Below are 112,956 nucleotides of genomic sequence, written 5' to 3'. Positions count from 1 at the left end.
GCACGGGACGCGTCTCGTCCTCGCTCATATCGGCGAGTCGCAGTTCGGTATGCGCGAGCGTGTCGGCAAGCCGCACGCTCGGCACCGCATTGGCCGGAACCGTGGGCCAGTCGCGCGCGATGCCGGTGACACAGCCAGCAAACACGCGCACGTCCGTCGTGAAGTTGATGACGGCGCTGCGTGTGGCAATGACATTGTCGAGTGTGGTGGACGGCCTGAAAGGCGCAAGGATCGCGAGGCCGTCTTCGAAACGCACGCCCATGGGCGCGATGTGCGGCCGGCCATCGCTATTCGCTGTCGTGACGATGGTCTCGTAGATCATGGCGGCGCGCGTCGTTCGGTTGTTCATAACCGCACGGGCGAGCCGCATCGTTCTTCGAACTTCGAGCGATGCAGCGCCGTGCGGGTTCATCCGCCTCTAGCGGGTGGCGATATACATCGTGATTTCAAAACCAAAACGCATATCGGTGAAGCTGGGCGTGGTCCATTGCATAGTCGATCCTCCAGTAATGACGGTGGTTGCCTCGCTTGCACGTTTGACGGATGCATTCGTCACACAGCCGGGAGACGCCGGCGCGAATGGTTCACGCAAGCGTCATGCCATGCGTGCCGTGACGCCGGCAAATAGCACGGCCGGGCGACAAAAGGCATTGCAAGCCGGCACTGTGACAAAAACGCAGCAAAGTGTTCCATCGGCGTGGCGAGGCTTCGCGAACGGGACAGTAGATAAGGGATTGCTTAGCCTCGTGCAAGTTAATCGTGAATTCCTTTCTGAAAGCCGCGAGCCTACTCTGCATTCACAGCAGGCGAACACAACAGCGCGGCGGGCGCCATCGAGCGAACGTCCTCTCATCTCCACTGTCGAGGAAACGGAATGAACGACTTCAACAAGGCTGCTGTAGAGGCAGCGCGCAATCCGTCCGATCCGCGCTCGCGTTATGCGGCCGGCGTCATGAAGTATCGCGAGATGGGTTACTGGCAGCCCGATTACGTGCCGAAGGATACGGATGTCATCGCGCTCTTTCGCATCACACCGCAAGCGGGTGTCGATCCTGAAGAAGCTGCGGCAGCCGTTGCGGGCGAATCGTCGACGGCGACGTGGACGGTGGTCTGGACCGACCGTCTCACCGCTTGCGACATGTACCGTGCAAAGGCGTATCGCGTGGAACCCGTGCCCAATGCACGCGCCGACGATCCGCAATACTTCGCGTATATCGCTTACGACCTCGATCTGTTCGAGGAGGGGTCCGTGGCGAATCTCACGGCATCGATCATCGGCAACGTCTTCGGCTTCAAGCCTTTAAAGGCGCTGCGGCTCGAAGACATGCGCATTCCGGTTGCGTATCTAAAGACGTTTCAAGGGCCGCCGACGGGCATCGTCGTCGAGCGTGAACGGCTCGACAAATACGGACGCCCGTTGCTCGGCGCGACCGTCAAGCCCAAGCTCGGCCTCTCGGGCAAGAACTATGGACGCGTGGTCTATGAAGGTCTAAAGGGCGGCCTGGACTTTCTGAAAGACGACGAGAACATCAACTCGCAAGCCTTCATGCACTGGCGCGACCGCTACCTCTTCGCAATGGAAGCCGTGGCGCGCGCACAAGCCGAGACCGGCGAAGTGAAGGGCCACTATCTCAACGTCACTGCTGGCACGATGGAAGACATGTACGAACGCGCGGAGTTCGCCAAGGAACTCGGCTCGTGCATCGTGATGATCGATCTCGTGATCGGCTGGACCGCCATTCAGTCGATGTCGAAATGGGCGCGCAGAAACGACATGATTCTGCATCTGCATCGTGCGGGGCATGGCACTTATACGCGGCAACGCAATCACGGCATCTCGTTTCGCGTGATCGCGAAATGGTTGCGCATGGCGGGCGTCGATCATGCGCATGCGGGCACGGCGGTAGGCAAGCTCGAAGGCGATCCGCTCTCCGTGCAGGGCTATTACAACGTGCTGCGCGAGTCGCGCAACGAAGTGGACTTGTCGCGCGGCATCTTCTTCGATCAACCGTGGGCCGGTTTGCGCAAGGTCATGCCGGTGGCGTCGGGCGGCATTCATGCGGGACAGATGCATCAGCTGCTCGACCTCTTCGGCGACGACGCCATTCTGCAGTTCGGCGGCGGGACCATCGGGCATCCGCAAGGCATACAGGCGGGCGCCGTGGCGAATCGCGTGGCGCTCGAAGCAATGGTCAAGGCGCGCAATGAAGGGCGCGACATCGTCAACGAGGGCATGGACATTCTCGAAGCCGCCGCGCGCTGGTGCACGCCGCTCAAGGCCGCGCTCGATACGTGGCGCGACGTGACCTTCAACTATGCATCCACCGATACGCCCGACTACGCGGTGTCGGCGACGCCTGCCTGACGCATCTCATTAAGGGAATCAGACCATGAAACTGACTCAGGGAACGTTCTCGTTTCTTCCTCCGCTGACCGATGAAGAAATCTCCTCGCAGATCAACTACGCGCTCGATCAGGGCTGGGCTTGTTCGGTGGAGTACACCGACGACCCGCATCCGCGCAATACGTACTGGGAGATGTGGGGCCTGCCCATGTTCGACCTGCACGATGCAGCAGGCGTGATGATGGAAGTCAACGCCTGCAGGAAGACGTATCCGCAGCAGTACATCAAGGTCAATGCGTTCGATTCGGTGCGCGGCTTCGAGACCATGCGGCTTTCGTTCATCGTCAACCAGCCATCCGACGAGAAGGGCTTCCGGCTCGAACGTCAGGACGTGCATGGCCGCGTGCAGCGCTACTCGATCCGCACGTATGCCACCGACAAACCCGCGGGCGATCGCTATTGAGCGAGGAGGCAGTCACCATGAGCGCAGAAGCCACGCTCGAAGAACCGTTGAACCTCGAAGCGCAGCCGCAGCCCGGCGCCGACCTCATGGCGCTGTATCGCGAATCGCGCATCGGCGAAGTGCTGGCGGAGCTGGATCGCGACCTCATTGGCCTCGCGCCCGTGAAGACGCGCATCCGCGAGATTGCAGCGCATCTGCTGGTGGAGCGTGCGCGCGAAACGTTAGGCATCGCGTCCGGTGCGCCCACGCTGCATATGTGCTTCTCGGGTAACCCCGGCACGGGGAAGACGACCGTTGCCATGCGCATGGCGCAGGTCTTGCACAGACTCGGTTATATCCGCCGCAATCACCTGGTTTCGGTGACGCGCGACGATCTGGTCGGTCAATACATAGGACATACCGCGCCGAAGACGCGTGAAGTGCTCAAGCGCGCGATGGGTGGCGTGCTGTTCATCGATGAAGCGTATTACCTTTATCGCCCGGAGAACGAGCGCGATTACGGGCAGGAAGCGATCGAGATTCTGCTGCAGACCATGGAGAACCAGCGTGACGATCTCGTCGTGATTCTCGCGGGTTACGAAGGACGCATGGAGACGTTCTTTCAAAGCAATCCCGGCTTTCGTTCGCGCATTGCGCATCACATTGCGTTTCCCGACTATGCGCCCGACGAGCTCTTGCAGATCGCCGAGCACATGCTTTCGTCGATGCATTACCGCTTCGGCGGCGACGCGCGCCGCGCCTTCGAAGACTATCTTTCGCGCCGGATCGCGCTGCCGAATTTCGCCAACGCGCGTTCGGTACGCAATGCGCTCGACCGCGCGCGTCTGCGTCAGGCGAATCGCTTGTTTGCCGCGGCCGAACGCGGCAGCGGTCCCGCCGACGCTAACGCATTGATGCAGCTCGACGCGAGCGATATCCGCGCGAGCCGCGTGTTTGCCGAATCCCAACCCTAGAAGGAGAGCGCGATGCAGGACGGACGCACGACCTTATCGAAGTTTCTGATCGACACGCTCGACCGCAAGCCTGGCCCCGATGCCGCAAGCGGGCTCTCGGCCTTGCTGATCGACGTCGCTGCATCCATCAAGACGATCGCGGCAGCGCTCACACGCGGGGCGCTCGGCGGGCAGCACGGATCGGCGTCGAGCATCAACCTGCATGGCGAAGAGCAGAAGAAGCTCGACCTCGTGACCAACGACATCTTCCTGCAGCATTGCGAATGGGACGGTCTGCTCGCGGGTATGGTGTCGGAGGAAATGGACGGTGTCTATGCAATTCCCGAAACGTATCCGCGCGGCGAATATCTGCTGGCCTTCGATCCGCTCGATGGCTCGTCGAACATCGATATCAATGGCGTGGTCGGTTCCATCTTCTCCGTGTTGAGAAAGAACAGCGCCGACAACGTCATCACCGATGAAGCCGCGTTCCTGCAACCCGGTCGCGAGCAGGTTGCGGCAGGCTACGCGATCTACGGTCCGGCGACCATGCTCGTGATCTCCGTCGGCAATGGCACGCACGGTTTCACGCTCGAACGCGATGTCGGCAACTTCGTGCTCACGCATTCCGAGATCCGCATTCCCGAGGATTCATGCGAGTTCGCGATCAACGCGTCGAACGAACGCTTCTGGGAGCCGCCGGTGCGCCGTTACGTGCAGGAATGCAAGGACGGCAGAACGGGCTGTCGCGGCCAGGACTTCAACATGCGCTGGATTGCGTCGATGGTCGCGGAGGTGCATCGCATTCTCATGCGCGGCGGCGTGTTCATGTATCCGCGCGACTTCAAGACGCCTGCAATGGAAGGCCGGTTGCGTCTGCTCTATGAAGCGAACCCGATGAGTTTCTTGATCGAACAGGCGGGTGGACTGTCGACCACGGGTCGCGAGCGCATTCTCGATCTCACGCCGCGCGCGCTGCATCAACGCGTGCCGGTCATTCTGGGATCGCGCAATGAAGTCGCGCGCATTCATCGCTACCACGGCGAGCACGACCGGGGCGAAGACAAGCCGTTTTCGTCACCACTTTTCAACGAGCGCTCGCTGTTTCTGCCGGAGACGCCCGCTTAAAAACGGTTGCAAGCGCACAGAACACATGGATGGCTCGGCTATACATAAGACCGGAGCAGGCGCTTCGATGTGCGCTTCGGTCAACAGGGAGGCAAGCGCATGTCAACCAAACATCCGATCGTCGCCGTGACCGGTTCGAGCGGCGCCGGCACGACCACCGTCATGAAGAGCTTCACGCATATCTTCAGACGCGAGCGCATCAACGCGCAGATCGTCGAGGGCGATGCGTTTCATCGTTACGATCGCCTCGGCATGCGCGAAGCCTTGAAGCAAAGCGAGCGCGACGGTCTGCAGAACTTCAGTCATTTCGGACCCGAAGCCAACCTGCTCGAAGAACTGCAGCAGTTGTTCGCGACCTATGGTGAAACGGGCGGCGGCAAGTTTCGCCGCTACATCCACGACGACGCCGAAGCCGCGCGCTTCAAACAGGACGCGGGCACCTTCACGCCCTGGGAAGACGTCACGGCGGATACCGATCTGATGTTCTACGAAGGGCTGCATGGCGGCGTGGTGACCGACAAGGTGGATGTCGCGCGTCACGCCGATCTTCTCGTGGGCGTGGTGCCCATCATCAATCTCGAATGGATTCAGAAGCTGCATCGCGATCAGAACCTGCGTGGCTATTCGCACGAAGCCGTGGTCGACACGATCCTGCGCCGCATGCCCGATTACGTGAACTACATTTGTCCGCAGTTTTCGCATACGCACGTGAACTTCCAGCGCGTGCCGACCGTGGATACATCGAATCCGTTCACGGCACGCGAGATTCCGCAGGCCGACGAAAGCTTCGTCGTGATTCGCTTCGCGCGGCCCAAGGGCATCGACTTCCCTTATCTGCTGACCATGCTGCACGACTCTTTCATGTCGCGGCCCAACGTGATCGTCGTGCCGGGAGGCAAGATGGGACTCGCCATGCAACTCATCTTCACGCCGATGATTTTGCAGCTGCGCGACCGACGCGCGCGCGCTTAAAAGATTTCCCACCATTGCATCGAAGGAGGCCGCTCATGAGCGCCGTCGCTGAAGCTTTGCCCAAAGCGCGTCACACACCCGACATTCGACAGATGGCCAACGCGCTGCGCATGCTCGCGGTCGATGCGGTCCAGCAAGCGAACTCGGGACATCCCGGCATGCCGATGGGCATGGCGGAGATTGCCGTCGCGCTGTGGGGCCGTCATCTGAAGCACAATCCCGCGGACCCCGACTGGCCGGATCGCGACCGCTTCGTTTTATCGAACGGTCATGGTTCCATGCTGCTTTATGCGCTCTTGCATCTCACCGGCTACGACTTGCCGATAGAAGAACTGAAACGCTTCCGGCAGATGGGCAGCAAGACGCCGGGACATCCGGAAGTGGGCGTGACGCCCGGTGTCGAAACCACGACGGGACCACTCGGGCAAGGACTCGCGAATGCGGTCGGCATGGCGCTCGCCGAGGCTTTGCTTGCGCGCGAGTTCAATCGGCCGGGGCATGAGATCGTCGATCATCGCACGTATGTTTTTGCGGGCGATGGCTGTCTAATGGAAGGCATTTCGCACGAAGCGGCATCGCTTGCGGGCACATTGGGTCTGAACAAGCTCGTCGTGCTGTACGACGACAACGGCATCTCCATCGACGGTCATGTGCAGGGCTGGTTCACCGACGACACCCCGCAACGCTTCGCCGCTTACGGATGGAACGTGCTGCGCGCAGTCGATGGCCACGACGCCGATGCGGTCTCGCATGCGCTGCAACAGGCGCGCGTATCGACGAAGCCGACGCTCATCTGTTGCAAGACGGTGATCGGCAAGGGCTCCCCGGCGATGTCCGGCACGCACGATGTCCACGGCGCGCCGCTCGGCACGCTAGAAGTCGAAGCGACGCGGCGCGCGCTCGACTGGCCGCATGCGCCATTCGAAATTCCCGCTTCGATACGCGAACGCTGGAATGCGCGCGAAGCGGGCGCGGCGGCGCAAGAGAATTGGAACGCGCGTCTGCAGGCTTATCGCCGCGTGTATCCGGATGAAGCGGCGGAGTTCGAACGCCGTGCGCGCGGCGCGTTGCCCGCGAATTGGCGCGATTCCGCGCACGCACTCGTGCGCGATGCCGACCGCGCCGGACAGACGGTCGCGACGCGCAAGGCATCGCAGATGGCCATCGAAGGACTCGCGCGCGCGCTGCCTGAACTGCTCGGCGGATCGGCGGATCTCACGGGCTCCAATCTCACGCGATGGAAGGACGCGAAAGACGTCGTATCGAACGGTGAAGATGGCATTGCGGGCAACTATATCCATTTCGGGGTGCGCGAATTCGGCATGAGCGCGGTGCTGAACGGCGTGGCGCTGCATAAAGGCTATCTGCCGTTCGGCGGCACGTTCCTCACGTTCTCCGACTACTCGCGTAACGCCTTGCGCATGGCCGCGTTGATGAAGACGCGCGCGGTGTTCGTCTTTACGCACGATTCGATCGGCCTTGGCGAGGACGGCCCGACGCATCAGCCTATCGAGCACGCCGCCACGTTGCGCATGATTCCCGGTCTCGATGTCTGGCGCCCGTGCGATACGGTCGAGACGGCGCAAGCGTGGATCAGCGCGGTCGAGCGCGACCGGCCTTCGTGTCTCTTGCTGTCGCGGCAGAACCTGCCTTTCGTGCCGCGCGATGAAGCGCAGATCGATGGTATAGAGCGCGGCGGTTATGTGCTCGTTGACTGGCCACCGACGAGCGAACGCGATGCGCGCCGCGTCGTGTTGATGGCGACCGGTTCGGAGGTGTCGCTGGCGCTCGCGGCGGTCGAGCCGCTGAAGGCGCAAGGCATCTTGGCGCGTGTGGTGTCGATGCCGTCCACCACCGTGTTCGACCGGCAGTGTCAGGTGTGGCGCGAGCGCGTGCTGCCCGAGGGCGTGCCGCGCGTGGCAATGGAAGCGGGCGTGACCGGATTCTGGCGGCAGTACGTCGGTTTGCAGGGCGGTGTGATCGGCATCGACCGGTTCGGCGAGTCCGCACCTGCGAGCGAACTGTTCGCGCATTTCGGTGTGACGACGGAAGCGCTAGTCGATGAAGCGAAGCGCGTCGCTGCCTGATTTCTATTCCCGCCAACGGAGACATGACGATGGCTTTTATCGCATTGAGACAATTGCTCGACCACGCGGCCGAGCACGATTACGGCGTGCCTGCGTTCAACGTCAACAACATGGAGCAGGTGCACGCGATCATGCAGGCCGCCGAGGCGACGCAAAGCCCGGTGATCCTGCAGGCGTCGGCGGGCGCGCGCAAGTATGCGGGCGAGACGTATCTGCGGCATCTGGTGCTGGCGGCCATCGAGGCGCATCCGGAGCTTCCGGTGGTGCTGCACCAGGATCACGGCGCGAGCCCTTCGGTGTGTCAGCAGGCGATCCGTTCCGGCTTCACGTCCGTGATGATGGACGGCTCGCTCATGCCGGACCAGAAGACGCCTGCGGACTACGACTACAACGTCGAAGTCAGCCGCCGCGTGGTGGATGCGGCGCATTCGGTCGGGGTATCGGTGGAAGGAGAACTGGGCTGCCTGGGTTCGCTCGAAACCGGCCTTGCGGGCGAAGAGGACGGCGTGGGCGCAAAGGGCGCGCTCAGTCACGACCGCTTGCTCACCGATCCCGATGAAGCGCGCGCCTTCGTCGAAGCGACGGGCATCGATGCGCTGGCGATTGCCATTGGCACGTCGCACGGCGCTTACAAGTTCAGCCGTCAGCCGACGGGCGATATTCTCGCGATAGACCGCATCGCCGAGATACACGCGCGCATTCCGGATACGCATCTCGTGATGCATGGCTCGTCTTCGGTGCCGCAGGAGTGGCTGACGGTGATACGCGAGCACGGCGGCGAGATTGGTTCGACGTTCGGCGTGCCGGTCGAGGAGATACGGCGCGGGATTGCGAATGGCGTGCGCAAGGTCAATATCGACACGGACATTCGCCTTGCGATGACGGGCGCGATGCGTCGCGCGATGGCATCGGCGCGCTCGGAGTTCGATCCGCGTCACGCTTTGAAGGCGGCGACGGCGGCGGCGAGGGACTTATGTATCGAACGGTTCGAGGCGTTCGGGTGCGCGGGGCAAGCGGCGAGGATCAGGCCGATGGCGTTGGAGGCTATGGCGAGGCGGTATCACTGAGGGGCTGGTCAGTTGCGTGAATAGTCTCTGCTTTGGCTCTCAACCAAAGCAGAGACCGATCAAACGACGGTGACGCAGTCGTGGTACGGCGAGAGAAGTCGATCGGAGGTAATCAATCGCAGAAGCTCGCTCGCAGCTTGCGCGACCAGCAGACGATCAAAGGGATCGTAGTGAAAAAGCGGTAGGTCACGTACTGCAAGCGCATGCATATGACTCACGGTAAGTTCGGCATAAGCAAGGTCATCCACTCCGTTGAGGATTTGCTGCACACGCGGTTCAAGCTTGCCGCGAGCGGCTTTGATAGCCAGTTCCCAGATGCTTGCGGAACTGACGTAGATTTCAGTTGCATCTTCGATCAGACTGCGTGCCTTCTTTGGAAGCCGTCGGTCTTCGGTCACGGACCAGACATAGACGTGCGTATCGAGCAACAGTCGCATTACCGGCCCTCGAACGCGGCGAGTATGTCGTCGGGCAGCGGCGCAAGCAACGCTTCGGTTATCGCATCGACCTCTTCTTGCGAGATGAGTCCCTTCGCGATGCCAATCCTCCTGCCCTTGACTCGACGAATGCAGCTGAGCGTAAAGGACGGGCCCGAGTCGTCTTGTATTTCAACCCTTTCCCCCTTTAGCGCCAGCTCAATAAGTTGCGAAAAGTTAGCTTTAGCATATTCAATGCTGACGGTGTGCATCATGTTGTGCTCCGGATAACTAAGTTAGCGTTTCAACATGCTAGACGGTTTGAAACGCCTCGTCGATATGCCGAACAGCCAATTGGGAGCAACCTCATGCCGACCGAATCTCCGCCGGGCGAACCGGGCGCGGATGCCGCGACTTTCGCGCTCATCGCCACCGACGGCACGACCCGCACGCTCGACAGTCTCAAGGGCGAGCGCGGCCTCGTCATCGTGTTCATGTGCAATCACTGCCCGTATGTGAAAGCTGCGTTGCCAGGCCTCATCCGCGACGCCATCCAGCTACGTGAAACAGGCGTGAACGTCGTCGGCATCAACTCGAACGATGCAAGCGTCTACACCGACGACGATTTCGACGCCATGGTGCGCCTCGCCGAAGATCAACGCCTGCCGTTCCCGTATCTCTTCGATGAAACGCAGCAAGTCGCGCATGCATACGGCGCCGTCTGCACGCCGGAATGCTTCGGTTTCGACCATGAGCTGAAGCTGCGCTATCGCGGCAGAATCGATGCATCGCGCAAGGAACCGTTGCCCGATGCGCGCCGCGATCTCTACGAAGCCATGCGCGACATCGCGGTCCATGGCACCACACAGGCTCTGCAACTCCCCGCGCTCGGCTGCTCGATCAAATGGAAAGCGTCGTGACTCAGCGTTTTCTGGTGGGCCCGGGCGCATGCCACGCGCTCAAGTCCTCTTCGGGCCGATCTACCTCGCATCCCCAATCGAGCGGCTGATCCTGATCGAAGCGCTTGCCGAGTTGCCACGCGATCTCGGCCCGCGCGAGTTGCACGCCCATGTAGAACGCGTGTCCGCCATCGGCTTCGAGTTTGAGATCGGGATAAAGCGCGAACGGATCGATTGCAAGGCGATGCCCGTCGCGGTTGTAGACGTGAATGCCATCGGCGGAAACCTGCACGCGAAAGTTGGGGTCGCGCACCGCCGCCGCGAGCGCGCCGATCTCCTCGGCGTTATAAGGAAACGGCCGCTTCGAATGCAGCGCCGACAAGTCGCTCGATATGCCCTTCGGCAAGGTCTGTGTCTCACGCGCCGCATGCATCACGCGCCGCGCGACATCGGCTTCACGCACGGCGCGGCGGGCATGCAGACTCACGGAAGTGGTCAGCACGGCCGCGACGCGCAACTCCGCCGCCATGCCGAACAGCACGGCGTTGATGCCGCTCGTGTCCGCCTCGGTCAACTCGGTCACGTTGCCGACGCCCATCATGATCGGCACATCGGCGTAGCGTTCTCGCAGGCCTACATAGCGCGCAATGGATGCCGCGAGCCCGAACGGGATCGGATCGAGAATCGGATCGGCAAGAAACGGACGGCCGCGTTGCTGCATGATGTCGATGGCCGCATCGAGCGATGCCACGTCGAGCGGTTCGCGCGGCACGAGTATCGGCGTCGATGCCACTTCGTCGGCGACCCACAACGTATCCACATTCAGGCTCATCACGTAATCGGCGCCCGCGTGTCCACCGCGCACGAGTTCATCGGTGAGCATGGAATCGACACTTACGCGAAAACCGCGTTCCTTGAGCATCGTTACCGCATCTTCCAGATGCGGAAACGGCGTCGCGGGCAGGCAACCGATATCGATTACATTCGCGCCCTGAGCCTGATAGTCAAGCGCGCGTGCCGCGATGCCATCGAGATCGAGACGCGGCGCATCGACGATCTCCGCGAAAATTTCCGTCTCGTAACGCGAGAGATCCACCTTTCGCGCCTCGCGGCCGAAGAACTGCGGCAAGTCCTTGACTTCCTCGGGACCGCGCTCGACCTTCACGCCGAAATGCGCGGAGAGCATGTCGAGGTCGCCACGGCATCGGCCGGGCACGATCACGCGGTGCGTGCCTTCGGTGAGCGGTGGCACCACGCGCCGGCGGATCATGTCGGCCGTCATCAGCCCCGCGACCTGCAAGCCGATTTCGCGCACTTCCCACGAAAATGGCGAGTCCTGATTCGAAGTCGGTGCGATGCCTTCCAGCACCTGATGAAGACTGCGCTCGGCGAGCCGCCCGGTCAGGAAGACGATGTGTTCCATGCGAGCTTCAGTTCGGATAGCCGTTGATCGAGAGCGTGGCGCAAGTCGTCGAGCGTGCGCGCGACCGTCGTGAGTTCGAAGCGCGCAAGCCGTTCGACGTTGTCGAATTCGATGGCGCGCGGCCGCAGTTCGACCCATTGACGCGGCGCATGCGTGATGACGCTCGGTTCCGTATCGCATGCATACACGATGCCCGGCACACACTGCTTACCGGCCTGCGCGAAGAGATTGGTCGGGAGCGTATCGGAGATGCCGAACGCGCACTTGGCGACGGTGTTGCTCGTTGCGGGCGCGATCACGACGGTGTGATAGTCGCCCTGATATAGCATGCCGACGGGCACGCTGCTCGCGCTGTTATCGCGAAACACGCGAAAGCGTTCGCGCAGTTTCGCGAGGGTCCAGCCGTAGAGCGGCAGCACTTCCTCGCCCGCGGACGACAAGAACATGTCGACGCCCGGCAAGCGCAGCGCAAGCTCGATGGATTCCTCGAGCATATGGCCGGAGCCCGTGACGCACCACGCAAAGCGCGCGTCGGCTTTGAATTCGTCGAGCCGGCGCGCGGGCGTGGGTTCGCTGGACCGTTCCGTCATGCGTCGGCTTGATCCGCTGCGTTGGGCGAGTCGTGCGACAACCTGATATGCAGACGATGCATCTTCCGGTACAACGTGTTGCGGCTGATGCCGAGCACCTTCGCCACGTTGCTCACGTTCCAGCGATGTTCGTCGAGCAATTGCAGCACGGTCTCGCGCTCACGCAACTGAATGGCGTTGAGCGTGGACGTATCGGCGTCTTCGGTGAGATGCGCGAACGTAGCGGCGACATTCGGCGTGCGCGGCGCGCTTTGCGTCGCGGTCTGCGCCGACACACCGTTGACGATTTCCGGCGGCAGATGCGCGCAGCGAATCTCGGGACCGTCGCACAACGCAATCGCCATTTGCAGCACATGCCGCAACTGCCGGATGTTGCCGGGCCACGCATAACTCAGCAGCGCCTGCCGCGCTTCGACGCTCAATGAAGGCGGCTCGGACGTTTCCGTTTCGAGGATATGGCAGATGAGCGCGAGCGCATCGGCCCGTTCGCGCAACGGCGGCAGATTGATCTCGATCCCGTTCAGCCGATAGTACAAGTCCTCGCGAAAGAGGCCGGTCTGCACGAGTTCGATCAAGTTTCTATGGCTCGCGCTGATGAGCTGAAAGTCCACCTTCACGGTGGTTTCAGCACCGAGCGGCGTCACCTCGTGCTCTTCCAGTACGCGTAAGAGACGCGCTTGCAGAGCGAGCGGCATGTCGCCGATTTCATCCAGAAACAGCGTGCCGCCATTGGCCTGCACGATCTTGCCGCGCCGGCCTTCGCGCTGCGCGCCGGTGAAAGCGCCCGCGCGATACCCGAACAACTCGCTCTCGATGAGATTCTCCGGCAACGATGCACAGTTCACCGCGACGAACGCACCCGACCCGTTCGGGCTGATGCTGTGCAGCGCATTGGCGAACACTTCCTTGCCGGTGCCGGTCTGGCCGCGCAGGATGATCGGAATCTTGCGCTGGATCACGCGCGCCGCAAGCTGAATCTGCGAAGCCATGCGCGGATCGCCGAATTCCAGATGCGAGAGTTTGTCGAGGCGGCCCGCGCCGGTGCTCGCGCCATCACGAACGTCGCGGACATCCTGGGCATCGCGTTTCGGCGCTCTTACGCGCGATCCCGGCGCGGGAGAATCGCGCGTGACAGGATCGTTCAGGAGAATGCGGCTCGTGTCGCGCATGCCTTCGCGCGGCGTCTGCGCGGTCAGGAAGAAGCGCGTGTTGGCCTTCGCGCTGTACACGGTCACCGGATGAAACGAGCCGCGAATGCTGCGCGCGATCATGTCTTCGAGCGATGCGTTGAACGCTTCCTCGATGCGCTTGCCGTACAACTCCGCGGGCGAACGCAGGTCGAGCTGAAAGAGCGCGCTGCGGCTCGCGGCGAGCACCACGCCGTCGTCGCTGACAGCGAGCTTGCCCGCGTGCAGCGTGCCGACGAATTCCGGCCGGCTATGAAAATGGATCATGTTCGCGTGACGGTAGCGCGCATCGATCAAACGATTTTCGATCATCTGCCGCGACATGCCGACGAGCACCAGCGAATGCTGCTGCAGGAGCTTCGAGCGGCTCGTGACATCGAGCACGCCGACCACCGTGCCGCGATCGTCGAAGATCGGCGCGGCCGAACACGTGAGCGACGTATAGCGCGGATAGAAATGCTCGTGCTGGCACACGGCAATGCAGTCGCGCTCGATCAGACACGTACCCATGCCGTTGGTGCCGGCTTCGCGCTCGCTCCACACGGCGCCCACGCGCAAGCCATCGGCGGCGACGGCCTCGCCGAACGGCACCGAGGACACCTGATGAACGATCACGCCGTCCGCATCGACGAGTACGACAGCGAGTTCGGGATCAGCCAGTTGCTGATAAAGCGTCGTCATCTCCAGCTTCGAGCACGCGATGAGATCGCTCGCGGCCTCGCGGCGCTCGGTGAGTTCGCGCTGCGTGAGCACGGGTGGCATGACGAAATGGCCGGGGTCGAGCCTGAACTCCGTCAGGCAGCGCGTCCACGATTGCGCGACCGAAGCGCTGGTGCGGCGTGACGCCAGCGGATTGTTCACGATATTCAGCACTTCCCTGACATGCGTATCTACGTCTGCTAGCAACGACATGGGGCCGTGTCTCCGTGACGTCCGTTCCGGCTGCGCTCGTACGTGTTTACGCGTACGGCACAGCCGTCGAAAGTCGAATCTGTTGTGTTTTCCGCTGGCGCTGCGGGTCTCGCTACTCTATTGGTACTTGTATTTGCCGATAACCGCATGCGCGCGCCTCGTGGCCGTAGTGCCCGATCGCCTTCAGTCGGCCAGCACGGTTCTCAAAAACTTTACATGCTCTGACGCATTGGTTCAATAAGTAGTCGCATTGGTTTAAGCGTTTCTTGCCCGCTTCTTGCTTGGAGCTTACGGATTTTTCGATGCCGTTCCGGAGACGACGATATGGGCAGATTCGAACCGATTCGCGACGCCAGTCAGGCGGACGCCGATGCATCCCGTGGGGCTCACATGGATATCGTCTATATCGAGGGACTCACGGGCCAGACGGTGATCGGCATCGACAAGAGCGAGCTGCACGACCCGCAGCCGGTGCGCATGAATCTCGCGATCGGCGTGCCCTCGCTGCGCGCGTGCGTCACGGATCGTATCGAAGATACCGTCAATTATGCTGCGGTGCGGGAGGCGATTCTCGGGCTCCTGGCAGCGCACCATGTGCAGTTGCTCGAAGCGCTCGCCGAACAGATCGCGCAGCGCGTGATCGCGGACTTCGGCGCGCATTGGGTGAAGGTATCGCTCGAAAAGCCGGCCAAGTTCGAGGATGTCGAAGCGGTGGGCGTCGTCATCGAAAGGCGGCGGAGCACGGCGACGGCATCGCCGCGTGGCGGCGTGAGTCTCGCGTGGATCGGACGCGGCTATATGCCGGAATGAGCGTCGAGTCTTGCCGGTGCGTCACTGACGACACCGGCAGCATCTGCATGAAACGGCTGAACCGGCTTATCGAGCCGCCGCCTTCTGCACGATTCCGCAAGCCTTGAATGCGTCCTTCTGAAGCTCGCGGTACTTCTTCGTCTGTGCCTTGGCGCGATCCACGCGAAACTCGCCGCCGCCTTCGCCACCAAGCGAGGCGTACTTGGAGAACGTCATCTGCTCGACGAAATCGTCGTAGGTGAGGCTCTGGGAGATCTTGTCGATGGCGCAGGAGCACTTGTAGACGTTGGCGAAGTCGTGGCCGTTGTCGTCCATGCAGCCGAGCACGTATTCGACGCGTCCCTCGGTCGGATAATCATGTCGCGAAGCGGAAGCGCCGTCCTTGGCCGCGGCCGTCGCGCCGAACGAAAGCGGCGAAGCGAGCGAGAGGCAAGTGAGCACCGTCAACGCGCAGCAACGTGGGGTCATGCGATAAGCCTCGTATTCATCCGTGATTCATGATTGATTCGAAAGCAGCCGGCGCGGATGTAAGCCCCGCGCCGGCCACGACAGACGATCAGTTCGCCGCGAACGGATGCGCCGCCGATCCCTTCTTCGAAACGACTTCCGAAGCCTTGGGCTCGCCCGCCACCGCACGCTGAAGAGCTTCCTTGGTTGCCTTGTAGTTGTACTCCTGAATCTTCTTGTCGTCATCCGCTTCCCAGTGGATGAAAACCCCGACGCAGATGAAAAGGTCGTCGGCTTCGTCGGCGGGAATGGTGCCGTCCTCCACGCTGTCGGCGACCGCGAGCGCCACCGCATGCTGCGCCGGGCCGAACATCTGCACGGCTTGCTTCGCGCCCTTGATCGTGACCTTGTTGAAGAGAATGGTGTTCGGCTTGGTCAGCAGATTCGGTGCGACCACGGCGAGTAGCGATGTGAAGCCGTCCTTGTTGTTGGTCAGCGCGTTGCAGAACGCGGTCTCGGCAGCGGAACCTCGCGGTCCGATGATCAAGTCGATGTGAGCGACTTCGTTGCCATCGCCGACGAGCGACTCTCCTACCAGAACGCGGTTGATCTTGGCCATGCTCTTCCTCCAATGGATTTGTTTCTAGGGACGTCTGACTCGCTCCCGAAGCACGATCCTCAAACCCGTCTCAAGGCGTTCGCACCGCGCAAAGCGGACTGCATAAACGCGAAGTTCCTAACATGTTCCGTGCCAATTTTTGTCCGCACCCGGCGCGCTTCGTGCAAATCAATCGGCAAACGCGCCCATCGCGAGCGCCACGAACAAGGTTGCAACCGCGAGGTCCGCGCTCGTGCCGGGATTGATGCCGCGCGCCTTCAGTTCGGCGTCCCACGAGTCGAATTCGGGGCAGTCGTGAAAACTTCCTTCGGCGCGCCATCGGTCGTGATGTAAAGCTGCATCGCGCGTGACACTTTGCGCCATCGCCGCGCCGAGCTTGCGCACTATGTGCGAATCGGGCCATGAACGCAGGAAGATGAGGAATGCGTCGAGCATGGCTTCCTGTGCCGTCGATGCATCGATCAGTCGGACGGTATCGAAGATATCGGCGAAGCCATTGGCGTATTGCCGCGCGATGCTGTCGCGGTCGGCGGCAAGCGTCATCGCCGCGCGCAGGTCGATAGTTGGCGCGGCGTGGACGGTTTGTTCCGGCGCGTCGCCGAGGCCGCCCGGATTGGCCAGCGCAATCGCGCGGTAAGCGAGGCGCGCGTCTTCCATGTCGAGCGCATGCAGCGCGCTTTGCGTTGCAGTGCGCCAAGCGGCGATATCGCGTGGAGCGGCTTCTTCGAAAGCCACGCACAGCGGCGCGCACAAGAGCACGATGCCGAGGTTCGTATTGCAGCCTGCAACGTCGAAACTGCGGCGCACCGCTTCGAGAATGCGCGTGCCGACGCTTGCATTCGGCTCGAACAAGCCGATTGCAGCCGCTTGAGCGCTTTCGACGAACTGGCTCGCGATCATTCCGTGTCCGGCGCTCGCCGTGCTCACGTTGCCCGGTTTGCGCGTTTCCACATCGAGCCGGCATGCGCGCAGAAAAGCCGCTTTGATGTGATGAAGCTCAGGCATCGCCGCTCGCCCGCGCGAGGTTTCCTTTCGATGCCGCGAGCTTGCGGTCGAGCAGATCGTCGACGAGCAGCGCGGCGATATCGAGCGATGTCACCGATTGCAGCCCGCGCCACGCCGCCACGCCGTTCACTTCGAGCACGAGCGGCCGGCCGCCTTCCGGCGCGATCAGATCGACGCCCGCGTAATCCAGGCCGAGCGCAGCGGTTGCGCGTACCGCCGTTTCCGCGAGCGCGGGCGTGAGTTCGGCGGGCTCGCAGCGTGCACCGCGCGCGAAGTTATGAATCCAGTCCTCGCCGCCCACGCGCTTCATCGCGGCCACGGCCTGCGTGCCGATCACGAGCACGCGCCAGTCGAAACCGGGCTCGCCGGTATCGACATAACGCTGAAGATATGCGACCTGACTAAAAGGCTTGAGCGATGGCAACGGCGCGCACGCCTGCCCGCGCGAGCGCGCGCCGAGCCGCTTCAAGCCCTTGCCTTGCGATCCGAACAACGGCTTGATGACGACCTGCCGCCCCGCAGCCGCCTCGCGCATCAACACGCGTTGCGCATGCGCCGTGGATTCGCCGGCCCATGTGGCCGGGGTCGGCACGCCGTAGCGGTTGAGCAGAAAGCTCGTCATCGACTTATCCACGCTGCGCTCGATCGCGCGGGCGTCGTTATAGACCGGCACGCCGCATTCGCGCAGCGCATGCAGAATGCCGAGCCGCAACGTGACCTGCTCGAAGGTTCCGCCCGCGATGCCGCGCACGAATACCGCATCGGGCAGGGCGTGGCCGAAGCCGGGAATCGCGAGGCCGAAGGGTGGCCAGGTGGTGTCGATACGGCAATCCGCGAGATCGACGCAACGCGCCTCGACGCCGCGCGCGCGGAACGCCTTCTTCAGCCGGCCCGTGTGCCAGCCAGTTTCGTCGGTCATGATGGCGACGCGCGATACCATCGTCATGCCGCGTCCTTCTTGCCGCGCCATTGCGCATCGAGCAGCGCCTGATCGAGCTTGCCGCCGCGATAGGTCGCGCCGCTATCTAGGCTCGATACCCACGCTTCGGCGGGCGCGAAGAGCGCGCCATCGATCTGATAAAAGTCGTAGTTGAACGACGTGAAGATTTCCGCGAAGGGACGCCCGTAATCGCGCGCATTCGCCGAAGGCAACTCGGCGGCAAGGCGCTTCGCCACGGCATCGCTCCTGACGGTGAGATGCACGCGGCCTCCGTAGAGAATGGCGTCGTTGGTGCGGCCCATCGCCTGAATGGCGTCGGGCGAGGGCGGCGGCAAGGGCGCGGTGCCGCTGCCTTCCACGATCTCGCTCAGGTCCACGCCCAGCACATGCGTCTTATGGAGCGCCACTTCCACCACGCGTGCAACGACTTGCACCGTGCCCGCCACAGACTGCGTCGGCGTGACCGCGATGACGAGCTTGTCCGCCGCGAGCCCGCAATCCGCGAGTACTTTGTCGATGACGATCTGCGGTGGCAAGCGGTCCACTTCCATGACGAGCGCGCCGCGTTCGTGATGGTCGCGATACGCGAGTTCGTCGAAGAGCGGCTCCTTGCCTGCAAGCGCGCGCGCTGGCCCCGAGCCGAGCGAGAAGAATTTCTTGCCGCCCGTTTGTTCCTTCGTCGCCGAAAGACTCCAGCCCGCGTACTGACTGCCGAGACACGCGAGCACGGGGTTCGAGGTCTGCACTTCGATATAGCTCGGCCAGGAAGGCGCGGCATCGAAAGCGCTGCGCAACTCGACACGCCCGAGCCCGCCCATGCAGATACGCGCGATCAAGAGGCCCGCTTCGGCGCTGCCTGCGGCGTTCACGCCAGCATCGACGATAACGGTGCCAGCCGGCGTGCGCGTGACTTCCACCCGCAAGCGCGCGGCGTCGTCGATCAGGCGATCCACGAGCCTCGCGCTCGATGCGTTGACGCTGAGTTGATTCGATGAAGTCATGGGCAGTATGAGTCGATGCGTTGCAGAAGCCGCGCGCTTTCATTTGTCAGTGCATTGCGCAAGGCGTCGAGCGTGGGCGCGGCCGCGGTGACCGTGCAGGCCGGCATGCCCGCTTCGATCCGCGCGCCGGTGAGCGGCACGTCGTGACACGCGGGGTCTTCGAAACACGCATCGCTGAAGAGGCGCGACACGGTGAACGACGCGGGCGCAAAGACCACGCGCTGGCCCGCTATCGACGCCGGCGTTCGCGACGATGCAAGCGCCGAACGCGGCAACGCGCCGTGCAGGCATGCGTCGAGATGCGCGCCGATCAATCCGCGCGGCCATTCATCGGGCCATGCGGCTTCGTAGAGCGCCATCGTCGAGGAGGGGCGTGTGTTCACTTCGAGGACTTGAAACGTGTCGTCATCGAGCAAAAAGTCGATGCTGTTGAGTCCCGTCAAGCCGGTCTTCCACACGATGGTTTCGATGGCGGCAACGATGCGCTCGGTTATCCCTGGCGGCAATGCGATCGGCCCGAGCGAACCCGCGTGCACGAAAGGCAGACGCCCCGTTTCGATACTCAACTGTTCCGCGAAGCCGATGATCGCCGCTTCGCGACGCGCCGCGACGAAGAGCGCGGACATCGAACGGCCTTGCGCGAGACGCTGAAAATAGGCATCGGCGGGAGCGTTGTCAGCGTGTTCCGCCCATTCGATATGCGTGCCGCCGCAGCCGTCCGAACGCTTCATGAGCCAGCCGCGCGCATCGGCGGGCCTGTCGAAGCGCACTGCCGGATGCGCGATCTGCGCGTCGTCGAGCAGCGCGAAGAAGCGGCGCGGGTCGCGCACCGCGGCGGCTTCCACGCCATTGCCGATGAAGCGCGGCATATGCGGCATGCGGCTCAGTTCATTCGCGAGCGGTTCGAGCCCGCTCGTCACGATGAGCCCCAGCATGCGCGGCAGACGCGCGGCGCATTCGAGCGCATCGAAAAGACGGGTGCGGTCTATCGACAAGCCATCCCCTCCGATATCGAACCACATGCCCGAGTTCTCGCGCGTGTCGCGGTCGCCGAAGATATCGAGCGCCACGACATTGAGCCCGGCACGCGCGGCGGATTGCGCGAGCAGCCGGGCTGAAAGCCCCGCCACGGCGACGCGTGGCGCACGCGCTGCAACGGGATGGATCATGAGCCGAGCCCCGCGACGACCGCGCGCGCTTCGTCGAATGCTTCAGGATAGCCGAGATACACGGGCTTGCCGCCGGTACGCATGCGCAAGAAGAGACGATGCTCCGCCTGATACTTCACATTGCCAATGGCGAGCGCGCCGATGCCGATGGCGTCCGCGCGTGCCGCGCCCGCGAGCGGCTTGCCGTTGTCCATCACGTTGACGCCCGCGATGCCTTCGGGCGGCACCGCGTTGACGTCCGCCGCGATCAGCAGGTTCTTGGCATGTGCGAGATCGGCGGCGCTCATCACCTGCACGCCTGCAACTGCGGTGGCGAAGACGACTTCCGCGCGCGCCAGTTCGCGATGCAATTGCTCGGGCGTGCCGGTCGCAACACCGGAAGTGGCAATGTCGAAGCGCCGGTTGATTTCGTCGCTCACCTGGGTCGCGCGTGACTGGCTCGAATGGCTCGCGACGACGACATCCGCACCGAGCGATGCGGCCATCGCGGCCGCGACGCGTCCCACCGCGCCCGTGCCGCCGAGTATCAAGACGCGCTTGCCGCCGAGATCGACGCCATGCACGGCCTTCAGATGTTTTTCCGCGAGCGCGACGAGCGCGGCGGCCGTGGTGTAGGCGCCCGATGGGTCGGTAAAGACAGAGACCTCGAAGGGCGGGACCATCGCCTGACGCGCCTTTTCGAGCATGTCGGCGGCGAGCATGACATCGCGTCCGCCTATGAAGATGCCCGTGCGCGATACGCCCTTCGGTCCGCGTGAAAAGATCGCATCCTGCGTGAGTTGCACGACGATATCTTCATCGACATTGCAGTAAGGCACGACGATCTGATAGCCGGCATCGGCCGCCATGTTGACATCGAACGGACTCATCTGCGGCGTGCTCGTGAACATGTGGAGCACATAAGGTCTTTCGAAAGCTTCGGACATGTCGATGGACTCGTGGTCGATTTGGAATTGATGAACGCAGGTTCAGGCAGCATCCGCGCCTTGCTCGCGGCGGTCGGCGGCACGCCATGTCGCGCCGCGATTGCGGCCGGTAGCGATGGAAAAGGTGAGGGGTGCGCGAGGCGTCACGCGTTGCGCGGTGGCGAGTGCGCGTTCGGCGTCCTGCGCGCTTGCGACGAACGCGAAGCCAACCGGTCCCCATGACGTCTGCCCAATGCCGGCCTTCTGCTCGGCGGCGACGGCTTCGAGCGCGCGCGCCACGGCGGGGCTCGCGAACACGCCGCCTTGCACGGGCGCGAAGTATTCGCCGATGGTCTGCTGCAAGTCGCTGATGGCGTCGGCGAAGGTATCGAAGTCGCTTTCGGCGGCGGCGGGCAGGATACGCATCAGCGCGAGATGACTGAGATGCGCGGCGAGTGTTTCAGGGAAGGGATCGAGTGCGGCAAGTCCGCGCCTTTCTTCGTCGCCGTGCAGACCTTCGCGCGAGGTGTCGTCGATCAGAAGCACGCGCCAGTCATCGGGGAAGGCCTGGCGCGAGATCAGCGGCGGCAATGTATTCGCGGATGCGTGGCGCATGTCGCGGCCGCCGTCGAGAATGAGGCCGCCGTGATCGAAGCCATGAATGCCGATGCCGGAGCGCGCGCCCCGTTTGAGTATGCGCGCGATGTCCGCAGTGTCTATGCCGTTGTGACCGGTTGCTCGTGCGAAGGCGGTGCCGAGCGTCAGGGCGAGCTGCGTGCCAGAGCCGAGGCCCGTATGCGCGCGCGGTGCTTCGTGTACGTCTATATCGACGGCACGCGGTTCATTGAACGCCGCCTGCAATTGCTGAAGGTAATGAGCGATACGCTCTTTCTGCGCTTCCGTGACATGGCCTTCTATCTGCGCCGTCTGCTGCCGCGTGCCATGAGCGATGCGCGCGGTGAGACGCGTGCCGTGTCCTTCTATCGCGAGCCCGAGGCTGCCGAAGGCGCGGCCTGAGGAGCCGTTCGGATCGAGAAAGCCGAGATGCAGGCGCGCGGGTGCTTCGACCGTGATCGCCGGTAAAGGCGATAAGCGTCGGGGTGAGGTTGGCATCGCGGCTCGTGTTCCTTCAGGGGGTTTTGGGCTTCCCTGTTAGGCAAAAGTTATACCAAGACTGCACGCGCCGCGTGGCCGGGCTAGTCGTACTTGATATAGCGGAAGCGTTGATCGTCGGATGGCGTGCCGTCGAGCGGACCGTCTTCCTTGCCTGGCTGCCACTGCACCACGTCTTCGATACGCGTGGCGAGCGCGAAGTCCTTGTCGGTAATGCCCTTCGCCGAATGCGTCTTGAGCTTGACCACGACGAACGCATAAGAGACGGTCAGGTCGGGATGATGCCAGGCCGCTTCGGCAAGATGCCCGACCGTATTGACGACCATGAGCGTGCCCTTCCAGCTCTCGGTCTTGAACTTGCGCCTGAGCCATCCGTCCTCGAGATACCAATGCGCGAGCGGACCCGTAAGCCGTTCCCGCACCTCTTCATCCGAGTAGACCTTCTCTGCTTGAGCCATGACGTTGCCTCCTTATGGAAAACACCGAGTATGCGCCCCGTGCGTTGATCGTGAAGCGGCGCTGCGCAATGCTGCGACGCGTCATGTGACACCTGAGCAAGCGTTGCTGTTCCATCACATGAAGCCTTTCGCGTATTTGACACAGTATGTGTCGCACGCCGCCATTCGCACGCCACAAAACAAGCGTTCGCAAACCGGCATGGAATATGCAAATGCCCGGTCACGCAAGATCCCGGCAATGTACCGGGGCACAAGCGAATCTCGTTACCTGCATTCAGAAGGCGCGCACGATGCAAACGGTAGCGTGGTCATTCCCGGGTCGGAGGCATCATCATTCTGGAGGAGACATGAACTTACGCACCCTGGTTCTTGGACTGGCGGTGGTCGCAACGGCAGGCCTCAATTCGTACGTGGCGCAGGCTGATTCGCAACTCGACACCGCAATCAAGAATCCTTCGAACTGGGCGGCGCAAGCGGGCGATTATTCCAATCACCGCTATAGCACGCTCAAGCAAATCAACGAGAACAACGTCGGCAAGCTACAGGTTGCCTGGACCATGTCCACCGGTGTGCTGCGAGGCCATGAAGGCTCGCCGCTCGTCATCGGCGACACGATGTATATCCATTCGCCGTTTCCCAACAAGGTTATCGCCATCAGTCTGAAGGACCAGACGTTCATCTGGCAATACCAGCCGAAGCAAGACAATCAGGTCATCTCGGTGATGTGCTGCGATACGGTCAACCGTGGTCTCGCATATGGCGACGGCAAGATCTTCCTGCAGCAAGCCGACACGAAGCTCGTCGCGCTCGACGCCAAGACCGGCGACGTCGTATGGACCGCGCAAAACGGCGATGCGAAGAAAGGCGAAACCAACACCAACGCGCCGCACGTCTTCGGCGACAAGGTGTTGACGGGCATCTCCGGCGGCGAGTTCGGTGTTCGCGGCCGGCTCATTGCCTACAACATCAAGGACGGCAAGGAAGTCTGGAAGGCCTACAGCACCGGGCCCGACAATGAGATGCTGATGGACCCGCAGCAAACGATGACCTGGACCGACGGCAAGATGGCGCCCATCGGTGCGGACTCGTCGCTCAAGAGCTGGCAGGGCGATCAGTGGAAGTATGGCGGCGGGACCACATGGGGCTGGTATGCATGGGACCCGAAGCTCAACCTTGTCTACTACGGTACAGGCAACCCCGGCACGTGGAACCCGACGCAACGACCCGGCGACAACAAATGGTCGATGTCGATCTTCGCGCGCGACCTGAATACCGGCAAGGCGAAGTGGGTCTATCAAATGACGCCTCACGACGAGTGGGACTATGACGGCGTCAACGAAATGATCCTGTCGGACCTGAACATCAACGGCAAGAAGACGCCGGCGATCGTTCACTTCGACCGTAACGGTTTCGGCTATACGCTCAATCGAGAAAGCGGCGAACTGCTCGTGGCGCAGAAGTACGACCCGGCGGTGAACTGGGCCAATAGCGTCGATCTGAAGAGCGGCCTGCCGATTCGTAACGCCAGCTACTCCACGCAGGCAGCCGGTCCCGATCACAACGTCAAGGGCATCTGCCCGGCGGCGTTGGGCTCGAAAGACCAGCAACCCGCCGCATTCGATCCGAATTCGAGCCTGTTCCTCGTGCCGACGAACCACGTCTGCATGGACTACGAGCCGTTCCAGGTCGACTACGTGTCGGGTCAGCCGTTCGTCGGCGCCACGCTCTCGATGTTCCCTGGTCCGAACGAGAACGGCGCGATGGGTAACTTCATCGCGTGGGATGCGTCGAAGGGCAAGATCGCATGGTCCAAGACGGAGAAGTTCTCGGTGTGGTCCGGCGCGCTCGCAACCGCTGGCGGCGTGGCGTTCTACGGCACGCTCGAAGGCTACATCAAGGCCGTGCGTATCAAGGACGGCAAGGAACTGTGGAAGTTCAAGACGCCGTCCGGGATCATCGGCAACGTGTTCACCTATCAGTACCAAGGCAAGCAGTTCATCGGCGTGTATTCGGGCATCGGCGGCTGGGCTGGCATCGGCATGGCAGCGGGACTCGAAAAGTCGGCGGAAGGCCTGGGCGCGGTGGGCGGCTATCGTGAGCTTGCAAAGTACACGGCACTCGGCGGCACGCTCTTCGTGTTTGCCATTCCGGGCAGCGCGGGCTGATTACGTATCAGCCGTTTCGTTAGCCTGCAACTAGTTCGATTCGAAGCGTAATGACGCGCGGCGGTCAGGGAGTCCGCCGCGCGTGAAAACCCCACATACGAGATATTCAAGGAGACAAGCGAATGAAAGGCCGATCACTCTTGCTGCTGTCGATTGCGCTCGCGGCGTCCAGCGCTTCGTTTGCCCAGACGAGTCCGGGACAAATGAAGCCCGTGGCGTACAAGGTCGTCGATGGCAACAAGGTCGATGCCGATACGCTGCAAGGATGGCGTACCTGGCGCGCGCTCGCGTGCGAACGTTGTCACGGGGCGAAGCAGGAGGGTCTCGTCGGCCCGTCGCTCGTCGATGCTTTCAAGACGTTGGACAAGAACGAGTTTCATCGCACCGTGTTTGGCGGACGCGTGGATAAGGGTATGCCCGATTTCAGCGCGAGCCAGATGATGCAGAAAAACTGGGAGAATCTCTTTGCGTATCTGAAGGGACGCTCAGACGGCAAGATCAATCCGGGCGATTTACAAGCGCTCGATGCGAAGTGATTGCGTTCGTTGCTTGTCCGATGTTGCATGAAGTTGCATTTGAACCCGGAGGTATCGATGTCAGATCGTAATGGAAGCCGCGCCGCTTCGTTCCGATTCCCGGCCGTATCGAACACGGTATGCGCGGCGTTGCTCGCGTTCACGGCGCAAACGGTCTTCGCGCAGGGCGCGGGTACACCGCCGCCGAACTTGCCTAACAACGACGGCGCGGACGGCGTGCTGCGCGTGTGCGCGGATCCGAACAACATGCCTTTGTCGAATCAGAAGGGCGAAGGCTTCGAGAACAAGATCGCAAGCCAGATGGCAAGCGACTTCGGCTACAAGCTCGAATACACGTTTTATCCGCAACGCATGGGATTCGTGCGCAATACGCTGCGCGACAAGGCACCGAGCACGGATCAGTTCAAGTGCGATCTGATTATCGGCGTGCCCAAAGGTTATGAACTCACCGCGACCACGCGCCCTTATCTGCACTCGACCTATGCCATGGTGTTCCCGAACCGGCCGGAGTACGCCAGCATCAAGTCGCCGGCCGATCTCATGAATCTGCCGCCGGATCAGTTGAAGAAGATGAAGCTCGGCATCTTCGTGAAGAGTCCCGCGACTGACTGGCTGTTGCAACACAATCTGATCGAACAGGCGGTGTCGTATCAGGGGCAAAGCGGCGATCCCGACGCCTTTCCCGGCGAGATGATCGAGCATGATCTGTCGCAAGGCAATGTCGATGCCGCCTTCGTCTGGGGCCCGATTGCAGGCTATTTCGTGAAGCTCTCGGATAACAAGGCGCGCCTCGTGCCGTTCGCACCGCAACCCGGCATTCGCTTCGATTATGAAATTTCAATGGGCGTGCGTTACGGCGAAAAAGCATGGCGCGACAAGGTGGATAACTGGATTGCGTCGAACCAGCCGAAGATCGATCAGATACTGACGAGCTATCAGGTTCCGTTGCTGCCGCTGCAGCCGCTGCAGCCGGCCTCCACGCAATGAGGTTCGACATTCGAGGTATTGCCCTCGCCTGCGCGCTTGGCGGCTTCGTCTCGCTGATGCCGCCGGCCTCGTTCGCGGCGGATACACCGCCTGCTTCCGCGCCTGCCACCGAGATTGCGCCAGCCGAACGCTTGCTGTTCATGGAGCCGCATCTGGATGGCGTGGATCAGCAAACCGAGCTCGACTATGCGGTGGATTTTTCCGGGCCGCCGGCGAAGGTCAAGGACACGGTCCGCGTGCTCGTGGTGAGCAAGGGCAACACGAAGAACGATGCGCGCGTGTCCGATCGCACGGGCAATGTGGACGTGCCAGGGGGGCTGCCGTGCAATCCGGTGATCATCTATTTTCTGGAGCATGACATCACGGAGATGCAGGAGTTGACGGGCGGGCAGCGTCGCTACTTTCAGCAGCGCGTGAGACTGGCGCTTGCGGCAAACCCGGCAATTACGCCTGTTTCCGGCGAGGCGCTCGGGCTGGCCAGGAACGTGAAAGCGAAGCAGATCGTCATTCAGCCCTTCCTCAACGATCCCAATGCAGAACGTCTGCAGCAATACACGAACAAGCGCTACACCTTCGTCGTTGCCGATGATGTTCCCGGACATGTCGTCTTGATTCGCACCGAAGTGCCGGGCGCGGGGAACGACTTCGCGCATCCGCTGCAGAAGGAAACGGTCGCTTATTCGGGCGCGCTCAAGAACATGGCCACGCCGGGAGGAAAGGTCGGCAACGCGCCACGGGCCAGTCGTTGAGGTGGATTGCACGAGCGCCGAGGCAAGCCGCTAAATCGTTCAGGAACGCCTCACGGATACGCCGCTGTGAACTTCATCCGCTCTCTCACCTTGCGCCAGTTGCAGATCTTCGTGATAGCGACGCGCTGTCCGAGCTTCGCACGTGCAGCGGAGGAACTGCATCTGACGCAGCCCGCGGTATCCATGCAGATCAGGCAACTGGAAGAGGCGGTCGGCTTGCCGCTCTTCGAACGCGTGGCGCGGCGTCTTTCGCTGACGGAAGCGGGCGAACGCCTCTCGCATCATGCAAGCAGAATTCTCGGTGAGATCAAGGACGCCGAAGACGCGATGATGTCACTCACGCAAGCCGACAGCGGATCGATTGCGGTGAGTATCGTGAGTTCCGCGACTTACTTCGCGCCCAAGTTGCTCGCGCTGTATTCGCAGCAGTTTCCCAAGGTCGATGTGCGTTTTTCGGTCGGTAATCGCGAGACCTTGTTGAGGCTCCTGCAGGACAACGCGACCGACCTTGCCATCATGGGCCGCCCGCCGCCCGAACTCGGCACGACTGCAGAGCCGCTTGCTTACCATCCGCATGTGATCATCGCGCCGCTTTCGCATCCGCTGAAAACCGCGCGACGCTTCGATCTGCAGGAGCTTGCCAACGATACTTTCCTCCTGCGCGAACCTGGTTCCGGCACACGCGCCGTCGCCGAGCACGTGTTTAGGCAGAACCTCTTCACGCCATCGCGCAGCGTCACGCTCGGCAGCAACGAGACCATCAAGCAGGCCGTGATGGCGGGCATGGGCGTGAGCCTCATTTCGTTGCATACCTTGGGGCTCGAATTGCGCACGGGTGAGATCGCCGTGCTCGACGTGAACGGCACGCCCGTCGAACGTACATGGCAACTCGTGCATTCGCGCTCGAAGCAACTCTCGCCGACGTGCCTTGCGTTTCGGCGCTTTCTTCTCGAACACGCCGAGCCTTTCCTCGAGCGCGAGTACGAACAGTTCGGCCTGCGCCGAACAAAACGTCTCGCCGATGCGGACAAGGTCCGATGAGCGCTGCTTTACGCTTCGCCGCGTTCCTGGTGCTGTGCGCGGCATCGGCACATGCGTTTGCAGAGGCCTCGTTTACGGTGAAGGAACTCGCGCCGGGGAACTACGTGCATCGCGGACACGACGAGCGTGCCACGCCTGCGAACGGCGGCGATATTGCGAACGTCGGCTTCATCGTCGGCGAGCGTTGTGTGGCTGTGGTCGATACCGGCGGCACGCTCGCAGAAGGGCGCGCATTGCGCGCGGCGGTGCGCAGGGTGACGCCCTTGCCCGTCTGCTACGTGATCAATACGCACATGCACCCGGATCATATCTTCGGGAATGCGGCCTTCAAGGACGACCATCCGCAATACGTGGGCAGCGCCAAGCTTGCGCAGGCGGAGGCATTGCGCGCGGAGAACTACCTGCGTGCGCTGAAACGCGAACTGGGCGATGAAGCGACCGGCAGCGAAATCATTGCACCGACGATGACGATAGACGGCACGTCCACGCTCGATCTCGGCGGGCGCACGCTCACGCTGCAAACTTGGAAAACAGCGCACACCAACAACGACATGACGGTATACGATGAGAAGAGCGGCACGCTGTGGCTAGGCGACCTGCTTTTCGTGCATTGCATTCCCGTGGTGGATGGCAGCGTGACCGGTTGGCTTGACAATATCGCCCGCATTAAGCAGATGAATCCGCGGCATGTCGTACCCGGTCATGGCGACCTGGACGCGCCGTATCCGCGCTCGCTCGACGACGAGCAACAGTACCTCGCGAATTTGGCGCGCGATGTGCGTGCGGCCATCAAGCGCGGCGAAACGATTCAGCAGGCCGTGGATACCATCGGTCTCGGCGAGCGCGACAAGTGGCGGCTCTACGATGCCTATCACGCGCGCAACGTCACCGCTGTCTATGCTGAACTGGAGTGGGAGCAGTAGCGGCGCACGCCGCGTTGCAGCAAAGGAGGACACCATGAAGACGATCAGGCTTGGCGCACGCGCAGGCTTAGGGTTTGTCGCGGCGCTCACCATGTTTGCGCCTTACGCTTCGCATGCGGCGCAACCCGACGACGATCCAGACAAGGTGGCGCGCTGGCTCGACTTCAAGGAAGGCGCGTTCAAAGGGCGGCCGATCGACACGAAAGGCGATGCCGTCATCAAGTTCGATGCACCCAAACGCGCCGCCGATGCCGCCGTCGTACCCATTGCGATCAGCGCGCAGTTTCCGCAGACGAGCACGCATTACATCAAGAAGATTTATCTCTTCATCGACGAAAATCCCGAGCCCTACGCCGGTTCTTTCGAGTTCACGCCAGACTCCGGACTTGCCAGCATCGAGACACGGGTGCGGGTAGAGGATTACACGTTCATGCGTGCCATCGCCGAAACGAACGATGGACATCTGTATAGCGCGGTGCGTTTCATCAAGGCATCGGGTGGTTGCTCCGCGCCTGCGGGCAAGGACGAAGACGCGGCCGAACGCGCGGCGGGTCAGGTACGTTTGCAGGCGGAAGGCGCCCCTATTGCGGGCAAGCCCGAACTCGCGCAATTGATGGTGCGCCATCCTAATCGCACCGGCATGGCGATGGATCAGGTCACGCGCAACTATGCGACCGCGTACTTCGTGCGCAAGGTTGCCGTGACTTATGGCGGCAAGCCCGTGATGACCGCCAACGTGAATTTCTCGATCAGCGAGAACCCCAACTTCCGCTTCTATTTTCTGCCGACGGAAAACGGTGAATTGAAGGTCGCTATTGAAGACACGAAGAACAAGCGGTTCGACGGCGAGGTTGCGATCACGACGCAATCGGGCACGCAAACCTCGGCCATGAAATGATGGGGCGCGGCTTGCGTGCGCTCATCGGTGCGTTGTTCCTCGCATTTTGCGCCGTCGTTCATGCGGCGATGAGCGGCATGCCCGCGCCCGTCGCAGTGGCGCCGGGCGTGTATGCGTTTATCGGTGACGGCGATGCTGTCGCGCCCGCGAATCACGGCATGGTCGCGAACAACGGCTTTATCGTGGGACCGAGCGGCGTGACGGTAATCGATACGGGAGCTTCGTACCGCTACGGACGCGCGATGATCGAAGCCATTCGCAAAGTCACGCCGCTACCCGTCACGCTCGTGATCATCACGCATCAAGGACCGGAGTTCGTTTTTGGCGCGGCGGCGTTCCGCGATCAGGGTGTGCCGATTCTCGCGCATTACCGCACGGCTCGGTTGATCCGGGAACGTTGCCCAATCTGTCTCGCGAACCTGCGAAAGACCCTCGGTGAAGACGAGATGGCAGGCTCGCGCGTCACGGTTCCCGACCGAACGGTGGAAGGCACCACGGAAGTCGTGAATGGCGATCGCAAGCTGCAATTGCTGCACTTCGGACCGGCAAGCACGCCAGGCGATCTGGCCGTGCTCGATACGCAAAGCGGCGTGTTGTTCGCGGGTAGTCTGATCTCGAACGGGCGCATCCCCGAACTGCGCAACGAGGACATTCATGGCTGGCTCGCGGCGCTGGAGAATCTGCGCGGACTCGAATCGAAGACTATCGTTCCGGCGTTCGGACCGCCGTTGAGCAACGACGACATCATGCAGACAGGCCTTTATCTGCGCGAACTCGACAGCGCGGTCAGACGCGCATATCGGAGCGGCATGGGACTGACCGAGGCCATGCATACCGTCGACTTGCCCGCCTTTCGCGGCTACAAGCTCTATGGCATAGCGCAGCCGCAGAACGTGCAACGTATCTATCTACAGTTGGAGAAGCAGTAACGCATTGTTGTTCAAGACAAACACTCAGGAGACAAGACGATGGCCCAGCTCGTTGCGCTTTACAAGAATCCGTCCGATACGAAGGCATTCGACGACTACTACGCCTCCACGCACGCGCCGCTTGCGAAGACGTTGCCGGGGCTAAAGAGTTACCAGATCAGCACGGGGCCGGTTGCTACCGCGCAAGGCGAGTCGCCGTATTACCTCGTCGCGCTGCTCGAATTCGAATCGCTCGAAGCGATCGAGTCCGCGCTCGGGTCGCCTGAAGGCCAGAAGACCGCCGGCGACTTGGCGAATTTCGCGCAGGCGGGCGTCGAGCTGCTGATGTTCGACACGAAAGACGCCTGACAGCACGGTTGTTTTTCCGCATACGAAAAAGCCGGCGCTTCGCCGGCTTTTTTTTGTTGGACGACGGTTCAAGCAGGTTTTGTATCCATCGATATATAATTCGTTCTGTGGCGTCCGATATAAAACGTGACGCAACCATGGAATGGAGCCTGCATCATGGCGCGACCGCGCAATTTCGACGAAGACGATGTGCTGAACACCATAGCCGAAGCATTCTGGACGCACGGCTATGAGGGTACGTCCACACGTGACCTCGTGCAACTGACGGGTCTCACGCAACCGAGCCTTTACAACGCGTTCGGCGACAAGCGCGCGCTCTTTTTGCGCGCGCTCGATCATTATCTCGAACATACGTTGCGCGAGCGTATCGAGCGTCTCGAAGCCACTTGCACGCCTGCGCACGCCGTTGCAGGCTTCTTTGGCGAGATCGTCGAGCGCTCGGTATCGGATGAACACCGGCGTGGCTGCATGCTGGTCAATGCCGCGCTCGCGGCGCCGCTCGAGGACGAGGCGTTTCACGAACTCATCGCGAAGGAAGTCGAGTTGTTACGCGGCTTCTTCGAGCGCTGTCTTTCCGCCGCGTTCAAAAGCGGCGAGATCGAACGCATGATGTCCGCAACCGATGCCGCCACGAGTCTGCTCGCCGTGCTTCTCGGCGTGCGCGTGCTGGCGCGTATCGATCCTCAGCCGAAGCTGCTCGTGGCGGCTGTCGCTCCCACGCTCATGCTGCTGAAACTTCCGCCAATGCGTGCGAAGTTCGCCACGCGGTAGAACACACGTCACGCCATTCGCTCCGGGAGTCAACATCATGCAGGATCAAGCGTCGGCCTTACGCGCCGGTCAATCGGATTCACTCGACATGCGTTCCATCTACGCCATGCTCGCGGGCTTCTGCGCGAGTCTCGTCGCAATAGGTCTCGCGCGCTTCGCTTATACGCCGCTCATTCCACCGCTTATCGAAGCGCATTGGTTCACGTCGTCGCAAGCCGTGACGTTGGGTGCAGCCAATTTCGCGGGCTATCTCGCGGGCGCGTTGTTCGGCAGGTCCATGGCATCGACGCTCGGCAACCGGCTCGCGTTGCGCCTCTTGATGGCCATTGCCACGGCCGCGTTTTTCGCATGCGCGTTTCCGTTGTCGATTGCCTGGTTCTTCGGCTGGCGCTTTCTTTCGGGACTTTCGGGCGGCGCGATCATGGTGCTCGTCGCAACCACGATCCTTCCGCATATCGCGCCCGCACGGCGCGGCTTTGCAAGCGGCATGATCTTCTTCGGGCTGGGCTTCGGCATCGCGGCATCGGGCACGCTCATTCCGCGGCTGCTGCATTACGGCTTGCAGGCGACGTGGATCGGACTCGGCGTGTTCTCGCTCGTGTTGACGGCTGTCGCTTGGTTCGGCTGGCCATCGACGAATCCTCCCGTGCCTGCCGTGGCCAAGGAGGCGCACGGCGCGCGTCATGACGGCACGCGTCTGCGCCTGCTTTACGCGCAATACGCGGCGAACGCACTGGGTCTCGTGCCCGCGATGATTCTGCTCGTCGACTATATCGCGCGAGGGATCGGACGCGGCGCCGGCGTCGGTGCGAGCTATTGGGTGCTGTATGGCGTAGCGGCTATCTTCGGGCCGCTCATCTGCGGAAATCTGGGCGACCGGATCGGCTTTGGCCGCGCGTACCGCTACGCGTTGATCGTGCAGGCGGCTGCAGCCGCGCTGCTCGCGATGTCGGGCCATGCCTATGTGATCGGCCTTGCGACCGTGATTCTCGGGCTCTTCACGCCCGGTATCGTGCCGCTTGCACTGGGCCGCGTGCATGAATTGCTGCCGCACGATCACGCGGAGCAGCGCGCCTCATGGAGTCGCGCGACTTCGGCGTTCGCGCTCTTTCAGGCGGTCGGCGGCTATGGCTACTCGTTTCTCTTCTCGCATACGCATAACAACTACGCGCTGATCTTCGCATGCGGCGCGCTGGCGTTGACTGCCGCATTCGTCGCCGATCTGTTCGTGAATCGTGACTAACGCGATGGGCCCGTGTCGTCCGATTCCATGTCGGGGTCGGATATGCGCAAGTCCTGGCGTCTGTGATTGATGACGATGAATACGCTCATCAGAATCAGAAAGCTGGCGACTAGCATGGCCGAGTTGAAGAACACGCGCTCGTAACCGAGTTCCGCCACGTTGATGAACCAGTAGGGATAGAAGTCGGATGCACTGCCGCGCCATAACGTAATGAAGAGATAGCAGAGCGGATAGACGAGCCATAAGGCGCAGCGCCGCAATGACAGATGAAAGCGCGGCACGAAGAGCACCCAGTAAAGCGCAGCGAGCGCGGGCACGACCGTATGCAGCGATTCATTGACGAGCGCACGATAACCCGATGGCGTCCATAGCCATCGCAACAACGCGTTATAGGCAATGCCCACGAACACGATATACACGACCACCGCCGTTACCACCGTCGGTTGACGAAAGAAGCGCGCAATGGGCGCGTTCGCGCGTATGGCCACGCAGGTGAAGCATAACGCCGTCAAGAACACCGTGAGGTTGGTGAGATAACTGGTGGTACGCGCAATGCCGTCGATCACGGTAAAGCCGCGTCCGACCATGCGCGCGATGGTGATATCCGTCTGCGCCGCCAGCGCGAGCCACGCAATCATGGCGATGGCGGCCGCCACGCCGAGCGATGCGGTGCTGGGCGTGTGCAGCGGCAGGTCGTGTTCGGGTGCGCGCGACGGCGTGCTCGAGGATTGTGAAGACGAGTCGGTCATGCACCCATTTTATCGACGCGCGCCGGCCCTTGCAGCGTTGCAAAAAGCACGGCCGCCTGCCATGTTCGTTGAAAACGGCAGGCGGCTCGTTCGTCGCTCGATTTCAATGATCCGCTAGCTTCCCGGAAATCGAACGCACCGCGAATGCGCCGATCACCATGAACACTGCAACCGCATAAAGTCCGATGCTGTTGTTATGCGTCGTGACATTGAGCCACCCGACCATATACGGCGACACGAAACCCGCGAGATTGCCTACGCAATTGATTCCTGCAATGCCCGCCGCCGCCGAGGTTCCCGCAAGAAACGCAGCCGGAATGCCCCAGAACAGCGACAGCGCGGACAAGATTCCAGCGGCCGCCACACTCAACGCAATGACCGCAAGCACGGGTTGCTGTCCCACGTATCCGCTTGCCGCAAAGCCTATTGCACCGATCACGAGCGCAATGGAAAAGTGCATGCGCCGGGAGCGGAACTTGTCGGCGCTGATGCCCGTGAGAATGATCGCGGGAATCGCGACGATATACGGAATCGCCGAGAGCCAGCCGATCACTTCGACGTTCTTGAGCCCTGTGTCCTTGATGATCGACGGCAGCCAGAAGCTGATGCCATAGAGGCCGATGATCTGGCAGAAGTAAACGCCGGCAAGCTTCCAGATGTTGCGGTCGGAAAGGAACGCGCGGGCGTCGTGGTGCGCGGTCTTGTCGCCTTCCTCGCGCTCGACTGCTTGCGTCACGAGACGCTTCTCGTCGTCGGTGAGCCAGCGTGCCTTGCTTGGCTTGTCGACCATCATGAAGAGCACGGCGAAACCCACGATAAACGCTGGAATTGCTTCGATGAGGAACAGCCATTGCCACGCCGACATCACGGCCGAATGCTTGAACGCGGTCAGTATCCAGCCCGACAACGGACCCCCCACGATGCCGGCAAGCGGAATGGCGATGTAGTACACACCATAGGCGAAGCCGCGTTTTCTCGCCGGGAACCAGTACGTCAGATACAGCATGATGCCCGGTGAGAAACCCGCTTCCGCGATGCCGAGAAAGAAGCGCACGAGATAGAACTGAAACGGCGTCTTGACCACGAGCGTGAGCGCCGAAACGATCGCCCACGTGATCATGATGCGCGCAATCCAGCGCCGCGCGCCCACGCGATGCAGGATGAGATTGCTGGGCACCTCGAAGATGAAGTAGCCGATAAAGAAGATACCGGCACCGAGGCCATACACCGCATCCGAAAAGCCGAGATCGGAAAGCATCTGCAGCTTCGCGAAGCCCACGTTGACGCGGTCCAGATAGTTGCAGAGATAGCAGAGCACGATGAACGGCATGATGCGCCACGTGATCTTGCGGTAGACGTCCGCACTGCCTGCTTGCGTAACGCCGAGAGTTTCGCTGATTTGGCTCATGTCTCCTCCGTCGCCCTTTGCCGGGCGTTTAGAGATGGCGAACGCCCGGACCATGAGATGGACCGGGCGTGCCGCGGATCAAAATGTCTTCATCGATGAACTAGCTCGCGAGCTTTTGCGACGGTAGTTCAAGCTTCATCTCGGCGCGAAAGAATTCTTCCATCTCGCGTCGTACCCGCACGGCTTCCTTGCTTGCGTCGAATGCCACATCGCTCCAGCGCACGGGTTGTCCCGCAGGCACGGCGCGTTGCAGCACCATGTTGTGCGCAAGGCCGATAGGCAACGCACCCAGCAGCAACGAGTCCGCAGCGGGCATCAGTTTGCCGTACACGGTGTGGCCGCCTTCGCCGTCGAGCCGCTCGCCCGCGCGCAGATCGCGCTTCGCGGTGGCGGCGACATCGCCATGAAAGCCAGTTGTCGCGCCGGTTGCTTCGCCACGCACGGCGATGCTCGCGATCGACTGGCCCAGTTCCAGGCCGATCAGGTGATACGGCTTGTACATGGCGGCGAAGCGACCCGTGCTGTCGGTCTTGAGACCGTACTGCGAGAAGCAGTCGCGCACGTAGTCCGTGGGGGCTTCGATAACGACGTAGACGCCCCAGCGTAGATCGCGGAACACGGGCCGCCCATCGCGTTCCAGCGACGACACTACTTCCACGCTACCGCGATGCGGCAGGATCCCGCCTTCCGATGCGGGACGCAGCACGCTTGGCAGATCGTCCACGCCGCATGCGGGGAACGCGAGGCCGTCGGCGGGCGGACGCAGATCGCATCCGTTGGAAACAGCGGCCATCTCGAGTGCGGACTTGGTGCCGTCGAGAAACGAGTTGAACATCTGCGCGTTGAAGTCGCCGGAGCCGACCTGTTCCTCGGTGAAGCCGTAATGGCCCCACACGGTATCGGGCGTCGACTGATGGTAGATCGGCAGATACTTCGTGCCCTTGCCCGCGCAGATCACATCGAAGCCGATGGTGCGTGCCCAGTCCACGAGTTCCGCGATGAGCGCGGGTTGATCGCCCGAAGCCATCGAATAGATGATGCCCGCCTCTCGTGCGCGGCGTGCGAGCAGCGGGCCTGCGAGCACATCGGCTTCCACGTTCACCATGACGATGTGCTTGCGATGCTTGCAGCACAGCAGCGCGTGATGAATGCCCGCGGCGGGACTGCCCGTTGCATCGATCACGATATCGACATGATCGCTTGCGATCATGGCATCGGCGTCGTCGGTGATATAGGTCGAGCCGTTGCCGATGGCTTCGTTCCACGATGCCGCCGAATAACGCGCCTCATCCCAGCCCACACGTTTGAGCGCGGCACGCGCGCGCTCGGGCGAGAGATCGGCCACGCCGGTGAGATGAATGCCGGGCGTGCGCGGCGCTTGCGAGAGATACATCGAACCGAATTTGCCCGCACCGATCAGGCCGACCTTGACCGGCTTGCCTTCCTGCGCGCGCGCCTTGAGTTTCGCAATGAGCGACATGCTGTTTGTCTCCATTCAGGCTTTAGTGTCGTGACGATCGAGCCGCATCGTCTGCTCCGCGTTCGCAGAGTTGAAGAAAAGATAGCAGCGTGTTTCTTGCAATAGAATGGGCAAATCGGCAATCGCTCTGTGCAGAAATCCTCATGCGTGGTTTCGACTGGGACGACATTCAGGCATTTCTCGCCATTTCGCGCGCGGGCAGGCTCACCGTGGCCGCGCAGCAAATGGGCGTGGATCATTCGACCCTGAGCCGGCGTGTGGCTGCGCTTGAAACCGCACTCGGTGTGCGACTGTTCGACCGCAGTTCCTTAGGGTTTGTGCTGACCCCCGAAGGCGAACGCGTACTAAGCGATGCGGAAGGCATGGAGAGCCTTGCATTGCACATGCGGCATCGGCTCGAAGATGCGTCCATTGGTCTGACGGGAAGCGTACGCATCGGCACGCCGGAAGGCTTCGGTACTTACTTTCTCGCGCCGCGTATTTCCAAGCTCTCGGCCATGCATCCGCAACTCGAGATCGAATTGATCGCGAATCCGCGCATGTTCAGTCTTTCGAAGCGCGAAGCCGATCTCGCTGTCAGCATGACGCGGCCGGCGCAAGGGCGCGTCTATGCGCACAAGCTCACGGACTATGCGTTGGGCGTCTATGCCGCGCGCGAATATCTCGCGACACATGCGGCTATCGTCGCGCGTCGCGATCTGCTCACGCATCCGTGGGTCGGCTATGTCGAGGATCAGATGTGGTCCGCTGAACTGAACTATCTGCCGCAGGTATCGAGCACGCTCACACCGACCATTCGCATCTCCAACGTGATCAGTCAGACGGCCGCCGTCGCGGGCGGCGTGGGTCTCGGCGTGCTGCCGTGTTTCATGGCGCGCAGGGAACCGAACCTGGTGCGGCTTTTTGCGGATCAAATTGCGCTGAGTCGCTCTTACTGGCTCGTGACGCTTGCCGAAACGCGCGATGTCGCACGCGTCAAACTGCTTGCGGATTTCATTCGCACCGAGTGCCAAGGCACGTGGTTTCTCGAAGAATAAACTCCCGGCCGCACGCGCCAGGTGATGTATTCATCTAGACGTCTCATCAGCGTCACTTTCTCGTCATGTTGCCTTTCTAGAATTTGCCCAACGTTACAGCGGCAGACGAGGAAAGCCATGGACGCAATTCGTATCGAGCGTCTCACCAAGACGTTTCGCAATGGCCGCAAGGCGCTTGATGCCGTCGATCTGCGCGTGGAAGAGGGCGAAATGGTCGCGCTCATCGGTGCGTCGGGCTCGGGCAAATCGACGCTCTTGCGCCATATCGCGGGCTTTATCGCATCGGATGCGGCGCCCTCGCATGTGACGCTGCTCGGCAGGCCGATTCAGCAGAACGGCAAGATCGTGCGTGAAGTGCGCGCCATTCGTCGCGATGTCGCCTTCGTGTTTCAACAGTTCAATCTGGTGGGACGTCTTTCGGTAATCACCAACGTACTCATCGGCGCGCTTACGCGTGTGTCGCTATGGCGGCGTCTCTCAGGGCGTTTTCCGCGCGACGAACGCGCGCTGGCGATGGGCTCGCTTACCGCGATGGGTATTGGCGAACATGCGCTCGAACGCGCGAGCAACCTGTCGGGCGGACAGCAGCAACGTGCGGCGCTCGCGCGTGCACTCGTGCAGCGTGCGCGCATCGTGCTCGCGGATGAACCAATTGCCTCGCTCGATCCTGAATCTGCGCGGCGCGTGATGGAGCTCATGCAGTCGCTAAATCGCGATCACAAACTCACGGTGATCGTGTCGCTGCATCAGATCGACATAGCGATGAAGTACTGCACGCGCACGGTTGCCTTGCGCGATGGCCGCGTGGTCTACGACGGCGCATCCGCGAAGCTCACGCCCATGCTGTTGCGCGAACTGTACGGCGCGGCCGCCGCTGAATTGCTGGCCGATCACGACGAGCGTGAACATCTCTCCGCGATTTTTGCCTCTGTCGCCACATCCTGAATCGCAATCAAACTACGGACCGCATCTCCATGAAATCAGCCCGTACCTTCCTGGCCGGCGCGGCACTCGCGTCATGCTTCCTGAACTCGGTGGCCTTTGCCGATACGCTCAGCTTCGGCATCATCTCGACGGATTCTTCGTCGGCGCTCAAGCAACGCTGGCAACCGCTCATCGACGATCTGAACAAACAGACCGGTCTCGATGTGAAGGCGTATTTCGCCACGGACTATGCGGGCATTATCGAAGCAATGCGCTTCAACAAGGTGCAGATCGGCTTCTTCGGCAACGCGTCCGCCATCGAAGCGGTGGACCGCTCCAACGGCGAAGTCTTTGCGAAGGTCAAGTACAAGAGCGGCGAGGCGGGCTACTACTCCGTGCTTATCACGAACGCCAACAGCAAGTGGAAGAGCGTCGATCAGGTGCTGAAGAACAGCCACGATATCAATTTGGGCTTCGGCGATCCGAACTCCACTTCCGGCACGCTGGTGCCTTCATATTATCTCTTCGCGAAGAACGGGCTTTCGGCGAAGACCTCGTTCAAGAGCGTGTTGCCTTCGAGCCATGAAGCCAACATGCTCGCGGTCGTCAACGACAAGATCGATGTCGCGACCAACAACACCGACATGCTCGACACCATCAAGACGCAGCATCCCGAGCTATATCCGAAGGTGCGTGTGCTGTGGAAGTCGCCGCTCATCGCGTCAGACCCGCTCGTGTGGCGTCGCGATCTGCCGCAGACAACGAAGGACAAGCTGCTGAACTTCTTCATTCACTACGGCGAAAAGGACCCGCGCGAACAGTCCGTGATGACGGCGATCTCCGGCTATTCGGGCTTCGCGGCATCGTCCAATGCGCAGCTCGTGCCCATTCGTCAGATGGCGCTCTTTCAGAAGAAGGAACAGGTGCAGAACAACGCTCATCTGGATGACGCCGACAAGAAAGCGCAAATCGCATCGCTCGATCAGCAGTTGTCCGCGCTCGATGGCTCGGCGGCGAAGTGATGAAGCCGCTCGATATCTCGACCTTTGCCGCGGGCGTGAGCAGGCCCGAGGAAGCGCCTATGCAAGCGCCGCGCGGCAAGCGTAGCTGGGTGTCGATGCTCGGCTGGATCGTGCTTATCGCCGTGCTCGGCGCGTCGTGGCAAAGCGCGGACATGCGTCCGCTCGATCTGCTCGGCGCATCCGGCAACATGAGTCAGTTCGCGCGCGACTTCTTTCCGCCCGACTTCACGGAATGGCGCACGTACGCGCACGAGATGATCGTGACGCTCGCCGTCGCTGTCTGGGGCACGGCGCTCGCGCTCATTTGCGCGGTGCCGTGCGGCTTGCTGTCGGCGCAGAACATCGCGCCGGTGTGGATCGCGCAACCAGTGCGGCGGCTCATGGACGCGTGCCGCGCGATCAACGAGATGGTCTTCGCCATGCTGTTCATCGTCGCGGTCGGGCTGGGGCCGTTTGCAGGCGTGCTCGCGCTGTGGGTGCATACCACGGGCGTGCTGGCGAAGCTCTTCGCCGAAGCGGTCGAAGCGGTGGATGCGCGTCCCGCCGAAGGCGTGCGCGCCACGGGAGCGAGTAGTCTCGACGAGATCGTGTATGGCGTGTTGCCTCAAGTGCTGCCGCTGTGGATTTCGTTCGCGCTGTATCGATTCGAGTCGAACGTGCGCTCGGCGATGGTCGTCGGCATGGTTGGCGCGGGTGGTATCGGCGTAGTGCTTTACGAGGCCATCCGCTCGTTCAACTATGCGCAGACCGCAGCGGTCATGCTGATCGTCGTGGTGATCGTATCGCTGATCGATCTGGCGTCGGGATGGGTGCGCGAGCGCGTGATCTAGAAGGCGTTATCGAAGCGACTTGAGCGCCTGCTTCATGCGGCGCTTTTGTTGCTTCTTCAAAGTACGCAAGGCTGGCTTCGCGGCGGCGGCATTGGGCAAGGCGTCGCTCTTGTCGAGGAGATCGCGGCTTGCAACGACATCGTTCAATGCGCCCAGATGCTTTTGCAGACGCTTCAGCTGTTTTAATCCACCGCGTTCCTTCTCGGCAAGCAGGGGCATGAAGAACTCGATCAGATAGCGCACTTTCTTACCCGCTTTGCGCACTTCGTGCAGCGCGGCATATTCCGGGCGCTTCACTTGCCGCGCGCGCTTGATGCGTTTCTTCAATTGTCTTCGCGCGTTTCGAACTCTGTCAGAAGCGAATTGCTCGATAGCCACGCGCTTTTCTGCAGTGTTGAGTTCGCGGTTGGCTTCCGCCACGGCTTCGCGCAAGACGCCCTTGATATCCGCGCTATTGAGTGTCGCTTTACTAGTCCTCAATGCTGCATCGCGATGGCCGCGCAATGCCTGCGCGAGATCCGTGTCTTCATGCTCGCTCATCAATTCGATCAGGATGTCCCAATCGCGCGTGCTGCCGGCTGCCTGCGCGAGATAACGCAAGAGGGCGCGCTGCTTGTCGTCGAAGGCATCGTCGAGGATCGGCCGATACGCCCAAAAGAGACTGCGCAGACGCCGTAGCGCTATCCTGAGCTTGTGCAGTGTTTCGGCATCATCGCTCTGTTCCAGTTCATGCGCGTGCTGCAGCGCTTCTTCAACGAGCGGTGAGGCATAGGTGCGAAACTGCGATTCGGCGGTGACGCCTGACAACGTGTCTTTCGATCGTCCGGATTTCATAGGTAATCTTTTATCGAAGGAATGTCGTGGGCGTTCGCAAGAAACGTTCCGGCGATTATGAGCCGGTCTCTTCTATAGCGCGGAGAAATTGCGTGCCCGCGTCGGCCAGAAGCCCGGAGTTGTCGATGTTCACCACGCGCGCATGCCTGGGCAGTTCGAGGGAAGGACGGCGCGCAAGACGCGCTTCGATCTGCCGGGCGTCTTCACGTCCGCGCCTTGCTAACCGCGCGGCCAGCACCGCGGGCGCGGCATCGATATAAACGAAGCATGCATGCGGATAGCGGGCGAGGGCGGCATCCGCGTGTTGACGCGAACCGTTCACGACCACCGGTCTGCCGCGTTCGAGCCATGCATCCACTTCGATGCCAATGCCATAGCACAGGCCGTGACTTTCCCAATGCATCGAGAAAAGTCCATACGAAAGACGCGCCTTGAATTCTTCATGCGTCAACGCAATGTGGTTTTCGCCGTCGCCGACTGCACGCGTGATGTACCGATGCGCGAACATCACGCGTGCGCCGACGCGTTCGCGCGCGAAGCCGAGCAGCGAGTCCTTGCCCGCGCCCGACGGGCCCATGACATAGATGAGTCGTGCGCTATCGAGTGTGTCGTTCTGGCTCATGCCCCTTCCCGTACGTTGTTGAACGGCAGCCGCTGCCACAAGGTGAACGGCGCGCCCGGTGCGCTTTCCACGAAAAGCGCCGCGCCATGCACAGGCAGCGCGCCGAGCGTGTCGATCTTGCGTGTCCATGCCGATACGACCGAACCGCGCGCGTGGGTGTCATCGAGCGAATCGCAGACGGTCATGTGGAAGCGGTATTCATCGAAGACATAGGGATAGCCCCATTCACGTACGAGTGCGATTTGCCGCTCGCTCATGCCATCGACAATGCGCCGCTCGATGTCCCCTGCCGATGGCATTGCGCGCACTGCTGCGAGCGCTTGCAGCGCGCTTGCGGCCATTGCGCGCAAGCGTTCGTCGTCGCTTTCCTCCGATGCGCGCAACGCCACGAAGCGGCCCATTTCCGCTACGCGCACCGGCATCTCAAAGCGCGTGACCGACGACGCCCAGGCACGCGCGGCCGCGAGCACATCGGCAGGTTGCGCGCCGCTCGCGCAATGGAACGGCGGCACGATGGTCGCATGCCAACCATAGCGGCGCGGCGCGCATGTAATGTCGTGCGCTGCCGTTTCCATCGAGAGGCCGCTTTCCGCATCGCGCCCGAGCCATTCGCAACCAGCACGCCACCATGCGGATGCAGCAGGCGGCGCGTAATACAGTGCGATGCGCGCTTCGTCATTCCATGCAGCGCTCATAGATCGTGCTCGACCATCAACTGCACGCGGTCTGCCGCGAAGTGAGTCACGCCGTACTTGACGGGCACGCCGCGTTCATCGACATCCACATTCTCGACCCACAGCACCGGCTGCTGCCGGTTGATCTGCAAGCGCCGCGCGACATCCGACGAAGGCAACACGCTTCCGATACGGCTCCACTTGCGCATATAGTCCTTGACGCCGAACTCCGCGAGCGCCGCAGTGATGCCGCCTGTCGCTTCGATCACCGTGGGAAGCTCGGGAAAACGCGCGGCGGGATACCAGTTGCGTGCGTAGGTCAGCGGCACGGCGTCGGAGTCATGACGCGTTTCGAGCTGATAGACGAGCGTGCCCGCACGCAGAGCGAGCGCCTTCGCGACGGTAGGGTCGGCCTTCACGCGTTCGGAAGAGAGCACGACGCCCGTGGACGTCTGCTTCTGACGGCGAATGTTTTCCGTGAAGCGCGTGCGCCTGCCGATTTGATAGTCGATCGCTCCAGGCTGCACGAACGTGCCGCGTCCCTGTTCGACGCTCACGAGACCCGTTGCGGCAAGACGCAGCATGGCGCGGCGCACGGTATGACGATTCACGTCGAAGCGCCGCGCCAGTTCCGCTTCGCTCGGCAGGCGGCCTTCCTCGCCGAAGCTCTTCGAGGCGATCTCCGCCGAGAGTATTTGCTCGATCTGCCGCCAGACCGCGACCCCCGCGCCGCGTTCGACGGCGTGTCCCGGCGCCGCGTTTTCGTTCGATGTCATGTAGGTGTCATTCCCGTCGGTTTGAATATCGCTGTTGGGCATTGTAGTGCGCAAACGGTGATGGAAATGTGAAAGCCCACTTATCCAGACGTCTAGACGACCAGACGAAAGCCGCGTAGCTTAAGATGCCCGCAACGTTCAAATCATCAGGGAAAGCCATGAGTCAGAGAGAGGAGCCGCGCGACGAGGCTCGTTCGTTCGACCGCCGCGAATGGATGGCGGTGCTGGCGCGCACGCCGCGCGAGAGTTTGCAGGCCGCGCTCGAAGGCATGAGTGTGCCGCGCTTCGACTGGTTGCGCGCGCCGGATATCGGCCTGGCAATGGTGCGGGCGCGCATCGGCGGCTCGGGAGATGCCTTCAATCTCGGCGAGACCACCGTCACGCGCGCCACGCTGCGTTTGCATACTGAAGACGGCAGCGCGCCGGTCGGTGTCGCGGTGCATATGGGCCGCGACAAGGAGCGCGCGAAGCTCGCAGCGCTGATCGACGCGTTGCTGCAGACGCCCGCGCATGCGCAGCGCTTGCAGACGGAAGTGATCGCACCGTTGGCCGCGCGTCTCGCCGACGAACGGCGCCGCAAGGAAGCGGAAGCGGCTACGACCAAGGTCGAATTCTTTACGATGGTGAGAGGGGAATGATGCAGATAGACATGGCCGCTCTCGTGCCCGGCTTCAACGACCCGGTGCACGATGCCCAACGCGTCTTTCGCGCTTTGCTGGAAGCGTTGTCGCGTCCGGGCAGCATCGTCGCGATCGATGCCGCGTTGCCGAACAATCACGCCATGCGCGATGCGCTTGCACACCGCGTGCCGCTTGCAGCTTTCGCCTCGCTGCTGGCGCTCGCCGATTATTCGACGCCTGTATTCATCGAAGGCGGGAACGCCGCATTCGGCGATGCCTTGCGCTTTCATGCAAGCGCGCCGCTCACGCCGAATCACAGCGAAGCCGCGTTCGCCTATCTCGGCGATGCAGCCGCGTTGCCCGCGCTCGATGCCTTCTCGTCGGGCGAACCGGAAACGCCGGAAGATGCGGCGACGCTTTTCATTAGCGTGCCTTCGTTGACCGAAGGCGAGCCGCTCGTGTGGCGCGGTCCGGGGATCGAAGACAAGCGCAGTGTCGCCATTGCGGGACTCACGCGCGATTTCTTGCAACAGCGCGCGGCGCTAACCGCGCAGTTTCCATGCGGCATGGATTGCTATTTCGTGGCGGGTGGCGCGCTCGTCGGCTTGCCGCGCACGACGCAAGTGGAGGTGAACTAATGTACGTCGCGGTGAAGGGTGGCGAAAGAGCCATCGAACGTTCATGGGATGTGCTCGCCAAGCATCGGCGCGGTGACTTGCAGGTGCCCGAGCTGAGCGTCGCGCAGATTCGCGAGCAGTTGCGTCTCGCGGTGGCGCGCGTGATGACCGAAGGCTCGGTCTACGATGAAGAACTCGCGGCGCTCGCCATCAAGCAGGCGGCAGGCGATCTGGTCGAGGCGATTTTTCTGCTGCGTGCGTATCGCACGACGTTGCCGCGCTTTGGCTACACCTTGCCTGTGGACACGGCAGCGATGTGCGTGGAACGGCGCATCTCCGCTGCGTTCAAGGATATTCCGGGCGGGCAGATGCTGGGCGGCACCTACGATTACACCCAGCGTCTGATCGACTTCAGCTTGCTGGCCGAAGGGGAAGTGATCAGGGATGCAACGACTTCCAGCGACCACGCCGAAGCCACGAACGATATGCCGCGCGTGTTGTCGATGCTCAACAAGGAAGGGCTGATCGAGCAGGAACGCGCGCAGGAAGATTCACCGGAGCCGGGCGACCTCTCGCGCGAACCGCTTGCGTTTCCCGCTGATCGTGCAACGCGTCTGCAAAACCTTGCACGCGGCGACGAAGGCTTTCTGCTGGCAATGGGATACGCCACGCAGCGCGGCTACGCGCACAGCCATCCATTCGCAGGCGAGATTCGTCACGGTGAAGTGGCCGTGGAAATGCATATCGATGAGCTCGGTTTTGCCGTGGAGATCGGCGATATCGACATCTCCGAATGCCAGATGATCAACCAGTTCGCGGGCAGCGGCGAAGTGCCACCGAAGTTCACGCAAGGCTATGGTCTCGCGTTTGGGCATTCGGAGCGCAAGGCCATGGCCATGGCGCTCGTCGATCGTGCCTTGCGAGCGGAAGAGTTGGGCGAGAGCATCGGCTCACCCACGCAGGATGTCGAGTTCGTGCTCTCGCATAGCGACAACGTCGAGGCATCGGGCTTCGTGCAGCACTTGAAACTGCCGCATTACGTGGACTTTCAGTCGGAACTAGAATTGCTGCGGCGACTTCGTGCATCGCACGGCAAGGAGAAGACGGCATGAACAACGCGCTGACCGAAGGTTATAACTTCGCTTATCTGGACGAGCAGACCAAGCGCATGATTCGTCGCGCCTTGCTCAAGGCCGTTGCGGTGCCGGGGCATCAGGTGCCGTTCGCCTCGCGTGAAATGCCGCTGCCGTATGGCTGGGGCACGGGCGGTTTGCAGGTGACGTCGGCGATCATCGGCGCGGACGATACGCTCAAGGTGATCGATCAGGGCTCCGACGAAACCACCAACGCGGTCAACATTCGCCGCTTCTTCGCGCGCACGGCGGGCGTGGCCACGACCACGCGCACCGCGGACGCCACCATCGTGCAAACACGTCACCGCATTCCTGAAACGCCGCTCACGGAAGCGCAGATTCTCGTGTACCAGGTGCCGATGCCCGAACCGCTCTACAGGCTGGAGCCGCGCGTGACGGAGTGCAGGAAACTGCATGCGCTCGCGGACTACGGTCTCATCAACGTGAAATATTACGAGGATATCGTGCAGCACGGCAGCATTGCGACGACCTACGATTATCCAGTGCTGGTGAACGATCGCTACCTCGCGGCGCCTTCGCCTATTCCGAAGTTCGACAATCCGAAGATGCACATGAACGCGGCGCTGCAACTCTTCGGCGCGGGACGCGAGCGGCGCATCTACGCCATTCCGCCTTATACGAAGGTGAAGAGTTTGGATTTCGAAGATCATCCATTCAGCGTGCAGAAGTGGGACCATGCGTGCGCGCTGTGCGGGTCGCGTGAGAGCTTTCTCGATGAAATGATCGTCGACGACGAAGGCGCGCGCATGTTCGTATGCTCCGATAGCGACTATTGTCACAGCCGCCGCGACGAGCAAGAGGCAAAGGAGGCGGCGCAATGAAGACGCTCTTGAATGCGCGCGGACTCACCAAACGCTACGACGGACGCGGCGGTTGCGTCGATGTGGACCTCGCGGTCTATCCGGGCGAAGTGTTGTGCATCGTGGGCGAGTCGGGTTCGGGCAAGTCGACTCTATTGAACGCGCTTGCGCTCAGAAGCAGCATCGATGAAGGTGCGCTCGACTACACCACGCGTGAAGGCGAAACGCTGGATCTGCTCACGCTCAGCGAGCCACGCAAGCGACTTTTGTCGCGCACGGAATGGGGCTTCGTGCATCAGAATGCACGCGATGGATTGCGGCGCAACGTGTCGGCGGGCGCGAACATCGGCGAGCCGTTGATGGCCATCGGCGCGCGCCACTATGGCCGTTTGCGCGAGTCGGCTTCGGACTGGATGGGCCGTGTCGAGCTCGATGCGGCGCGCATCGACGAATTGCCTTCGGCTTTTTCGGGCGGGATGCAGCAGCGCTTGCAGATCGCGCGCAATCTCGTGACCGGGCCGCGACTTGTCTTCATGGACGAACCGACCGCCGGTCTCGACGTATCCGTGCAGGCGCGTCTGCTCGACTTGCTGCGTACCTTGACGAACCAGCTGCATCTCGCCGCTGTAATCGTCACGCACGATATCGGCGTGGCACGCTTGCTCGCGCATCGGTTGATGGTGATGAAGGACGGGCGCGTGGTGGAGAGCGGTCTCACGGATCAGGTATTGGATGATCCGCAACATCCTTATACGCAGACGCTGGTGGCGTCCGTGCTGCCGGTTTGAGGTGCAACAGATGACTATGACAGACGAAGAAGCGTTCGCCACGCGCACGGAGCTAATGCTGCGCGCACGCGACATAGAAAAGACCTTCACGCTGCATCAGCAGGGCGGTGTGCGCATCGTGGCGCTCGCGGGTGTATCGCTCGATGTGGAACGCGGCGAATGCGTGGTGCTCGCGGGCGCTTCAGGCGCCGGCAAAAGCACGTTTCTGCGTTGCATGTACGGCAATTATCTCGCGACGCGCGGCAGTATCGCCATTCGCGACGAAAGCCGCGCTTCACGACATCTCGTGCTGACCGACGCCGAGCCGCACGACATCATCCGCTTGCGCAAAAGCACGCTCGGTTACGTGAGTCAGTTTCTCCGCGCCATCCCGCGTGTCTCTTCGCTCGATCTCGTCGCGGAACCGCTGGTCTCGCGCGGCGTCGATGCAGACGAAGCACGTGAGCGCGCGTGCGTCCTGCTCGCAAGGCTGAACGTACCGCGACGCTTATGGTCGCTCGCGCCCGCGACGTTTTCCGGCGGCGAGCAACAGCGTGTGAACATTGCGCGCGGGCTGATCGCGGCGCATCCTGTCTTATTGCTCGATGAGCCCACGGCGTCGCTCGATGCACAGAACCGCGACGTCGTGGCCGATCTCATCGTCGAGGCGCGCGAGCGGGGCGCGGCCATCGTCGGTATCTTTCACGACGAAGATACGCGTGAGCGCGTGGCAACCCGCATCGTGCGCCTTGCAACACCGGTAGTGGTCAACTCATCCGAAGACGGAGCATTGCAGACATGCTGATTACGAATGCGCGCATCGTCACGCGCAACGAGGAATTCACGGGCACGGTGCGCATCGAGGAGGGCTGTATCGCGGATGTATCGCCGGGAAATACGGCGACGCGCGACGCGTTGAACTGGGACGGCGACTATCTGCTGCCGGGCTTCGTCGAACTGCATACGGACAATATCGAAAAGCATCTCGCGCCGCGTCCTGGCGTGCTGTGGAATCACGAAGCGGCGATCATCGTGCATGACGCGCAAGTGGCTTCGGCCGGCATCACGACCGTGTTCGATGCGCTCGGTGTGGGCTCGCGTCCCGAAGACGGCGTGCGTGGCCGCGAACTTCAAGTGCGGTGCGCGCAGTCCATCGGCAAGTTCGTCGAGCGCGGGCTCTTGCGCGCCGATCACTTCCTGCACTTGCGTTGCGAAGTCGGCACGACGGACGTAGTCGAGGTATTCGATTCACTGAGCGCGCATCCGCTCTTCAGGCTCGCATCGGTGATGGACCATACGCCGGGTCAGCGCCAGTGGCAGGACCATGAAAAGTGGCGCAAGTATCAGGAACGTCACGGCAAGTGGAGCGACGAACACGCGAATGACGTGCTCGCGCAACTGGCCGAGCATCAGGCGCGTTACGCGGCGGCGCATCGTGCGGACATCGTCGCGCGTTGTCAGCGCTTGGGCATCTCGCTTGCAAGCCACGACGACACGCTCATCGAGCATGTGGAAGAAGCCGCGCGCGATGGCATTGCGCTCGCGGAATTCCCGACCACGCTCGATGCAGCCCGTGCCGCGCGCGAACATGGCATCGCCACGATCATGGGCGCGCCGAACGTCGTGCGTGGCGGCTCGCACTCGGGCAACGTGTCGGCGCTCGAACTCGCTCGCGAAGGGTTGCTCGACATCCTCTCGTCCGATTACGTGCCTTCGAGCCTGCTCATCGCGGTGTTTGATCTCGTCGAGAAGGCGGGATGGACCTTGCCGCGCGCGGTGGCCACGGTTTCTTGGGCACCCGCGCACGCGGCCGGACTCGCCGACCGTGGGGCCATCGTGACGGGCTTGCGCGCCGACTTCGTGCGCGTCGCGCTGGCGGACGGTCTGCCTGTGCCGCGCGAGACTTATCGCAACGGGCAGCGCGTTTCTTAAAACGCCGACAGCCCCGCGCAAGGCAACCGACATACACGGGTAAGCCCGCGTTGCGAAGGCATGCAGACTTCAGTACTCTCGCGCATGAATTAGTTCGCTATGTGAATCGCTGTTCGCCTGACGAACAATAGTCGAACGACGATTGCCAATCATCGACGAGGGAATGAAGTGAGCCGAAGTCCTGCTGTGAACGTGCAGACGTTCATCAACGAGCACCCGTTTTCGCCCTTCCAGTGGCTGATCTTCGTGATGTGCTTCGTCATCGTGCTGCTGGATGGTTTCGATACTGCGGCCATCGGATTCATCGCGCCATCGCTCGTATCCGAATGGCAGATCAGCCGGCCCGCGCTCGCGCCTGTTCTGAGCGCTGCGTTGTTCGGGCTCGCGGCGGGCGCGCTGCTTTCCGGGCCGTTGTCGGACCGGCTCGGACGACGGCTGATGCTGTTGTCCTCGGTACTGCTGTTCGGCGTGGCGTGCTTTGCATCGGCGTATTCGGCAAGCCTCACGCAACTCACGGCGTTGCGCTTCGTTACGGGCCTCGGCCTCGGCGCCGCCATGCCCAATGCCGTCACCATGATGAGCGAGTTCTGCCCGGACAAGCGCCGCGCGACGCTCATCAACCTGATGTTCTGCGGCTTTCCGCTGGGCGCGGCATTCGGCGGCTTTCTCGCGGCATGGATGATTCCGCATTTCGGCTGGCGCAGCGTGCTGCTGCTCGGTGGCGTGGCGCCGCTCGTGCTCGTCGTGCTGCTCTTCATCAGCCTGCCGGAATCGGTGCGCTACATGGTCGCGAAAAACAAGCCGGCCGAGAAGATTCGTGCGACGCTTGCACGCATTTCATCGGCGGCGGCCAACGCAGGATCGTTCTTCATGACGGAGACGGCGCCCGCGGTGCAGGGGCAGGGCGGCGTGAGCGTGGTGTTGTCGCGCTCGTATATCGTCGGTTCGATCATGTTGTGGCTCGCATACTTCATGGGCCTCGTGATCTTCTATGCATCGATCAACTGGATGCCGATTCTCCTCAAGGAATCTGGCCTGAGTCCGCAACGCGCGACGCTGATCTCCGCGTTGTTCCCGCTCGGCGGGGTGGGCGCTGTCTTGTGCGGCGTGTTGATGGATCGCTTCAACCCGAACCGCATCATTGCCGCGTGCTATGCGTTGACCGCGGTGAGCGTGTACTTCATCGGGCAGGCGGTGGGCAACGTGGGACTGCTCGTGCTGATCGTGTTCCTTGCTGGCGTGTTGATGAACACGGCGCAATCGTCGATGCCCGCGCTCGCGGCATCGTTTTATCCGACTCAGGGACGCGGCACCGGCGTGGCGTGGATGCTGGGCATCGGGCGCTTCGGCGGTATCGCGGGATCGTTTCTCGTGGCTGAACTGACGCGATTGCACTTCAGCTTCGGCGGCATCTTCGCGGTGATCGGCGTCGCGGGATTGATCTCGGCGGTGGCGTTGCTCATCAAGCAGGCCGCGCATCCGCAGGCCGCGTTGCCGAGCGATTTGAAGGCTACGGAGCCGGTCGGGCATTGAGGATGGGTTGTGTCTGGATGATGTCGAATCGCCCTGCGTGGACGTTGGTCGCGCAGGCGAATTGTTTTGGATGTGGGGCTTTGCCGAGAGGCCATGGCCACCAGTCTTTCACTCATCGCACTCCTGTTTGCCAATCGTCAGACCGTGGCATGTCGTGTGCTGATGAAGAACATGCGACCTGCCGCTGCGTGTCAACACCGCAGCAGCAAGGAGGCACCACAAGCCGCACGACATCGCATCTTGCAACCGCAAAAAGGAGTTTTTCGATATGAAGCGTATCGCCATTTCATGCGCCGCTGGCGCACTCGCCCTGGTTTGCGCATCCGCATTCGCACAGGACAATCCTCCCAGCTCGAATACGGGCCTGCAAGCAGGCGACAACGCCCAAACGACCACGACGCACGCGCACAAGACTCATTCGAAGGCCACGCACAGCAGCCAGTCGTCGATGAAGCCCGGTCCGTCGACCACGCCTGGCGGCACGGCCACGCCCGGCACCGCAGGCGCACCGGTCAGCGCGAGCGGCTCGGGTAACTGAGGTCTGAAATAATCGGCGGAACAGCCGCTGGAAACATGAACGGGACGCTCAAGGGCGTCCCGTTTTACATGGCGATTCAATTCGAAAAAGAATTTGCCATCGAGAAGCGCGCGTATGAACGCGCTATGACAATGCAAAACTGGCCATCATGCTGCGCCGCTTCAGCTCACGCAAAACAAAGCCGTACCTTACTTTGCAAACAACGACGCCATATTGGCAAACGCCTTGATCTCGACCGCATTGCCCGACGGGTCGAGGAAAAACATGGTCGCCTGCTCGCCCACTTCGCCCTTGAAACGGACATGCGGTTCGATGATAAAACGCGTGTTCGCCGCACGCAGCTTCTCGGCCAACGCTTCCCACTGCGGGATCGACAGCACGACGCCGAAGTGACGCACCGGCACGGCATCGCCATCTACAGCGCTCGTCGTGCGATGCCCCACTTCCTCGGGCGCCAAATGCGCGACGATCTGATGTCCGTAAAAGTCGAAATCGACCCAGTCCGGTGAACTGCGGCCTTCGGGGCAACCGAGTAGATCACCATAAAACTCGCGCGCGGACGCAAGGCTGTGAACGGGGAAAGCCAAATGGAAAGGCGGCATGGCGGCCTGAGTCGTGCTCATGGTGCTACTCCTTTTTGTGGGGTTCGACAGCGTTTGCCCCAAATTCTATTCACAAATAAAAGTGCTGAAAAACGATATATTGCGGGAGTCAGCCCCAAATTTATCGATGAATGAATATGCTGCGTGAACTCACTACTTTCATTGCGGTCGCGCGCCACGGCACCTTTGCCGGCGCGGGCGCGCACATCGGGCTTACGCAGTCGGCGGTGAGCGCGCAGATGCAGCGTCTCGAAGCGCATTTGGGCTTCGCCTTGTTCGACCGCACCGGACGGTCCGCCACGCTCAACAAGGCGGGCCGCCGCACGCTAGAACTCGCGGATGAACTCATGGCGCTCTATACGCGCCTCGCCGAACCCGAGGGCGTCGACGGGCGTGGCGGCGCGTTGTCGGTCGGCGCGATCGCTTCGGCGCATGCGGCGCTGTTGCCCCATGCCATCGGCGCGTTCAGACGCGTGCTGCCCGCGTGGCGCATCCGGCTCGTGCCGGGCGTGTCGCTGTCGCTGCTCGCACAGGTCGATGCAGGCGAAACGGACATGGCCGTCATCATTCGTCCGCCGTTCGCGATACCTTCCGAATTGCGCTGGCGCACGCTCGTCGCCGAACCGTTCGTGTTGCTTGCGCCCGCCGCCATGAAGCGCGCCGCCTGGCGCGAAGTAATCGAGACGGCGCCGTTCATCCGCTACGACCGGCGTTCGTTCGGCGGACGGCAAGTGGAAACGTTCTTGCGCAAGCAACGCATAGCGGTGCGCGACGCCATCGAAGTGGACGAGTTGCAAGGCATCGCGCAAATGGTCGCGCGCGGCTTGGGTGTCGCGCTCTTGCCCGTGTCCGATGGCATCGGCCCGTGGCCTGCCGGCGTCGTCGCGCTCGGTCTGGGCGACGACACGTTCCATCGCGAGATCGGGCTGGTCGAGCGTTCGCGCAAGGGACGGCAAGACGCGGCGGCACAACTCGCGGATTGCATCGCCGATGCGGCCAGTCGCAAGCCGGAAACGCCGCTTCCGGCGCGCAAGCGCGCGCGTGTAAAAAACAGCGCCTAGAATGCGTTGCAGGCGCGGCCCTCGAGTCGTCTCCTTCGTTGTCCGCGCACGCTTTTCCTTTGTCCTTTCGTGGCGGATGTCCATGAGCGACGAGCAACACACTGACACCACTGACGCCGCACCGCCGCTCGGCTTCTTGCGCGCGGGGCTTGCCTGGCTGGATTGCGTGGACCCGGGCACGCATCGGCGTATCAAGGGATTGCGGCTCGTGACCGCGTATGGGCTCGCGGCCGCGCTCGGCGGCTTGCACGACGTGACGCGCGACGTGCCTGCCAGCGTCTCCGTCGGCATGCTGGCCGCCGCCTTCGCGCTTTGGGCAAGCGTGTCAGAAGCGCGCAGCGCGCGCGCCGATTCGAGCCGCGATCTCGCCGTGTTGTGCATCGCGGCCGCGCTTGGCGCACTCAGCTTTGCGCTCTTCGGGCCGTGGCTGCACGAAATGGGGCGCGCCGGCGCGGAGTTCGTGCTCGTCACGGGCGCGTTCCTCGCGGGCTATCTCAAGCGTTTCGGCCTGCTCGGCGCGGGCGTCGGCTCACAGTTCTACATCGGTCAACTGGTCGCTTACTCGATGAACCTGACACCGGGCGATTCATGGGCTATTACGCTCGCGCTCGTCATCGGCATGATCGCGGCCATCGTGCCGCGTGTGCTGAGCGGGCCGGCGGAGCATCCGGTGGTGTTGCCCGCGCTCGCGTCCGAGCCGGCTTACTGGCGGCGGCAGGTTTCTCCCGCGCTTGCCATGGGTCTGCAGGCGGCGAGCGGCGCGCTCGTCGTGGCGTTGTTGAACGCGGCGTTCGGTATGGCGGAATCGGCGTGGGCGATCACGGCCTGCGTCTACGTGGTCGCGACTTCGGCTGTCGGCACGGCACAGCGCGTGCGGCGGCGCATCTACGGCACGCTCGTGGGCGTGCCTGTCGGCCTCATTTGTCTGCCGCTTGCGGAACACGCGCCGCTCTTCATCTGGGCGATGGCCGCCCTCGCGATGATCGTCTACGCCATGGCGCTGCCCGAGCGCTATGACATTGCGTGCGGCGCTTTCGCCTTTACGCTGATCGTGACGATGGCCGCGAGCGGCATTCACTCGATACCGCTGCTCGCCGCGCGCGCGTGGGAGACGTTGCTGGGCGGCGCTCTCGGGCTCATTGCGGCGAAGTTGATCTTCCCGTTGCGCGAGGTCGGCTAACCACGCGCGGTGGCAGAACGCAGCGACGAAGCGGCATGGCACGGGCCTCGCACGCAAAGCGGTAAAGCACCGCAAAGCGGCAAGCAAGGCAAAGCATGAACCCGTCAGCGCTTACTCGCCTTCGCCACCACCTCGTCGAGCAATTGCAGGTCCACGGGCTTCACCAGATGCCCGTCGAAGCCCGCCTGCGCCGAACGTTCCTTGTCGCCTTCCTGACCGAAGCCGGTCATTGCGACGATCATCGCGCGGCCGACGAGCCGTTGCGAGCGTAGCGAGCGCAGCACCGCGAAGCCGTCGATATCCGGCAAAGCCAGATCGAGCAGGATCAGCGCGGGCGGAAAATGCCGGATGACGTCGATACCTTCCGTGCCGTGATATGCAATGCGCACCTCGTGCCCCTTCATCTGCAGCAGCATGGCGAGACTGTCGGCGGAATCGACGTTGTCATCGATCACGACGATACGCAATGTCCCCGATGCGGCCGGCGCTGCCAGCAAACCGGCAATGGGCACATCGTCGGCGGGCGCGTAGGGCAATCGCACGGTGAACGTGCTGCCGCGACCGGTGCCGTCGCTCGCGGCGGAGATGGTGCCGCCGTGCATTTCGACGATCGAACGGCACAACGTGAGACCAATGCCAAGCCCGGCTTCGCCTGGATTCAGGTAATGATCTTCTTGTACGAAGAGATCGAAGATAGCCGTCAAACCCTTCTGCGAAATGCCACGGCCGCGGTCGGACACTTTCAGCAGCAAGGCGTTGCGCTCGCGTTCCACGCAGATGTGGATGCTGCTGCCGTGCGGCGAAAACTTCGATGCGTTGTTGAGCAGATTCTGCACGACCTGAACGAGCCGCGTGCCATCGCCCAAGACGAAGACAGGCTCGTGCGGCAATTCGGTGGTGATGCTCTGCGCGCGGTCGTCGGTGAAAGGGCGCACGAGTTCCATGCTGCGTTCGACGATTTCGGTCACGCCCACGCGCGCCATGCGCAGTTCGATTTTGCCGGTGGTGATACGGCCCATGTCCAGCAGATCGTCGACCAGTCGGCCGAGATGCGAAGTCTGTCTGTCGATGATGTCGCGGCACGAAGCGAGTCTCGGCGAGATATCCGCTTCCATCTGCATCACGCCGACGGCATTGCGCACGGGCGCGAGCGGATTGCGCAACTCGTGCGCGAGCGTGGCGAGAAACTCGCTGATGCGTCGCGACGATACTTCGAGTTGCTCCAGTCGCTTTCGTTCGCTCATGTCGCGCGTGACCTGGGAGAAGCCACGCAGCGTCCGGTGCTCGTCATACACCGCCGTGATTACCACGTTCGCCCAGAAAAGCGACCCGTCCTTGCGCACGCGCCAGCCCTCGGTCTCGATGCGCCCCATGCGAATGGTGGTCTGCAATTGCAACGCGGGCACGTTCGCGGCGATGTCCTCGGGCGAATAGAAGAGGGAGAAGTGCTTGCCGAGAATCTCCGCCGGCAGATACCCCTTGATACGCACCGCGCCCATGTTCCAGCTTTCGATCTCGCCTTCCGGGCTCAGCATGCAAATGGCGTAGTCGCTCACGCTTTCGACGAGCAGGCGGAAGCGTTCTTCGGAAAGCCGCAGCTTGGTTTCCTCCGCGCGCTTCGCGGTGAGATCGCGTGTGTACTTTGCATAGCCGATGATCTCGCCACGCGTGTCGCGCGCCGCCGTGATGACGACATTGGCCCAGAAACGCGTGCCGTCCTTGCGTACACGCCAGCCTTCGTCCTCGAAACGGCCAGTGGCATACGCCTCCTTCAGCTCGTATTCGGGCCAGCCCCGCGCCACGGAATCCGCCGTATAGAAACGCGACAGATGCTGACCGATGATCTCGTGCGCCTCGTAGCCCTTGATCTTGCGCGCGCCCGTGTTCCAGGTCGTGATGCAGCCATTGAGATCGAGCATGAAGATCGCGCAATCTTCGATGGCATCGACAAGCGTGTGATAGCGCTCGTCTTCGATAGTCGAGTCATTCGGCTTGTCGGACGCCGGTTCCGCTGGCCTGGCAGTGCGCAAGGTAGTCATGGTTCTGATGGGCGGCGCTCAGGTTGAGAAGTTGCAAACGCAACGACCGCGATGTGTTCGAAAATCCGCGTTCGTCATGCAGCGGTGTTTTCGACACATGAAAACGCCGCGTGCGCGCCAGCAGTTTAACCCTTCGTGTGCTGCTTCCGCTTCTTGTCTGGATTTCGTCCACCCAATATTATCCGCGCTTTAGAGGGGATTTCAGCACGGGCGTGCGCGCTTAGACTGCAGGCACATTTCAGGAGGCCGCGCGACCGTCAGGCAGTGAGAGAAGGCCCGTGAAGTGATTTCGATAACCCTTCATGGAGCACTCACATGCCTCGCAAACTCGGTATCATCTTTCTCATCGCGGCGACGCTTGCCGCTTCTTATGCGCTCGCCAGGGGATTTGGCACGGCTTCGCGGCAATGCGTTACCGTGCAGATGATCGCATCGGACGACGCACCCGCGGACAACAGCAATAACGCGGGTACATCGCCCAAGGACAAGGAGGACAGTCCGCTCACTCGTGCACAGGACTGAGCACGGTTTCGCGCCGTGGGCTGATCTTCACGGCGGGCATGAAAAGCATAGAGACGACCGCGCCGAGCGCGACGAAGAACATCGCGGTGAAAGTCAGATGCAGCGCATGGTGCAGGGCAAGGCGGATCTCGTTATTGCTTGCGAAGTCGCCCGGCACGCTCGTCAATAAACGCTTCAACTGATCCGCGTGGACGGCGGGCATGCCGGTCACATGCGTGAGACCGTAGTTCTGCACCGCGCCGAACACCGCCGCGCCGAGCGTGTTGCCGAGATTGCGCGCAAAGAGATTGGATGCCGTCGCGCTGCCGCGTTCGTGCGGCTTCACGATCTCCTGAATCAGGATGAGGCACGAGACGCTCGTCACGCCCATGCCGAAGCCCACGACCGCCGAGCCGATTCCCGCCCACACCGGGCTCATGTCCGGGTTGAGGAACACGAACGGCAGCGAGCCAAGCGGAATGAAGAACGCGCCGCCGATCAGAAGCCGCCTCAGGCCGATGCGCGCGAACGTCCGCGAGGTGAACGTGGCGCCGCTTGGCCAGCCGACCATCATCATGGTGAGCGTGAAGCCGGCTTCGACCGGTGAGCGATGCATCACGCCCTGCACGTACATTGGCAGGAAAGTGGTGAGGCCCATCATCGCCATGCCGGCGAGCAGGGTCGCCGCGTTGCCCGCTGCAATCGGGCGATGTGCCCAGAGGCCGAAGTTGATCATCGGGTCGGCGGCACGGCGTTCCTGCCAAACGAAGAGGCACGCGCTCGCAATCAGCACCGCCACTTCCACGGCTACCCGCGTGTTGCTGGCGTGGCCGGCATCGGTCAGGGCCATCATCAGCGCGGCGACGGCGGCGGTGAAAAAGAACGCGCCAGCGAAGTCGATCGACGGGCGGCCGTGGCGTTTCTCTTCGTGCAGGAACATGACGAACAGCAGCGCGGCGAGAAAGCCGATCGGCACGTTGATCCAGAAGATCCACGCCCACGAGAACTGCCGGATGAGCAGACCGCCGACCATGGGTCCGAGCACGGCCGATACCGCCCACACGCTTGCCAAATAGCCCTGCACCTTGCCGCGTTCATGCGCCGGGAAAAGGTCGCCGACGATAGTCAGCACCACCGGCAAAATGGCGCCCGCGCCCACGCCTTGCAGCAAACGGAACACGATCATTGCGGGCATCGACCAGGCAAAGCCCGCGAGCACCGAGCCGATCAAGAAGATGGCGATGCCCACGAGCACCGCGGGCTTGCGTCCATAAAGGTCGGCGAGCTTGCCGAACACCACGGTAAGCGCGGTCTGCGTAAGCAGAAACGACGAGAAAACCCAGCTGTAGAGATCGAGACCGCCGAGTTGCGTGGCGATTTGCGGCATCGCGGTGGAGACGATGGTGGCCTCGATCGCGACCATTGCCATCGACGCCATCACGGCGGCAATGACGAGCGGACGAACGGTTTGTCTGGCTTGTGGCATGCGTTTCCATGAAAGGAATGGCGCCGCCACGCGAGGCGGATACGGCGCGCGGCAACAGGCGGGCTTACGAAGAAGGCGATACGGCCAAGGCGAAGCTGCATCAGCCGTTGTGCGGCGGGGCGGCATCGCCGATGAAGTCGATGATGAAGCGGTCGACTGCAATGGTAGCGCCTGCTGAAAAAGCCTGCTCGCTTCGCCCGATTCTTCGTCCTCATTTTTCTCTAACTATCGGGGTATACGCTGGGTTCGTGGACAGAAGGTTGGTTCACATCCTCGTTCTCCTCAGCTTCGAGCGTCGGCTCCGACCCGGACCGGCGCTTCTTTTTTCGCACGTCGATGCCAGAACCCCGCGCCGAAAGATCGAAAAGTCCGAAGCCGCCGAAAGCCGCTAGTAGAATCGAGACGCCAGCCGGTCCGCGTCTTTTCATCTCGATGCGTCTTCACATGATCAAATCGCTGAGAAATCAACTGGTCGTCGCGCTCGGGCTGCTCGTCAGCGCGGTGGGCTTGCTGCAGGGCATCAGCTCGTATCATCTTTGCCGGACCGGCATGGACGCACTGCTCGACATGCGCCTCGAACAAGTGGCGACCCGCATGCGCGACGGTTTCGCCGAAGGCATTCCGCAGAATCCCGCGCGCGGCACGCAGGACGATCGCGATGTCGTGGTCGTCGTGTGGAAGCCGGACGAAGCCACGCCGTTTCGCACGACCGATCCTTCTCTGCGCTTTCCGCGCGATGCAACCGCGGGCTTCGGCAGCTATCAGGTCAACGACGAATCGTGGCGCGTCTTCACGCGTCAGGACCCGACCATGACCATTCAAGTGGCGCAGCGCAACGCCGTGCGCCGCGAACTCACGCGGGAAGCCGCGACGCAGACGCTCTGGCCCATTGTCGTGCTGTTGCCGCTCGTGTGGATCGCGGTGGCGCTCGTAGTGAGCCGCTCGCTGCGCAGGCTCAAACGCCTTGGCGCGAAAGTGCAGGGCATCGATACCGCCAATCTCGAACCGTTGCCCACCTCCGGCGTGCCCGCCGAAATCGCGCCCTTCATCCATTCGATCAACACGATGATCGAGCGCCTCGCGCAATCCATCGAGTCGGAACGCAAGTTCATCGCCGATGCCGCGCATGAACTGCGCACGCCGCTCACGGCCCTGCAATTGCAGGCCGATAATCTCGCGCCGCACATCGCGCCGGGCAATCAGGAGCGTTTTCGCGAGTTGCGACGCGGCATTGGACGCGCGGGCAGCCTCATTACGCAGCTTCTGCGCATGGCGCGCGCCGATGCCCCGATGGGCGCGACGCCGCTCACGCAGGTGAATATCGCCACGGTCGTAACGAGCGCCGTGGCCGATGTCCTGCCGATTGCACTGCAACGCGGCCTCGATATCGGCGCCGAAGAGATGGTCGAAGCCCACGTGCGCGCGGTGGAAACGGATATTGGCATGGCGGTGAAGAATGTCGTTTCGAACGCGGTGCGCTATACGCCGGATGGCGGCACCATCGACTTGCGCATGCGGCGCGAGCGCGACATGGTATGGGTCGATGTCGTCGATACGGGGCCGGGCATTGCGGAAACACTATTGCCGCGCGTATTCGACCGCTTCTTCAGGGCTAACCCTGATATCGAGGGTAGCGGGCTCGGCTTGTCTATCGTGAAGGCGATCGCGCAGCGCTACGGTGGCGATGTGTCACTTCGGAATCGCGATGACGGGCGGTCGGGCATCGTCGCTTCGATTGGCTTTCCGGTCGAGGAAAGCGGCGTGGCTACCGAGGCAAACGCCGCGACAGCCACCGCTTAAAAGGAATGGCCGCGCTGTTTTGTGCCTATTACAATGGGATCGCGTGCTGCGCGTGGGTGATGACCGCGTCAGCTTGGTCGCGTCAATGCGGTGTGCGGACTCAACATGCGAATCCTACTGATCGAAGACGACGTACAGATCGGCACCAGCCTGATGCGCGCCCTCAAGGACGTCGATTACGCCGTGGACTGGGTGCGCGACGGCCAGGCGGGCCGCGAGGCCATGGACGCCGCTGAATACACGGTAGTACTGCTCGATCTCGGCTTGCCCGGCATGTCTGGCCTCGAAGTGTTGCGTGGTGCGCGCACGGCGGGCAACGCGACGCCCGTGCTGATCCTCACGGCTCGCGACGACCTCGACACGCGCGTGCAAGGGCTCGACCTCGGCGCGGACGACTACCTCCTCAAGCCCTTCGACACGCCCGAACTGCTGGCCCGCATCCGCGCGGTGCTGCGCAGAAAGGCGGGTTATGCCACCTCGCGTCTCGGCGACGAATCGATCAATCTCAACCTCGACCAGCGCACGCTTACGTGCGGCGAGACATCCGGCGTGCTGTCGGCGAAGGAGTTCGCGCTGATGCACGCACTCATGGAGCGGCCCGGCACCATCTTTTCGCGCGATCAACTCGAAGACCGGCTTTACGGCTGGGGCAAGGAAGTCGAAAGCAACGCTGTCGACGTGATCATCCATTCGGTGCGCAAAAAGTTCGGCGCAGCGGTGATCCGCAACGTGCGCGGCCTCGGCTGGACCGTGATGCTGGGGCAGGCGGGACGCGACGAAGCGAAGTGAGGGCGTGTCACGCGTAAGGGTCGTCGGGGCGACGGGGGATCGATCCGCAGAAGGTCATGCTGTACGCGTGGTCGCTTTCCTCGACCTGACGCATGCGGCGCTCGAGTTCGGCGTGATCGCCCGACGAGGCAAAGTAGTCGTCGTGCGAATGGTTGTCGGTGGCGGAAAAGAATCTGGAAAGACGTTCGAACATGATGCGCTCCTTAGGCGGACGGGTGGCGACGGCCTGCGCTCGGATTCAGTATGGCTCGTCGATGGAAACCAGAATAAGGCGCGCGAATTAGCGTTGAATGATGGCTCGCACATGCAGTCGCCAGCACAGAGTTGAGCCTGCGAAACATGTACGCCAGCGCACGCGAATGGGCTGCCGCGTCGCACCATCGCGTGGTATCTTCTTTCACACAGGTTTCACACAAGGATGGATGTACAGCAGCGCGTTTGCCCTTTCCGTCGAACGTCTCTCGTGAACGCCGCCATGAACGAAGTGCCTCGTACTCTCAGTGCCCGCGACCGCGTCGAACTGCTTTGCTGGCTGACGTGCGGCAGCCTCGGTGCGTACTATCTCAACGGCGACTGGCCCGCGCCGTCATTTCATGTCGAAGCCGCGCGCAAGTGGCTCGACCGGCATCAGCGCGAAGCCGACTGGCTTGCTATCGCCAAACTCTCTGCCATTGCACGCGATCTTGCCGCGCGACATTGCGCCATCCTCGAATCCGACTGGGCGCGCGAAGCGGTCGAAGAGATTTTGGACAGCGAAGACCTCAACTTCAATTCGGGCGTGGTGCGGCCCATTCTGGAGGATTGCCGCCGGGCGTTGGCGGAGAAGCGGGTTCCGGAGTAGACGATTAACGTACGCGAGTCGTGAGGGCGGTCGCGCCGCCAACCGCAGGCCGCTAGCGCCACGTGCTCTATCTAGCGAAATATAGGAAAGTATAAGGTAGTCGAGATATACTACGCTATATATTGTTATACAGTCATAGTCATGGATCCGGTTCGGAACCCATTTGCGCCCGGCGCCGGTAGCCAGCCGCCCGAACTCGCTGGGCGCGAAGCAATCATCGAGGACGCACGTATCGCCATTGAACGCGCGGTGCTTTGTAAGCCCAGCCGTTCGCAAATGTTCCTGGGCTTACGCGGCGTAGGCAAGACCGTGCTGCTCAACGCAGTCGAAGCGCTCGCTAATCAGCGTGGCCACGTCACTTCCATGATCGAGGCGCCCGAGAACAAATCGTTGGGTGAGCAACTGCTGCCACGCATGCATCAAGTGCTTCGAAAACTGTCCGTCGCCGCGAATGCCAAGGCGAAGACTTACGACGCGCTGCGAGCGTTGAGGTCGTTTGCCTCCGCATTCAAGTTGGAATATGGCGATGTCTCGATCGCGGTGGATCCCGAAGTTGGAGTCGCGGACAGCGGCGACCTCGAGAATGATCTTCCAGAACTGTTCGTGCGTATCGGCGAGGCCGCTAAAGCTGCCGGTAAAGCCTGGACGCTCCTGATCGATGAAGTCCAGTACCTAAGCGAAAAAGACTTAGCCGCTCTCATCGTGTCATTGCACAAGATCAACCAGGCGCGCTTGCCCGTGCTGTTTTTTGGCGCCGGCTTGCCACAGGTCGCGGCCCTGTCGGGACAAGCCAAATCGTATGCGGAGCGGCTATTTCACTACCCGGAGGTCGGTGCTCTGCCTGAGGACGATGCCAAGGCAGCGATCCGTCAACCAGTGAACGACGAAGGCGCCGTTATCGACGATGCTGCTCTGAAAGAGATTTTCCTCAAGACGAGAGGCTATCCCTACTTTCTGCAGGAGTGGGGCCATCAGTCCTGGAACCTCGCCGTCGGCGACACGATTACCGTAAGCGACGCAAGGCGCGCCGAGTCGACAACGCTCAAGCGTCTGGACGAAGGGTTCTTCAAAGTTCGCTTCGATCGCCTGACGCCCAAGGAACGCGAATACGTCATTGCCATGGCGAAATTAGGCAGTGGCCCTTATCGTTCGTCCGACGTTGCGGACGCGCTCGGCGAAACCCCGCAGAGTCTCGGTCCTCGCCGCGCGCAGATCATCAACAAAGGCATGATCTACAGTCCGTCCCATGGTGATATCGCGTTCACCGTGCCGATGTTCAATGACTACCTGATTCGCAATTTAAGCAGTCTTGGCTGACCGGGCTGCGGATTTGCGCCGAGCGCCGCTAGGGACATAAGGCAGACTAGCGCGAATCACTGTATGAATGTACAGTATGCGCATTTTCCGCGTTCTTCGCGCCCGCGCATGTTTAGCCACGTCCCTCGCACGTCGTCGTCTTCCGGCCTTGTCGGCACGCGTCCGTTCTAGGCAATGGACACGCCCGCCACGCCCACGCCTCGCCGTATCGCGCATCTGGACATGGATGCGTTCTTTGCCTCCGTCGAATTGCTGCGCTATCCCGAACTGCGCGGTCAGCCGGTGGTGGTCGGCGGCGGCCGCAATGCCATTCCCGAGACGCTGGCCGACGGCACGCGCCGTTTCAGAAAACTGCGTGATTACGCGGGGCGCGGTGTCGTCACCACCTCCACTTACGAAGCGCGCAAGTTCGGCGTGTTCTCGGCCATGGGCATGATGAAGGCCGCGCAACTCGCGCCCGACGCCATTCTTCTGCCCACGGATTTCGAGTCGTATCGCCATTACTCGCGGCTCTTCAAGACAGCCGTCGCAGCGTTCACGTCGCAGATAGAGAATCGCGGCATCGACGAGATTTATATCGACGTGACGGACATGACGGGCGATTCCGCGAGCATCGGCCGGCGCATGAAGGACGCGGTGCACGAAGCCACCGGGCTTACGTGCTCGATCTGCATCGCGCCGAACAAGCTGCTGGCGAAGATCGGCTCGGAGCTCGACAAGCCCGACGGCCTGACCATCCTGACGATGGACGATCTCCCCACACGCATCTGGCCGCTCGCGGCGCGCAAGGTGAATGGCATCGGGCCCAAGGCGAGCGAAAGGCTGGCGGCGCTCGGTATCGAAACGGTCGGCGACATTGCCGCCGCCGACCTGGGATTTCTGCAGACGCATTTTGGCGGCACTTACGCCGCATGGCTCGCGCGTATCGCGCAGGGACAGGACGATCGGCCCGTGGTCGTGAGTTCGCAACCGAAGTCGATGAGCCGTGAGACCACGTTCGAGCGCGATCTGCATCCGAAGAACGACCGCGCGAAGCTCTCCGAGGCGTTCACGGGGCTGTGCAAGAAAGTCGCCGACGACCTGCAGCGCAAAGGTTACGTAGGCCGGACGGTCGGCATCAAGCTGCGTTTCGACGACTTCCGGACGCTCACGCGTGATCTGACCATTCCCGTTTCCACCGACGACCCCGTCGAGATTCGCCGCGCCGCTACCGAATGCGTAAAGCGCATTACGCTGGATCGACGGCTGCGGTTGCTCGGCGTGCGCGTGAGCGCGTTGAGCGTGCGCGGGGAGGACGGCGGCTTCATCGAACCGATTCAAGTGGAACTGCCGTTCGACTGAGGCGTTAAGCGCCAAAGGGAATAAGCAAATCGCGGATCGTTCGTTGGCGGCACGGCTGCGACGAAGTAGATTGGCTGTCTTTGCGCCGTTCAAGAACATCGTGACGACCCTCGAAAGTTTGCCCCAAGCCGCCGATCGATCCATCGACGAATCCATTCAAATTCGCGCCTTCGACGCGCCGCTCGGCGCCGAGGTCATCGGGCTCGATCTGAGCAAGCCGCTCTCGCAAGCCGATTTCGCGCGCATTCATCGCGCGCATCTCGATCATCACGTGCTCGTGTTTCGCGACCAGCGCATCACGCCGGAACAGCAGGTCACGTTCAGCAAGCGCTTCGGGCCGCTGCAAATTCACGTGCTCAAGCAGTTCGCGCTCGCCGGGCATCCGGAAGTGCTGATCGTTTCCAACGTGCTCGAAAACGGCAAGCCGATCGGTCTCGGCGATGCCGGGCACTTCTGGCATTCGGACCTCTCGTACAAGGAAACGCCGAGTCTCGGCTCACTGCTGCATGCGCAGGAGTTGCCGAAAGTTGGCGGCGATACGCTGTTTTCGAATCAGCATCTTGCGTGGGATACGTTGCCCGAGCATCTGCGTCGCGCAGTCGAAGGACGCCGCGCGGAGCATACCTATCTTGCCAAATACGCCGAGTTGCAGAAACGCAGTCCGTGGCGCCCGAACCTGACGCCCGAGCAAATCGCGCAGGTCAAACCGGTGGTGCATCCCATTGTGCGGACGCATCCGGAGAACGGGCGTCGCGCGCTTTTCGTGAGCGAGCACTTCACCACGCGCATCATCGACATGCCGGAAGACGAGAGCCGCGCGCTCCTCGACGAAATCTTCGCGCATAGCGTGAAGCCGGAGTTTCTTTACCGCCACGAGTGGCGCGATCACGACATGGTGTTCTGGGACAACCGCTCGGTCATGCACTTGGCCGCCGGCACGCCCGACGACGAACGCCGCAAGCTGTATCGCACGACCATTGAGGGCGACGCGCCGTTCTGAGCGCTTATTTCACGGGGTTTTCTCACATGCATTCTCGTTTCGGGAAGCGTTCGTTGCGCGCGCTCGCCGCCGTGCTCGTCGTCTCGTTGGCCTGTTCGGCGACCGCGCAGGCGGAAGGCACGTTGCGCGTGGCCGAGCAATTCGGCGTGGTTTATCTGCTGCTCAACGTGGCGCGCGATCAGAAGTTCATCGAGCAGGAAGGCAAGAAGCAAGGCGTCGATATCAAGGTCGATTGGGCCAAGCTCTCGGGTGGCGCGAGCATCAACGACGCGTTGTTGTCCGGCTCCGTGGATATCGCGGCGGCAGGCGTCGGTCCGTTGCTCACGATCTGGGATCGCACGCACGGCAAGCAGAACGTGAAGGGCGTGGCGTCGCTTGGCAATCTGCCGTATTACCTCGTATCGAACGATCCGCGCGTGAAGACCATCGCCGATTTCAGCGATAAAGATCGAATAGCGGTGCCGGCCGTGGGTGTCTCGGTGCAGTCGCGCATTCTGCAATTCGCGTCGGCCAAGCAATGGGGCGACAAGCAGTACGATCGCCTCGACAAGCTCACGCAAGCGGTGCCGCATCCGGACGCGGCGGCGGCCATCATCGCGGGCGGCACGGAAATCAACGCGCACTTTGGCAATCCGCCGTTCCAGCAGCAGGAACTCGCGGGCAATCCGAAAGCGCATATCGTGCTCAACTCGTATGACGTGTTGGGTGGGCCGAGTTCGGCCACCGTGCTCTATGCAACGGAGAAGTTCCGCAATGAGAACCCGAAGACGTATCGCGCTTTCGTCGATGGCCTCAACGATGCGGCGCGCTTCGTCACCGCCAATCCCGAGAAGGCGGCCGACATCTATTTGCGCGTGAACAACGCGAAGCTCGACCGTGATCTGCTCCTCAAGGTCATCAAGGACCCTGCTGTGCAGTTCAAGGTCCAGCCGCAGAACACCTTTCCGCTTGCGCAGTTCATGCATCGCGTGGGCGCGATCAAGAACGATCCCAAATCGTGGCAAGACTACTTTTTCGACGATCCCGTGACGCGCGGCGGCAGTTGATATTGAGTTGATATCGCGCTGACTGCTTTCCATATTCGCAAAGATTGGTTAGGCGAACGTGCCGCCCTGACTATGCTTGAGGATTGCATTCAGGCATAAGATCATGGCGGCGAATCCCCAAGCCATTTATCCGCGCGAACCCCAGCCCGAAGCCGGGACGAGCGACAAGCTGCTGTCGGCCAGAAACGTTTCTCTCGAATACCGCACGCCCGAAAGGCTCGTGCGGGCGACGCACGATGTCAGCTTCGACGTCTACGGCGCCGACCGCTTCGTGCTGCTCGGCCCTTCGGGCTGCGGCAAATCCACCTTGCTGAAGGCCGTCGCGGGCTTTATCGAACCGGTGTCGGGCAGTATCGAAATTGCCGGTGAGCGCGTGAAGGGGCCGGGCGCGGATCGTATCGTCGTGTTCCAGGAATTCGATCAGTTGCCGCCGTGGAAGACGGTGCTGCAAAACGTCGCGTTTCCGCTGCGCGTCGCGCGCAAGCTCAGTCGCGCCGAGGCACGCGAACGCGCGCTCCATTATCTCGACAAGGTGGGCTTGTCGCGTTTCGCGGATGCCTATCCCCATACGCTCTCGGGCGGCATGAAGCAACGTGTGGCGATTGCACGCGCGCTTGCCATGCAGCCGCGCATTCTGCTGATGGACGAGCCCTTCGCCGCACTCGATGCACTCACGCGCCGCCGCATGCAGGAAGAGTTGCTGCGTCTGTGGAGCGATGAGCGCTTCACACTCATGTTCGTCACGCATTCGATCGAAGAGGCGTTGATCGTCGGCAATCGCATCTTGTTACTGACGCCGCATCCGGGACGCGTGCGCGCCGAACTGAATAGCCATCAATATACGCAGGAGAGTCTGGGTCGCGGGGAGTTTCAGCAGAGCGTCGCGCGCATTCATCGCTTGCTGTTCGAAGAGGAGGCCGCGCAATGAGCACGCCGCATCTCGCCGCACCGCCGGTACGCCCGGAATATGAAGTGGAGCCTGCCGCGCCCGCGGACATTCAGTATCAAAGCGAAGTCAAACTGCCGCTTGCGCGGCGGATAGCGGACACGTCGTGGCTGCGCAAGACGCTGATTGCGCTGGTGCTCATCGGCATTTGGGAAATCGCCGCGCGCTTCGTCGATAACGATCTTTTACTGCCGACGTTCAGCGCAACGGCCGTTGCGTTCGTGCAGGGGATCATCTCGGGCGAGCTCATCGACAAGGTTGCCATTTCAATGTCGGTGCTGTTGCGCGGCTATTTGCTCGGCGCGGCGCTCGCGTTCGTCTTGACGTCGCTTGCGGTCTCGACGCGCATTGGCCGGGATATCTTGTCGATGCTCACGGCAATGTTCAATCCGTTGCCGTCTATCGCGCTGTTACCGCTGGCGTTGTTGTGGTTCGGCCTTGGCACGGGCAGCTTGTTGTTCGTGCTGGTGCATTCGGTCTTGTGGCCGCTCGCGCTCAACACCTATTCGGGTTTTCAGGCGGTGCCTTCGACCTTGCGCATGACAGGCCGCAATTACGGGCTGACGGGCTTGCGTCATGTGGTGCTGATTCTCGTGCCTGCCGCGTTGCCGTCGATTCTTGCCGGCTTGCGAGTGGGCTGGGCATTCGCGTGGCGGACCTTGATTGCAGCGGAGCTTGTCTTCGGCGCGAGTTCAGGAAAGGGCGGGCTTGGCTGGTACATCTTTCAGAATCGCAACGAGCTTTACACGGATCGCGTTTTCGCGGGACTTGCAGCGGTGATCGTGATCGGTCTTGCTGTCGAGCATCTCGTGTTCGATACGGTCGAGCGTGTCACCGTGCGCCGCTGGGGCGTGCAAAATTAATCGGATTCGTGCATTTGAATGTCGGCCCCGCATGGCGCAGCCAGCGGGGCCGATTTGTCTTTAAAGCTTGGCCAATCCATGCTCGCGTGCCGGCATGAAGGCGCGCACCAGCATATAAATTCCGGCGATGCCAACCAGCACATAGACGATCCGCGATAGCGGCGAGGCCACGCCGAAGATCGCCGCCACGAGATCGAGCTGCAGCAGTCCAACCAGCCCCCAATTCAACGCACCGATGATGACAAGCGCGCCAGCGACCCAATCGATCGGGCTACGGTGAACGCGAACGGTTCCTTTCGATGAAACAGTAGACATTTTTGGTGATCCTAATGAATTACGAGGGAAAAAAGAGCCGCAATCGAGCGGCTCTTTTCGTTCCGGTTCCGCACCGCATTAGCCGCAGAACCGGAGGTTACTACTTAATGCAGCTTAGTTCGAGGTTGCGGCCGTTGCCATGCCGGAGCCGAGATCGGCGCCGGTGGTCGGGTCGCTCGACGGGTCCGATGCGGTACGCGTAGCCATTGCCTGCAACGCATCCACCTCTTCCTTCGATACGCCGACGGTGGCCGTGCCATCGCCGCCATCGACTGCGGGTTGCGGATCTTCGACGAACTTCCAGTCGCCGCCTTCATTCCACGAACCGCGCGCGTCATCGCCCTTCGACATATTGAAGTACACGCTCGTGAATTCCGGCTGACCGGGCAGCTTGCCTTGCGGGAAATTCGGCTGAATGGAATGCAGCGCCTTTTCGAAGGACTTCTGATGCGCGATTTCACGCGTCATCAAAAAGCCGAGCGCTTCCTTGATGCCCGGATCGTCGGTCACGTTGATAAGGCGTTCATAGACGATTTTCGCACGTGCTTCAGCTGCGATATTCGAGCGCAGGTCGGCAGTCGGTTCGCCGATCGTATCGATATAAGCCGCGGTCCAAGGCACACCGGCCGAGTTCGTAAGCGCCGGTCCACCGCCGTAGAGCAGAGCGGTCGTGTGCGAGTCGTTACCGTGACCGGTCATTGAGCGATACAGCTCGGCTTCGGTCTGCACGGCTTCGGCGAGTTGGCCCTTTGCGCCCTTGTTGAGCATGGCCACGATCGAGCCGATGATTTCCAGATGGCTCAGTTCTTCGGTGGCGATATCGAACAGCAGGTCCTTGCGGCCCGGATCGTCTTCCGATACAGCTTGCGTGAAGTAACGGCATGCCGCCGCCAGTTCGCCTTGCGGCCCGCCGAACTGCTCTAGCAGAAGATTGGCAAGACCAGGATTCGGCGCAGCTACGCGGACGGTGTATTGCAGACGCTTATTGTGAACGAACATATCAGCCACTCCTTTGTAACAGCGAGCGCCGTCCTGCAGCGGACGAGCGCACGCATTCGGTTTTAGATGAGTTGTTGATCTCGCGGCGACCGAGAGGACGTTGTTGCGTCACTTGCGGTCATCTTGCTGCGAGCCTCAGCGCATGGTTCGCGCTGGCTGAACGGCCGGGGACAGGGCCGAATTGAGTCGTTGAATGGGGAACCGAGTTCATGCAGCCGCGTGGACTGGCAAGGCGTCGGCTTGTGGGTACTACAGCAACCGCCGTGCCATTGAATCCGTCATGCAGCTTTTTCCTTCAGCGTTCAGCGAGAAGCACCGATCGCCCGAGAAGTATCTGGACGTTCGCAATCGGTGTGCCGCGACCCGGTTGTGACCGGAACGGCACGCGGAATAGCCTTTGCTCTGGGCTAACGACTCTCAAAGCTCAAAGGAAAGTATGCATTCCAGATTAATTGAAACCTTATCGCGCGCGATGTTCTCCGGCGCAAGCGCGGGTGTGGCGTCGGCGCTCGTCGCAGCGGCAGGCGCGTCGAAATCCGGGCATCGTCCTTATTCGGCGATGAACGCTGTCGCGCATTGCGTCTGGCCCGATCAGGCGCCAAAGGAGGAGGCGCCCAGCGTTCAATTTACCGCCGTCGGTTCTGGCATCCATCTGGGCAGCGCGGTTTTTTGGGGCGTGCTATTCGAAACGCTGTGCACTTCGCGTGCGCGTCCGCGTGATGTCGTTGCTGCCGCGATTGCAACGTCAGTCACTGCTTATGTCGTGGATTACCATGTCGTCCCTAAACGCTTCACGCCGGGATACGAAGCCCGTTTGAGCAAGCGCGCCTTGGCATCGACTTACGTGGCACTGGGTGCGGGGTTTGCCATGGTGGCGTTGGCGCGCATGGGGCGATCGCGCTAAAGGATGTGAGGTGCGGTCCGTGATGCGTCATACCAAATGAGTCGCGACGCCAGGGCAACGCCGCGACGATTAGAGCATGGTCAGTCTTGCAAGTCCGCCGGCACCTTGCCTCCGTTCTCCGCCAGCTTCTTCATGACTTGCTTATGAAGCCAGATGTTCATGGACGCGGAATCGTCGGTGTTGCCGGTGTAGTGCAACTCGGCGGCTAGCGACTTGCGCGCATCCAGGCTGCTGTCGAGATCGAGCAACTTAAGCAAGTCGACAATCGAGGTGCGCCAGTTCAGGGTCGCACCGCTTTGCTGCTGCTTCTGCGTGAGGATTGCTTCGACATCCACTTCGGGCATCGGCGTGACCGGCGGGCGCGCGGGTTCGGCGCTTGCCGTGCCTGCGGGCGTGCTCGTCGGCGTGCCCGATGCCGTCGGTGTCGCCGGCGCTGCGCCCGGTGAAGCGGGCGGAGTAGCGGCGCCGGATGCGCTCGCGGCCGGATGATCGTGCGGGAAAATCTTGTTCAGGATGCTTGAAAAGATGCTCATGGTTCCTCCGTTGGTTTCATTGGTGTTTTGCGATGAAGCCTGTCATTTCTTCACCGGCCGTCGGACAAGGACGCATAAAGCAAGCCTGCTTCCGACAAACTCGTACGTCATGGTGAGCGAACCATCGGACAGATAGTCTCGAATGGTGGTTGTCGATGCCAATCTCGATCGCCCGCCCACTTGCAGCCGTCGACGCGACGGACATGACGCTCAAACAGCCTACGTTCAGCACTCCGGCTTTCCGAGCACATCCAGAAAAGCCCGCACCTTCGCACTCAACAAACGACGTGAGCTATATAGCGCCCAGATCGCGACGGCCGGACCCGCATCCTCCCCCAACGCGACCAGCCTGCCCGCAGCCACATCCGGCGCAACGAGCAACCCAGGCAGAAGCGCGGCGCCCGCACCATCCAGCACGGCTTCGCGTATCAATAAGAGCGACGACATACGCAACACCGTTCGTGCTTCGATGGTGCGTGACTTGCCATTGGCGGTACGAATTTGCCAAGGCGTGTCGTTTGCGGTGGAAAGCGTGATCGCAGGCAGCAACGTGGGAAGTTCATCGCTGTCGATAAGCGAAGGCGCAGCAACCAGCACGCGCCGGTCGGTCGCAATCTGACGGCCCATGAGTAGTACGTCGGCCGCCGGATTCACGCGTATCACGAGGTCATAAGCGTCTTGCACGGGATCGACCAGACGATCCTCGGCGACGAGCTCCAGTTCGACTTCGGGATAAGCAAGCACGAACCGGGCAGCCACACGCGCAAGCACCGCATGTGTGAACACGACGGGCCCGCTTACGCGCAGCTTGCCGCGTGGCACGGGCGCGCGCGAGGCGATCGATTCGCCGAGATCGGCGATATCCGCGAGCAGTCCGTGCGTTCCCTGATGCAGCGCCTGACCGTCCTCCGTGAGCCGCAACGTGCCCGAGCCGCGCTCGATCAGCCGCACGCCGAGCTCCTGTTCGAGTTCGGCGACGCGTCGCGAAAGCGTGGCTTTCGGCCGGTCGAGCTTGCGCGCGGCGGCCGCGAAACCGCCATGTTGGGCGACGGCGTTGAAATCGGCGAGAGCGATCAGGTTCATGGCGTTCCATCCGTGAGACGGGGCGTCTTGTTTTCAGGGCTTCCGACTCGAAAGCGGAACGCCTATCGTATCAACACCGGGCCTCTTGACGGCCCGATCAACTGGAAAACTGGAGAATCAACATGACTATTCTCGTTACAGGAAGCACGGGCGTGATCGGCACGCAGGTCATCGAACAACTCGCGGGGCTGGATGGCGGCGTCGAGGTGAGGGCGCTGACGCGCAAGCCCGCGGACGCGAAGTTTCCGGCGCACGTCAAGCCGGTGCAGGGCGATCTGAGCGGCCTCTCTTCGTTTGCAGCGGCGCTCGCCGATATCGACACGCTGTTCCTGCTAGCGCCGAACGCTGCCGACGAACTCACGCAGGCCCTGCAGGCTTTGAGCCTTGCGCGCGAGGCGGGCATGAAGGGCATCGTCTATTTGTCGGTATTCAAGGGCGACGAATATGCGGATGTGCCGCACTTCACGAGCAAGCACACCGTGGAGCGCATGATCGAGCGTGAGGCGCTGCCCGTCACCGTGCTGCGTCCGGCGTATTTCATGCAGAACGACGTGCGCCAGAAAGAGCCGCTGCTGAACGCGGGAATCTTCGGCATGCCTATCGGCGATAAAGGGATTTCGATGGTCGATGTGCGCGATATCGGCGAGGCGGCCGCGCGCGAATTGCTCAGGCGCGAACACGCAACCGACGCGCTGCCCGCCGAAACGTACGACCTCGTCGGACCGGAGGCGATCACTGGGAGGAGCGTCGCGGCTATCTGGACCGAAGCCTTGCAGCGCCCCATCCGTTACGCCGGCGACGACCTCGCTTCTTTGCAGGCAAGCCTCAAGGCGGCGCCCGAATGGCTCGCGTACGACATGCAACTCATGATGCGGCGCTATCAGCGGGAAGGCGCGGTGGCAACGGCCGCGCAGATCGAGCGCCTGAGCGCGCTGTTGCAGAGGCCGCCGCGGTCGTATCGCGACTTTGCGCGGGAGACGGCGAGCAGCTGGCTCGACGCTTGAGCGGACGGTTCAGGCGCGCAGATTCCACTTGATGATCGCGCGGGTGTCGCGCTCGAAGCCGAGCACGCTCATCGACGCGGTATCGAGCACGAGATGCGCGCCGAACGTGGCCGTGCCGGTGACCCACTGCGCCGCGAGCACGCGCAGAAAGTGCGCGTGCGAAAAGATGGCGATATGCGTCTTGCCGGAGCCAGTCAGCCGGTCGATCACGGATTGCGCGCGGCGTCCGATATCGGCGGCAATCTCGCCTTGGGGCATGGGGGAAGTCCAGACCGACCAGTCGGGAATTTCCTGGCGGATATCCACGGTCTTCCTGCCTTCGTAGATGCCGTAGTCCCATTCGTGCAGCGACGGCTCGACCTCGGCTTGATCGCCGAGACCCGCGAGCTTGCAGGTCTCCCGCGCGCGGCTCATCGGACTCGTGAGCACGAGATCGAACGACTGGGCGGCGAGCACGGGTGCGAGCGCCGATGCCTGCTTGCGGCCTTCGTCGGTCAAGGGGATATCGGTCGAGCCGGTGTGCTGGCCCGACTTGCTCCATTCGGTTTCGCCATGCCGGATCAGCCAGATATGCATGCTGTCGCGGGGTTTGGAATCGGCCATGATGTGGATAGAGTGGTTCGCGCACACGCGCGGCGTGGCTTGCATGGTAAGGGTTATGGGAGCGTTTGTCAGAGGCGGTGTAAAAGGAGGTGCCGCATGACTATCACGGCGCGGCATCCGAGCTCGTGCTGCCGTTCCTGCGCAAAAACACCCACGCATTAAACCCCGCCCCCATGAACATCAACACGCTCGTCATCGCGAACACCGAATGCATGCCCACGTGCGCCGCGATGAAGCCGCCCGCGAGCGGCCCCGTCACCTGTCCGATGTATTGCGCCGAAGTCGCATAGCCGAGGATATAACCCGCCGCGCTGTCCGGCACGCTATGACGCACCACGCTAGTAATGGCGGGCAAAAGACCGCCGAGCGCAAGCCCCATTAGAAAGCGCAGCACGACGAGCTGCGTGCCGGTCGTGACGAAGATCTGCGGAATCAGCAGCACGCCGCACAACCCGAGACACGCGACGATCACCTTCGTCGCGCCGATGCGGTCCGCCAGCCGCCCGACGCGAGGCGCGGCGAGCACGCTACCCAGCGCGGCGGCGGACATCACGAGGCCCGCGACCAGCGTCACGTTCTTCTGGTCCTGCACCAGTTGCGACACATACACGGTGATGATCGGTTCGATCGACATGTTGGCGAACATCAGCAGCATGGCGCTCGCGAGCATCGCGATGACGGGCGTAAGCTTCGGCACGTCGCGCCAGCCGCTGCTGCGCGCGCGGCCCGGCGAACCCTTCGCGCCGTCGGGCACACGGCGCTCTTCCTTCACGAAGAGCGTCGTCATGATGAACGAGCAGAAAATGAGGCCGCCTGCAAGAAAGAAGGTCGAACGGATGCCGATCAGCCCAGGCAGCAGCCCGCCCACGAGCGGGCCGACGAGATTGCCCGCCATCATTCCCGACGCGTGCGTGCCGAGCGCCCACGCGGTGCGGTGCCGTGGCGTCTGCGTCGCGATCATCACGATGGCGCCGCTCGCATAGCCGCCGACGAGTCCCGCGAGAAAGCGGATCGCCACCAGTTGCCAGACCGTCTGCACGACACCGAGCAGCGACATGGTGATCGCCATGCCGAGACTCGCGCGGATCAAAATCGGCTTGCGGCCATATCGGTCGGCAAGACGCCCCCACAAAGGCGCGACGAGACCCGCTGCCAGAAAGGTCGCGCCGAACGCGACGCCCGACCATTGCACCGCGCTCTCCACGGAGGCCGCGCCTAACTGCTGCACGTAAAGCGGCAAAAAGGGCAGGAGGAGCGTCATCGCCATGATGGTGGTGAACGAACCGAACACGCAGACATAGAGATTGCGTTGCCAGTGCAGCGAGCCATCGGCGTGCGGCGGAACAGTAGCGGACATGTGGATGCGGACAGGAGAGTGAAGTCGAGTTCCCGTGAATGTCGCAGATTTCATGGCGATGCGCTTGGCCACGACGACGCGGCATGCATCGTGCAACGGCCCTGGGCGCGTTACGATGAACGCGCCACGAGTCCACGACCGATGGAGAACGCCGAGTGAAGATCGCGACTTTCAACATCAACGGCATCCGCCCGCGCCTGTCCGCCCTGCTCGGGTGGCTCGAACGCGAGGAGCCGGATATCGTCTGTCTGCAGGAGCTGAAAGCAACCGATGCGCAGTTTCCCGCCGCCGATATCGAGAAAGCGGGCTACGGCGCGCTGTGGCACGGTCAGGCATCGTGGAACGGCGTCGCCATTCTCGCCAAGGGCGCGGAACCGATCCTCAGCCGGCGCGGATTGCCAGGTGGCGAAGACGACACACATAGCCGCTACATCGAGGCCGCAGTCAATGGTTTGCTGATCGGATGTCTTTATCTTCCGAACGGCAACCCGCAGCCCGGCCCGAAGTTCGACTACAAGCTCGCGTGGTTCGAGCGCCTCAACGCGCACGCGGCCGCTTTGTTGAAGAGTGGCCATCCTGTCGTGCTCGCGGGCGATTACAACGTCATTCCCACTGACGAGGATATTTACAACACGCGCTCATGGAAAAAGGATGCGCTGTTGCAGCCCGAGAGCCGCGCGGCTTACGAGAAGCTGCTGGCGCAAGGTTGGACCGATGCATTGCGCAAGCATTATCCGAATGAGCGTATCTATACGTTCTGGGATTATTTTCGGCAGCATTGGCAGACGAACTCGGGTTTGCGCATTGATCATCTCTTGCTGAGCAAGGACCTCGCGCCGAAGCTGAAAGATGCGGGCGTCGACACGTGGGTGCGTGGCGAGCCGCATGCAAGCGATCATGCGCCAACGTGGATCGTGCTGAAGGAAGGGCGCGGAGGCGCGCGCCCGAAGAAGAAGGCGGCGGACGCTTGAGGCGCGTCAGCTCGATCTTTTCGATGCCGCGCGTGTTGCCTTCGTGACAGCGGTCTGCGCGCTCTGTGTGATCTCGCCGCTCGCATCGAGAATGACGCCGCTGGTTTGCTCCGCGGCTGTAGTCGCGGTGTCGGCGAGATCGGTGATGACGGCGCCCGTGGACTGCGCGGCTTTGGTGGCGTCGGTCGTGGCGGTATCGAAGAGACCCTTCAGTTTGATGCCGTTTTGCTCATACTGACTGCGCACTTCGCCGACGACGTCAGCTTCCGTCGACGTGATGATCGACAACACATGCTGTCCGTACGATGCCGCTTTCTGCGGGAACTGCGCAAGCATGATCGACTGCCAGCCGAAGACATCGCCGGCGCTGGCTTCATCGCCCGCTTTCAGAAGCGCGTTGCTTTCCTCGACCATTTTATTTACGGTCTGCACGTTGAGTTCGGCGAGCGCCTGCATGGTGCTCGCGAATCGGCCGCTGATAGTGAGAAACGCCTGTAGATTGGCGCGAGCAAGCGATGGCATCTGGTAGGCGAATTGACCGGGGTATTGGAACATTTGGCGCTCCTTGCAGGATTGGTTATGTTCGCGGCGCTCGTGCCGCATGCGATCAATGAGACGTGACGGTGTAGCGCCGGTTCCCTCGATCCCGCGCGAAATTTTGCTGACACTCGTGCTTATGCGACAACGCGAAGAAGTGTCGCTGAACCGTCACTCCTCCCCCTGCCTCAAACTCAACGGCATTTCCCCCGCAATCTCGCGCTCGACATCCGCCGCCGCTCTGCCGCGATTGAAGAACGCATTGAGCAGAATCGCAAACACGGCAGCAAGCGTGATGCCGCTGTGCGTCAGCGGCCCGGCCCACGCCGGCATGTGCGCAAAGAACGTCGGCGCGACGAGCGGAATTACGCCCACGCCCAGACTGATCGCGATGATCAGCAAGTTGTTCTTGCTCTCGTAATCGACCTTGCCGAGTATCTTCACGCCCGTGGCCGCGACCATGCCGAACATCGCGATTCCCGCGCCGCCCAACACGACCACGGGAATCGATGCGATCAAATTCGACAGCTTCGGCAAGAGCCCGAGCAATATCAGGATCACGCCCGATACCGCGACCACCCAGCGGCTCTTCACGCCCGTAATTCCGACGAGTCCGATGTTCTGCGAAAACGAGCTATGCGGAAACGTATTGAAGATGCCGCCGATCACCGTGCCGAGGCCATCGGTGCGTAAGCCACGCGTCGCGTCGCCGCGCGATACCGGCCGCCCCGCGAGATCGCCCAGCGCGAGAAACATGCCGAGCGATTCCACCATGATGACGACCATCACGAGACACAGCGACGCAATCGCCGCGATATCGAAAGTCGGCCAGCCGAAAGCGAACGGCCGCACCGGAGAAAACCATGCCGCTTGAGCAGTGCCCGAGACATCGACGAGTCCGAGCGCCAACGCGACCGCGAAGCCAATCGCCATGCCGAGCAGCACGGAGATATTCGCGAGAAAGCCGCGCAGATACTTGTTGATGACGAGAATCGCCAGCAGCACGATGCCCGCGATCATCAAGTTCTTCGGATCGCCGAAATTAGGCGCGCCGCGCCCGCCGCCCGCCCAGTTGATCGCCACCGGAAAGAGCGTCATGCCTATGGTCAGGATGATCGTGCCCGTGACGATAGGCGGAAAGAAGCGCATCAGCCGCCCGAAAAATGGCGCGATGAGTATGGCGAACACGCCCGCCGCGATGGTCGCGCCGAAGATGGCGGTGAGCCCCGCGCCCGACGAAGCCATGGCGACCATCGGCCCGACCGGCGCGAAACTCACGCCCATGATGACCGGCAAGCGAATGCCGAATTTCCATACGCCGATGCACTGCACCAACGTCACGATCCCGCACGCGAAGAGGTCCGAGCTGATGAGAAACGCAACCTGATCCTTCGGCAGCTTGAGCGCCGCGCCAATGATGAGCGGCACCGCAATCGCGCCCGCATACATCACGAGCACGTGCTGTATGCCCACTGCAAGCATGGCGGGCAAGGGCAGCACTTCATCGACGGGATGGGTCATGTGGGCCATGTGCGCTCCGCAAGTTTCATGGTTGTCCTGCTCCGGGCGAGTATTGCACCGGCACGCTCCTGGAAAAATATTCGCGCCGCTATAGATGGCATGCAATGGCGCATCGACGCGCCGACTCAAGCGGCGAACGGCCAAACCTTCGCCGCTTTCGGTACGAATGTGCTGGCGCCAGAGTGGATGGACTACACTCTTTCTCGCGCGCGGCGTCATGGGTTGCTTGGAGTTTTTTTGCTTGCCGCTGGCGCATCGTTTCGGTCGTACCGGAGCCAGTCACGATGAACCTGTTGCTCGTCGACGATAATGAAGCCTGCATCGAGACTCTCGCCGATATCGCGACGAGTCTCGGGCACACCGCTGCCATTGCGTACGACGGCGCCGGTTGTCTGGCGCTCACGAGTCACACGCGTTTCGACCGCATCTTTCTCGACATTTCCCTGCCCGACGCCGACGGCCGCGACATCTGCAGCCGGATTCGCGCCGCCGGTCTTTCGCGCGACGCCCGCATCATCGCAATGACGGGTCACTCCGATTTCGTCGATGGCAGCGGCGAAACGGAATTCGACGGTTATCTCCTCAAGCCCATCAGCCTCCAGGCGCTGGAACTATTCCTGCTGACACGCTGACTTGGTCTGATTGCATGGGATAGTTTTGACCGGCTTCTGTCCATCCCGGATCGAACGACCGGAAGCAATTGCCGATCGCTTGCGAATCGCTTTATCGAGCTATTGAAAATGCGCGGAAGGCACGCGCCAAAAGGCTTCGCAGACTGTCGATTTTTGAGACGACGTGCTACATTCCGAGCGCCTTTGCGTTGCTTTCGGTCATTCGCAGTTCTGCGTGGCCAATCGTTGCAGCGCAAAAGCGCTTTCGCCCGGCGCGGCTCGCCAGTCATCCTACGGACGCGCGCATAAAAACATTCGCACAGGAATCTCGGCATGGATATGGTCGGCGGAACTCGGCTAGCCCAATTGTTCAACAGCAACCAGGCGGGACTGCTCGCCGAGTGGATCACGCAGCAGCATGCAATCGCATCGCGGCGCGGACTGGTCGGCGAAGCGGAGTTGCGCAATCAGTTCGGGCAGTTCGTCGAACTCATGGTGGCCGCGCTCGGCGCAAGCGACACGGTCGACTTCGAATCGAGCGCGTGGCAGGAAGTGCGCGCATTTCTCGCCGATATGTCCGGCCAACGCGCGCGTCAGGGTTTCTCGCCGGTCGAGACCGCGATGTTCGTGTTCTCGCTGAAGCAGCCGCTGTTCGCGCGCCTGCGCGCATCGCTCGAAGGCGAGCCCGCGACGCTTGCCGATCTCACCTGGACCATCAGCACACTCTTCGACGCGCTCGGGCTCTACACCACCGAAGTGTTCCAGGCGAGCCGTGAGCAAGTGATCGTGCGTCAGCAACAAGAGTTGCTCGAACTGTCCACGCCTGTCGTGCAACTGTGGGACGGCATCCTCGCGTTGCCGCTCATCGGCACGCTGGATTCGGCGCGCACGCAGGTGGTCATGGAAAACCTGCTGCAGAAGATCGTCGAGACGGGCGCCGCCATCTCGATCATCGACATCACGGGCGTGCCGACCGTCGATACGCTCGTCGCGCAGCATCTGCTGAAGACCGTGGCGGCGGCGCGTTTGATGGGCGCGGACTGCATCATCAGCGGGATTCGGCCGCAGATTGCGCAGACCATCGTGCATCTGGGCGTGAACCTGTCCAACGTCACGACGAAGGCGACGCTCGCGGCGGCGTTCGTCGTCGCGCTGCAGCGCACCGGCAAGTCGCTCTCCGTCGAAAACACGCAGCGCGGGGGCAAGAGCGGCGCATCCGGTACAGCAGGCCCGGCGGGTTCGTACGACGCGCTGCAAGCCGAATGACGGCGCGCGTCGACAACCGCCACGCACAACGCGATTAGAAAGACCGAACGGGGCCAGCGATGGAACGCATTCCGATTCTCACGATGGGCAAGCTGCTGCTCGTCACCATTCAAGTGGACATGCACGACCGTCTTGCGCTCACGCTGCAGGACGATCTGACGAGCCGTATCGTGAAAGATGGCGCGCGCGGCGTGCTGATCGACATTTCTTCACTCGACGTGGTCGATTCGTTCATCGGCCGCATGATCGGCAACACGGCGGCCATGGCGCGCGTGCTCGATGCGCAGACGGTGGTCGTCGGCATGCAGCCATCGGTTGCGATCACGCTCGTGGAACTCGGGCTCGCGCTGCCGGGCGTGCGCACCGCGCTGAACGTCGAGAAGGGCATGGCGTTGCTCAATCAGAGCATCTACTGACGGCCGCATGTGACGCCTTCCATGACGACCTTCACTTCATCAGCCGCGCAAGCCGCCTCGACGTCGCCCATCACGCTGCCGATCCGCTCCGACGAGCAGATCGTGCGCTTGCGTCAGCTCGTGCGCGAAAAAGCCGTCGCGCAGGGCTTGTCGCTCATCGATCAGACCAAGTTCGTGACGGCCGCAAGCGAGCTGGCACGCAACACGCTCATCTACGGTGGCGGCGGCGACGTGCACTGCTTACTCGTCGAGCGCAATGGGCGCCGTGGCCTCAAACTCGAATTCGTCGATCAGGGTCCCGGTATTCCGGATATCGCCCGCGCGCTGTCCGACGGCTTCACCTCGGGTCATGGTCTCGGGCTTGGTCTGGGCGGCGCAAAGCGCCTGTGCGACGAGTTCGAGATTCGCTCGGCGCCGGGCGAGGGCACTTACGTTTCGATCACCAAATGGAAACCGTTTTGAAGGAATCGATGGCCGCGCAGCAGCGCTTCGAAATCGCGGAGGCGAGTCAGATCGCCTTTGCCCGGCGCGCTATCGGCGAACTCGCGCGCGGCCTCGGTTTCAACGAGACGGTCGCGGGAAAACTGGCGATCGTCGTGACCGAATGCAGCACCAATCTGCTGAAGCATGCCGAGCGCGGCGAGTTGCTGGTGCGGCCGCTCGAAGATAGCGGGCGTTACGGCATCGAAGTACTGTGCATCGACAGCGGACCGGGAATCGCGGATCTTTACCGGTGCTTCGAGGACGGTTACACGACCGCTGGCAGCCCGGGCAACGGCATGGGCGCGATCAAACGTCTGTCCGACGAACTCGACATCTGGAGCCAGCCGGGACAAGGCACGGTGCTGCGCACGGTGTTCTGGAGCGGCGAAGCCAATCATGCGGCACCGGCGCGCGTGACGTATGGCGTAGTCAATCTGCCGCTCGAAACCGAAACCGTTTCCGGCGATGCCTGGTCCTGCCACATGGGCGAGAACGACTTCACCGTGCTCGTCGCCGATGGCCTCGGGCACGGTCCGCTTGCCAATCTCGCGGCAATCGAAGCGGCGAAAATTCTGGGCACGGACGGCGACGCATCGCTCGAACGCATCATGGAACTGGCCAACGGCGCGCTGCGCACCACTCGCGGCGCGGCAGTGGGCATTGCGCGCGTGCCGTTTGCCAGTGACTCGGCGGCAGTCGCGTTCGCGGGCATCGGCAATATTTCGGCGAGTGTGTGGTCGCTCGACACGCACAAGCATCTGGTCTCGCACAGCGGCATTGTCGGGCACGCGGCGCGGCGTGCGCAGCAATTCGCGACGCCTTATCCCGCGCACGCGCTCATCGTGCTGCATTCGGACGGGCTTACGTCGCGCTGGGATCTCGCGCGTTATCCGGGTTTGAATCTGCGCCATCCTTCGCTAGTTGCGGCGCTTTTGTATCGCGATTTCACGCGCGGCCGCGACGACGTCACGGTTTTTGTCGCGCGCATGGGCGTGCGTGCGCCATGACGACGCGCCTCTATTCGATGCGGCTCGAAAGCGAGCACGATATCGTCGCGGCGCGGCGCAAGTCGCGCGATGCGAGCGCGGGACTCGGTTTTTCGTCGCAGGATCAGACGCGCATCGCGACTTCGGTGCTGGAAGCGGCTCGCACGGTGCTGCTTGCAGGCACGTCCGCACGCGCCGATTTTCTCGTCGATACGGACACGCGGCCGGCCCGCTTCGTCGTGCGCTTTTTTGCAAGCGCCGGCGCGGGCGAGCGTCTGCGCGCGGTCAGAACCGACGATTCGCAAGCCGCGCTCGGCCTGCTCGCGGCACAGCGATTGATGGACGAATGCGCCATCGCCGAGGAAGCCGACGGCGGCACGTCCATCTCGCTCGCGAAAGCGCTGCCGGACAACGCGCCCTTCGATGCAACGTCGGCCCGCTCGGTCGCCGACACGCTCTCCGCTTCCACGGACGTCGATTCCACCGCTGAATTGCAGCGTCAGAACCGCGAATTGATCGGCGCGCTGGCCGACTTGCGCGAGCGTCAGGAAGAACTCACGCATCTCACGCGCGAACTCGAAGATACGAATCGCGGCGTGGTGGCGCTTTATGCCGAACTGGATGCACGCGCCGATCATCTGCGTCGCGCGGACGAGTCCAAATCGCGCTTTTTGTCGAACATGAGTCACGAGTTCCGCACGCCGCTTTCGTCGATCCGTGCGTTGTCCAAGCTCTTGCTCGAACGTATCGACGGCGAGCTGACCGAGGAGCAGGAAAAGCAGGTGCGCTTCATTCGCCGGGCGGCGGAAGACTTGTCCGAAACGGTCGATGACCTGCTCGACCTCGCCAAGATCGAAGCGGGCAAGATCGACGTGCGTCCCGTCGAATTCGAAGTCGATACGCTTTTTTCCGCGCTGCGCGGCATGCTGCGGCCGCTTTCACCGGGCGGCGCGGTCGACTTGATTTTCGATTCGTGCGTGGGCCTGCCGCCCATTCGCACCGACGAAGCGAAGGTCGCGCAAGTGCTGCGAAACTTCGTGTCGAACGCGCTCAAGTTCACGGAGCGCGGCGAAGTGCGCGTAAGCGCGAGTTACGACGAAGCGCGGCGGCTGATCACGTTCGCGGTCGCGGACACGGGCATCGGCATCGCGGCCGAACATCAGCACGTGGTGTTCGAGGAATTCGGCCAGGTCGAGAACAGGCTGCAGCAATACGTCAAAGGCACGGGGCTCGGTTTGCCGCTGTGCCGCAAGCTCTGCAAGCTGCTTGGCGGCGATGTGTCGCTCACGAGCGAACCGGGGCGCGGCTCGACCTTCAGCGCGACCATGCCCGCTTATTACGGCGACGAACACGACATCGCGCATACCGAACATTCCGCCGCCGACGACCCTCGTCCGATGGTGCTCGTCGTCGCGAGCAATCCGATCGAGCGACTCGATTGCGAAGCGGCCTTGCGGCAGTCGCCGTATCGCGCGATGACGGCCGCGACGCTCGACGAAGCGACCCGCGCGCTTACTCGCACACGGCCCGCCGCGCTTTTGTTGACCGTGCGGCCCGCGCCGGTCGAAGCGTGGACGTGGCTCGCCGCGTTGCGCGCGCAGGCGGCCATGCGCAACCTGCCGATCGTCGTGCTCGGCGAGGCCGAGGACCGTGGCGAGGCGGAAGCGTTGGGCGCGGCGGCGTTCATCGGCAAACCGGTGGCGGGCAGCGAACTCGCGAGTGTGCTCGCGGCGGTGACGGACGCGCACCGCGCTTACGGAACAGAGTCATGACGAGCGACTGGAGCGAGGTGCTGATCCTCAACGTCGACGACAACGACGGCGCGCGCTATGCGAAAACGCGCATTCTGTCGCGCGCGGGGTTCAATGTCATCGAAGCCGCTACCGGCACGACGGCGCTCGAACGCGTGCGCGCCGAATCGCCCGACCTCGTTTTGCTCGACGTGAAACTGCCCGATATCAACGGGCTCGAAGTGTGCCGGCTCATCAAGGCTTCGCCGGAGACGGCGGGCACGCTCGTGCTGCAGACATCGGCGGCGGCCGTGCATAGCCTCGATCGCATTCGCGGTCTGGAAGGCGGCGCGGACAGTTACCTTACCGAACCCGTCGAGCCCGCCGAACTGATCGCGCATGTGCGTGCGTTGTTGCGCGTGCGTCTTGCGGAAAGCGCGTTGCGGGAAAGCGAGGAGCGGTTTCGTCAGCTTGCCGAGAATATCGACGACATTTTCTGGATGCTCGATCCCGCGACCAATCAGTTGCTCTACGTGAGCCCCGCTTACGCGCGCCTGTGGGATACGCGCCAGGGCGCGCCGCTGCCCACGCCGGGCGTGGATCACTGGTCCAACGAAGTGCATCCGCTCGACCGCGAACATGTGGGCGCGGCGTACCGGGAACTGGCGGCGCACGGCACGCCTTATCAGGAAGAGTTTCGCGTCACGGGTGCCGAGGGCGGTCCGCGCTGGATGGCCGAGCGCGCGTTCCCGATACGCGGCGTGGGCGGACGGCCGGATCGCATCGCGGGCATCGTCAACGATATTTCCGAGCGCAAGGCCGCGGAAATGCTGCTGCGCGACGCCGATCGCCGCAAGGACGAATTCCTTGCGATGCTCGCGCACGAGTTGCGCAATCCGCTCGCGCCAATACAAAACGCCGTCGATTTGCTCGATCCGAAGCGCAAGCCTTCGCCGCAGCACTTTGAAACGGTGCGTACGATCATCGACCGTCAGGTGCGGCATTTGAGCCGTCTTGTCGACGATCTGCTCGATGTCGCGCGCATCACGCAAGGCAAGATCACGCTGCGTCAGGAAGCGGTGGATGTGGCAATGGCAATCGAAGCGGCCATCGAAACCGCGCAGCCCGCGCTGCAGAGAAAACGCCATACGCTCACGACCAAGCTCGGCGATTTGCCGTTATTTATCGTGGGCGATAGCGTGCGGATTGCGCAGGTGTTCGGCAACCTGTTGTCGAATGCATCGAAGTACAGCGTCGAGGAAGGCGAGATCGAGATCGAGACGGCGCGGGTCGGCGACCAGGCGCGCATCAGCGTGCGCGACAAGGGCATCGGAATTGCCGCCGACATGCTGCCGCATATCTTCGATTTGTTCGTGCAGTCGGAGACATCGCTGGAGCGTTCGGAAGGCGGGCTCGGCATCGGCTTGCCGCTTGCGAGGACGCTCGTCGAGTTGCAGGGCGGACGTATTGAAGCGTATTCGGCGGGACTGCAACAGGGCAGCGAGTTCGTCGTGTGGTTGCCGCTTGCGTGTGGACCGCAGGCGGTGCCGGTTCCGCGTGTCGAGATCGCGCCGGGATCGAGCGGCGGCAGACGCGTGCTGCTCGTGGATGACAGCGTGGACGCGGCAACCGCCATGGGTCTTCTGCTCGAAGCCGATGGCTACGATGTGCGCGTCGTCCACGATGCGACGGCTGCGCTCGAGATCAGCGAGACATTCGCGCCGCAGATCGTGCTGCTGGATATCGGCTTGCCGGGGATGGATGGATTCCGCCTCGCCTGCGAGATGCGCAAGCGTGCGGCGACCGCGGATGCGCTCTTGATCGCGGTGACGGGTTATGGACAGGCGCATGACCGGCAACGGTCGAAGGAAGCCGGGTTCGATCATCATCTCGTGAAGCCGGTGGCGTTCGAGGAAATTCAGAAGGCGGTGGCGGGGCAGTTTGGGGCTTGAACGCCTGCCGGCTAGCGTTCGCGGCGTGCGCGTTTCATCTCGAGGTATAAGCGATTTGCTACTGGATCGTTCGCCATGTATGCAACGTCTTCGCCGCTGCTTTCCATTTGGCCATCGAGACCGGGTAACGCGGTGAGATGCGCAAGCAGGCCGGCGTGAGAGACGGCATCGACAATCAACGGCGCGAAATAGCTATCGAGATGCTTGTCCGCCGGGCTCTCGATTTCCTTTGTGAGCGCTTCCAGATAGGCTTCTTTACGCGATGCGCTCCAGTTGATCGCGAAATTGGCCCGGTAACAAAGCTCGGCATGAACGAGCAGCATGGTGCGGCCGTTTCCGTCGAGAAACGGATGCGCCCAGGCGAATGCGCCCATCACGGTTCCAGGCGCTTCTCGCATCTTCAGCGGATGGTTGCCGATGTCAAGACCCCATTCGACCGCGCGCTGACATTGTTCCGACGCTTCGAACTGAATGCGTTGCCCCTTGCCGACGAGTCTTGCCACGCCTAGCGAGTAACGATCTTTTCCCGCCCAGGGATAGAACTCGTCGAACAGAATTCCATGGACCTCGAGGAAATGCTCATAAGCAATGTCGCCTCGCACCGAGCGCAAAAACGTCAGTGCCTTTTCGAGGTTTGCTTCGAAGAAGCCGTGCTCCTGATACTTCAGCTCGTCGAGATCCTTGATGCGTTCAATGTTACGCAGATAGCCTGCCGTCTCGTAGTCCCCGAACGGGTCGAACACGCCTCACCTCTTTCAAATGATTGGTCATCAAGCGTGCGAACTGACGCGCGTTGACAATGTCGTTCTTCTTCAGCAACACGAGCAACTTCCCTGTCAAGTCGAAGTCGACGTCGTCTCCAGCGGCGCGTGTCACAGCTTCCGCGAAGTCATCGAGCCCGGAGCGCCGGTATTCGATGCCATGCGACTTCGCAAGGCGCTCTACGAAACTCGCAACGCCTTGAGTGGGCAGCTCATCGATATTAGCGGGCAGCCCGGGCGTTTTGGTAACGTCTGTCTCGGCGCGCGGACGGACTACGTATTGCACCTGAATGCCGTCCCACCCGAGCTTGCGCTGAGTCCGGTTGGTTCCAATATCGACCAAGCAAACAGCGCGATCGCGTTCGCGTCGAATGGTCAAGCCGATGACATGCACGCCTAGTTTGTCGAACACTTCGAGAAGCAATATTTCCAGCCGCACGGCAAGTCGCGCTTTGCCCGCCGAATCTGGAACCGCCTTTGCAAAAATTCCGGCTCCTAGTCTAACCAGCCGGCCATCGTCGATTTGATGCTGTATTGCCGTACTGAGGTGGGAGGCACTCGCGAGACCATTCAAGTCACGGCGAAGCACGACATTGCCTGCGCGTTTCTTCAATGAGATCGACAGCTTGCTATCCAGGTTCATGAAGTACCTCGGTTCGTCGACAAGGTAGTCATTATAAAATGATAAAAAAGATGTAGATACATGAAGTTAGACGCGCATGAATTGCCTGATTACCAGCAACATATGCACGATGCTTTAACGTGTGATGCGCGTTTTCACCTATCAATCCCTCGTTGACTCCACGCCCATCACGTCCCACACTTCACTCCAAGCAAGTGTGATCACAGGTCACACAAACCATACGAAACCAAACCGGAGGCTGTGTTGGCGACTCGCACGACGACAGACCTTCCCGCGCTCGAAGTCGTGGCGCGCGAAACCATGGCCGGGCGCGTCTATGCGCAGTTGCGCGAGGCAATCATGACCGGCCGCTTCGCGCCCGGCCAGTTGCTGAGTCTGCGCAGCGTCGCGGAAGCGGTCGGGTCATCCACCATGCCGGTACGCGCCGCGCTCACGCGCCTGCAAGCGGAAGGCGCGCTGATCGACGGCGCCGGACGCGCGCTGATGGTCCCGCCCATGACGCTCGAATTGCTCGAGGAATTGCGCGACGTGCGCATCGCGCTGGAAGGCGCGGTCGCGAAGCGCGCAGCATCGCGCATGAGCCGCGCGCATCTCACGCAATTGCAGGAAGTGTTCGACGAGATGGATGGCTACGTCGAAGCCGGCGATGCATCCGCTTATCTGCGCAGCAACTTCGAATTCCATATCGCGATCTACACGCACGGCGCAAGCGATCTCACGCTCGCGACCATTCAAAACTTGTGGATGCGCATCGGCCCGTTCCTGAACCTCGTCGCGCCGGACATTCCGCACATGCGCAAGTCGATGGCCGCGCATCGGCATATCGTCGATGCGCTTTGGCGCGGGGATGGCGAAGGCGCGCGCGCGGGCATCGAGGAAGATATCGGCGATGCGGCGGCCGATCTACAGGAACGGCTTCCGGCCTCTCATTCGGAAAGCGGCAACGGCGAGCAAAAGGCAAGCGCCTGAGTTTGTATTGAACGATAACAATGACGGAGACATGATGACGGTTCTTCAGATGCTGAAACCGCACGCGGGTTTGCGCGTGCTCGTGACAGGCGGCGCATCGGGCATCGGGCTCGTGATTGCGCGGGCCTTCGTCGATGCCGGCGCGCGCGTGCACGTGTGCGATGCGAGTCAGGAAGCCATCGACGCACTCGCCGAAGCCGAAGCCAGCACGGAACTCAACGCGATCACTTCGACGCTCGCGGATGTGTCGGATAAAGCGGCCGTGGAGCGCGTCTTCGCCGATGTCGAGCGCGAGCTCGGCGGTCTCGACGTGCTTCTGAATAACGCGGGAATCGCGGGACCGACAGGCGGTATCGACGAGCTCGACGAGAAGGATTGGGAAGACACGGTCGATATCAACCTCAACGCGCAGTTCTATTTCGCGCGTCGCGCGGTGCCGCTTCTGAAGCAGGCGCGCGATGGCGGCGCGATCATCGCGCTGTCGTCGGTTGCGGGCAGGCTCGGCTACGCCTTTCGCACGCCGTATGCCGCAACCAAGTGGGCGGTGGTCGGCATGACCAAGAGTCTTGCCATTGAACTCGGACCGTCGAACATTCGCGTCAATGCAATTCAGCCGGGCATCGTGAAAGGGCCGCGTATCGAGCGCGTGATCGCGGCGCGTGCGAAGCAACTGAATCTGCCTTACGAAGAGATGGAGAAGCAATATCTCGCGAAGATTTCGCTACGCCGCATGACGACGCCCGAGGAAGTCGCAGCCACCGCCTTGTTCTTGTGTTCGCCGGGCGGCAGCGGCATCTCGGGGCAGGCCATTTCGGTGTGCGGCAACGTCGAAGTGCTCTAAACCAAGGAGACGACATGGCAACGAGACGCAAGGTCATCATCACGTGCGCGCCCACGGGCGCAATTCATACGCCGTCGATGTCGCCGTATCTTCCGGTCACGCCGCAAGAGATCGGCGATGCGGCGCTCGCCGCCGCCAAGGAAGGCGCCGCGATTCTGCATCTGCACGCACGCGATCCGAACGATGGTCATCCCACGCAAGACCCCGCCGTGTTCCAGGAATTTCTGCCGCGCATCAAGGCCGAAACGAACGCCGTCATCAATCTGACGACGGGCGGCAGTCCGCACATGACGGTGGCCGAGCGTCTGAAGCCCGCGCATCACTTCAAGCCCGAAGTGGCGTCGCTCAACATGGGTTCGATGAACTTCGGTCTCTACCCGATGCTGGACCGCTTCAAGGATCTGAAGCACGAGTGGGAGCGCAAGCATCTGGAGAACAGCCGCGATCTCGTGTTCAAGAACACGTTCGCGGATATCGAATACATCCTCACGTCGTGCGGTGCGAACGGCACGCGCTTCGAATACGAATGCTACGACATCTCGCATCTCTATAACCTCGCGCATTTCGTCGATCGCGGGCTCGCCAAGCCGCCTTTCTTCGTGCAAAGCGTGTTCGGTCTGCTCGGCGGTATCGGGCCGCATCCGGAAGACCTCGCGCACATGCGCCGTACCGCCGACCGTCTCTTCGGCAAGGACTATGTCTGGTCGATTCTCGGCGCGGGCCGTAACCAGATCACGCTCGGCTCCATTGGTCTCTCGCAAGGCTCGAACGTGCGCGTGGGCCTGGAAGATTCGTTGTGGATAGAACCGGGCAAGCTCGCCGAATCGAGCGCGGCGCAAGTGCGCAAGATTCGTCAGGTTATCGAAGGACTGTCGCTCGACATCGCCACGCCTGACGAAGCGCGTGAGATGCTGAAGCTGAAGGGCGCAAGCGAAACCAACTTCTGAGCCAGAGGGCATCGTGAACGACAGGGCAAAGCTGAAAGTAGTCGCGATGCCGACGGGCTGGCTGACCGTCGATCGCTCGTCGCAAGTGTATGGCCGCTATTTCGGCCAGCAGATCAAGGTGCCGGTGTGGTCCACGGCAATCGTCGGGGCCGGCAAGAAGATCGTCGTCGATACCGGCATTCATGATCCGGGCTGGGTTTCGAACTTCGTGTGTCCGTGCGAGCAGGCGCCCGAAGAGAAGCTCGAACGCGCGCTCAAGGAGTACGTGGGATGGAGCGCGGATGACGTCGATATCGTCATCAACACGCATCTGCATTACGACCACTCGGGCGGCAACACGCTCTTTCGCAACGCACGCTTCATCGTGCAGGCAAGCGAATGGGAATACGCGGGGCATCCATTGCCGACGCAGGCCACGTATTACCAGGAGTTTCTGATCGGCCGCGAGCCGCTGGCGTATTTTCGGTGGCAGTTCGTGCATGGCGTGGCCGACATCGTGCCGGGCGTGCGCGTGGTGCCGACGCCGGGACATACGCCGGGGCATCAGTCCGTCGCGGTGGACACCGAAGACGGCGTCGTGCTGATCGCGGGCGACTGTGCGAACTGCATGGAGAACATCGTGGATCTGGTGCCCGTTGGCATCGTGCATGAAACGCTGGCGGAGTTCAGCTCGCTTTCGCGGATTCGCCAGATCGCGGATTTCGTCATACCCGGACACGATCCCAACGTCGTGCCCGGCAGCGCGGGTATTGCACTGCCGGCGAGCGCTCGCTTGCCGCATGTTCCGAAGTAAAAGCGCGCAATAGCAGAAGCGGTAAAAACCATACGAAGACCCGGAGGAAGACATGAAAGCATTGACGCAGACAATTCGTCGTGCGAAACGCACGGCGTTCGGTTTGGCGCTCGCGACGACGCTCGGTATCGCGATGACAGGGCAGGCCGCAGCGGCGGACAAGTACAAGGTGTTTCTGTCGATGAGCTATGTCGGCAACGACTGGCAGACCGAAGCCGCGAACATGGTGAAGGCAATGGCCAACACGCCAGCGCTCAAGGACAAAGTCGATCTCGAAGTGCAGGTCGCGGGCACCGACGCACAGAAGCAGATTCAGCAGATCAACTCGATGGTGCAGGCAGGCGCGAAAGCCATCGTGATCTATCCGATCTCGCCGACGGCGCTCAATCGCGCGATCAAGAACGCGTGTTCCAAGGGCGTGGTGGTCGCGGCGTACGACGGCGAAGTGACCGAGCCGTGCGCGCATAACGTGACCATCGATCAGCATCAGGCAGGCACCGTCACCGCGGAATGGCTTGCGAAGACCATCAACGGCAAGGGCAATATCGTGGTCGTCAACGGCGTGCCGGGCACGTCGGTGGACCGCGCGCGCACCGAAGCGGCAAAGGCCGTGTTCGCGAAGTTCCCCGGCATCAAGATAGTCGCCGAAGGCACCGGCATGTGGAGCCAGGCGACGGCGCGCACGGAACTCTCGAAGATTCTCGCGACGAATAGCTGGGACAAGATCGACGGCCTGTGGATGCAGGTCGGCTGCTTCACGGCGGCGTCGATGCAGCTCGAAGCCGGTATCGCCGATGACAAGATCAAGCCGTGCGCGGGCGAATCGTCGAACGGGCATCGTGTGCAGATGCTGCCGCCGGGAACGGTCAAGGGCGAGGGCACGTATCGCTCGATCGGGTATCGCTCGATCTCGTATGGCGCGCCGCCGTACTCGGGCGCCATGGCGCTCAAGATGGCCGTGCAGAAGCTCGACGGCAAGGACTTTCCGCCGCGCGTGACGCTCAAGCTGCCGCTCGTGCTCACGCAGGATTCGAAGCTGTGCAAGACGGGCAGTATCGAGGAACTGAAGGCGGGCTGCACGGCCTTCATGCCGGACAAGGTGCCGCCGGGCTGGTTCGCCGACATCTATTCCGAAGACACGAAGGAAGTGGGCTTCAACGCGGCGCTCACCGGCAATCAGGACTGAACGACATCTAAAGGTTAAGGGAGGCAAGCGATGACATCCCTTGCGATCGACCTGTCGAACGTGACGAAGCGCTTCGGCGCCACTGTCGCGCTCGACGGGGCGTCGTTCTCCGTCAAACGCGGCGCGGTGCATGCGCTGCTCGGCGAGAACGGCGCGGGCAAGTCCACCACGGTGAAGCTGCTGTCGGGTCTCATGCAGCCCGACGCCGGCAGCATTCGCGTGATGGGTCGGGACGTGGCGATGAAAGGCCCGAAGGACGCGCATCGGGCGGGCGTGCAGACCGCGTTTCAGGAGATGACACTCGTGCGCGATCTCACCGTCGCGCAGAATCTGTTGATGTCGTACGAGCCGACCGGCTTTCTCGGGCGCATCAGGAAACGCGAAGCGCAACGCCAGGCGGCCGAATGGCTCGACAAGCTGGAACTGTCGGACGTGCGTCCCGGCGCTTATATACGCGACCTGTCGTTGCCGGTGCGGCAGAAGATCGAGATCGCCAAGGCCATCGTGCGCGCGCCGCAAGTGTTGCTGCTCGATGAACCGACGTCCGCGTTATCGGGCCGCGACGTGGCGTGGCTTTCGCGCCGTATCGACGAGATGAAGGCGCAGGGCGTGACCTTCGTGTTCATCTCGCACCGGATGCAGGAAGTGCGCGAGTTCTGCGACAGCCTCACGGTGTATCGGAATGGCAAGGACGTCGGTGCTTTCGATACCGCCGATATCTCCGATGACGAAGTCATTCGTCTCGTGATCGGCCGCTCGATGGAAGCGAAGTATCCGCCGAAGGTCACGCCGCCTGTGCTGACGGAGAACCACGGCGCGCCTGCAATCGAAGCACGCGGCATACGTGTCGATGGCGTCGTGAGCGACTTCGATCTCAAGCTGAAAGTGGGCGAAGTGCATGGCATCGCGGCGTTGCAGGGCATGGGCCAGCGCGAGATGTTCGAGGCGCTCTTCGGCGCGAGCTTCATCGACGATGGCGAGATTCGTATCGACGGCAAGCCGGTTACGTTGACGTCCACGGCGGATTCGCTCAAGGCCGGCGTCGCGACGAGCTTCCTGCCCGAAGACCGCAAGACCGAAGGCTTGTTCTTGCGCTTGCCGGGCGGCGAGAACGTATCGCTGCCGGTGATCGGACGCTACTCGCGTTTCGGCTTGATCGACCGCAAACGCGAACAGGCGGCCATACGTCGCTCGCTTGCGCAGATGGAAGTGAATCCGCGTGCGCTCTACAAGCCGTGTCTTTCTTTCTCGGGCGGCAATCAGCAAAAGATCGCGATGGCCAAATGGCTGCTCACGCAAAGCCGCGTGTGGCTCATGTTCGACCCGACGCGCGGTATCGACGTAGGCACCAAGCATCAAATATTCGTTTTGATGCGTGCGTTCGCGGCGGCGGGCGGCTCCGTGCTGTTCTATTCGACGGACGTGCCCGAACTCGTCAACGTGTGCGACTGCGTGTCGGTGATGTATCGCGGCCGCAATGCGGGCGAGCTCGAAGGCGAGGCGCTTACCGAAGAGAACGTGATGCGCAAGATGCTATCCAGTTGAGGAGTTGCATATGAAAATAGCCATAGCGTCGCCAGAAAGCGAGATCGTGAGGCCCGGCGCGCGCGTGGGAATCGGCGCGCGCATCGACCATCATCGCGGGCTCATCATCGCGATCGGTGCGTTGCTCGCCATGCTCATTGCGTGGGTCGCGCTATCCGCCACGCCGGTCGGCATGTACGACATCGGTTCGGTCATATCGAGCAGCACAACGCTCGCGCTCGCGGCCATCGGGCAGACCATCGTCGTGCTGTCGGGCGGGTTCGATTTGTCGGCGTCGGCGGTCGTGTCGCTGGCCAACGTGCTCGCGGTGCGCTTCGTGCAAGGCTCGCCCGTCGAGCAGTGGGCGGGCGTCGCGCTCATCATCGCCATAGGCGGCGGCATCGGCCTCGTCAACGGCGCGCTGATCGCGTGGTTCCGCTTGCAATCCATTGTCGTTACGCTCGCGACGATGTTCATGGTGCAAGGCGTCACGCTGCTCATCCAGAACAAGCCGGGCGGCAGCATCGGCGAACAATTCGGCGGCTTTCTCACGGCCGACCTGATTCCCGACAAGATACCGATGTCGGCTGTCCTGCTCGTCGTGGCTTTGCTCGTGTGGTCGTTCATCAAGCGCACGCGCTTTGGCGTCGGTCTCTATGCGCTTGGCAGCGACCCCGATGGCGCGTATGCCAACGGCATGCCGGTCACGCGTTATCGCATCGCGACCTATGCGCTCGCAGGCATGTTCTACGCGGCAGCGGGCCTATACGTGTCGGCGCAGACGGGCTCGGCCGATCCGCTCGTCGGCCGCCCGCTCCTGCTTTCCATGTTCACGGCGGTCGTGCTCGGCGGCACGTTGCTTGGTGGCGGTCGTGGCGGTTGCGTTGGAAGCGTGTTCGCCGCAATGACGCTGATGATCACGGTGAACATCCTGCTCGTCTTGAACGTATCGGCGTTCTTCACGACGATTGCCGAAGCCGTGATCCTGATTCTCGCGGTGCTCGGTTCTTCCATCGGCAAGCAGTCGGCGGCGCACGAGTGCGCGCGGCAGGCTTCGCAATGGCTCAAGGCTGTGCGAACGGGCACGCGTGCACGCGATGACGGCCATGCGCGGCACGTGGCGTTCGAAGTCGGCGATTATCGTCCCATTGAGAACAAGGAGTTGAAGGGCCGCGCGATCCCGGACTGGATCGAGCGCAATCGCGAATGGGTCAAGTACGTGATTCCCGCGTACCTGCTGTTCTTCGGCGTGGTCGTCATCACGGGCTTCGTCTATGGTCCGGGCGTGCTGATCAGCGCGAACTTCTATAGCAGCCTGCTCACGCTGACCTTGTTTCTCGCGGTCCTCGGTCTCGGTCAAGGCGCGGTCATTCTCACCGGCGGTCTCGATCTGTCGATGCCGTGGCTCATCACGCTATCGGGCGTACTGTTGACGGGTCTCACGCATGGCTTGAACGGCGCCGCGGTCTGGGCGGTGCCGGTCGTGCTCGGCGTGGGCCTGCTCGTGGGCATCTTCAACGGCGTGGGCGTCGTCATGCTCGGCTTGCCGCCGATTGTCGTGACGCTGGCGGCGAACGGCCTGCTGCAAGGTCTCACGCTCATCTATTGCAATGGCTCGCCGCAAGGCTGGACGCCGTCCGTGATCAGCGAGTTCGTCAATGCTCGTCTCGGTCCGCTGTCGCTAGCCGCCTGGAGCGTGCCGCTGTTTCTCGCGATTGCCTTGTTGCTGTTGCATCGGACGCCGTTCGGCAGGCGCGTCTATGCGGTCGGCAATTCGCCGATTGCCGCGCGTCTTTCCGGCGTGCGCGTCGGCTCCACGTTGATCGCGGTGTATTGTCTTTCGGGTCTGTGTTCCGCGCTCGTCGGCTTGCTGCTCGCGGGCTTCAGTTCGCAGGCGTTTCTCGGCATGGGCGATCCTTATCTCTTGCCTTCCATTGCCGTGGTCGTGGTCGGCGGCGCGCTCATCACGGGCGGACGCGGTCACTATCTCGGCGTGTTCGGCGGAGCGCTTCTGCTTACCGCGCTCGGCACTTTGCTCGCGGGCACGACGGTGCCGCCAGCGGTCCGCGACATCATCAATGGCCTCGTCGTTCTGGCCGCGGTGATCACGTTGCGCGACAAGCGAGGTTGACGAGCCGCTCATAAAAAACCGGAGGAGACACAAGAAATGAACCCAAGGCAAATAGCGATCATCGGTACAGGACGCATCGGCAGGGCGTGGGCCATCGTGTTTGCGCGCGCGGGCTTCAGCGTGAATCTGCATGATGCGTCGAAGGACATGCTGAACGGCGCGATCGCTTCGATACGGGAAAGCGTGGACGACCTCGCGTCGTTCAAGCTGACCGACGAGTCGACCGATGCCATCGTCGCGCGCATCAAGACTTGCGAGTCGCTCGAGGAAGCCGTGTCCGACGCGGCTCTCGTGCAGGAGAACATCGCGGAGATGGTCGAACCCAAGCGCGAACTATTCGCGCAACTCGACCGCCTGACTCATCCCAATGCCCTGCTTGCCAGTTCGACCTCGGGCCTGCCTGCATCGACCTTTACGCAAGGCTTGAAGGGCGGCGCGCGCTGCCTCGTCGCGCATCCGGTGAATCCGCCTTCGCTCGTGCCGCTCGTCGAGCTATGCGGCGCGCCGTGGACCGCGCCCGAAGCGATCGAACGAGCGCGCGCCATCTACGAAGCGGCGGGACAGAAGCCCGTGACCGTGAATCGTGAAATTTCGGGCTTCCTGCTCAACCGCCTGCAAGGCGCGGTGCTCGACGAAGCGCTCAGTCTCTATGCGCAGGGTTACGCCACGGCGGCCGACCTCGATACGGTCATGCGCGATGGTCTCGCCATGCGCTGGTCGTTCATGGGTCCGTTCGAAACGATCGATCTGAACGCGCCAGGCGGCGTCGCGGATTACGCGGCGCGCTATGGCGGCACGTATCGCAACATCACGGCGACGCGCGTGCCTTTCGACTGGCCCGAAGAGATTTTGACTAAGCTCGACGCCGAACGCCGCGCCGTTCTGCCGCGCGATCAGATCGAAAACCGCAGTAGCTGGCGCGATCGCAGGCTGATGGCGTTGATCGCTCACCGCCTCGCGGACAAGGACAAGGCGTAGCCACGCCACAACCAGGAAGGAGACGACGATGCCCGAAACCCGCTTGCTGGTCGATGCCAACAATCATCTGGGTGAAGGACCGCTTTGGGACGTGAAGGAGGAGAAGCTCTACTGGATCGACAGTACCGCCGCCGAAATCTATAGCTGCCGCGCCGATGGCAGCGAGGTCGAACGCTACTTCGTGCCGCGTCATATCGGTTCCATGGCGCTGCGTGAACAAGGCGGCGCGGTGGTCGCGCTCGCGAACGGGCTGCATTTCTACGATTTCGACTCGCAGACGGTGCAGTTCATAGGCGACCCGGAAAGCGACGATCCCGAAACGCGCTTCAACGACGGCAAGGTGGATCGGCAAGGGCGGTTCATTGCGGGCACCATGTCTTACGACTTCGATCGCTACTTTGCGGATCGCGGCCAGCGTTCCACCAAAAGCGGCGGACTTTATCGGCTCGATACGGACGGCAAGATCGCGCATCTGGACAGCGGCATCAGTTGTTCGAACGGTCCATGCTGGAGCCCGGACAACCGCACTTTCTACTTCACCGACACGTATAGCAAGGAGATGTACGCGTACGACTACGACATCGAAACGGGCGCCATATCGAACAAGCGGCTGTTTGCTTCCGCGCGCGACATGGCCGGCACATTCGATGGCGCGACGGTCGATTCCGAAGGCTACGTATGGTCCGCGCTGGTGTTCGGCGGGCGCATCCTGCGCTTCGCGCCCGATGGCTCGCTCGACCGTGTCGTGCCGTTTCCGGTTCGCAATCTGACGAGCGTGATGTTCGGCGGCCCGAATCTCGACATTCTTTACGTCACGACGATGGGCCGCCCGATGTGGGGCATTCCGCAGAAAGAGCGCGACAAGGGTGGTCTTTTCGCGGTGACGGGACTCGGCGTGACAGGCCTTCCAGAGCCGCGTTTTGCGGGGTGAGATTCGAACGCCCGACGCTTAACTCTTTACGATCCACACCGAGTCGAGATCGTGGGCGTCGCCTTCCGTTACCGTCAACTTGCCTGCCTTGATGAGGCGGGCAAAGCGCCACTTGCAGAAGAGATCGCTGCGTCCCGAACGATGCATAGCCGCGCCAAGCATCTCGCTGCTTGCGAGCTTGGCCGGGGCGCCCGACGCGAGCGCGATGAAGTCCGCGTCGTAATGATCGATGGGATGCGAAGCGAGCTTGCCGTCTTCCCACACCCGCACGGCCTCGCCATCTTCCTTGAGCGCGGCCCATTCGTTTGCGAATTGCGCGCGCAGGCCGGCGCTTGCGGGCTTGCGTGCCGCGACGAGCGCGGCGGCCGCGCCGACATCCAGCGCCAGCGCTTGTCCCTTGGGAATCGCGCGAGCCACGGCGCGCAGGCTCGCATCGATTTCGCTCACGGGCACGTCCGCGTCGCGCAGCCACCAGTGCGCGCGTCGACGCAGCGCTTGTTCCACATCGCCTGCCTCGGCCCAGATCACTACCTCGGACGCCTGAGTCGTCAGGTCGGCGAGGCGCCGGTTCATGTCGCGTAACTCGCCATACCAGTCCATCGACGCTTCGTCTTGCGGATCGAAGCCGCCGCACGCGTAGAGCGCCTTCATGAAGCCGACGCGCGCATCAGGCGAGCCGGTGTCGACATCGACGAGCGGGCCGATCGAGCCATCGTCGAGGATATCGATGACGGGATCGCGCAACGCCGTGCGCAACATGGCCGCGGCCGAGCCGCCCTGACATAGGTGATGGATGGTTTTCATCGGATTCTCCTCTTCAACGACATACCTTCAACGACACATCGCCGACCCCTCCGGCGCGTGAAGCCGCAGACTATAGCGGAATTCGTATCTCGAATTTAGCGGTCGGTCCCGGTTTTCTTCCCGGACCGGGTCCCCGCTTTATTCCTCACCGCGCTCATGGGACTAAAGTCCAATACCGGTTCTAGAGCCGCGCGCCTATTCTCCAGCGAGAAATCAAGAGCCGGGGCGTGGACACAGCGCCTCGTGGTGCTGCCGAACTTCACGCCTGATCCAATGAGCGATGCGACGCCAACCGTGGCCGTGGTCGATGACGACGAATCGGTCTGCCGGGCACTCAAGCGGCTGCTGCGTGCGGCCGGCATGGCGTCGGCGAGCTTCGGCACGGGCGACGCGTTGCTCGCCGCACTCGACGAAAACGACGCCGCATGGCGGCCCGACTGCATCGTGCTCGACGTGCAGATGCCAGGCATCAACGGGCTGGAAGTGCAACGGCGTCTGGCGGGCACCGACATGCCGATCGTCTTCGTCACGGCTCACGACGATCCCGCCGTGCGCGATACGGCGCTCGCCGCGGGAGCCGCGGCCTATCTGCATAAACCATTCGACGACGAAGTGTTCATCGGCGCGGTGCGCGCGGCCATTGCACGCGTGCGCGAGGCGCCATGACGTCCTTCCCGGCACCGCATAAAACGACGACACATGGAACGAGGGCCGGTTGCGTGACGCAGACGGTCAGGCATCGACGAAAACACTGAGAGGGAGTACCGAAATGAACAGCACGTTTCAAACCGCGCGGAGCCGGCGCGTGCGCCTGTCATCGAGCTTGGCGCTCATGCTTGCGACCGCGGTAACGCTCGAAGCAGCCGCGCAGCAGGCGATCTATTACCCCGCGCGCGGTCAAAGCCAGAGCCAGCAGGGCAATGACGTATCGCAATGCCAGCAATGGGCGAAGCAGAACACCGGTATCGATCCGATGGCACTCGCGCAGCAGGCTAACCAGCCACCGCCAACGCAGCAACAGGGCGGACGCGTGCGTGGCGCGGCGGGCGGGGCGGCAGCGGGCGCCGCGATGGGTGCGATAGCCGGTGACGCGGGCAAGGGCGCGGCAGCGGGTGCGGCGGGCGGTGCAGTAATGGGCGGGGTGCATCAACGGCAGCAGCGGCGTGCGGCCGCGTCGCAGCAGCAGGCCAATCAGCAACAGGTCTCGCAGGAGATGACGACCTTCAACCGGGCCGTGTCCGCCTGCATGACGGGACGCGGCTACACCGTGCAATAGACTCGAGCCACGCGAGCGGAGACACTTATGCCGACTTCACCTTTGCGGATCTTCAAAGCCCCCGCTCCGGCTTCGTCGGCGTTCGTGCGCTGGCGGCGCGCGGGCATGCGCTTCGTCGGCGTCTCGTTGATGTTCGCCATCGCGGCATGCGAGAAGCAAGCGAGCGCGCCCAAGCCCGCCGCGCCCGAAGTCACCGTGATGACCGTCGAAGGCCGCGACACACCCGTCACGTTCGAATTCGTCGCGCAGACGCAGAGCTCGCGCGAAGTGGAGATCCGCGCACGCGTGGAAGGCTTCCTCGAAAAGCGCCTCTACACCGAAGGCGCGCTGGTGAAAGCAGGGCAGGTGATGTTTCAGATGGATCGCAAGCCGTTCGAGGCTTCGCTGCAAACCGCGCGCGGCCAGCTCGCGCAACAGCAGGCGCGGCTCACCGTGACCAAGGCGAATCTCGCGCGGGTGCGTCCGCTCGAAGCGCTGAACGCCGTCAGCAAGAAGGATCTCGACGACGCCATCGGCAACGAGAAATCCGCACAGGCTTCGGTGATCGCCGCGCAAGGCGAAGTACAGAACGCCGAACTCAATCTGGGCTATACCACCATCAAGAGTCCGCTCACCGGCTTGTCGAGCTATGCGCGCATGCAGGAAGGCAGCTATCTCTCGGCAGGCAATTCGAGCCTGCTGACTTCGGTCGCGCAACTCGATCCCATGTGGATCAACTTCAGTCTCTCGGAAAACGAGGTCTTGAGCTATCGCGATCAGATCGCGAAAGGACGCCTGACCGCGCCCGCGGACAAGCGTTATATCGTCGAAGTCATTCTCGCCGATGGCTCGCGCTATCCGGATACCGGCCCGGTCGATTTCTTCGCGCCTTCGTATAACAAGGACACGGGCACGTTCCTCGTGCGCGCGGTGCTGCCGAACAAGGCCGGGCAGTTGCGCCCCGGCCAGTTCGTGCGCGCGCTGGTGCATGGCCTCACGCGGCCGAACGCCATTCTCGTGCCGCAACGCGCCGTGTTGCAGGGCGCGAAAAGCCACTACGTATGGTTGCTCGACAAGGACGGCAAGACGCCGCGCGAGCAAGTGGTGGAGGTGGGCGACTGGCTCGGCGACAACTGGTTCATATCGGATGGTCTGCGCGCGGGCGACCGCGTGATCGTCGATGGCGCGATACGCGTGTCCGCGGGCGCGCCCGTCAACGTGAAGGGCGATGCCGCGCCCGTTGCGCCGCCAGGCGAAGCGACCATCAAGGTCGAGCCAGCCCAACAGGCGAAGTGAGCGAAGGCCGCCATGAAATTCTCTCACTTCTTCATCGACCGGCCGATCTTCGCGATGGTCGTGTCGATCGTCATCACGCTCGCGGGCGTCATTGCCATGCTCGCATTGCCGATCGCGCAGTATCCGGACATCACGCCCGCGCAGGTCACGGTGACGGCTCAGTATCCCGGCGCAAGCGCGGATGTCGTCACCAACAACGTGGCCGCGCCGATCGAGCAGCAGGTGAACGGCGCGGACAACATGATCTACATGAACTCGTCGAGCTCATCGACGGGACAAATGACGCTCAACGTGTTTTTCGATATCGGCACCAACCCGCAACTCGCGCAAGTGGACGTGCAGAATCGCGTGAACCTTGCGTTGCCGCAGTTGCCGCAATCGGTGCAGGCGCAAGGGGTGCAGGTACAGAAGAAGTCGTCGGCGTTCATGATGGTGATCGCCATCTATTCTCCGAGCAACCGCTACGACGCGACGTATATCGCCAACTACGCGAACATCTACGTGCTCGATGCACTGAAGCGCATTCCCGGCGCCAATCAGGCGAGCATCTTCGGCTTTCCGGATTACGCGATGCGCATCTGGCTCAAGCCCGAACGCATGGCACAGCTCGGCGTGACGCCTTCTCAAGTGCAGAGCGCGGTGTCCAATCAGAACCAGCAGTTTGCGGTGGGCAGTATCGGACAATCGCCGACGGGCACGCCCGTGCAGCAGTCGTTCGCCGTCACCACCACGGGACGGCTCGCCACGCCTGCCGAGTTCGAGAACATCATCATTCGCGCGCAGAACGGAGGCGCCGCTATCGTGCGCTTGAAAGACGTGGCGCGCGTCGAACTCGGACAGAAAGATTACTCGATCCGCAGCCGCTTTCAGGGCGAGCCCGCAACGGTGATCGCCGTGTATCAGCAGCCGGGCGCGAACGCGCTCGATGTATCGAAGCAAGTGCGCGCCACGCTCGAACAGATGAAGAAGTCATTTCCGGAAGGGATCGACTATCGCGTTTCGATGGATACCACCGAGTTCACGCGCGCTTCGATCGCCGATGTGATCCACACCTTCTTCGAAGCACTCGTGCTCGTGGTTATCGTCGTGTATCTGTTCCTGCAGAGCATACGCGCGACGCTCATTCCGGTGCTGGCGGTGCCGGTGTCGATCGTCGGCACGTTCGTGGGCATGTCGCTGCTCGGCTTTTCCATCAACATGCTCACGTTGTTCGGGATGGTGCTGGCGATAGGGATCGTGGTGGACGATGCCATCGTCGTGATCGAGAACGTCGAGCGCAACATGACGGTCTTCAAGCTGCCGCCGAAAGAAGCCGCGAAGCGCGCAATGGACGAAGTCTCTGGACCGGTCGTCGCTATCGTGCTCGTGCTGTGCGCGGTGTTCGTGCCCGTGGCGTTTCTCGGTGGCATCACCGGGCAGTTGTACAAGCAGTTCGCCATCACGATCGCCATATCCGTGGTGTTCTCCGGGATCGTTGCGTTGACCTTGTCGCCCGCGCTCGCGGCGCTGTTGCTCAAGCCCGAGCATGGCAAAAAGGCGCGCTTTTTCGTGTGGTTCGACAACGGCTTCGCGAAGATGACGCGCGGTTATTCGCGCTCGGTGGCGTTCGTCATCAAGCGCTCGGTCCTCATGTTGCTGATCTTCGCGGGCATGATCGGCCTTTCGATCTGGATGGTGAAGTCGATACCCACGAGCTTCTTGCCGCCCGAGGACCAGGGGTATCTGCTCGGCGCGGTGATCATGCCCGATGCCGCGAGCCTCGACCGCACCGGAGAAGTCTCGGAACGCGTAACCGATTACTTCATGAAGCAGCCAGGCGTGGACAGTATCACCACGGTGGATGGCTTCAGCCTGCTCGACAGTCAGACGAAGAACAACGCGGGTACGTTCTTCGTCGGCTTCAAGAGTTTCGATGAGCGCTATTCGTCCGCGAACATTCGCACACAAAATGCGCGCGCCGTGCTGCTCGGCGCGTACAAGAATTTGTCCACGGTGAGTCAGGGTATCGTGCTGCCCGTCAATCCGCCTTCCATTCCGGGCCTTGGCACGACGGGCGGTTTGGAGATGTGGATACAAAGCAAGGGCGATGCGGGCAGCGCGCAGATATCGGCCAGGGTGCAGGATTATCTGGCGAAAGCGAAGCAACGGCCCGAATTGCAGGGCGTGACGTCCACGTTCAACGCCAACGCGCAACAGCTTCAAGTCGAAGTGGATCGTGCCAAGTCCGAAACGCTCGGCGTTCCGGTGCAGGATGTCTACAGCGCGATGCAGACCATGTTCGGATCGCTCTACGTCTCGCAGTTCAACAAGGACAGCCGTCTGTGGCAAGTGATCCTGCAGGCGGAATCGTCGGAGCGTCGCACGCCCGAGGACTTGAATCGCATCTTCGTGCGCGGCAGTTCAGGCGAAATGGTGCCGTTGAAATCCGTGGTCACGTACAAGTACGTGACCGGTCCCGATCTGATCACGCGCTTCAACAATTTTCCCGCAGTGAAGATCACGGCCAACGCCGCGCCCGGTTACAGCACGGGGCAGGCCATGGCCGCGCTGCAGGACATTGCGACGAGCACGTTGCCGCAGGACTACGGCATTGCGTGGAGCGGTCAGGCATACGAGGAACAGAGCTCAGGCAGTTCATCGGCGATGGTGTTCGTCTTCGGCCTCGTCATGGTGTTCCTGATTCTCGCCGCGCAATACGAGAAGTGGTCGTTGCCGATGGGCGTCTTGCTCGCCGTGCCCTTCGCCTTGTTCGGCGCACTGCTCGCCATTCTGCTTCGCGGGCTCGACAACAACGTGTACTTTCAGATCGGCCTCACCATGCTCGTTGCGCTCGCGGCGAAGAACGCCATTCTGATCTTCGAGTTCGCGGTGCTCAACCGCGAAGCGGGCAAGTCCATCTACGAGTCCGCGATGACCGCCGCATCCGAGCGCCTGCGCCCGATCGTGATGACATCGCTCGCGTTCATTCTCGGCTGCGTGCCGCTTGCGATTGCGACGGGGGCATCGGCGAATAGCAGGCATTCCATCGGCACGGGTGTGATCGGCGGGATGCTGGGCGCCACACTCATCGCCGTGTTCTTCATCCCGATGTTCTATTACGTCATCGAGACCATGAGCGCCAGGTTCGGGTCGAAGAAGAAAGGCGAAGGTAAGGGCGAACCGGGTTCATCGCCCGCGGCGGACCATGACGGGCCCGCGACGCATGGAGGCGAATGACATGCGCTCAAACATAGCCATGAAACCGTCATCGCGTGTGATCGTGCTGATCGTGTCGTCGATGCTCGGCGGTTGTCTGCTCGGGCCGGATTACGAGCGTCCCGCCATCGAAACGCCCGATAGCTTTCGCTTCGCCGCACAGCAATCGAACGAGATCGCCAACACGGCATGGTGGGAGCAATTTCAGGACCCCGCGTTGAATCAGTTGATCGCCATTGCGTTGCAGGAGAACAAGGATGTGAAGATCGCGGCGGCGCGCGTCGATGAATTCCTCGGGCAATTTCAAGTCACGCGTTCGCAGCTGTTTCCGCAAGTGGGATTGGGCGCGAATGCCGAGCGCGAGCGCTTACCCATCGGGTCCGCGCAATTGCCGCCGGGCGTAGGCACGGTCATCAATCAGTATCAGCTCGCGTTGAATGCTTCGTGGGAAATAGACGTGTTCGGGCGCTTGCGGCGTCAGACGGAAAGCGCACGCGCTAGTCTGCTTGCAAGTGAGGAAGGCCGCCGAGCGACTATTTTGTCGTTGGTGGCTTCGGTGGCATCGACCTACATCACGCTCGTTTCGCTCGACCGGCAACTCGATATTGCGCGAGCCACGGTCAAGAGCCGGCAGGAGTCCGTGATCGTGTTCGGCCTGCGCTTTCAATACGGCGAAGTCTCGCAGATGGAACTGGCGCAGTCGCAGTCGGAGTATCAGGCCGCGCTTGCGACGATTCCGCAACTCGAACAGCAGATCGCCACGCAAGAAAACGCGTTGTCCATTCTGCTGGGCCGTAATCCGCAAGGCATCGCACGCGACCGCGAACTCGACGATCTGGCCACGCCGCAAGTCCCAGAAGGTCTGCCCTCGGAGTTGCTCACGCGGCGGCCGGATCTGCGTCAGGCGGAGCAGAACCTGATCGCGGCGAATGCGCAGATTGGCGCGGCGCGGGCGCTGTATTTTCCGTCGATATCGCTCACGGGCCTCTTCGGCACTGCAAGCACGCAATTCTCGCAACTCTTCACGGGAGCGGCGCGCGTGTGGTCGTTCGCGGGTGCCGTGACGCAGCCCATCTTCACGGGCGGAGCGATCAGCGGACAAGTAAAGGCGGCGGAGGCGCAGCAGCAACAAGCGCTTTTCTCCTATGAAAAAGCGATTCAAGTGGCGTTTCAGGATGTCGACGACAGTCTCATCACGCTAACCAAGAGCCGCGAAGCACGCGATGTGCAGGGCCGTCAGGTCGATGCCTTGCGTACCTATGCCAATCTCGCGCGGCTGCGTTACGAGGGTGGCTACACGAGCTATATCGAAGTGCTTGATGCGGAACGCAGCCTCTTCCAGTCGCAGTTGAGCTATACGCAGACGCAGGCCGCCGCGCTCAATGCCATGGTTTCGCTCTACAAGGCGATGGGCGGCGGCTGGGTCGCGGAAGCCGAGCAACGCACGGCAGTGGTCTACGACACGCGCGGCGCGGTGGTCAAACGCGATGCGAAGGACGAGCCATCGCCATGAACGCGCGCGCCAACATGCGTTTGATCGCCTGTCACGAATGCGATCTCCTGCAACATGAAACCGTGCTGCAAAGAGGCGGCGTCGCGCGCTGTGCACGTTGCGGCGCGCCGCTGTATCGCAATCGTCCCGATGGACTGAATCGCGCGCTTGCCTGCACGCTCGCCGCCCTCACGATGTTCTGCATCGCCAATGCGTTTCCTATCGTGGGACTCGAAGTGAGCGGCACGGTGGTTCAAACCACCCTGCTCGGCGCGGTGCGTGTGCTTTACGCCGATGGCATGTGGCCCATCGCGGGGCTCGTGCTCGCGACCACGTTCATCATGCCGCTTGCCGAGATGTGCGCCATGGCGTGGCTGCTCGTTCCACTGAGCAGGGGTTACGCGCCGCGTGCCGGACGTGCCGCCTTTCGCGCGTTGCATACGGTGCGGCCGTGGGGCATGACCGAGGTGCTGATCCTCGGCTTTCTCGTGGCGCTCGTGAAACTTGCGCATATCGCGAGTGTCGTGCCTGGCCTTGCGCTCTTTGCATTCGGCGGCGTCATGCTGCTGATCTCGGGCGCTTCGGCATCGTTCGATCCGCGCGAGGCATGGGCATTGATCTACAAAAGCAGCCTCGCCGATGCCCCTGCTTATCGCGGCCACGCGCGCACCGCGAAACAAGCGGGCTTCTTCGTCTGTCACGATTGCGCGCTCGTGTCCAAGGCGCCGCCGCATGCGCACGACGGAAACTGTCCGCGTTGTCATGCACGGCTGCACTTTCGCAAGCCCGACAGCATCGAGCGAACGTGGGCGCTGCTGATCGCCGCGATGGTGCTCTACGTTCCCGCCAACGTGCTGCCCGTGATGGATACGAGTTCGCTCTTCGGCGCGCAGAAGGACACCATCATGAGCGGTGTCGCGTATCTGTGGACTTCGGGTTCATGGCCGCTCGCGGTGCTGGTGTTCATCGCGAGCATTGCCGTGCCCATGCTCAAGATACTCGCGCTGCTCATGCTCGTCGTCAGCACGCAGATGCGCTCGCGCTGGCTGCCCGCGCGGCGCACGAAGATCTATCGCATCGTCGAGTTCGTCGGTCGCTGGTCGATGCTCGATATTTATGTGATCACCGTGCTCGTCGCGCTCGTGCAGTTTAATGCGCTGGCGACGATACGCGCGGGCGCCGCCGCCATTGCTTTCGGTGGAGTCGTCGTGCTGACGATGTTCGCGGCAATGGCATTCGACCCGCGTCTCATCTGGGACGCCGCGGACCAAGGACATGGCTGAACCTCCCGACATCAAGCGAGCGCCTCCGGATGAATTTCCCGAAGCCTTGCCCGCCCGCCGCCCGCGCTTCGGCATTTCGCTGATCTGGCTCGTGCCGCTCATCGCGGTGCTTATCGGCGGATGGCTCGCGGTGCAGGCCATCCTCGAGAAGGGTCCGACGATCACCATTACTTTCAACACGGGCGAGGGGCTCGAAGCGGGCAAGACCAAGCTCAAGTACAAGAACGTGGATATCGGCACGGTCAAGAGCGTGGTGCTCGCGCCGGATCACAAGCGCGTGATCGCATCGGCGGAAATGGCGAAGGATGCGGAACACATGCTCGTCGACGACACACGCTTCTGGGTCGTGCGCCCGCGCATTTCAGGCGGCACGGTGTCGGGCCTCGGCACGTTGATCGGAGGCGCGTTCATCGGCGTGGATGTGGGCGTGAAGAGCGCGAAGCGTCACGACTATACCGGGCTCGAATCGCCGCCTGTCATCACGGCGGACGTGCCGGGGCGCGAGTTCGTGTTGAAGAGCCCGACCATGGGTTCGCTCGATGCCGGTGCACCGATCTACTTCAGGCGTCTCCAGGTGGGACAGGTGACCGCCTATGAGCTCGATGCGGACGGCATGGGCGTGACCATCCACATCTTCGTCAACGCCCCTTACGACAAGTACGTCAAGCTCGATACGCGCTTCTGGCAAGCGAGCGGCGTGGACGTCAAGCTCGATTCGACCGGTGTGAAGATGGACACCGAATCGCTCGTCGCGATACTCGTGGGCGGGCTCGCATTCGAAACGCCGGCGCCCTTGAAAGAGCTTGCCGATAGCTCGGATCATCAGGATCTGGCGGAAGCGCCTGCGAGCAGCGTGTTCCAGCTCTTCGGAACACGCCCCGAAGCAATGAAGCGGCATGATCGTATCGTCGATACCTACGTGTTCAATTTCAAGGAATCGGTGCGCGGTCTGTCGGTCGGCGCGGAAGTGGATTTTCGCGGTATCGTGCTCGGCGAAGTGACGGCGATCAATACTCAATACGATCCAGTGCGGCGGGAATTCAGCATCCCCGTACGCGTGAACTTCTATCCGGAACGCTTCACCATGCGCATACGGGCAGGCGACAAGACGGGACGTCTCGTGCCCGACCGGCATCAGCTCTTGCAATACATGGTCGAGCACGGCTTTCGCGGGCAATTGCGTACCGGTAGCATCCTGACGGGGCAGCGCTATATCGCGGTCGATTTCTTCCCGAACACGCCGAAAGAAAAGATGGACACAAGCGGCGATCCGCCGGAAATTCCGACCGTGCCGGGCGGCTTGCAGTCATTGCAGGACTCCGTGCAGGCACTCGTGGCGAAGTTCAACAAGATTCCGATCGAAGGGATCAGCAACGACCTGCGCGATACGCTCAAACAGGCGCAGGTGCTTATCAAAACGCTCGACACCGACGTCGCGCCACAAGCGAAAGCAACGCTCGCGGCTGCACGCGATGCGCTCGGCGCGACGAGCCGCGCGTTGCAGAGCGACTCGCCGTTGCAGACCAGCACCGCCGAAACCATGCGTGAGTTGTCGCGCACGGCCGCTGCATTCCGCAATCTCGCGGAGTATCTCGAACAGCATCCGGAAGCGATTCTGCGCGGCAAGCCGGAGGATAAAAGGTGATATACCGTTTCTTCGTTCCAGCGCTCATCGTCATGGTCGGCGCGTGTGGTGCATCGCCCAAGGCCGCGTTCTATACGTTAAGTCCCGAAGCCACACTGCAACCTGCCGCGAATGTCAGGCCCGTTCGCGTGACCGTGGGGCCCGTGACGGTTCCCGACCTTGTCGACAAGCCGCAAATGATCACGCGAACCATGCCGAACGAAGTGACCGTGAACGAGTACGCGCGCTGGGGCGAGCCGTTGAAAGAGAATATCGCGCGTACGTTGGCGGCGGATTTGTCGCGCGTGCTTGGCGTGGATAATGTGTCGATTTATCCGCCGAGTGCGGATATCAAGACCTATCAGCTACGCGTCGATGTGATGCATTTCGAATCCGTCATCGACGATTCCGTCACGCTCGATGCACTCTGGAGCCTTCGCGCCCCCGATGGTGTATCGCATTTCGACGGGCACACGCTCGTGCACGAAAACACGAAAGGCGATGGTTTCGCCGCCATCGCCGCGGCGCATAGCCGCGCGCTCGCGCAGATGAGCCGGCAGATCGCGGCCGCGCTCGGCGAGATGCGGCAATGAAGAAGGAATCATGCCGTAATTGAATCGCCTTCGGGCGCCTCGTGCGGCAGCGTCCAGCCGAAGAATACCTGCGCGTCGTGCAGCTTGCCGGCTCGTATCGAGAGAATCTCCGAGTTGCGAAAGGCCTTGCCGTCGAGCATGCGCGCATCGTACGTGACGAACACATGTTCGCCGTCCTGCCTCATGTGAACGAAGTCGAAGGTGGCGATTGCGTTCGCGTTCGGCCAGCAACGCGCGAAGTAAGTCGCGCGGTCGAGACGGTTATCGCGAGGACTCGTGAAATGGAAGTCTTTCGCGATGAGCGCTTCGATAGCGGCACGATCCTTCCTCACATACGCTTCATAAACACGTCGCGCGACTTCAACCGGGTCGAGAGTTTCGTCGGGCATGAGTTTCTCCTTTGCGATAGGCTTCGGGTTGCGTGCGCGATTCATCGTCACGTCTCATACGACGTTCGAGCGATCGCGGAATCGACGTATGGTCACGCGTCGTGCGCAAAATCCAACAATAGCTTCGCATGAGACTTGAGTCGGAGGCGTGTGTTCCGGCTCTTGTCGACAGGAGACGGTTACATGCCAGCAAGACGCCTTATTTCCGCGCTGCTCAGCGCTGCATTGCTCGCCTCACTTCCCATTCAATCCGCCCTCGCGGACGATACCCCCACCGAAACGATCACCGTGGCAGGACTTTCCGAGCCTTCGGACATCCTGGTGGATCGCTGGGGCGTGCCGCATATCTACGCGGCCAACGACAGCGACGCGTTCTTCGTGCAAGGCTTCAACGCCGCGCGCGATCGTCTGTTCCAGATCGATCTATGGCGTCGTCGCGGGCTTGGCGAACTCGCCGAAGTCTTCGGGCCCGCGTATGTCGAGCAAGACAAGGCCACGCGGCTCTTTCTCTATCGCGGCGACATGGAGACCGAATGGAAGCGCTATGGACCCGATGCCAAGCCGGCCGCGACGCGCTTTGCAGCAGGCGTCAACGCGTATATCGACTGGCTTGCCGAGCACCCGGACCGCATGCCTTATGAGTTTCGCAAAGTCGGTTACTGGCCCGCGAAGTGGGGCGCGGACGATGTCGTGCGTATCCGCAGTCATGGCCTGACGCGTAATTTGACGAGCGAAGTGGCGCGTGCGCGCGTCGCATGCAAGAGTTCGCTCGATGCCGATTCGGTGCGCTTCGGTTTGCAGCCACAGTGGAAGCCGCAGATGCCCGCGGGTCTCGATCCATGCCTGCCCGACGATGTTCTCAAGGTCTTCACGCTCGCGACGCAAGGCGTGCGCGTGACGAAGGAATCGCTCAAGAGCGCGGATGCCTCGACTTCGATGATTGCCGCTGCCGACAATCCCGAGGAAGTCACCGAGGGCAGCAACAACTGGGTGGTTGCGCCGGGCAAATCGGCGACGGGCCGCGCGATCATGGCGAACGATCCGCATCGCGCTTATGCCGCGCCGAGCCTGCGCTATATCCAGCAGATCAGCACGCCGACGCTCGATATCATCGGTGGCGGCGAGCCTTCCTCGCCGGGCATATCCATTGGTCATAACGGGTCCATTGCGTACGGTCTCACGATCTTCAACATCGATCAGGAAGATCTCTACGTCTACGAGTTGAACCCCGCCGATGCGCGGCAGTACCGCTACAAAGGTGCATGGGAGCCGATGCATGTCGTGCACGAGACGATCAACGTACGCGGCGCGGCGCCCGTCAAAGCGGACCTACTGTTCACGCGTCATGGTCCCGTCATCTACACGGAAGACAGCAAGCATCGCGCATTCGCCGTGCGTACCGCATGGCTCTCGCCGGGTATGTCGCCTTACTTCGATTCCATGCGCTACATGCGCGCGAAGAACTATGCGCAGTTCAAGTCGTCGCTTGCGACCTGGGGCGCGCCCACGGTGAATCAGGTCTATGCGGACACGCAAGGCAACATTGCTTGGGTGCCGAGCGGCCTTGCGCCTGTTCGTCCGAACTGGGATGGCCTCATGCCCGTTCCCGGCGATGGCCGCTATGAATGGTCCGGGTTCTGGCCGCGCGACGCAATGCCTTCGGTCTATAACCCGTCGCAAGGGTACTTCACCACGTCGAATGAAATGAATCTGCCAGCGGGCTATCCCTATGCCGAACGCAAGCTCGGATTCGAATGGACCAACGGCTCGCGGCATCAGCGTATCGACGAAGTGTTGAAGTCGCTGGACAAGGTATCGATCGAAGATTCCGAGCGCTTGCAAAACGATGATGTGTCGATACCCGCACGTCGTCTCGTCGCGTTGTTGCAGCCTCTTTCCAGCGACGATGCCGACACGCGCGCGGCGCTCGGCATGCTCAAGGGCTGGGATGCGCATATGCGCGCCGATTCGGCACAGGCCGCGCTCGAAGAGGTCTGGCTCTCGCGGCATCTCGGCCGCGCATTCAAGCAAGCTGTCTTGCCGAAGGACGCGGCGGCTTCATTCGGTGCGCCGGACACGGCCGTGATGCTCGACTCGCTCGAACATCCGGCCGCGCGTTTCGGTGACAACGCTGAAGCGAAACGCGATGCCGTGTTGCTGTCGAGCCTGCGCGACGCTTATGCGGAGATGTCGCGCTTGCAAGGCAACGACGCCACGCGCTGGCAGTGGGGCGGGCTTCAAACCAATCTCAACGCGCATCCACTGGCCGATGCCGTCGATGCCGACACGCGCGCAAAGCTCAACGTCGGGCCCATGGGTAAGGGCGGCAGTGCTTATACGCCGAATCAATCGACGTATCGCGCAAGCGATTTCCGCGAGACCAATGGACCATCGTTTCGCGTGATCGTCGATGTCGGCAATTGGGATGCATCGCGCGCGGTGAATCTGCCGGGCGAATCGGGCGATCCGGATAGCCCGCATTACCGCGATCTCGCGCAGATGTGGCTCGATGGCGAGTACTTCCCGCTGCTCTATTCGCGTAAGGCCGTCGAGGCCGCGACCGAGAAGCGCGTGCACCTTGTTCCAGAGACGCGTTGATCGCGCTTGAGTTTTCTAGCAGGACGATGGGAATAGATTCCGGCATGGGCGGGTTTACGAATTGAAGCCTCAGCGCTCGAAGATTCAAGAGAGTCGAGCGTGTTCGATGAGGTTGCTGGGTCGTCATCGATCCAGCCAAACCCTTTCTTGCCGGAGTCTTGCATCATGAACATCATCGCCAAAGTTGTCGTGTCGCTCGTCGTTGTCGCTGCGCCTGCGCTTTCCTTTGCTCAAGGGTCGAGCGAACCGCTCACGCGCGCGCAGGTGAAAGCCGAGCTCGTGCAGATCGAGCAAGCGGGTTATTCAGTCGGGTCGGGCGACAGTACGAACTATCCGGCCGACATTCAGGCTGCGGAAGCAAAGGTCGCCGCGCAGCAGAACACCAATGAAACGAATGAGGCATACGGCGGCATGCATGAGAGCGGCGCGGCGTCAGGGACTGTGCATCGTGGGGCTGCGTCGTCGTCATCGTCGAATGCTTGTGTCGGCCCTGCGGACTTTTGCGTTCCGTTCTTTGGAAGTTAACTTTCTAAGCCGACCAGCCATGCACTTTGCTTTCGTCTTTCGAATAACTTGCTAAAGGCTGCAAACATCGCTTAGTGGCTGCCCGAAAATTATTTTCGAAAAGGGGGTTGCCATGCTGTCTTTCGCCAGTCATAATTCGCCTCCCGTTGAATGACGGCGCGCAAGAAAGCGAGCAGACAAGCGAAGCGATCAAAGCGCAATGCTCTTTAAAAACTAACAGCCGATAAGTGTGGGCACTTGATGGCGCGAGCGGTTCTGACCTTTCGGGGTTGGGACGTTTAGCGAAAGTTATCAAGTCTCACACAGTATTAGAGGAAGGTT

At 62.0% G+C, this 112,956-nt stretch carries 114 protein-coding genes (1 of these 114 only partly in view); 75 read left to right on the top strand and 39 right to left on the bottom strand.

Going from position 1 to position 112,956, the window contains the following annotated elements:
* Positions 1-322: the 5' portion of a DUF447 domain-containing protein gene (locus NCR98_RS19675; protein ID WP_244829730.1), read on the bottom strand. Its footprint begins 263 nt before the window's first position; the window shows 322 of its 585 coding nt (coding positions 1-322); the start codon lies at positions 320-322; its stop codon lies beyond the left edge, outside the window.
* Positions 323-418: 96 nt separating this feature from the next.
* Positions 419-493: a pyrroloquinoline quinone precursor peptide PqqA gene (pqqA, locus tag NCR98_RS19670; RefSeq protein WP_008354335.1), complete on the bottom strand. Its 75-nt coding sequence runs from the start codon at positions 491-493 to the stop codon at positions 419-421.
* A 381-nt stretch (positions 494-874) separates the two neighbouring features.
* Here pqqA and NCR98_RS19665 point away from each other — a divergent pair, with 381 nt between their 5' ends.
* The 7 genes from NCR98_RS19665 (at position 875) to fba (ending at position 8,993) form a co-directional block, all read left to right on the top strand.
* Positions 875-2,365, top strand: coding sequence for a form I ribulose bisphosphate carboxylase large subunit (locus tag NCR98_RS19665; RefSeq protein WP_244828822.1), 1,491 nt, complete (start codon positions 875-877; stop codon positions 2,363-2,365).
* Positions 2,366-2,390: 25 nt separating this feature from the next.
* A complete protein-coding gene (locus tag NCR98_RS19660) occupies positions 2,391-2,807 on the top strand; it encodes a ribulose bisphosphate carboxylase small subunit (protein ID WP_250527027.1) in 417 nt (138 codons plus the stop codon).
* A 17-nt stretch (positions 2,808-2,824) separates the two neighbouring features.
* A complete protein-coding gene (gene cbbX, locus NCR98_RS19655; protein WP_250527026.1) occupies positions 2,825-3,760 on the top strand; it encodes a CbbX protein in 936 nt (311 codons plus the stop codon).
* A gap of 12 nt (positions 3,761-3,772) precedes the next feature.
* On the top strand, positions 3,773-4,867 hold the full coding sequence (locus tag NCR98_RS19650; RefSeq protein WP_244828819.1) for a class 1 fructose-bisphosphatase: 1,095 nt from the start codon (positions 3,773-3,775) through the stop codon (positions 4,865-4,867).
* A gap of 99 nt (positions 4,868-4,966) precedes the next feature.
* Positions 4,967-5,839 (top strand): phosphoribulokinase, encoded by an 873-nt coding sequence (locus NCR98_RS19645; RefSeq protein ID WP_244828818.1) that lies wholly within the window; start codon positions 4,967-4,969, stop codon positions 5,837-5,839.
* A 35-nt stretch (positions 5,840-5,874) separates the two neighbouring features.
* Positions 5,875-7,926 (top strand): transketolase, encoded by a 2,052-nt coding sequence (gene tkt / locus NCR98_RS19640; protein ID WP_250527025.1) that lies wholly within the window; start codon positions 5,875-5,877, stop codon positions 7,924-7,926.
* A gap of 29 nt (positions 7,927-7,955) precedes the next feature.
* Entirely contained in the window at positions 7,956-8,993 is a 1,038-nt protein-coding gene (gene fba / locus NCR98_RS19635; protein ID WP_250493751.1) for a class II fructose-bisphosphate aldolase, read from the top strand.
* Between the two features lie 59 nt (positions 8,994-9,052).
* Here fba and NCR98_RS19630 read toward each other — a convergent pair whose 3' ends face one another.
* Both NCR98_RS19630 and NCR98_RS19625 read right to left on the bottom strand, forming a co-directional pair.
* Positions 9,053-9,430 (bottom strand): type II toxin-antitoxin system VapC family toxin, encoded by a 378-nt coding sequence (locus NCR98_RS19630; RefSeq protein WP_250527024.1) that lies wholly within the window; start codon positions 9,428-9,430, stop codon positions 9,053-9,055.
* On the bottom strand, positions 9,430-9,684 hold the full coding sequence (locus NCR98_RS19625) for a type II toxin-antitoxin system Phd/YefM family antitoxin (RefSeq protein WP_250493750.1): 255 nt from the start codon (positions 9,682-9,684) through the stop codon (positions 9,430-9,432). Before NCR98_RS19625 ends, NCR98_RS19630 begins: the two co-directional genes overlap by 1 nt.
* 93 nt (positions 9,685-9,777) lie before the next feature.
* Between NCR98_RS19625 and NCR98_RS19620 the strand changes: the two genes are divergently transcribed.
* Positions 9,778-10,329 (top strand): thioredoxin family protein, encoded by a 552-nt coding sequence (locus NCR98_RS19620; protein ID WP_244828813.1) that lies wholly within the window; start codon positions 9,778-9,780, stop codon positions 10,327-10,329.
* 1 nt (position 10,330) lies between these two features.
* On the opposite strand, the gene NCR98_RS19615 is transcribed toward NCR98_RS19620, so the two are convergent.
* From NCR98_RS19615 to NCR98_RS19605, 3 genes are read right to left on the bottom strand one after another with little or no spacing between them, the layout of a single operon-like run.
* The gene (locus NCR98_RS19615; protein WP_250527023.1) at positions 10,331-11,731 is read right to left on the bottom strand and encodes a DUF6513 domain-containing protein; all 1,401 of its coding nucleotides are present in this window, start codon (positions 11,729-11,731) and stop codon (positions 10,331-10,333) included.
* Complete coding sequence (locus NCR98_RS19610) at positions 11,710-12,321, bottom strand: flavoprotein (protein WP_250493747.1); 612 nt, start codon at positions 12,319-12,321, stop codon at positions 11,710-11,712. The genes NCR98_RS19615 and NCR98_RS19610 overlap by 22 nt, the downstream gene beginning before the upstream one ends.
* Complete coding sequence (locus NCR98_RS19605) at positions 12,318-14,420, bottom strand: sigma-54-dependent Fis family transcriptional regulator (RefSeq protein ID WP_250527022.1); 2,103 nt, start codon at positions 14,418-14,420, stop codon at positions 12,318-12,320. The genes NCR98_RS19610 and NCR98_RS19605 overlap by 4 nt, the downstream gene beginning before the upstream one ends.
* A gap of 324 nt (positions 14,421-14,744) precedes the next feature.
* On the opposite strand from NCR98_RS19605, the gene NCR98_RS19600 reads away from it, so the two are divergent.
* Positions 14,745-15,230 (top strand): dihydroneopterin aldolase, encoded by a 486-nt coding sequence (locus NCR98_RS19600; RefSeq protein WP_250527021.1) that lies wholly within the window; start codon positions 14,745-14,747, stop codon positions 15,228-15,230.
* A 66-nt stretch (positions 15,231-15,296) separates the two neighbouring features.
* Here the strand turns inward: NCR98_RS19600 and NCR98_RS19595 are convergent, their stop codons facing one another.
* The 9 genes from NCR98_RS19595 to NCR98_RS19555 all read right to left on the bottom strand — a co-directional run bounded on the left by NCR98_RS19595 (position 15,297) and on the right by NCR98_RS19555 (position 22,887).
* A complete protein-coding gene (locus tag NCR98_RS19595) occupies positions 15,297-15,698 on the bottom strand; it encodes a hypothetical protein (protein WP_244828808.1) in 402 nt (133 codons plus the stop codon).
* 88 nt (positions 15,699-15,786) lie between these two features.
* On the bottom strand, positions 15,787-16,296 hold the full coding sequence (fae, locus tag NCR98_RS19590; RefSeq protein WP_244828807.1) for a formaldehyde-activating enzyme: 510 nt from the start codon (positions 16,294-16,296) through the stop codon (positions 15,787-15,789).
* Positions 16,297-16,464: 168 nt separating this feature from the next.
* Positions 16,465-17,301: a triphosphoribosyl-dephospho-CoA synthase gene (locus NCR98_RS19585; protein WP_250527020.1), complete on the bottom strand. Its 837-nt coding sequence runs from the start codon at positions 17,299-17,301 to the stop codon at positions 16,465-16,467.
* Entirely contained in the window at positions 17,294-18,241 is a 948-nt protein-coding gene (locus NCR98_RS19580; protein WP_250527089.1) for an ATP-grasp domain-containing protein, read from the bottom strand. The genes NCR98_RS19585 and NCR98_RS19580 overlap by 8 nt, the downstream gene beginning before the upstream one ends.
* A gap of 2 nt (positions 18,242-18,243) precedes the next feature.
* A complete protein-coding gene (mch, locus tag NCR98_RS19575) occupies positions 18,244-19,242 on the bottom strand; it encodes a methenyltetrahydromethanopterin cyclohydrolase (protein WP_250467534.1) in 999 nt (332 codons plus the stop codon).
* Complete coding sequence (locus NCR98_RS19570) at positions 19,239-20,411, bottom strand: ATP-grasp domain-containing protein (protein ID WP_250527019.1); 1,173 nt, start codon at positions 20,409-20,411, stop codon at positions 19,239-19,241. The genes mch and NCR98_RS19570 overlap by 4 nt, the downstream gene beginning before the upstream one ends.
* A complete protein-coding gene (locus NCR98_RS19565) occupies positions 20,408-21,337 on the bottom strand; it encodes an NAD(P)-dependent methylenetetrahydromethanopterin dehydrogenase (protein WP_250493742.1) in 930 nt (309 codons plus the stop codon). The genes NCR98_RS19570 and NCR98_RS19565 overlap by 4 nt, the downstream gene beginning before the upstream one ends.
* A gap of 42 nt (positions 21,338-21,379) precedes the next feature.
* On the bottom strand, positions 21,380-22,429 hold the full coding sequence (locus NCR98_RS19560) for a beta-ribofuranosylaminobenzene 5'-phosphate synthase family protein (protein WP_250527018.1): 1,050 nt from the start codon (positions 22,427-22,429) through the stop codon (positions 21,380-21,382).
* 83 nt (positions 22,430-22,512) lie between these two features.
* Positions 22,513-22,887: a 4a-hydroxytetrahydrobiopterin dehydratase gene (locus NCR98_RS19555; RefSeq protein ID WP_244828801.1), complete on the bottom strand. Its 375-nt coding sequence runs from the start codon at positions 22,885-22,887 to the stop codon at positions 22,513-22,515.
* 347 nt (positions 22,888-23,234) lie between these two features.
* Between NCR98_RS19555 and NCR98_RS19550 the strand changes: the two genes are divergently transcribed.
* The 11 genes from NCR98_RS19550 (at position 23,235) to NCR98_RS19500 (ending at position 33,477) form a co-directional block, all read left to right on the top strand.
* Complete coding sequence (locus tag NCR98_RS19550) at positions 23,235-25,052, top strand: methanol/ethanol family PQQ-dependent dehydrogenase (RefSeq protein ID WP_244828800.1); 1,818 nt, start codon at positions 23,235-23,237, stop codon at positions 25,050-25,052.
* 122 nt (positions 25,053-25,174) lie between these two features.
* The gene (locus tag NCR98_RS19545) at positions 25,175-25,588 is read left to right on the top strand and encodes a c-type cytochrome (protein ID WP_244828799.1); all 414 of its coding nucleotides are present in this window, start codon (positions 25,175-25,177) and stop codon (positions 25,586-25,588) included.
* A 57-nt stretch (positions 25,589-25,645) separates the two neighbouring features.
* Positions 25,646-26,575, top strand: coding sequence for a substrate-binding domain-containing protein (locus NCR98_RS19540; protein WP_250467531.1), 930 nt, complete (start codon positions 25,646-25,648; stop codon positions 26,573-26,575).
* Positions 26,572-27,324: a hypothetical protein gene (locus NCR98_RS19535; protein ID WP_409015165.1), complete on the top strand. Its 753-nt coding sequence runs from the start codon at positions 26,572-26,574 to the stop codon at positions 27,322-27,324. The genes NCR98_RS19540 and NCR98_RS19535 overlap by 4 nt, the downstream gene beginning before the upstream one ends.
* 66 nt (positions 27,325-27,390) lie before the next feature.
* Positions 27,391-28,365 carry a LysR family transcriptional regulator gene (locus tag NCR98_RS19530; RefSeq protein ID WP_244828797.1) on the top strand — a complete coding sequence of 325 codons (975 nt, stop codon included), beginning with the start codon at positions 27,391-27,393 and terminating at the stop codon, positions 28,363-28,365.
* Complete coding sequence (locus tag NCR98_RS19525) at positions 28,362-29,288, top strand: quinoprotein relay system zinc metallohydrolase 2 (RefSeq protein ID WP_250527017.1); 927 nt, start codon at positions 28,362-28,364, stop codon at positions 29,286-29,288. Before NCR98_RS19530 ends, NCR98_RS19525 begins: the two co-directional genes overlap by 4 nt.
* 34 nt (positions 29,289-29,322) lie before the next feature.
* Positions 29,323-30,186, top strand: a complete 864-nt coding sequence (locus tag NCR98_RS19520) for a quinoprotein dehydrogenase-associated SoxYZ-like carrier (protein ID WP_250467528.1) — start codon at positions 29,323-29,325, stop codon at positions 30,184-30,186.
* An 11-nt stretch (positions 30,187-30,197) separates the two neighbouring features.
* Entirely contained in the window at positions 30,198-31,115 is a 918-nt protein-coding gene (locus tag NCR98_RS19515) for an MBL fold metallo-hydrolase (protein ID WP_250527016.1), read from the top strand.
* Between the two features lie 39 nt (positions 31,116-31,154).
* Entirely contained in the window at positions 31,155-31,463 is a 309-nt protein-coding gene (locus NCR98_RS19510; RefSeq protein ID WP_244828793.1) for an EthD family reductase, read from the top strand.
* A gap of 156 nt (positions 31,464-31,619) precedes the next feature.
* Positions 31,620-32,234: a TetR/AcrR family transcriptional regulator gene (locus NCR98_RS19505; protein ID WP_250527015.1), complete on the top strand. Its 615-nt coding sequence runs from the start codon at positions 31,620-31,622 to the stop codon at positions 32,232-32,234.
* A gap of 37 nt (positions 32,235-32,271) precedes the next feature.
* Positions 32,272-33,477 carry a YbfB/YjiJ family MFS transporter gene (locus NCR98_RS19500; RefSeq protein WP_250527014.1) on the top strand — a complete coding sequence of 402 codons (1,206 nt, stop codon included), beginning with the start codon at positions 32,272-32,274 and terminating at the stop codon, positions 33,475-33,477.
* Here NCR98_RS19500 and NCR98_RS19495 read toward each other — a convergent pair.
* The 3 genes from NCR98_RS19495 to NCR98_RS19485 form a co-directional block, all read right to left on the bottom strand.
* A complete protein-coding gene (locus tag NCR98_RS19495) occupies positions 33,474-34,226 on the bottom strand; it encodes a Pr6Pr family membrane protein (protein ID WP_250467525.1) in 753 nt (250 codons plus the stop codon). The genes NCR98_RS19500 and NCR98_RS19495 overlap by 4 nt on opposite strands.
* A 103-nt stretch (positions 34,227-34,329) precedes the next feature.
* Positions 34,330-35,634 carry an MFS transporter gene (locus NCR98_RS19490; RefSeq protein ID WP_244828789.1) on the bottom strand — a complete coding sequence of 435 codons (1,305 nt, stop codon included), beginning with the start codon at positions 35,632-35,634 and terminating at the stop codon, positions 34,330-34,332.
* A 100-nt stretch (positions 35,635-35,734) separates the two neighbouring features.
* Complete coding sequence (locus NCR98_RS19485) at positions 35,735-37,114, bottom strand: NAD(P)H-dependent oxidoreductase (RefSeq protein WP_250527013.1); 1,380 nt, start codon at positions 37,112-37,114, stop codon at positions 35,735-35,737.
* A 143-nt stretch (positions 37,115-37,257) separates the two neighbouring features.
* On the opposite strand from NCR98_RS19485, the gene NCR98_RS19480 reads away from it, so the two are divergent.
* The 4 genes from NCR98_RS19480 to phnE all read left to right on the top strand — a co-directional run bounded on the left by NCR98_RS19480 (position 37,258) and on the right by phnE (position 40,927).
* A complete protein-coding gene (locus tag NCR98_RS19480; protein WP_250493732.1) occupies positions 37,258-38,151 on the top strand; it encodes a LysR family transcriptional regulator in 894 nt (297 codons plus the stop codon).
* A gap of 117 nt (positions 38,152-38,268) precedes the next feature.
* Positions 38,269-39,096: a phosphonate ABC transporter ATP-binding protein gene (gene phnC, locus NCR98_RS19475; RefSeq protein ID WP_250527012.1), complete on the top strand. Its 828-nt coding sequence runs from the start codon at positions 38,269-38,271 to the stop codon at positions 39,094-39,096.
* Between the two features lie 29 nt (positions 39,097-39,125).
* Positions 39,126-40,097, top strand: coding sequence for a phosphonate ABC transporter substrate-binding protein (phnD, locus tag NCR98_RS19470; RefSeq protein WP_250467521.1), 972 nt, complete (start codon positions 39,126-39,128; stop codon positions 40,095-40,097).
* Positions 40,098-40,156: 59 nt separating this feature from the next.
* Entirely contained in the window at positions 40,157-40,927 is a 771-nt protein-coding gene (gene phnE / locus NCR98_RS19465) for a phosphonate ABC transporter, permease protein PhnE (protein ID WP_250467704.1), read from the top strand.
* A 6-nt stretch (positions 40,928-40,933) separates the two neighbouring features.
* On the opposite strand, the gene NCR98_RS19460 is transcribed toward phnE, so the two are convergent.
* From NCR98_RS19460 to phnF, 4 genes are read right to left on the bottom strand one after another with little or no spacing between them, the layout of a single operon-like run.
* Entirely contained in the window at positions 40,934-41,761 is an 828-nt protein-coding gene (locus tag NCR98_RS19460; protein ID WP_250527011.1) for a CHAD domain-containing protein, read from the bottom strand.
* 55 nt (positions 41,762-41,816) lie between these two features.
* Complete coding sequence (gene phnN / locus NCR98_RS19455) at positions 41,817-42,383, bottom strand: phosphonate metabolism protein/1,5-bisphosphokinase (PRPP-forming) PhnN (RefSeq protein ID WP_250527010.1); 567 nt, start codon at positions 42,381-42,383, stop codon at positions 41,817-41,819.
* Entirely contained in the window at positions 42,380-43,078 is a 699-nt protein-coding gene (locus tag NCR98_RS19450; RefSeq protein ID WP_250527009.1) for a DUF1045 domain-containing protein, read from the bottom strand. Before NCR98_RS19450 ends, phnN begins: the two co-directional genes overlap by 4 nt.
* Positions 43,075-43,833: a phosphonate metabolism transcriptional regulator PhnF gene (gene phnF, locus NCR98_RS19445; RefSeq protein WP_250467518.1), complete on the bottom strand. Its 759-nt coding sequence runs from the start codon at positions 43,831-43,833 to the stop codon at positions 43,075-43,077. The genes NCR98_RS19450 and phnF overlap by 4 nt, the downstream gene beginning before the upstream one ends.
* 158 nt (positions 43,834-43,991) lie before the next feature.
* Between phnF and phnG the strand changes: the two genes are divergently transcribed.
* The 9 genes from phnG (at position 43,992) to NCR98_RS19400 (ending at position 51,794) form a co-directional block, all read left to right on the top strand.
* Positions 43,992-44,471, top strand: coding sequence for a phosphonate C-P lyase system protein PhnG (gene phnG, locus NCR98_RS19440; RefSeq protein ID WP_250527008.1), 480 nt, complete (start codon positions 43,992-43,994; stop codon positions 44,469-44,471).
* Positions 44,468-45,091 carry a phosphonate C-P lyase system protein PhnH gene (gene phnH / locus NCR98_RS19435; protein ID WP_250527007.1) on the top strand — a complete coding sequence of 208 codons (624 nt, stop codon included), beginning with the start codon at positions 44,468-44,470 and terminating at the stop codon, positions 45,089-45,091. The genes phnG and phnH overlap by 4 nt, the downstream gene beginning before the upstream one ends.
* A complete protein-coding gene (locus NCR98_RS19430; RefSeq protein ID WP_250527006.1) occupies positions 45,091-46,182 on the top strand; it encodes a carbon-phosphorus lyase complex subunit in 1,092 nt (363 codons plus the stop codon). The genes phnH and NCR98_RS19430 overlap by 1 nt, the downstream gene beginning before the upstream one ends.
* Complete coding sequence (locus NCR98_RS19425; protein ID WP_244828776.1) at positions 46,179-47,045, top strand: alpha-D-ribose 1-methylphosphonate 5-phosphate C-P-lyase PhnJ; 867 nt, start codon at positions 46,179-46,181, stop codon at positions 47,043-47,045. The genes NCR98_RS19430 and NCR98_RS19425 overlap by 4 nt, the downstream gene beginning before the upstream one ends.
* Positions 47,042-47,812, top strand: a complete 771-nt coding sequence (gene phnK / locus NCR98_RS19420; protein WP_250527005.1) for a phosphonate C-P lyase system protein PhnK — start codon at positions 47,042-47,044, stop codon at positions 47,810-47,812. Before NCR98_RS19425 ends, phnK begins: the two co-directional genes overlap by 4 nt.
* Before the next feature lie 10 nt (positions 47,813-47,822).
* Positions 47,823-48,596 carry a phosphonate C-P lyase system protein PhnL gene (gene phnL, locus NCR98_RS19415; RefSeq protein ID WP_459904214.1) on the top strand — a complete coding sequence of 258 codons (774 nt, stop codon included), beginning with the start codon at positions 47,823-47,825 and terminating at the stop codon, positions 48,594-48,596.
* The gene (locus NCR98_RS19410) at positions 48,590-49,723 is read left to right on the top strand and encodes an alpha-D-ribose 1-methylphosphonate 5-triphosphate diphosphatase (protein ID WP_244828774.1); all 1,134 of its coding nucleotides are present in this window, start codon (positions 48,590-48,592) and stop codon (positions 49,721-49,723) included. The genes phnL and NCR98_RS19410 overlap by 7 nt, the downstream gene beginning before the upstream one ends.
* A gap of 168 nt (positions 49,724-49,891) precedes the next feature.
* Complete coding sequence (locus tag NCR98_RS19405) at positions 49,892-51,256, top strand: MFS transporter (protein ID WP_244828773.1); 1,365 nt, start codon at positions 49,892-49,894, stop codon at positions 51,254-51,256.
* Positions 51,257-51,524: 268 nt separating this feature from the next.
* Positions 51,525-51,794 carry a hypothetical protein gene (locus NCR98_RS19400; protein ID WP_244828771.1) on the top strand — a complete coding sequence of 90 codons (270 nt, stop codon included), beginning with the start codon at positions 51,525-51,527 and terminating at the stop codon, positions 51,792-51,794.
* Positions 51,795-51,982: 188 nt separating this feature from the next.
* Here the strand turns inward: NCR98_RS19400 and NCR98_RS19395 are convergent, their stop codons facing one another.
* Complete coding sequence (locus NCR98_RS19395; RefSeq protein WP_244828770.1) at positions 51,983-52,417, bottom strand: VOC family protein; 435 nt, start codon at positions 52,415-52,417, stop codon at positions 51,983-51,985.
* Between the two features lie 116 nt (positions 52,418-52,533).
* Between NCR98_RS19395 and NCR98_RS19390 the strand changes: the two genes are divergently transcribed.
* Positions 52,534-53,457: a LysR family transcriptional regulator gene (locus NCR98_RS19390; protein WP_250527004.1), complete on the top strand. Its 924-nt coding sequence runs from the start codon at positions 52,534-52,536 to the stop codon at positions 53,455-53,457.
* Between the two features lie 82 nt (positions 53,458-53,539).
* On the top strand, positions 53,540-54,637 hold the full coding sequence (locus NCR98_RS19385; protein WP_250527003.1) for an FUSC family protein: 1,098 nt from the start codon (positions 53,540-53,542) through the stop codon (positions 54,635-54,637).
* 104 nt (positions 54,638-54,741) lie between these two features.
* Here the strand turns inward: NCR98_RS19385 and NCR98_RS19380 are convergent, their stop codons facing one another.
* Positions 54,742-56,676, bottom strand: a complete 1,935-nt coding sequence (locus NCR98_RS19380; protein WP_250527002.1) for a PAS domain-containing hybrid sensor histidine kinase/response regulator — start codon at positions 56,674-56,676, stop codon at positions 54,742-54,744.
* Between the two features lie 315 nt (positions 56,677-56,991).
* Here NCR98_RS19380 and NCR98_RS19375 point away from each other — a divergent pair, with 315 nt between their 5' ends.
* Complete coding sequence (locus NCR98_RS19375) at positions 56,992-57,198, top strand: hypothetical protein (protein WP_250467512.1); 207 nt, start codon at positions 56,992-56,994, stop codon at positions 57,196-57,198.
* Here NCR98_RS19375 and NCR98_RS19370 read toward each other — a convergent pair.
* A complete protein-coding gene (locus tag NCR98_RS19370) occupies positions 57,179-58,663 on the bottom strand; it encodes an MDR family MFS transporter (RefSeq protein ID WP_250527001.1) in 1,485 nt (494 codons plus the stop codon). The genes NCR98_RS19375 and NCR98_RS19370 overlap by 20 nt on opposite strands.
* Before the next feature lie 8 nt (positions 58,664-58,671).
* On the opposite strand from NCR98_RS19370, the gene NCR98_RS19365 reads away from it, so the two are divergent.
* From NCR98_RS19365 to NCR98_RS19355, 3 genes are all read left to right on the top strand, one after another.
* Positions 58,672-59,055 (top strand): hypothetical protein, encoded by a 384-nt coding sequence (locus tag NCR98_RS19365; protein WP_250527000.1) that lies wholly within the window; start codon positions 58,672-58,674, stop codon positions 59,053-59,055.
* Positions 59,056-59,107: 52 nt separating this feature from the next.
* Entirely contained in the window at positions 59,108-60,463 is a 1,356-nt protein-coding gene (locus tag NCR98_RS19360) for a sensor histidine kinase (RefSeq protein ID WP_250526999.1), read from the top strand.
* Positions 60,464-60,568: 105 nt separating this feature from the next.
* A complete protein-coding gene (locus NCR98_RS19355) occupies positions 60,569-61,252 on the top strand; it encodes a response regulator transcription factor (protein ID WP_244828763.1) in 684 nt (227 codons plus the stop codon).
* Positions 61,253-61,259: 7 nt separating this feature from the next.
* Here NCR98_RS19355 and NCR98_RS19350 read toward each other — a convergent pair whose 3' ends face one another.
* Entirely contained in the window at positions 61,260-61,445 is a 186-nt protein-coding gene (locus tag NCR98_RS19350; protein ID WP_250526998.1) for a DUF3563 family protein, read from the bottom strand.
* Positions 61,446-61,727: 282 nt separating this feature from the next.
* Here NCR98_RS19350 and NCR98_RS19345 point away from each other — a divergent pair, with 282 nt between their 5' ends.
* The 7 genes from NCR98_RS19345 to NCR98_RS19315 all read left to right on the top strand — a co-directional run bounded on the left by NCR98_RS19345 (position 61,728) and on the right by NCR98_RS19315 (position 68,606).
* Complete coding sequence (locus tag NCR98_RS19345) at positions 61,728-62,093, top strand: hypothetical protein (RefSeq protein WP_250467509.1); 366 nt, start codon at positions 61,728-61,730, stop codon at positions 62,091-62,093.
* Between the two features lie 141 nt (positions 62,094-62,234).
* A complete protein-coding gene (locus NCR98_RS19340; RefSeq protein ID WP_250526997.1) occupies positions 62,235-63,410 on the top strand; it encodes an ATP-binding protein in 1,176 nt (391 codons plus the stop codon).
* Positions 63,411-63,584: 174 nt separating this feature from the next.
* Complete coding sequence (gene dinB, locus NCR98_RS19335; RefSeq protein ID WP_250467507.1) at positions 63,585-64,751, top strand: DNA polymerase IV; 1,167 nt, start codon at positions 63,585-63,587, stop codon at positions 64,749-64,751.
* Positions 64,752-64,851: 100 nt separating this feature from the next.
* The gene (locus NCR98_RS19330) at positions 64,852-65,751 is read left to right on the top strand and encodes a TauD/TfdA dioxygenase family protein (RefSeq protein ID WP_502799773.1); all 900 of its coding nucleotides are present in this window, start codon (positions 64,852-64,854) and stop codon (positions 65,749-65,751) included.
* Between the two features lie 26 nt (positions 65,752-65,777).
* The gene (locus NCR98_RS19325; protein WP_250526996.1) at positions 65,778-66,797 is read left to right on the top strand and encodes an ABC transporter substrate-binding protein; all 1,020 of its coding nucleotides are present in this window, start codon (positions 65,778-65,780) and stop codon (positions 66,795-66,797) included.
* A gap of 103 nt (positions 66,798-66,900) precedes the next feature.
* Positions 66,901-67,725, top strand: coding sequence for an ABC transporter ATP-binding protein (locus NCR98_RS19320; protein WP_250526995.1), 825 nt, complete (start codon positions 66,901-66,903; stop codon positions 67,723-67,725).
* Entirely contained in the window at positions 67,722-68,606 is an 885-nt protein-coding gene (locus NCR98_RS19315; protein ID WP_250510376.1) for an ABC transporter permease, read from the top strand. The genes NCR98_RS19320 and NCR98_RS19315 overlap by 4 nt, the downstream gene beginning before the upstream one ends.
* Positions 68,607-68,666: 60 nt before the next feature.
* On the opposite strand, the gene NCR98_RS19310 is transcribed toward NCR98_RS19315, so the two are convergent.
* Positions 68,667-68,921 (bottom strand): DUF378 domain-containing protein, encoded by a 255-nt coding sequence (locus NCR98_RS19310; protein WP_250467503.1) that lies wholly within the window; start codon positions 68,919-68,921, stop codon positions 68,667-68,669.
* Between the two features lie 114 nt (positions 68,922-69,035).
* Positions 69,036-69,920 (bottom strand): manganese catalase family protein, encoded by an 885-nt coding sequence (locus NCR98_RS19305; RefSeq protein WP_244828755.1) that lies wholly within the window; start codon positions 69,918-69,920, stop codon positions 69,036-69,038.
* A gap of 436 nt (positions 69,921-70,356) precedes the next feature.
* Between NCR98_RS19305 and NCR98_RS19300 the strand changes: the two genes are divergently transcribed.
* Positions 70,357-70,824, top strand: a complete 468-nt coding sequence (locus NCR98_RS19300) for a hypothetical protein (RefSeq protein WP_250467502.1) — start codon at positions 70,357-70,359, stop codon at positions 70,822-70,824.
* Between the two features lie 80 nt (positions 70,825-70,904).
* On the opposite strand, the gene NCR98_RS19295 is transcribed toward NCR98_RS19300, so the two are convergent.
* A complete protein-coding gene (locus NCR98_RS19295; protein WP_250526994.1) occupies positions 70,905-71,357 on the bottom strand; it encodes a DUF3597 domain-containing protein in 453 nt (150 codons plus the stop codon).
* 225 nt (positions 71,358-71,582) lie between these two features.
* The gene (locus NCR98_RS19290; RefSeq protein WP_250526993.1) at positions 71,583-72,440 is read right to left on the bottom strand and encodes a LysR family transcriptional regulator; all 858 of its coding nucleotides are present in this window, start codon (positions 72,438-72,440) and stop codon (positions 71,583-71,585) included.
* Between the two features lie 122 nt (positions 72,441-72,562).
* On the opposite strand from NCR98_RS19290, the gene NCR98_RS19285 reads away from it, so the two are divergent.
* On the top strand, positions 72,563-73,444 hold the full coding sequence (locus tag NCR98_RS19285) for an SDR family oxidoreductase (RefSeq protein ID WP_250526992.1): 882 nt from the start codon (positions 72,563-72,565) through the stop codon (positions 73,442-73,444).
* A gap of 9 nt (positions 73,445-73,453) precedes the next feature.
* On the opposite strand, the gene NCR98_RS19280 is transcribed toward NCR98_RS19285, so the two are convergent.
* Positions 73,454-74,092, bottom strand: coding sequence for a histidine phosphatase family protein (locus NCR98_RS19280; RefSeq protein ID WP_250526991.1), 639 nt, complete (start codon positions 74,090-74,092; stop codon positions 73,454-73,456).
* Positions 74,093-74,150: 58 nt separating this feature from the next.
* Positions 74,151-75,404, bottom strand: coding sequence for an MFS transporter (locus NCR98_RS19275; protein ID WP_250467497.1), 1,254 nt, complete (start codon positions 75,402-75,404; stop codon positions 74,151-74,153).
* Positions 75,405-75,559: 155 nt separating this feature from the next.
* Between NCR98_RS19275 and NCR98_RS19270 the strand changes: the two genes are divergently transcribed.
* Complete coding sequence (locus NCR98_RS19270) at positions 75,560-76,375, top strand: exodeoxyribonuclease III (RefSeq protein ID WP_244828748.1); 816 nt, start codon at positions 75,560-75,562, stop codon at positions 76,373-76,375.
* Between the two features lie 6 nt (positions 76,376-76,381).
* On the opposite strand, the gene NCR98_RS19265 is transcribed toward NCR98_RS19270, so the two are convergent.
* Positions 76,382-76,930 carry a phasin family protein gene (locus NCR98_RS19265; protein ID WP_250526990.1) on the bottom strand — a complete coding sequence of 183 codons (549 nt, stop codon included), beginning with the start codon at positions 76,928-76,930 and terminating at the stop codon, positions 76,382-76,384.
* Between the two features lie 153 nt (positions 76,931-77,083).
* Positions 77,084-78,442, bottom strand: a complete 1,359-nt coding sequence (locus NCR98_RS19260; RefSeq protein WP_250526989.1) for a nucleobase:cation symporter-2 family protein — start codon at positions 78,440-78,442, stop codon at positions 77,084-77,086.
* 275 nt (positions 78,443-78,717) lie between these two features.
* Here NCR98_RS19260 and NCR98_RS19255 point away from each other — a divergent pair, with 275 nt between their 5' ends.
* The 7 genes from NCR98_RS19255 to NCR98_RS19225 all read left to right on the top strand — a co-directional run bounded on the left by NCR98_RS19255 (position 78,718) and on the right by NCR98_RS19225 (position 85,877).
* The gene (locus NCR98_RS19255; RefSeq protein ID WP_244828745.1) at positions 78,718-79,065 is read left to right on the top strand and encodes a response regulator; all 348 of its coding nucleotides are present in this window, start codon (positions 78,718-78,720) and stop codon (positions 79,063-79,065) included.
* A gap of 312 nt (positions 79,066-79,377) precedes the next feature.
* A complete protein-coding gene (locus tag NCR98_RS19250; RefSeq protein ID WP_244828744.1) occupies positions 79,378-80,310 on the top strand; it encodes an STAS domain-containing protein in 933 nt (310 codons plus the stop codon).
* A 59-nt stretch (positions 80,311-80,369) separates the two neighbouring features.
* Entirely contained in the window at positions 80,370-80,726 is a 357-nt protein-coding gene (locus tag NCR98_RS19245; RefSeq protein WP_244828743.1) for an STAS domain-containing protein, read from the top strand.
* Between the two features lie 21 nt (positions 80,727-80,747).
* Positions 80,748-81,188 carry an anti-sigma regulatory factor gene (locus NCR98_RS19240; protein ID WP_244828742.1) on the top strand — a complete coding sequence of 147 codons (441 nt, stop codon included), beginning with the start codon at positions 80,748-80,750 and terminating at the stop codon, positions 81,186-81,188.
* Positions 81,173-82,216 (top strand): ATP-binding SpoIIE family protein phosphatase, encoded by a 1,044-nt coding sequence (locus NCR98_RS19235; protein ID WP_250467494.1) that lies wholly within the window; start codon positions 81,173-81,175, stop codon positions 82,214-82,216. Before NCR98_RS19240 ends, NCR98_RS19235 begins: the two co-directional genes overlap by 16 nt.
* Positions 82,213-83,967, top strand: coding sequence for an ATP-binding response regulator (locus NCR98_RS19230; RefSeq protein WP_250510369.1), 1,755 nt, complete (start codon positions 82,213-82,215; stop codon positions 83,965-83,967). The genes NCR98_RS19235 and NCR98_RS19230 overlap by 4 nt, the downstream gene beginning before the upstream one ends.
* A complete protein-coding gene (locus tag NCR98_RS19225; protein WP_250526988.1) occupies positions 83,964-85,877 on the top strand; it encodes a hybrid sensor histidine kinase/response regulator in 1,914 nt (637 codons plus the stop codon). The genes NCR98_RS19230 and NCR98_RS19225 overlap by 4 nt, the downstream gene beginning before the upstream one ends.
* Before the next feature lie 11 nt (positions 85,878-85,888).
* Here the strand turns inward: NCR98_RS19225 and NCR98_RS19220 are convergent, their stop codons facing one another.
* Together NCR98_RS19220 and NCR98_RS19215 are read right to left on the bottom strand one after the other, a co-directional pair.
* Positions 85,889-86,620, bottom strand: a complete 732-nt coding sequence (locus tag NCR98_RS19220; RefSeq protein ID WP_250526987.1) for a Fic family protein — start codon at positions 86,618-86,620, stop codon at positions 85,889-85,891.
* A complete protein-coding gene (locus NCR98_RS19215) occupies positions 86,574-87,281 on the bottom strand; it encodes a hypothetical protein (RefSeq protein WP_250526986.1) in 708 nt (235 codons plus the stop codon). Before NCR98_RS19215 ends, NCR98_RS19220 begins: the two co-directional genes overlap by 47 nt.
* Before the next feature lie 300 nt (positions 87,282-87,581).
* On the opposite strand from NCR98_RS19215, the gene NCR98_RS19210 reads away from it, so the two are divergent.
* The 9 genes from NCR98_RS19210 to NCR98_RS19170 are packed head-to-tail and all read left to right on the top strand — an operon-like array spanning position 87,582 to position 97,581.
* Positions 87,582-88,250 carry a GntR family transcriptional regulator gene (locus tag NCR98_RS19210; RefSeq protein WP_284503888.1) on the top strand — a complete coding sequence of 223 codons (669 nt, stop codon included), beginning with the start codon at positions 87,582-87,584 and terminating at the stop codon, positions 88,248-88,250.
* Between the two features lie 34 nt (positions 88,251-88,284).
* Positions 88,285-89,091 (top strand): SDR family oxidoreductase, encoded by an 807-nt coding sequence (locus NCR98_RS19205; protein WP_244829725.1) that lies wholly within the window; start codon positions 88,285-88,287, stop codon positions 89,089-89,091.
* 14 nt (positions 89,092-89,105) lie between these two features.
* Complete coding sequence (gene kce / locus NCR98_RS19200) at positions 89,106-90,038, top strand: 3,5-dioxohexanoate:acetyl-CoA acetone transferase (RefSeq protein ID WP_250467488.1); 933 nt, start codon at positions 89,106-89,108, stop codon at positions 90,036-90,038.
* Positions 90,039-90,084: 46 nt separating this feature from the next.
* Positions 90,085-90,831: an N-acyl homoserine lactonase family protein gene (locus NCR98_RS19195; RefSeq protein WP_284503887.1), complete on the top strand. Its 747-nt coding sequence runs from the start codon at positions 90,085-90,087 to the stop codon at positions 90,829-90,831.
* 52 nt (positions 90,832-90,883) lie between these two features.
* The gene (locus NCR98_RS19190; protein ID WP_244828735.1) at positions 90,884-92,017 is read left to right on the top strand and encodes a sugar ABC transporter substrate-binding protein; all 1,134 of its coding nucleotides are present in this window, start codon (positions 90,884-90,886) and stop codon (positions 92,015-92,017) included.
* A gap of 30 nt (positions 92,018-92,047) precedes the next feature.
* A complete protein-coding gene (locus NCR98_RS19185) occupies positions 92,048-93,562 on the top strand; it encodes a sugar ABC transporter ATP-binding protein (RefSeq protein ID WP_250526983.1) in 1,515 nt (504 codons plus the stop codon).
* A 10-nt stretch (positions 93,563-93,572) separates the two neighbouring features.
* Positions 93,573-95,672: an ABC transporter permease subunit gene (locus NCR98_RS19180; RefSeq protein ID WP_250467485.1), complete on the top strand. Its 2,100-nt coding sequence runs from the start codon at positions 93,573-93,575 to the stop codon at positions 95,670-95,672.
* 36 nt (positions 95,673-95,708) lie between these two features.
* Positions 95,709-96,650 carry a 3-hydroxyacyl-CoA dehydrogenase gene (locus NCR98_RS19175; RefSeq protein WP_250493694.1) on the top strand — a complete coding sequence of 314 codons (942 nt, stop codon included), beginning with the start codon at positions 95,709-95,711 and terminating at the stop codon, positions 96,648-96,650.
* A 28-nt stretch (positions 96,651-96,678) separates the two neighbouring features.
* Positions 96,679-97,581, top strand: a complete 903-nt coding sequence (locus tag NCR98_RS19170) for an SMP-30/gluconolactonase/LRE family protein (RefSeq protein ID WP_250467483.1) — start codon at positions 96,679-96,681, stop codon at positions 97,579-97,581.
* Between the two features lie 18 nt (positions 97,582-97,599).
* On the opposite strand, the gene NCR98_RS19165 is transcribed toward NCR98_RS19170, so the two are convergent.
* Positions 97,600-98,385 (bottom strand): DUF3658 domain-containing protein, encoded by a 786-nt coding sequence (locus tag NCR98_RS19165; protein WP_250526982.1) that lies wholly within the window; start codon positions 98,383-98,385, stop codon positions 97,600-97,602.
* Between the two features lie 273 nt (positions 98,386-98,658).
* Here NCR98_RS19165 and NCR98_RS19160 point away from each other — a divergent pair, with 273 nt between their 5' ends.
* The 8 genes from NCR98_RS19160 to NCR98_RS19125 all read left to right on the top strand — a co-directional run bounded on the left by NCR98_RS19160 (position 98,659) and on the right by NCR98_RS19125 (position 109,123).
* Entirely contained in the window at positions 98,659-99,051 is a 393-nt protein-coding gene (locus NCR98_RS19160; RefSeq protein ID WP_250467481.1) for a response regulator transcription factor, read from the top strand.
* Positions 99,052-99,154: 103 nt separating this feature from the next.
* The gene (locus tag NCR98_RS19155; RefSeq protein ID WP_250493692.1) at positions 99,155-99,661 is read left to right on the top strand and encodes a YMGG-like glycine zipper-containing protein; all 507 of its coding nucleotides are present in this window, start codon (positions 99,155-99,157) and stop codon (positions 99,659-99,661) included.
* Between the two features lie 105 nt (positions 99,662-99,766).
* Positions 99,767-100,936: an efflux RND transporter periplasmic adaptor subunit gene (locus NCR98_RS19150; RefSeq protein ID WP_409014891.1), complete on the top strand. Its 1,170-nt coding sequence runs from the start codon at positions 99,767-99,769 to the stop codon at positions 100,934-100,936.
* Positions 100,937-100,948: 12 nt separating this feature from the next.
* A complete protein-coding gene (locus NCR98_RS19145) occupies positions 100,949-104,152 on the top strand; it encodes an efflux RND transporter permease subunit (protein ID WP_250526981.1) in 3,204 nt (1,067 codons plus the stop codon).
* Between the two features lie 19 nt (positions 104,153-104,171).
* On the top strand, positions 104,172-105,644 hold the full coding sequence (locus NCR98_RS19140; RefSeq protein WP_250527084.1) for an efflux transporter outer membrane subunit: 1,473 nt from the start codon (positions 104,172-104,174) through the stop codon (positions 105,642-105,644).
* On the top strand, positions 105,641-106,906 hold the full coding sequence (locus NCR98_RS19135) for a paraquat-inducible protein A (RefSeq protein ID WP_250526980.1): 1,266 nt from the start codon (positions 105,641-105,643) through the stop codon (positions 106,904-106,906). The genes NCR98_RS19140 and NCR98_RS19135 overlap by 4 nt, the downstream gene beginning before the upstream one ends.
* Positions 106,899-108,551 (top strand): PqiB family protein, encoded by a 1,653-nt coding sequence (locus tag NCR98_RS19130; protein ID WP_250493689.1) that lies wholly within the window; start codon positions 106,899-106,901, stop codon positions 108,549-108,551. Before NCR98_RS19135 ends, NCR98_RS19130 begins: the two co-directional genes overlap by 8 nt.
* Positions 108,548-109,123 carry a PqiC family protein gene (locus NCR98_RS19125; protein ID WP_250467476.1) on the top strand — a complete coding sequence of 192 codons (576 nt, stop codon included), beginning with the start codon at positions 108,548-108,550 and terminating at the stop codon, positions 109,121-109,123. The genes NCR98_RS19130 and NCR98_RS19125 overlap by 4 nt, the downstream gene beginning before the upstream one ends.
* 8 nt (positions 109,124-109,131) lie before the next feature.
* Here NCR98_RS19125 and NCR98_RS19120 read toward each other — a convergent pair whose 3' ends face one another.
* Positions 109,132-109,512: a nuclear transport factor 2 family protein gene (locus NCR98_RS19120; RefSeq protein ID WP_250526979.1), complete on the bottom strand. Its 381-nt coding sequence runs from the start codon at positions 109,510-109,512 to the stop codon at positions 109,132-109,134.
* Positions 109,513-109,695: 183 nt separating this feature from the next.
* Here NCR98_RS19120 and NCR98_RS19115 point away from each other — a divergent pair, with 183 nt between their 5' ends.
* Positions 109,696-112,110 carry a penicillin acylase family protein gene (locus NCR98_RS19115; RefSeq protein ID WP_250526978.1) on the top strand — a complete coding sequence of 805 codons (2,415 nt, stop codon included), beginning with the start codon at positions 109,696-109,698 and terminating at the stop codon, positions 112,108-112,110.
* Between the two features lie 165 nt (positions 112,111-112,275).
* Positions 112,276-112,635: a DUF4148 domain-containing protein gene (locus NCR98_RS19110; protein WP_250526977.1), complete on the top strand. Its 360-nt coding sequence runs from the start codon at positions 112,276-112,278 to the stop codon at positions 112,633-112,635.
* The last annotated feature ends 321 nt before the right edge of the window (positions 112,636-112,956 follow it).

It is taken from the genome of Caballeronia sp. GAWG2-1 (assembly GCF_023631405.1).
GTDB lineage: Bacteria > Pseudomonadota > Gammaproteobacteria > Burkholderiales > Burkholderiaceae > Caballeronia.
The sequence above is the reverse complement of the archived record's forward strand: the minus strand, read 5'-3'. Positions and strand labels throughout refer to the sequence as shown.

Coding starts and splice junctions, on each gene's coding strand:
- NCR98_RS19180 (WP_250467485.1), top strand. CDS start 93,573: ATGAAAATAGCCATAGCGTCGCCAGAAAGCGAGATCGTGAGGCCCGGC.
- NCR98_RS19425 (WP_244828776.1), top strand. CDS start 46,179: ATGAACAACGCGCTGACCGAAGGTTATAACTTCGCTTATCTGGACGAG.
- NCR98_RS19310 (WP_250467503.1), bottom strand. CDS start 68,921: ATGTCTACTGTTTCATCGAAAGGAACCGTTCGCGTTCACCGTAGCCCG.
- NCR98_RS19390 (WP_250527004.1), top strand. CDS start 52,534: ATGCTGCGTGAACTCACTACTTTCATTGCGGTCGCGCGCCACGGCACC.
- NCR98_RS19650 (WP_244828819.1), top strand. CDS start 3,773: ATGCAGGACGGACGCACGACCTTATCGAAGTTTCTGATCGACACGCTC.
- NCR98_RS19365 (WP_250527000.1), top strand. CDS start 58,672: ATGAAAGGAATGGCGCCGCCACGCGAGGCGGATACGGCGCGCGGCAAC.
- NCR98_RS19260 (WP_250526989.1), bottom strand. CDS start 78,442: ATGGCCCACATGACCCATCCCGTCGATGAAGTGCTGCCCTTGCCCGCC.
- NCR98_RS19585 (WP_250527020.1), bottom strand. CDS start 17,301: ATGCCTGAGCTTCATCACATCAAAGCGGCTTTTCTGCGCGCATGCCGG.
- NCR98_RS19510 (WP_244828793.1), top strand. CDS start 31,155: ATGGCCCAGCTCGTTGCGCTTTACAAGAATCCGTCCGATACGAAGGCA.
- NCR98_RS19160 (WP_250467481.1), top strand. CDS start 98,659: ATGAGCGATGCGACGCCAACCGTGGCCGTGGTCGATGACGACGAATCG.
- NCR98_RS19140 (WP_250527084.1), top strand. CDS start 104,172: ATGAAACCGTCATCGCGTGTGATCGTGCTGATCGTGTCGTCGATGCTC.
- phnL (WP_459904214.1), top strand. CDS start 47,823: ATGACTATGACAGACGAAGAAGCGTTCGCCACGCGCACGGAGCTAATG.
- NCR98_RS19505 (WP_250527015.1), top strand. CDS start 31,620: ATGGCGCGACCGCGCAATTTCGACGAAGACGATGTGCTGAACACCATA.
- cbbX (WP_250527026.1), top strand. CDS start 2,825: ATGAGCGCAGAAGCCACGCTCGAAGAACCGTTGAACCTCGAAGCGCAG.
- NCR98_RS19205 (WP_244829725.1), top strand. CDS start 88,285: ATGACGGTTCTTCAGATGCTGAAACCGCACGCGGGTTTGCGCGTGCTC.
- NCR98_RS19660 (WP_250527027.1), top strand. CDS start 2,391: ATGAAACTGACTCAGGGAACGTTCTCGTTTCTTCCTCCGCTGACCGAT.
- NCR98_RS19625 (WP_250493750.1), bottom strand. CDS start 9,684: ATGATGCACACCGTCAGCATTGAATATGCTAAAGCTAACTTTTCGCAA.
- NCR98_RS19215 (WP_250526986.1), bottom strand. CDS start 87,281: ATGAACCTGGATAGCAAGCTGTCGATCTCATTGAAGAAACGCGCAGGC.
- NCR98_RS19285 (WP_250526992.1), top strand. CDS start 72,563: ATGACTATTCTCGTTACAGGAAGCACGGGCGTGATCGGCACGCAGGTC.
- NCR98_RS19300 (WP_250467502.1), top strand. CDS start 70,357: ATGCATTCCAGATTAATTGAAACCTTATCGCGCGCGATGTTCTCCGGC.
- NCR98_RS19450 (WP_250527009.1), bottom strand. CDS start 43,078: ATGAGCGCTGCATGGAATGACGAAGCGCGCATCGCACTGTATTACGCG.
- NCR98_RS19255 (WP_244828745.1), top strand. CDS start 78,718: ATGAACCTGTTGCTCGTCGACGATAATGAAGCCTGCATCGAGACTCTC.
- NCR98_RS19195 (WP_284503887.1), top strand. CDS start 90,085: ATGCCGACGGGCTGGCTGACCGTCGATCGCTCGTCGCAAGTGTATGGC.
- NCR98_RS19130 (WP_250493689.1), top strand. CDS start 106,899: ATGGCTGAACCTCCCGACATCAAGCGAGCGCCTCCGGATGAATTTCCC.
- NCR98_RS19185 (WP_250526983.1), top strand. CDS start 92,048: ATGACATCCCTTGCGATCGACCTGTCGAACGTGACGAAGCGCTTCGGC.
- NCR98_RS19580 (WP_250527089.1), bottom strand. CDS start 18,241: ATGGTATCGCGCGTCGCCATCATGACCGACGAAACTGGCTGGCACACG.
- phnC (WP_250527012.1), top strand. CDS start 38,269: ATGGACGCAATTCGTATCGAGCGTCTCACCAAGACGTTTCGCAATGGC.
- NCR98_RS19410 (WP_244828774.1), top strand. CDS start 48,590: ATGCTGATTACGAATGCGCGCATCGTCACGCGCAACGAGGAATTCACG.
- NCR98_RS19280 (WP_250526991.1), bottom strand. CDS start 74,092: ATGCAAGCCACGCCGCGCGTGTGCGCGAACCACTCTATCCACATCATG.
- NCR98_RS19610 (WP_250493747.1), bottom strand. CDS start 12,321: ATGACGGAACGGTCCAGCGAACCCACGCCCGCGCGCCGGCTCGACGAA.
- NCR98_RS19165 (WP_250526982.1), bottom strand. CDS start 98,385: ATGAAAACCATCCATCACCTATGTCAGGGCGGCTCGGCCGCGGCCATG.
- NCR98_RS19520 (WP_250467528.1), top strand. CDS start 29,323: ATGAAGACGATCAGGCTTGGCGCACGCGCAGGCTTAGGGTTTGTCGCG.
- NCR98_RS19150 (WP_409014891.1), top strand. CDS start 99,767: ATGCGCTTCGTCGGCGTCTCGTTGATGTTCGCCATCGCGGCATGCGAG.
- NCR98_RS19480 (WP_250493732.1), top strand. CDS start 37,258: ATGCGTGGTTTCGACTGGGACGACATTCAGGCATTTCTCGCCATTTCG.
- phnH (WP_250527007.1), top strand. CDS start 44,468: ATGATGCAGATAGACATGGCCGCTCTCGTGCCCGGCTTCAACGACCCG.
- NCR98_RS19535 (WP_409015165.1), top strand. CDS start 26,572: ATGAGGTTCGACATTCGAGGTATTGCCCTCGCCTGCGCGCTTGGCGGC.
- NCR98_RS19230 (WP_250510369.1), top strand. CDS start 82,213: ATGACGACGCGCCTCTATTCGATGCGGCTCGAAAGCGAGCACGATATC.
- NCR98_RS19320 (WP_250526995.1), top strand. CDS start 66,901: ATGGCGGCGAATCCCCAAGCCATTTATCCGCGCGAACCCCAGCCCGAA.
- NCR98_RS19595 (WP_244828808.1), bottom strand. CDS start 15,698: ATGACCCCACGTTGCTGCGCGTTGACGGTGCTCACTTGCCTCTCGCTC.
- NCR98_RS19240 (WP_244828742.1), top strand. CDS start 80,748: ATGACGACCTTCACTTCATCAGCCGCGCAAGCCGCCTCGACGTCGCCC.
- NCR98_RS19305 (WP_244828755.1), bottom strand. CDS start 69,920: ATGTTCGTTCACAATAAGCGTCTGCAATACACCGTCCGCGTAGCTGCG.
- NCR98_RS19615 (WP_250527023.1), bottom strand. CDS start 11,731: ATGGAACACATCGTCTTCCTGACCGGGCGGCTCGCCGAGCGCAGTCTT.
- NCR98_RS19275 (WP_250467497.1), bottom strand. CDS start 75,404: ATGTCCGCTACTGTTCCGCCGCACGCCGATGGCTCGCTGCACTGGCAA.
- phnK (WP_250527005.1), top strand. CDS start 47,042: ATGAAGACGCTCTTGAATGCGCGCGGACTCACCAAACGCTACGACGGA.
- NCR98_RS19145 (WP_250526981.1), top strand. CDS start 100,949: ATGAAATTCTCTCACTTCTTCATCGACCGGCCGATCTTCGCGATGGTC.
- NCR98_RS19110 (WP_250526977.1), top strand. CDS start 112,276: ATGAACATCATCGCCAAAGTTGTCGTGTCGCTCGTCGTTGTCGCTGCG.
- NCR98_RS19620 (WP_244828813.1), top strand. CDS start 9,778: ATGCCGACCGAATCTCCGCCGGGCGAACCGGGCGCGGATGCCGCGACT.
- kce (WP_250467488.1), top strand. CDS start 89,106: ATGGCAACGAGACGCAAGGTCATCATCACGTGCGCGCCCACGGGCGCA.
- NCR98_RS19345 (WP_250467509.1), top strand. CDS start 61,728: ATGAACGAAGTGCCTCGTACTCTCAGTGCCCGCGACCGCGTCGAACTG.
- NCR98_RS19210 (WP_284503888.1), top strand. CDS start 87,582: ATGGCCGGGCGCGTCTATGCGCAGTTGCGCGAGGCAATCATGACCGGC.
- tkt (WP_250527025.1), top strand. CDS start 5,875: ATGAGCGCCGTCGCTGAAGCTTTGCCCAAAGCGCGTCACACACCCGAC.
- phnD (WP_250467521.1), top strand. CDS start 39,126: ATGAAATCAGCCCGTACCTTCCTGGCCGGCGCGGCACTCGCGTCATGC.
- NCR98_RS19550 (WP_244828800.1), top strand. CDS start 23,235: ATGAACTTACGCACCCTGGTTCTTGGACTGGCGGTGGTCGCAACGGCA.
- NCR98_RS19265 (WP_250526990.1), bottom strand. CDS start 76,930: ATGTTCCAATACCCCGGTCAATTCGCCTACCAGATGCCATCGCTTGCT.
- mch (WP_250467534.1), bottom strand. CDS start 19,242: ATGACTTCATCGAATCAACTCAGCGTCAACGCATCGAGCGCGAGGCTC.
- phnN (WP_250527010.1), bottom strand. CDS start 42,383: ATGAGCCAGAACGACACACTCGATAGCGCACGACTCATCTATGTCATG.
- NCR98_RS19525 (WP_250527017.1), top strand. CDS start 28,362: ATGAGCGCTGCTTTACGCTTCGCCGCGTTCCTGGTGCTGTGCGCGGCA.
- NCR98_RS19560 (WP_250527018.1), bottom strand. CDS start 22,429: ATGCCAACCTCACCCCGACGCTTATCGCCTTTACCGGCGATCACGGTC.
- NCR98_RS19500 (WP_250527014.1), top strand. CDS start 32,272: ATGCAGGATCAAGCGTCGGCCTTACGCGCCGGTCAATCGGATTCACTC.
- NCR98_RS19395 (WP_244828770.1), bottom strand. CDS start 52,417: ATGAGCACGACTCAGGCCGCCATGCCGCCTTTCCATTTGGCTTTCCCC.
- NCR98_RS19170 (WP_250467483.1), top strand. CDS start 96,679: ATGCCCGAAACCCGCTTGCTGGTCGATGCCAACAATCATCTGGGTGAA.
- NCR98_RS19290 (WP_250526993.1), bottom strand. CDS start 72,440: ATGAACCTGATCGCTCTCGCCGATTTCAACGCCGTCGCCCAACATGGC.
- NCR98_RS19120 (WP_250526979.1), bottom strand. CDS start 109,512: ATGCCCGACGAAACTCTCGACCCGGTTGAAGTCGCGCGACGTGTTTAT.
- NCR98_RS19245 (WP_244828743.1), top strand. CDS start 80,370: ATGGAACGCATTCCGATTCTCACGATGGGCAAGCTGCTGCTCGTCACC.
- NCR98_RS19315 (WP_250510376.1), top strand. CDS start 67,722: ATGAGCACGCCGCATCTCGCCGCACCGCCGGTACGCCCGGAATATGAA.
- NCR98_RS19490 (WP_244828789.1), bottom strand. CDS start 35,634: ATGAGCCAAATCAGCGAAACTCTCGGCGTTACGCAAGCAGGCAGTGCG.
- NCR98_RS19545 (WP_244828799.1), top strand. CDS start 25,175: ATGAAAGGCCGATCACTCTTGCTGCTGTCGATTGCGCTCGCGGCGTCC.
- NCR98_RS19645 (WP_244828818.1), top strand. CDS start 4,967: ATGTCAACCAAACATCCGATCGTCGCCGTGACCGGTTCGAGCGGCGCC.
- NCR98_RS19555 (WP_244828801.1), bottom strand. CDS start 22,887: ATGGCTCAAGCAGAGAAGGTCTACTCGGATGAAGAGGTGCGGGAACGG.
- NCR98_RS19380 (WP_250527002.1), bottom strand. CDS start 56,676: ATGACTACCTTGCGCACTGCCAGGCCAGCGGAACCGGCGTCCGACAAG.
- NCR98_RS19370 (WP_250527001.1), bottom strand. CDS start 58,663: ATGCCACAAGCCAGACAAACCGTTCGTCCGCTCGTCATTGCCGCCGTG.
- NCR98_RS19495 (WP_250467525.1), bottom strand. CDS start 34,226: ATGACCGACTCGTCTTCACAATCCTCGAGCACGCCGTCGCGCGCACCC.
- NCR98_RS19135 (WP_250526980.1), top strand. CDS start 105,641: ATGAACGCGCGCGCCAACATGCGTTTGATCGCCTGTCACGAATGCGAT.
- NCR98_RS19355 (WP_244828763.1), top strand. CDS start 60,569: ATGCGAATCCTACTGATCGAAGACGACGTACAGATCGGCACCAGCCTG.
- NCR98_RS19235 (WP_250467494.1), top strand. CDS start 81,173: ATGGAAACCGTTTTGAAGGAATCGATGGCCGCGCAGCAGCGCTTCGAA.
- NCR98_RS19430 (WP_250527006.1), top strand. CDS start 45,091: ATGTACGTCGCGGTGAAGGGTGGCGAAAGAGCCATCGAACGTTCATGG.
- NCR98_RS19190 (WP_244828735.1), top strand. CDS start 90,884: ATGAAAGCATTGACGCAGACAATTCGTCGTGCGAAACGCACGGCGTTC.
- phnF (WP_250467518.1), bottom strand. CDS start 43,833: ATGACATCGAACGAAAACGCGGCGCCGGGACACGCCGTCGAACGCGGC.
- dinB (WP_250467507.1), top strand. CDS start 63,585: ATGGACACGCCCGCCACGCCCACGCCTCGCCGTATCGCGCATCTGGAC.
- NCR98_RS19350 (WP_250526998.1), bottom strand. CDS start 61,445: ATGTTCGAACGTCTTTCCAGATTCTTTTCCGCCACCGACAACCATTCG.
- NCR98_RS19570 (WP_250527019.1), bottom strand. CDS start 20,411: ATGATCCATCCCGTTGCAGCGCGTGCGCCACGCGTCGCCGTGGCGGGG.
- NCR98_RS19400 (WP_244828771.1), top strand. CDS start 51,525: ATGAAGCGTATCGCCATTTCATGCGCCGCTGGCGCACTCGCCCTGGTT.
- NCR98_RS19605 (WP_250527022.1), bottom strand. CDS start 14,420: ATGTCGTTGCTAGCAGACGTAGATACGCATGTCAGGGAAGTGCTGAAT.
- NCR98_RS19225 (WP_250526988.1), top strand. CDS start 83,964: ATGACGAGCGACTGGAGCGAGGTGCTGATCCTCAACGTCGACGACAAC.
- NCR98_RS19460 (WP_250527011.1), bottom strand. CDS start 41,761: ATGAAATCCGGACGATCGAAAGACACGTTGTCAGGCGTCACCGCCGAA.
- fba (WP_250493751.1), top strand. CDS start 7,956: ATGGCTTTTATCGCATTGAGACAATTGCTCGACCACGCGGCCGAGCAC.
- NCR98_RS19115 (WP_250526978.1), top strand. CDS start 109,696: ATGCCAGCAAGACGCCTTATTTCCGCGCTGCTCAGCGCTGCATTGCTC.
- phnG (WP_250527008.1), top strand. CDS start 43,992: ATGAGTCAGAGAGAGGAGCCGCGCGACGAGGCTCGTTCGTTCGACCGC.
- fae (WP_244828807.1), bottom strand. CDS start 16,296: ATGGCCAAGATCAACCGCGTTCTGGTAGGAGAGTCGCTCGTCGGCGAT.
- NCR98_RS19155 (WP_250493692.1), top strand. CDS start 99,155: ATGAACAGCACGTTTCAAACCGCGCGGAGCCGGCGCGTGCGCCTGTCA.
- NCR98_RS19385 (WP_250527003.1), top strand. CDS start 53,540: ATGAGCGACGAGCAACACACTGACACCACTGACGCCGCACCGCCGCTC.
- NCR98_RS19375 (WP_250467512.1), top strand. CDS start 56,992: ATGCCTCGCAAACTCGGTATCATCTTTCTCATCGCGGCGACGCTTGCC.
- NCR98_RS19325 (WP_250526996.1), top strand. CDS start 65,778: ATGCATTCTCGTTTCGGGAAGCGTTCGTTGCGCGCGCTCGCCGCCGTG.
- phnE (WP_250467704.1), top strand. CDS start 40,157: ATGCAAGCGCCGCGCGGCAAGCGTAGCTGGGTGTCGATGCTCGGCTGG.
- NCR98_RS19295 (WP_250526994.1), bottom strand. CDS start 71,357: ATGAGCATCTTTTCAAGCATCCTGAACAAGATTTTCCCGCACGATCAT.
- NCR98_RS19540 (WP_250467531.1), top strand. CDS start 25,646: ATGTCAGATCGTAATGGAAGCCGCGCCGCTTCGTTCCGATTCCCGGCC.
- NCR98_RS19340 (WP_250526997.1), top strand. CDS start 62,235: ATGGATCCGGTTCGGAACCCATTTGCGCCCGGCGCCGGTAGCCAGCCG.
- NCR98_RS19360 (WP_250526999.1), top strand. CDS start 59,108: ATGATCAAATCGCTGAGAAATCAACTGGTCGTCGCGCTCGGGCTGCTC.
- NCR98_RS19250 (WP_244828744.1), top strand. CDS start 79,378: ATGGATATGGTCGGCGGAACTCGGCTAGCCCAATTGTTCAACAGCAAC.
- NCR98_RS19665 (WP_244828822.1), top strand. CDS start 875: ATGAACGACTTCAACAAGGCTGCTGTAGAGGCAGCGCGCAATCCGTCC.
- NCR98_RS19485 (WP_250527013.1), bottom strand. CDS start 37,114: ATGTCGCTCATTGCGAAACTCAAGGCGCGCGCGCAGGAAGGCAAGCCG.
- NCR98_RS19630 (WP_250527024.1), bottom strand. CDS start 9,430: ATGCGACTGTTGCTCGATACGCACGTCTATGTCTGGTCCGTGACCGAA.
- NCR98_RS19600 (WP_250527021.1), top strand. CDS start 14,745: ATGGGCAGATTCGAACCGATTCGCGACGCCAGTCAGGCGGACGCCGAT.
- NCR98_RS19175 (WP_250493694.1), top strand. CDS start 95,709: ATGAACCCAAGGCAAATAGCGATCATCGGTACAGGACGCATCGGCAGG.
- NCR98_RS19565 (WP_250493742.1), bottom strand. CDS start 21,337: ATGTCCGAAGCTTTCGAAAGACCTTATGTGCTCCACATGTTCACGAGC.